The organism is Pseudomonas sp. Ost2, from assembly GCF_018326065.1.
Lineage (GTDB): Bacteria > Pseudomonadota > Gammaproteobacteria > Pseudomonadales > Pseudomonadaceae > Aquipseudomonas > Aquipseudomonas gingeri.
Window position 1 is genome coordinate 1,855,277 of the sequence record NZ_AP021904.1, and the last position, 112,596, is coordinate 1,967,872.

General features: G+C 63.4%; 108 protein-coding genes, 4 tRNA genes and 1 pseudogene (1 of these 113 running past the window's edge). 90 read left to right on the plus strand and 23 right to left on the minus strand.

Annotation, left to right across the window (positions count from 1 at the left end; genetic code table 11):
* Nucleotides 1–832, minus strand: partial view of a 3-deoxy-7-phosphoheptulonate synthase gene (locus KI243_RS08200; protein WP_017128026.1) — the 5' portion only. 245 nt of this gene lie to the left of the window's left edge; 832 of the gene's 1,077 nt are visible here — the first part of the coding sequence; its start codon is at nt 830–832; its stop codon lies off the left edge, out of view.
* A gap of 125 nt (nt 833–957) precedes the next feature.
* Nucleotides 958–1,404, minus strand: coding sequence for a PilZ domain-containing protein (locus KI243_RS08205; RefSeq protein ID WP_042936155.1), 447 nt, complete (start codon nt 1,402–1,404; stop codon nt 958–960).
* Here KI243_RS08205 and KI243_RS08210 point away from each other — a divergent pair.
* The 6 genes from KI243_RS08210 (at nt 1,403) to cysB (ending at nt 6,318) form a co-directional block, all read left to right on the plus strand.
* Nucleotides 1,403–1,789, plus strand: coding sequence for a thioredoxin family protein (locus tag KI243_RS08210; RefSeq protein ID WP_042936157.1), 387 nt, complete (start codon nt 1,403–1,405; stop codon nt 1,787–1,789). The two genes, KI243_RS08205 and KI243_RS08210, sit on opposite strands and share 2 nt — an antisense overlap.
* Nucleotides 1,786–2,748 (plus strand): putative 2-dehydropantoate 2-reductase, encoded by a 963-nt coding sequence (locus tag KI243_RS08215; RefSeq protein ID WP_212810672.1) that lies wholly within the window; start codon nt 1,786–1,788, stop codon nt 2,746–2,748. Before KI243_RS08210 ends, KI243_RS08215 begins: the two co-directional genes overlap by 4 nt.
* 9 nt (nt 2,749–2,757) lie before the next feature.
* Complete coding sequence (locus KI243_RS08220; protein WP_212810673.1) at nt 2,758–3,717, plus strand: putative 2-dehydropantoate 2-reductase; 960 nt, start codon at nt 2,758–2,760, stop codon at nt 3,715–3,717.
* A 19-nt stretch (nt 3,718–3,736) separates the two neighbouring features.
* The gene (locus tag KI243_RS08225) at nt 3,737–4,648 is read left to right on the plus strand and encodes a 5'-nucleotidase (RefSeq protein ID WP_017128031.1); all 912 of its coding nucleotides are present in this window, start codon (nt 3,737–3,739) and stop codon (nt 4,646–4,648) included.
* Nucleotides 4,649–4,730: 82 nt separating this feature from the next.
* On the plus strand, nt 4,731–5,231 hold the full coding sequence (locus tag KI243_RS08230) for a universal stress protein (RefSeq protein ID WP_017128032.1): 501 nt from the start codon (nt 4,731–4,733) through the stop codon (nt 5,229–5,231).
* Nucleotides 5,232–5,343: 112 nt separating this feature from the next.
* Nucleotides 5,344–6,318, plus strand: a complete 975-nt coding sequence (gene cysB, locus KI243_RS08235) for an HTH-type transcriptional regulator CysB (RefSeq protein ID WP_017128033.1) — start codon at nt 5,344–5,346, stop codon at nt 6,316–6,318.
* A 76-nt stretch (nt 6,319–6,394) separates the two neighbouring features.
* On the opposite strand, the gene KI243_RS08240 is transcribed toward cysB, so the two are convergent.
* The gene (locus KI243_RS08240; RefSeq protein WP_212810674.1) at nt 6,395–7,129 is read right to left on the minus strand and encodes a phosphoadenylyl-sulfate reductase; all 735 of its coding nucleotides are present in this window, start codon (nt 7,127–7,129) and stop codon (nt 6,395–6,397) included.
* Nucleotides 7,130–7,303: 174 nt separating this feature from the next.
* Here KI243_RS08240 and thrH point away from each other — a divergent pair, with 174 nt between their 5' ends.
* Nucleotides 7,304–7,921, plus strand: coding sequence for a bifunctional phosphoserine phosphatase/homoserine phosphotransferase ThrH (thrH, locus tag KI243_RS08245; RefSeq protein ID WP_017128035.1), 618 nt, complete (start codon nt 7,304–7,306; stop codon nt 7,919–7,921).
* A gap of 4 nt (nt 7,922–7,925) precedes the next feature.
* Here thrH and pabB read toward each other — a convergent pair whose 3' ends face one another.
* The 4 genes from pabB to KI243_RS08265 all read right to left on the minus strand — a co-directional run bounded on the left by pabB (nt 7,926) and on the right by KI243_RS08265 (nt 12,535).
* Complete coding sequence (gene pabB, locus KI243_RS08250) at nt 7,926–9,269, minus strand: aminodeoxychorismate synthase component I (RefSeq protein WP_017128036.1); 1,344 nt, start codon at nt 9,267–9,269, stop codon at nt 7,926–7,928.
* A gap of 202 nt (nt 9,270–9,471) precedes the next feature.
* The gene (locus KI243_RS08255) at nt 9,472–10,458 is read right to left on the minus strand and encodes an alpha-L-glutamate ligase-like protein (protein WP_017128037.1); all 987 of its coding nucleotides are present in this window, start codon (nt 10,456–10,458) and stop codon (nt 9,472–9,474) included.
* Nucleotides 10,458–11,990: an inactive transglutaminase family protein gene (locus KI243_RS08260; protein ID WP_017128038.1), complete on the minus strand. Its 1,533-nt coding sequence runs from the start codon at nt 11,988–11,990 to the stop codon at nt 10,458–10,460. Before KI243_RS08260 ends, KI243_RS08255 begins: the two co-directional genes overlap by 1 nt.
* 5 nt (nt 11,991–11,995) lie before the next feature.
* Nucleotides 11,996–12,535, minus strand: coding sequence for an ATP-dependent zinc protease (locus KI243_RS08265; RefSeq protein WP_177085218.1), 540 nt, complete (start codon nt 12,533–12,535; stop codon nt 11,996–11,998).
* A 294-nt stretch (nt 12,536–12,829) separates the two neighbouring features.
* Between KI243_RS08265 and KI243_RS08270 the strand changes: the two genes are divergently transcribed.
* The 6 genes from KI243_RS08270 to prpD all read left to right on the plus strand — a co-directional run bounded on the left by KI243_RS08270 (nt 12,830) and on the right by prpD (nt 21,480).
* Complete coding sequence (locus KI243_RS08270; protein ID WP_017128040.1) at nt 12,830–13,552, plus strand: GntR family transcriptional regulator; 723 nt, start codon at nt 12,830–12,832, stop codon at nt 13,550–13,552.
* The gene (gene prpB / locus KI243_RS08275) at nt 13,549–14,439 is read left to right on the plus strand and encodes a methylisocitrate lyase (protein WP_212810675.1); all 891 of its coding nucleotides are present in this window, start codon (nt 13,549–13,551) and stop codon (nt 14,437–14,439) included. Before KI243_RS08270 ends, prpB begins: the two co-directional genes overlap by 4 nt.
* Nucleotides 14,440–14,494: 55 nt before the next feature.
* Nucleotides 14,495–15,622, plus strand: coding sequence for a 2-methylcitrate synthase (prpC, locus tag KI243_RS08280; RefSeq protein ID WP_212810676.1), 1,128 nt, complete (start codon nt 14,495–14,497; stop codon nt 15,620–15,622).
* A 203-nt stretch (nt 15,623–15,825) separates the two neighbouring features.
* Complete coding sequence (gene acnD / locus KI243_RS08285) at nt 15,826–18,420, plus strand: Fe/S-dependent 2-methylisocitrate dehydratase AcnD (RefSeq protein ID WP_212810677.1); 2,595 nt, start codon at nt 15,826–15,828, stop codon at nt 18,418–18,420.
* A 164-nt stretch (nt 18,421–18,584) separates the two neighbouring features.
* Entirely contained in the window at nt 18,585–19,775 is a 1,191-nt protein-coding gene (gene prpF / locus KI243_RS08290; RefSeq protein ID WP_212810678.1) for a 2-methylaconitate cis-trans isomerase PrpF, read from the plus strand.
* 220 nt (nt 19,776–19,995) lie between these two features.
* On the plus strand, nt 19,996–21,480 hold the full coding sequence (gene prpD / locus KI243_RS08295) for a 2-methylcitrate dehydratase (RefSeq protein ID WP_178989919.1): 1,485 nt from the start codon (nt 19,996–19,998) through the stop codon (nt 21,478–21,480).
* Nucleotides 21,481–21,851: 371 nt separating this feature from the next.
* Here the strand turns inward: prpD and KI243_RS08300 are convergent, their stop codons facing one another.
* Nucleotides 21,852–22,793 (minus strand): EamA family transporter, encoded by a 942-nt coding sequence (locus tag KI243_RS08300; RefSeq protein WP_212810679.1) that lies wholly within the window; start codon nt 22,791–22,793, stop codon nt 21,852–21,854.
* A gap of 92 nt (nt 22,794–22,885) precedes the next feature.
* On the opposite strand from KI243_RS08300, the gene KI243_RS08305 reads away from it, so the two are divergent.
* Nucleotides 22,886–24,313: a PLP-dependent aminotransferase family protein gene (locus tag KI243_RS08305; protein ID WP_177119218.1), complete on the plus strand. Its 1,428-nt coding sequence runs from the start codon at nt 22,886–22,888 to the stop codon at nt 24,311–24,313.
* On the opposite strand, the gene KI243_RS08310 is transcribed toward KI243_RS08305, so the two are convergent.
* Complete coding sequence (locus KI243_RS08310; RefSeq protein ID WP_017128048.1) at nt 24,306–25,124, minus strand: pyruvate, water dikinase regulatory protein; 819 nt, start codon at nt 25,122–25,124, stop codon at nt 24,306–24,308. The two genes, KI243_RS08305 and KI243_RS08310, sit on opposite strands and share 8 nt — an antisense overlap.
* A 174-nt stretch (nt 25,125–25,298) precedes the next feature.
* Here KI243_RS08310 and ppsA point away from each other — a divergent pair, with 174 nt between their 5' ends.
* The 8 genes from ppsA to KI243_RS08350 all read left to right on the plus strand — a co-directional run bounded on the left by ppsA (nt 25,299) and on the right by KI243_RS08350 (nt 33,479).
* Nucleotides 25,299–27,674, plus strand: coding sequence for a phosphoenolpyruvate synthase (gene ppsA / locus KI243_RS08315; RefSeq protein WP_042936160.1), 2,376 nt, complete (start codon nt 25,299–25,301; stop codon nt 27,672–27,674).
* A gap of 234 nt (nt 27,675–27,908) precedes the next feature.
* The gene (locus tag KI243_RS08320; RefSeq protein ID WP_177109305.1) at nt 27,909–28,898 is read left to right on the plus strand and encodes an alpha/beta fold hydrolase; all 990 of its coding nucleotides are present in this window, start codon (nt 27,909–27,911) and stop codon (nt 28,896–28,898) included.
* A 159-nt stretch (nt 28,899–29,057) separates the two neighbouring features.
* A complete protein-coding gene (gene rraA, locus KI243_RS08325; RefSeq protein WP_017128051.1) occupies nt 29,058–29,549 on the plus strand; it encodes a ribonuclease E activity regulator RraA in 492 nt (163 codons plus the stop codon).
* Between the two features lie 29 nt (nt 29,550–29,578).
* Nucleotides 29,579–30,574 (plus strand): zinc transporter ZntB, encoded by a 996-nt coding sequence (locus KI243_RS08330; RefSeq protein WP_212810680.1) that lies wholly within the window; start codon nt 29,579–29,581, stop codon nt 30,572–30,574.
* 64 nt (nt 30,575–30,638) lie between these two features.
* The gene (locus KI243_RS08335) at nt 30,639–30,884 is read left to right on the plus strand and encodes a hypothetical protein (RefSeq protein ID WP_017128053.1); all 246 of its coding nucleotides are present in this window, start codon (nt 30,639–30,641) and stop codon (nt 30,882–30,884) included.
* Between the two features lie 2 nt (nt 30,885–30,886).
* Complete coding sequence (locus KI243_RS08340; protein WP_042936161.1) at nt 30,887–31,711, plus strand: mechanosensitive ion channel domain-containing protein; 825 nt, start codon at nt 30,887–30,889, stop codon at nt 31,709–31,711.
* Nucleotides 31,712–31,801: 90 nt separating this feature from the next.
* Nucleotides 31,802–32,392 (plus strand): RNA polymerase sigma factor SigX, encoded by a 591-nt coding sequence (gene sigX / locus KI243_RS08345; RefSeq protein WP_085983797.1) that lies wholly within the window; start codon nt 31,802–31,804, stop codon nt 32,390–32,392.
* A gap of 106 nt (nt 32,393–32,498) precedes the next feature.
* Nucleotides 32,499–33,479, plus strand: coding sequence for an OmpA family protein (locus KI243_RS08350; protein WP_017128056.1), 981 nt, complete (start codon nt 32,499–32,501; stop codon nt 33,477–33,479).
* Between the two features lie 76 nt (nt 33,480–33,555).
* Here KI243_RS08350 and KI243_RS08355 read toward each other — a convergent pair whose 3' ends face one another.
* The 4 genes from KI243_RS08355 to KI243_RS08370 all read right to left on the minus strand — a co-directional run bounded on the left by KI243_RS08355 (nt 33,556) and on the right by KI243_RS08370 (nt 38,491).
* Nucleotides 33,556–35,226: a bifunctional protein-serine/threonine kinase/phosphatase gene (locus KI243_RS08355; RefSeq protein ID WP_212810681.1), complete on the minus strand. Its 1,671-nt coding sequence runs from the start codon at nt 35,224–35,226 to the stop codon at nt 33,556–33,558.
* Nucleotides 35,227–35,233: 7 nt separating this feature from the next.
* On the minus strand, nt 35,234–36,445 hold the full coding sequence (locus KI243_RS08360; RefSeq protein ID WP_103032959.1) for a nitrate/nitrite transporter: 1,212 nt from the start codon (nt 36,443–36,445) through the stop codon (nt 35,234–35,236).
* 244 nt (nt 36,446–36,689) lie between these two features.
* Entirely contained in the window at nt 36,690–37,265 is a 576-nt protein-coding gene (locus KI243_RS08365; protein WP_017128058.1) for an ANTAR domain-containing response regulator, read from the minus strand.
* Between the two features lie 14 nt (nt 37,266–37,279).
* Nucleotides 37,280–38,491: a CmpA/NrtA family ABC transporter substrate-binding protein gene (locus KI243_RS08370; RefSeq protein ID WP_177085198.1), complete on the minus strand. Its 1,212-nt coding sequence runs from the start codon at nt 38,489–38,491 to the stop codon at nt 37,280–37,282.
* Between the two features lie 297 nt (nt 38,492–38,788).
* On the opposite strand from KI243_RS08370, the gene KI243_RS08375 reads away from it, so the two are divergent.
* From KI243_RS08375 to KI243_RS08510, 28 genes are all read left to right on the plus strand, one after another.
* Nucleotides 38,789–39,463 (plus strand): helix-turn-helix domain-containing protein, encoded by a 675-nt coding sequence (locus KI243_RS08375; protein ID WP_178989911.1) that lies wholly within the window; start codon nt 38,789–38,791, stop codon nt 39,461–39,463.
* A gap of 44 nt (nt 39,464–39,507) precedes the next feature.
* A complete protein-coding gene (sctC, locus tag KI243_RS08380; protein ID WP_244861884.1) occupies nt 39,508–41,124 on the plus strand; it encodes a type III secretion system outer membrane ring subunit SctC in 1,617 nt (538 codons plus the stop codon).
* A gap of 7 nt (nt 41,125–41,131) precedes the next feature.
* A complete protein-coding gene (gene sctW, locus KI243_RS08385; protein ID WP_177118457.1) occupies nt 41,132–42,238 on the plus strand; it encodes a type III secretion system gatekeeper subunit SctW in 1,107 nt (368 codons plus the stop codon).
* Between the two features lie 8 nt (nt 42,239–42,246).
* Nucleotides 42,247–44,301: an EscV/YscV/HrcV family type III secretion system export apparatus protein gene (locus KI243_RS08390; RefSeq protein WP_212810682.1), complete on the plus strand. Its 2,055-nt coding sequence runs from the start codon at nt 42,247–42,249 to the stop codon at nt 44,299–44,301.
* 12 nt (nt 44,302–44,313) lie between these two features.
* On the plus strand, nt 44,314–44,721 hold the full coding sequence (locus KI243_RS08395) for a hypothetical protein (RefSeq protein WP_017128064.1): 408 nt from the start codon (nt 44,314–44,316) through the stop codon (nt 44,719–44,721).
* On the plus strand, nt 44,718–46,007 hold the full coding sequence (gene sctN / locus KI243_RS08400) for a type III secretion system ATPase SctN (RefSeq protein ID WP_212810683.1): 1,290 nt from the start codon (nt 44,718–44,720) through the stop codon (nt 46,005–46,007). Before KI243_RS08395 ends, sctN begins: the two co-directional genes overlap by 4 nt.
* A complete protein-coding gene (locus tag KI243_RS08405; RefSeq protein WP_177107446.1) occupies nt 45,991–46,446 on the plus strand; it encodes a protein SpaM in 456 nt (151 codons plus the stop codon). Before sctN ends, KI243_RS08405 begins: the two co-directional genes overlap by 17 nt.
* Nucleotides 46,443–47,354, plus strand: coding sequence for a hypothetical protein (locus tag KI243_RS08410; protein ID WP_212810684.1), 912 nt, complete (start codon nt 46,443–46,445; stop codon nt 47,352–47,354). The genes KI243_RS08405 and KI243_RS08410 overlap by 4 nt, the downstream gene beginning before the upstream one ends.
* Nucleotides 47,351–48,319, plus strand: a complete 969-nt coding sequence (sctQ, locus tag KI243_RS08415; protein ID WP_212810685.1) for a type III secretion system cytoplasmic ring protein SctQ — start codon at nt 47,351–47,353, stop codon at nt 48,317–48,319. Before KI243_RS08410 ends, sctQ begins: the two co-directional genes overlap by 4 nt.
* On the plus strand, nt 48,309–48,968 hold the full coding sequence (locus KI243_RS08420) for an EscR/YscR/HrcR family type III secretion system export apparatus protein (protein WP_177085189.1): 660 nt from the start codon (nt 48,309–48,311) through the stop codon (nt 48,966–48,968). Before sctQ ends, KI243_RS08420 begins: the two co-directional genes overlap by 11 nt.
* Before the next feature lie 10 nt (nt 48,969–48,978).
* Nucleotides 48,979–49,233, plus strand: coding sequence for an EscS/YscS/HrcS family type III secretion system export apparatus protein (locus KI243_RS08425; protein ID WP_017128070.1), 255 nt, complete (start codon nt 48,979–48,981; stop codon nt 49,231–49,233).
* A gap of 7 nt (nt 49,234–49,240) precedes the next feature.
* Nucleotides 49,241–50,014, plus strand: coding sequence for a type III secretion system export apparatus subunit SctT (gene sctT / locus KI243_RS08430; protein ID WP_177129955.1), 774 nt, complete (start codon nt 49,241–49,243; stop codon nt 50,012–50,014).
* Nucleotide 50,015: 1 nt separating this feature from the next.
* A complete protein-coding gene (locus KI243_RS08435) occupies nt 50,016–51,050 on the plus strand; it encodes an EscU/YscU/HrcU family type III secretion system export apparatus switch protein (RefSeq protein WP_177085188.1) in 1,035 nt (344 codons plus the stop codon).
* A gap of 114 nt (nt 51,051–51,164) precedes the next feature.
* A complete protein-coding gene (sicA, locus tag KI243_RS08440; protein WP_017128073.1) occupies nt 51,165–51,656 on the plus strand; it encodes a type III secretion system translocator chaperone SicA in 492 nt (163 codons plus the stop codon).
* Nucleotides 51,653–53,431 (plus strand): type III secretion system translocon subunit SctE, encoded by a 1,779-nt coding sequence (gene sctE / locus KI243_RS08445; protein WP_017128074.1) that lies wholly within the window; start codon nt 51,653–51,655, stop codon nt 53,429–53,431. Before sicA ends, sctE begins: the two co-directional genes overlap by 4 nt.
* Nucleotides 53,432–53,453: 22 nt before the next feature.
* Nucleotides 53,454–54,446, plus strand: coding sequence for a protein IpaC (locus tag KI243_RS08450; RefSeq protein WP_177129953.1), 993 nt, complete (start codon nt 53,454–53,456; stop codon nt 54,444–54,446).
* A 9-nt stretch (nt 54,447–54,455) separates the two neighbouring features.
* Nucleotides 54,456–55,535 carry an IpaD/SipD/SspD family type III secretion system needle tip protein gene (locus KI243_RS08455; RefSeq protein WP_178992228.1) on the plus strand — a complete coding sequence of 360 codons (1,080 nt, stop codon included), beginning with the start codon at nt 54,456–54,458 and terminating at the stop codon, nt 55,533–55,535.
* A 92-nt stretch (nt 55,536–55,627) separates the two neighbouring features.
* A complete protein-coding gene (locus KI243_RS08460) occupies nt 55,628–55,924 on the plus strand; it encodes a phosphopantetheine-binding protein (protein ID WP_017128077.1) in 297 nt (98 codons plus the stop codon).
* Nucleotides 55,925–56,212: 288 nt separating this feature from the next.
* Nucleotides 56,213–57,379, plus strand: coding sequence for a winged helix-turn-helix domain-containing protein (locus KI243_RS08465; RefSeq protein ID WP_244861825.1), 1,167 nt, complete (start codon nt 56,213–56,215; stop codon nt 57,377–57,379).
* Nucleotides 57,376–57,816: a transglycosylase SLT domain-containing protein gene (locus tag KI243_RS08470; protein ID WP_177109477.1), complete on the plus strand. Its 441-nt coding sequence runs from the start codon at nt 57,376–57,378 to the stop codon at nt 57,814–57,816. The genes KI243_RS08465 and KI243_RS08470 overlap by 4 nt, the downstream gene beginning before the upstream one ends.
* Before the next feature lie 122 nt (nt 57,817–57,938).
* Nucleotides 57,939–59,084: a PrgH/EprH family type III secretion apparatus protein gene (locus KI243_RS08475; protein WP_244861826.1), complete on the plus strand. Its 1,146-nt coding sequence runs from the start codon at nt 57,939–57,941 to the stop codon at nt 59,082–59,084.
* Between the two features lie 12 nt (nt 59,085–59,096).
* A complete protein-coding gene (sctF, locus tag KI243_RS08480; protein ID WP_017128081.1) occupies nt 59,097–59,357 on the plus strand; it encodes a type III secretion system needle filament subunit SctF in 261 nt (86 codons plus the stop codon).
* Nucleotides 59,358–59,368: 11 nt separating this feature from the next.
* The gene (gene sctI, locus KI243_RS08485; RefSeq protein ID WP_017128082.1) at nt 59,369–59,677 is read left to right on the plus strand and encodes a type III secretion system inner rod subunit SctI; all 309 of its coding nucleotides are present in this window, start codon (nt 59,369–59,371) and stop codon (nt 59,675–59,677) included.
* The gene (locus tag KI243_RS08490; protein WP_017128083.1) at nt 59,674–60,387 is read left to right on the plus strand and encodes an EscJ/YscJ/HrcJ family type III secretion inner membrane ring protein; all 714 of its coding nucleotides are present in this window, start codon (nt 59,674–59,676) and stop codon (nt 60,385–60,387) included. The genes sctI and KI243_RS08490 overlap by 4 nt, the downstream gene beginning before the upstream one ends.
* Nucleotides 60,384–60,944: a hypothetical protein gene (locus KI243_RS08495; RefSeq protein WP_017128084.1), complete on the plus strand. Its 561-nt coding sequence runs from the start codon at nt 60,384–60,386 to the stop codon at nt 60,942–60,944. Before KI243_RS08490 ends, KI243_RS08495 begins: the two co-directional genes overlap by 4 nt.
* On the plus strand, nt 60,919–61,632 hold the full coding sequence (locus KI243_RS08500; RefSeq protein ID WP_212810686.1) for an invasion protein OrgB: 714 nt from the start codon (nt 60,919–60,921) through the stop codon (nt 61,630–61,632). The genes KI243_RS08495 and KI243_RS08500 overlap by 26 nt, the downstream gene beginning before the upstream one ends.
* Entirely contained in the window at nt 61,622–62,053 is a 432-nt protein-coding gene (locus KI243_RS08505) for a hypothetical protein (RefSeq protein ID WP_017128086.1), read from the plus strand. The genes KI243_RS08500 and KI243_RS08505 overlap by 11 nt, the downstream gene beginning before the upstream one ends.
* 71 nt (nt 62,054–62,124) lie before the next feature.
* The gene (locus KI243_RS08510; RefSeq protein ID WP_017128087.1) at nt 62,125–63,147 is read left to right on the plus strand and encodes a quinone-dependent dihydroorotate dehydrogenase; all 1,023 of its coding nucleotides are present in this window, start codon (nt 62,125–62,127) and stop codon (nt 63,145–63,147) included.
* Between the two features lie 138 nt (nt 63,148–63,285).
* On the opposite strand, the gene KI243_RS08515 is transcribed toward KI243_RS08510, so the two are convergent.
* Entirely contained in the window at nt 63,286–63,501 is a 216-nt protein-coding gene (locus KI243_RS08515) for a ribosome modulation factor (RefSeq protein ID WP_002553055.1), read from the minus strand.
* 582 nt (nt 63,502–64,083) lie between these two features.
* Here KI243_RS08515 and rlmKL point away from each other — a divergent pair.
* Entirely contained in the window at nt 64,084–66,351 is a 2,268-nt protein-coding gene (gene rlmKL, locus KI243_RS08520; protein WP_103032955.1) for a bifunctional 23S rRNA (guanine(2069)-N(7))-methyltransferase RlmK/23S rRNA (guanine(2445)-N(2))-methyltransferase RlmL, read from the plus strand.
* Nucleotides 66,352–66,486: 135 nt separating this feature from the next.
* Nucleotides 66,487–68,436, plus strand: a complete 1,950-nt coding sequence (locus KI243_RS08525; RefSeq protein WP_017128088.1) for a diguanylate cyclase — start codon at nt 66,487–66,489, stop codon at nt 68,434–68,436.
* Between the two features lie 78 nt (nt 68,437–68,514).
* Here the strand turns inward: KI243_RS08525 and dacB are convergent, their stop codons facing one another.
* Entirely contained in the window at nt 68,515–69,969 is a 1,455-nt protein-coding gene (gene dacB / locus KI243_RS08530) for a D-alanyl-D-alanine carboxypeptidase/D-alanyl-D-alanine-endopeptidase (RefSeq protein ID WP_042936178.1), read from the minus strand.
* 232 nt (nt 69,970–70,201) lie between these two features.
* On the opposite strand from dacB, the gene KI243_RS08535 reads away from it, so the two are divergent.
* A complete protein-coding gene (locus KI243_RS08535; RefSeq protein WP_017128090.1) occupies nt 70,202–70,546 on the plus strand; it encodes a YggL family protein in 345 nt (114 codons plus the stop codon).
* A gap of 129 nt (nt 70,547–70,675) precedes the next feature.
* Here KI243_RS08535 and KI243_RS08540 read toward each other — a convergent pair whose 3' ends face one another.
* Nucleotides 70,676–71,434 (minus strand): hypothetical protein, encoded by a 759-nt coding sequence (locus KI243_RS08540; protein WP_017128091.1) that lies wholly within the window; start codon nt 71,432–71,434, stop codon nt 70,676–70,678.
* Nucleotides 71,435–71,792: 358 nt separating this feature from the next.
* Here KI243_RS08540 and KI243_RS08545 point away from each other — a divergent pair.
* From KI243_RS08545 to KI243_RS08560, 4 genes are all read left to right on the plus strand, one after another.
* A tRNA-Glu gene (locus KI243_RS08545) sits at nt 71,793–71,868 on the plus strand.
* A 2-nt stretch (nt 71,869–71,870) separates the two neighbouring features.
* Nucleotides 71,871–71,946 (plus strand) — tRNA-Gly (locus KI243_RS08550).
* Nucleotides 71,947–72,050: 104 nt separating this feature from the next.
* Nucleotides 72,051–72,126: transfer RNA gene (locus KI243_RS08555), tRNA-Glu, on the plus strand.
* A gap of 3 nt (nt 72,127–72,129) precedes the next feature.
* Nucleotides 72,130–72,205 (plus strand) — tRNA-Gly (locus tag KI243_RS08560).
* 126 nt (nt 72,206–72,331) lie between these two features.
* Here KI243_RS08560 and KI243_RS08565 read toward each other — a convergent pair.
* Both KI243_RS08565 and KI243_RS08570 read right to left on the minus strand, forming a co-directional pair.
* Nucleotides 72,332–74,071, minus strand: coding sequence for a dipeptidase (locus KI243_RS08565; protein WP_212810687.1), 1,740 nt, complete (start codon nt 74,069–74,071; stop codon nt 72,332–72,334).
* A gap of 69 nt (nt 74,072–74,140) precedes the next feature.
* A complete protein-coding gene (locus KI243_RS08570) occupies nt 74,141–74,782 on the minus strand; it encodes a LysE family transporter (protein ID WP_212810688.1) in 642 nt (213 codons plus the stop codon).
* Nucleotides 74,783–74,889: 107 nt separating this feature from the next.
* Between KI243_RS08570 and KI243_RS08575 the strand changes: the two genes are divergently transcribed.
* Nucleotides 74,890–75,840 carry a LysR family transcriptional regulator gene (locus KI243_RS08575; protein WP_212810689.1) on the plus strand — a complete coding sequence of 317 codons (951 nt, stop codon included), beginning with the start codon at nt 74,890–74,892 and terminating at the stop codon, nt 75,838–75,840.
* Between the two features lie 151 nt (nt 75,841–75,991).
* Here KI243_RS08575 and KI243_RS08580 read toward each other — a convergent pair whose 3' ends face one another.
* Nucleotides 75,992–76,399 (minus strand): PA2817 family protein, encoded by a 408-nt coding sequence (locus tag KI243_RS08580; protein WP_017126375.1) that lies wholly within the window; start codon nt 76,397–76,399, stop codon nt 75,992–75,994.
* A gap of 63 nt (nt 76,400–76,462) precedes the next feature.
* Nucleotides 76,463–78,910 carry an acyl-CoA dehydrogenase gene (locus KI243_RS08585; protein ID WP_177085162.1) on the minus strand — a complete coding sequence of 816 codons (2,448 nt, stop codon included), beginning with the start codon at nt 78,908–78,910 and terminating at the stop codon, nt 76,463–76,465.
* Between the two features lie 246 nt (nt 78,911–79,156).
* Between KI243_RS08585 and KI243_RS08590 the strand changes: the two genes are divergently transcribed.
* The 4 genes from KI243_RS08590 to KI243_RS08605 all read left to right on the plus strand — a co-directional run bounded on the left by KI243_RS08590 (nt 79,157) and on the right by KI243_RS08605 (nt 82,325).
* Nucleotides 79,157–79,816, plus strand: a complete 660-nt coding sequence (locus KI243_RS08590; RefSeq protein ID WP_177085160.1) for a transglutaminase family protein — start codon at nt 79,157–79,159, stop codon at nt 79,814–79,816.
* 43 nt (nt 79,817–79,859) lie between these two features.
* Nucleotides 79,860–80,483, plus strand: a complete 624-nt coding sequence (locus tag KI243_RS08595; RefSeq protein WP_212810690.1) for a glutathione S-transferase — start codon at nt 79,860–79,862, stop codon at nt 80,481–80,483.
* A gap of 133 nt (nt 80,484–80,616) precedes the next feature.
* Nucleotides 80,617–81,549 (plus strand): ABC transporter ATP-binding protein, encoded by a 933-nt coding sequence (locus KI243_RS08600; RefSeq protein ID WP_017126379.1) that lies wholly within the window; start codon nt 80,617–80,619, stop codon nt 81,547–81,549.
* On the plus strand, nt 81,546–82,325 hold the full coding sequence (locus KI243_RS08605; RefSeq protein ID WP_017126380.1) for an ABC transporter permease: 780 nt from the start codon (nt 81,546–81,548) through the stop codon (nt 82,323–82,325). The genes KI243_RS08600 and KI243_RS08605 overlap by 4 nt, the downstream gene beginning before the upstream one ends.
* Before the next feature lie 85 nt (nt 82,326–82,410).
* Here KI243_RS08605 and KI243_RS08610 read toward each other — a convergent pair whose 3' ends face one another.
* Entirely contained in the window at nt 82,411–82,932 is a 522-nt protein-coding gene (locus KI243_RS08610; protein WP_212810691.1) for a DUF2062 domain-containing protein, read from the minus strand.
* A gap of 138 nt (nt 82,933–83,070) precedes the next feature.
* Here KI243_RS08610 and KI243_RS08615 point away from each other — a divergent pair, with 138 nt between their 5' ends.
* From KI243_RS08615 to KI243_RS08670, 12 genes and pseudogenes are all read left to right on the plus strand, one after another.
* Entirely contained in the window at nt 83,071–85,299 is a 2,229-nt protein-coding gene (locus tag KI243_RS08615; protein WP_212810692.1) for a DNA internalization-related competence protein ComEC/Rec2, read from the plus strand.
* 262 nt (nt 85,300–85,561) lie between these two features.
* Entirely contained in the window at nt 85,562–86,197 is a 636-nt protein-coding gene (locus KI243_RS08620) for a MotA/TolQ/ExbB proton channel family protein (RefSeq protein ID WP_017126384.1), read from the plus strand.
* Nucleotides 86,194–86,622: a biopolymer transporter ExbD gene (locus KI243_RS08625; protein ID WP_017126385.1), complete on the plus strand. Its 429-nt coding sequence runs from the start codon at nt 86,194–86,196 to the stop codon at nt 86,620–86,622. The genes KI243_RS08620 and KI243_RS08625 overlap by 4 nt, the downstream gene beginning before the upstream one ends.
* Nucleotides 86,622–87,632, plus strand: a complete 1,011-nt coding sequence (gene lpxK, locus KI243_RS08630) for a tetraacyldisaccharide 4'-kinase (protein ID WP_177119669.1) — start codon at nt 86,622–86,624, stop codon at nt 87,630–87,632. Before KI243_RS08625 ends, lpxK begins: the two co-directional genes overlap by 1 nt.
* 26 nt (nt 87,633–87,658) lie before the next feature.
* The gene (locus KI243_RS08635; RefSeq protein WP_010447200.1) at nt 87,659–87,844 is read left to right on the plus strand and encodes a Trm112 family protein; all 186 of its coding nucleotides are present in this window, start codon (nt 87,659–87,661) and stop codon (nt 87,842–87,844) included.
* Nucleotides 87,841–88,605: a 3-deoxy-manno-octulosonate cytidylyltransferase gene (gene kdsB / locus KI243_RS08640; protein ID WP_177085152.1), complete on the plus strand. Its 765-nt coding sequence runs from the start codon at nt 87,841–87,843 to the stop codon at nt 88,603–88,605. The genes KI243_RS08635 and kdsB overlap by 4 nt, the downstream gene beginning before the upstream one ends.
* On the plus strand, nt 88,605–89,069 hold the full coding sequence (locus tag KI243_RS08645; RefSeq protein ID WP_212810693.1) for a low molecular weight protein-tyrosine-phosphatase: 465 nt from the start codon (nt 88,605–88,607) through the stop codon (nt 89,067–89,069). Before kdsB ends, KI243_RS08645 begins: the two co-directional genes overlap by 1 nt.
* Complete coding sequence (murB, locus tag KI243_RS08650; protein WP_212810694.1) at nt 89,066–90,085, plus strand: UDP-N-acetylmuramate dehydrogenase; 1,020 nt, start codon at nt 89,066–89,068, stop codon at nt 90,083–90,085. Before KI243_RS08645 ends, murB begins: the two co-directional genes overlap by 4 nt.
* 231 nt (nt 90,086–90,316) lie before the next feature.
* Complete coding sequence (locus KI243_RS08655) at nt 90,317–90,787, plus strand: (2Fe-2S)-binding protein (protein WP_017126390.1); 471 nt, start codon at nt 90,317–90,319, stop codon at nt 90,785–90,787.
* Nucleotides 90,784–93,102: a xanthine dehydrogenase family protein molybdopterin-binding subunit gene (locus tag KI243_RS08660; protein WP_017126391.1), complete on the plus strand. Its 2,319-nt coding sequence runs from the start codon at nt 90,784–90,786 to the stop codon at nt 93,100–93,102. Before KI243_RS08655 ends, KI243_RS08660 begins: the two co-directional genes overlap by 4 nt.
* A pseudogene (locus KI243_RS08665) lies at nt 93,102–94,087 on the plus strand (XdhC family protein). Before KI243_RS08660 ends, KI243_RS08665 begins: the two are co-directional and overlap by 1 nt.
* The gene (locus tag KI243_RS08670) at nt 94,080–94,688 is read left to right on the plus strand and encodes a nucleotidyltransferase family protein (RefSeq protein ID WP_212810695.1); all 609 of its coding nucleotides are present in this window, start codon (nt 94,080–94,082) and stop codon (nt 94,686–94,688) included. The pseudogene KI243_RS08665 and the gene KI243_RS08670 overlap by 8 nt, the downstream one beginning before the upstream one ends.
* 93 nt (nt 94,689–94,781) lie before the next feature.
* Here the strand turns inward: KI243_RS08670 and rne are convergent, their stop codons facing one another.
* Complete coding sequence (gene rne / locus KI243_RS08675) at nt 94,782–98,126, minus strand: ribonuclease E (protein WP_177116413.1); 3,345 nt, start codon at nt 98,124–98,126, stop codon at nt 94,782–94,784.
* Between the two features lie 710 nt (nt 98,127–98,836).
* On the opposite strand from rne, the gene rluC reads away from it, so the two are divergent.
* From rluC to KI243_RS08690, 3 genes are read left to right on the plus strand one after another with little or no spacing between them, the layout of a single operon-like run.
* Complete coding sequence (gene rluC / locus KI243_RS08680; protein ID WP_017126395.1) at nt 98,837–99,793, plus strand: 23S rRNA pseudouridine(955/2504/2580) synthase RluC; 957 nt, start codon at nt 98,837–98,839, stop codon at nt 99,791–99,793.
* A complete protein-coding gene (locus tag KI243_RS08685) occupies nt 99,783–100,445 on the plus strand; it encodes an HAD-IA family hydrolase (RefSeq protein WP_177085142.1) in 663 nt (220 codons plus the stop codon). Before rluC ends, KI243_RS08685 begins: the two co-directional genes overlap by 11 nt.
* Before the next feature lie 20 nt (nt 100,446–100,465).
* A complete protein-coding gene (locus KI243_RS08690) occupies nt 100,466–101,455 on the plus strand; it encodes a S49 family peptidase (protein ID WP_178992149.1) in 990 nt (329 codons plus the stop codon).
* A gap of 170 nt (nt 101,456–101,625) precedes the next feature.
* On the opposite strand, the gene KI243_RS08695 is transcribed toward KI243_RS08690, so the two are convergent.
* A complete protein-coding gene (locus KI243_RS08695) occupies nt 101,626–102,204 on the minus strand; it encodes a nucleoside triphosphate pyrophosphatase (protein ID WP_178992148.1) in 579 nt (192 codons plus the stop codon).
* A 105-nt stretch (nt 102,205–102,309) separates the two neighbouring features.
* On the opposite strand from KI243_RS08695, the gene KI243_RS08700 reads away from it, so the two are divergent.
* From KI243_RS08700 to KI243_RS08760, 13 genes are all read left to right on the plus strand, one after another.
* Nucleotides 102,310–102,837, plus strand: coding sequence for a YceD family protein (locus tag KI243_RS08700; RefSeq protein ID WP_083875327.1), 528 nt, complete (start codon nt 102,310–102,312; stop codon nt 102,835–102,837).
* A 13-nt stretch (nt 102,838–102,850) separates the two neighbouring features.
* Nucleotides 102,851–103,033, plus strand: coding sequence for a 50S ribosomal protein L32 (rpmF, locus tag KI243_RS08705; protein WP_003179396.1), 183 nt, complete (start codon nt 102,851–102,853; stop codon nt 103,031–103,033).
* A 3-nt stretch (nt 103,034–103,036) separates the two neighbouring features.
* Entirely contained in the window at nt 103,037–104,047 is a 1,011-nt protein-coding gene (plsX, locus tag KI243_RS08710; RefSeq protein WP_177085139.1) for a phosphate acyltransferase PlsX, read from the plus strand.
* A 138-nt stretch (nt 104,048–104,185) separates the two neighbouring features.
* On the plus strand, nt 104,186–105,124 hold the full coding sequence (gene fabD, locus KI243_RS08715; protein WP_042935394.1) for an ACP S-malonyltransferase: 939 nt from the start codon (nt 104,186–104,188) through the stop codon (nt 105,122–105,124).
* 16 nt (nt 105,125–105,140) lie between these two features.
* Complete coding sequence (gene fabG / locus KI243_RS08720) at nt 105,141–105,881, plus strand: 3-oxoacyl-ACP reductase FabG (RefSeq protein WP_017126403.1); 741 nt, start codon at nt 105,141–105,143, stop codon at nt 105,879–105,881.
* A 196-nt stretch (nt 105,882–106,077) separates the two neighbouring features.
* Nucleotides 106,078–106,314, plus strand: a complete 237-nt coding sequence (gene acpP, locus KI243_RS08725; RefSeq protein WP_007987170.1) for an acyl carrier protein — start codon at nt 106,078–106,080, stop codon at nt 106,312–106,314.
* A 111-nt stretch (nt 106,315–106,425) separates the two neighbouring features.
* The gene (gene fabF, locus KI243_RS08730; RefSeq protein WP_103033032.1) at nt 106,426–107,670 is read left to right on the plus strand and encodes a beta-ketoacyl-ACP synthase II; all 1,245 of its coding nucleotides are present in this window, start codon (nt 106,426–106,428) and stop codon (nt 107,668–107,670) included.
* Nucleotides 107,670–108,485 carry an aminodeoxychorismate lyase gene (pabC, locus tag KI243_RS08735; RefSeq protein WP_017126405.1) on the plus strand — a complete coding sequence of 272 codons (816 nt, stop codon included), beginning with the start codon at nt 107,670–107,672 and terminating at the stop codon, nt 108,483–108,485. Before fabF ends, pabC begins: the two co-directional genes overlap by 1 nt.
* 1 nt (nt 108,486) lies before the next feature.
* Nucleotides 108,487–109,701 carry an endolytic transglycosylase MltG gene (gene mltG, locus KI243_RS08740; protein WP_212810696.1) on the plus strand — a complete coding sequence of 405 codons (1,215 nt, stop codon included), beginning with the start codon at nt 108,487–108,489 and terminating at the stop codon, nt 109,699–109,701.
* Nucleotides 109,702–109,720: 19 nt separating this feature from the next.
* Nucleotides 109,721–110,353 carry a dTMP kinase gene (gene tmk / locus KI243_RS08745; RefSeq protein WP_017126407.1) on the plus strand — a complete coding sequence of 211 codons (633 nt, stop codon included), beginning with the start codon at nt 109,721–109,723 and terminating at the stop codon, nt 110,351–110,353.
* Entirely contained in the window at nt 110,346–111,329 is a 984-nt protein-coding gene (locus tag KI243_RS08750) for a DNA polymerase III subunit delta' (RefSeq protein WP_212810697.1), read from the plus strand. Before tmk ends, KI243_RS08750 begins: the two co-directional genes overlap by 8 nt.
* 54 nt (nt 111,330–111,383) lie before the next feature.
* On the plus strand, nt 111,384–111,740 hold the full coding sequence (locus KI243_RS08755; protein WP_017126409.1) for a PilZ domain-containing protein: 357 nt from the start codon (nt 111,384–111,386) through the stop codon (nt 111,738–111,740).
* Nucleotides 111,741–111,755: 15 nt separating this feature from the next.
* Nucleotides 111,756–112,541, plus strand: coding sequence for a TatD family hydrolase (locus KI243_RS08760; RefSeq protein ID WP_017126410.1), 786 nt, complete (start codon nt 111,756–111,758; stop codon nt 112,539–112,541).
* Nucleotides 112,542–112,596 lie beyond the last annotated feature (55 nt).

A 112,596-nucleotide genomic window follows, 5' to 3' on the forward strand; every position in this document is an offset into this window, starting at 1 on the left:
CCGGGTCCTTGTTGGAGTTGGCGTGGCTGCAATCGACCATGATGTTGGCCTTGATCTTGGCCTTGGCCAGGGCCTGTTCGCAGACCGCGACGCTCACCGAGTCGTAGTTCGGCTTGCCGTTGCCACCGCGCAGGACCACGTGACCGTAGGCATTGCCCTTGGTGGTGACGATCGACACGCCACCTTCCTGGTTGATGCCGAGGAAGCGGTGCGGGCTGGAAACCGACTGCAGGGCGTTGATCGCCACGGTCAGGCCGCCGTCAGTGCCGTTCTTGAAACCGACTGCCGAGGACAGGCCGGAGGCCATTTCACGGTGGGTCTGGGATTCGGTGGTGCGCGCGCCGATGGCCGACCAGCTGATCAGGTCCTGCAGGTACTGCGGCGAGATCGGGTCAAGGGCTTCGGTGGCGGTGGGCAGGCCCATCTCGGCCAGGTCCAGGAGCAATTGGCGACCGATGTGCAGGCCGTCCTGGATCTTGAACGAGTCATCCAGGTAAGGGTCGTTGATCAGGCCTTTCCAGCCGACCGTGGTCCGCGGCTTCTCGAAATAGACACGCATCACCAGGTACAGGCTGTCGGAGACTTCGGCGGCCAGCACCTTGAGGCGCTCGGCGTACTCGTGGGCGGCCTTGATGTCGTGGATCGAGCAGGGCCCGATAACGACGAACAGGCGATGGTCCGTGCCATCGAGAATATTGCGAATCACCTCGCGGCCCTTGGTCACGGTGCGCAGGGCAGCCTCGCTCAAGGGAATGTCACGCTTGAGCTGATCGGGCGTGATCAGCGTCTCGTTGGAGGCGACGTTAAGGTCGTTGATCGGTAAATCAGCCATCGTGTTACTCGTCAGGTCACAGGTGCCGGCCGCCAGCCCCGCGCGGCGGAGCACAGCGATTGAGCGTGTCGGGGAGCGGAACCTTAGCGCGTTAGACCGTGGCCGGGCAATGGGCAGCGGCCTGTTTAATCCAGTAAAGCCCTTATAAATGGCTGTTCGAGGCTGGCGTGGGAGAAATCGCTGGCATGCTGCTGCACCCATTCCTGGGCAATCGCCTCGATATTCTGCGGCTGGGCATTCTGCTGTTCGCGCACCCGCCGGTAGCGTTCGATCTGGCAGATCTGTTCGCTCATGCGGGCGCCGAACAGGGTCTGTTCGTCGACAAAGGCGATGCCCACCAGAAACGCATGCTTGCGTTTCAGGCACCAGGCCACGTAGCCGGAGTAACATGCGGCTTCGCCCAGGCTCGGAATGCACATTTCCAGGGCCGAGCCATGCCGCCAGGCCCGCGGAGAGGGGCAGGCGATGCCGCCGAGGCTGAGGGTTCGCAACCGATGGCGGGAAATGCAGGAATGTTCGAGCAAGGTCAGTTTTACTGGAACGTCTACGGGATGAGGTAGAAAACGCACCATGACAAACGACTCCCTGTGCGGGTCACCGCAAAAACTTCCCCCCAGTATAGTGAAGGGACTGGAGTTGTCCGATTTTGACGCGGACCGGAATTTATTGGCCCTGCCAGGTGTTTCCCTGGTTATCTTCACCAGTGTCGGCTGCGCTTCCTGCCGTTTCGCCCGCGAAGTATTGCCGGGCCTGGGACTGGCGGTGGAGCGCCTGTGCTGGATCGATGCCGGTGACAACGGCGGGCTGGTCCAGCGTTATGAAGTGTTTCACCTGCCGGCGCTGTTCGTGGTCAGGGATGGCGAGTTCTACGGCGCCTTGCGTTGCCGGTTGACCTTGAACGCGCTTGCCGAAGGCCTGGAACGGGCATTGGCCGGCATTCCAGAGGAGTTGCCATGACAGAGCACGGGGCTTCCCCGCGCATCGGTATTATCGGTACGGGGGCCATCGGTACTTTCTACGGGGTGATGCTGGCCCGCGCCGGTTTCGATGTGCACTTTCTGCTGCGCAGCGAATTTCAACAGGTGGCTGCCCATGGCCTGTTCCTCGACAGCCTGATCCATGGCCGGTTGATCCTCAATCCGGTCCAGGCCTATGTCGCCGCGCAGGACCTGCCGCGCTGCGACTGGCTGTTGATCTGCACCAAGGCGCTGGACGATCCGCGGTTGCTGGCATCGCTGGCCGATATCGCCGCGCCCGGAGCGGGCATCCTGCTGATGCAGAACGGCCTGGAGGTCGAGGAACGGTTGCGCCTGGCACTGCCCGACGAGTTGCACCTGCTGGGCGGCCTGTGCCTCAACTGCGTGCATCGCGAGTCCCCCGGCGTGGTGGTGCATCAGGCCATGGGCGGGGTCAACATTGCCTATCACAGCGGTCCGGCGGCGGACGAGCCGGCACGGCGAGCGGTGGTGGAAGCCGCGGCAGGGCTGTTTCGCCGGGCCGGGCTGGAGTCATGGGTGATCGACGACCTGCAGCAGGCGCGCTGGCAGAAACTGGTGCTCAATATTGCCACCAACGGCCTGTCGGTCCTGCTCGACAGCGGCACCGAACGGATGATGGCCGACCCCGACAGCCGGGCCCTGGTGCAGGGCCTGATGGAGGAAGTGGCCGAGGCCGCCAGTGCTTGCGGCTATCCGTTGCCGCCGGGATTCATCGAGCAGTTGATGTACATGGCGGCCAGGGTCCCGGATTATCATCCGAGCATGTACCACGATTATCGGCGCCGTCGGCCCATGGAGCTGGAGGCGATCTACGTGCGCCCGCTGGCCGCGGCGCGGCAGGCCGGCTGCGAAATGCCGCGGACGCAGACACTGCTCCAGGCATTGAGTTTTCTCGAATCACGACAGCTTTCCCAGTAAGGAGTCGCCATGACAGTTTCAGTGACCAGGCCGCGGGTCGGCATTATCGGGACCGGCGCCATCGGCGGGTTCTACGGTGTGATGCTGGCGCGTGCCGGCTTCGACGTGCACTTTCTGTTGCGCAGCGAGTTCTCGGCGGTGGCCGACGGCGGCCTGCATATCGACAGCGCCGTCCATGGCCCGCTGCACCTGGATCCGGTCCAGGCCTACGCCTCGGCCGACGACATGCCGCCCTGCGACTGGTTGCTGGTGGGGGCCAAGACCACCAGCAATGCCAGTCTCGCCCCGATGATCGCCAAGGCCGCGGCACCGGACGCCAGGGTCCTGCTGTTGCAGAACGGCCTGGAAGTCGAGGAGGAGTTGCGCCCGTTGTTGCCCGATTCGCTGCATCTGCTCGGCGGCCTGTGTTTCATCTGTGTACACCGCAGCGGCCCCGGCGCTGTCGTGCACCAGGCCCTCGGCGCCGTGAACATCGGTTATCACAGCGGTCCGTTGCGCGAGGATGAAAGCGCTCGCCAGGCACTGGTCGAGGAGGGCGCGCGGTTGTTCCGCGAGGCCGGCATCGAGTCCCAGGCCATGGCCAACCTGCAGCAGGCGCGCTGGCAGAAGCTGGTGTGGAACGTGCCTTACAACGGCCTGTCGGTGTTGCTGCGGGCCAGTACCACGCCCTTGATGAGCGATGCCAGCAGCCGCGAGCTGATCCAGGCACTGATGGCGGAAGTGGTGCAGGGCGCCGAGGCCTGCGGTCATGTCCTGCCCGGCGGTTATGCCGAGCACCTGTTCAAGGTCACGGAAAAGATGCCGGACTACTGGCCGAGCATGTACCACGATTTCCTGCACAAGCGCCCGCTGGAACTGGAGGCGGTGTATGCCCGGCCACTGGCCGCCGCCCGGGAAGCCGGGTGCGAGCTGCCCAGGATCCGCGCGCTCTACCAGGCCCTGGATTTCATCGACGCGCACAACGGCTGAAACAGCCAGGAGAGACAGCATGGCAAAGGGCCTGGGTGACAAGCTGGTGTTGGCGATTTCGTCGCGGGCGCTGTTCGACCTGAGTGAAAGCCACAAGGTCTATCTGGCGCAGGGGGTCGAGGCCTATCGCAAATACCAGATCGAGCATGAGGAAGAGATCCTCGAACCGGGCGATGCCTTTCCCCTGGTGAAGAAACTCCTGAGCCTGAATGCCAGCCTCGGTCGCGCCCGGGTCGAGGTGGTGCTGGTGTCGCGCAACAGCGCGGACACCGGCTTGCGGGTCTTCAACTCGATCCAGCATTACGCCCTGGATATTTCCCGGGCGGCGTTTGTCGGTGGCCGCAGCCCTTATCCGTACCTGGCGGCCTTTGGCTGTCACCTGTTCCTGTCGACCCACGCCGAGGATGTGCGCAGTGCCCTCGACGCCGGTTTCGCCGCGGCGACCATCCTTTCCGGCGGCGCCCGGCGTGCCGCCAGCGGCGAACTGCGGATCGCCTTCGACGGTGACGCGGTGCTGTTCTCCGATGAGTCGGAGCGGATCTACCAGTTGGGTGGCCTGGAGGCGTTCCAGGCCAGCGAGCGCGAATCGGCGCGCGAGCCGTTGCGCGGCGGTCCGTTCAAGGGCTTCCTGGCGGCGCTCAATCTGTTGCAGCGCGAGTTCCCCGACGAGACCTGTCCGATCCGTACCGCCCTGGTCACGGCTCGTTCCGCGCCGGCCCATGAACGGGTGATCCGCACGTTACGCGAATGGGATATCCGCCTCGACGAATCGCTGTTTCTCGGTGGCCTGGAAAAGTCGGCGTTCCTCGAAGCCTTCGCCGCCGATGTGTTTTTCGACGACCAGGCCGGGCATTGCGAGAAGGCCCGCGAAGTGGTCGCGACCGGGCATGTACCCCATGGCATCAGCAACGAGCAACGGCTGCCGGATTAGCCCGACCAGCAGGGCGCCGAACTCCCCGACGCGCTGCTAAGCTCAATCCATCTCCGCCATCCTGGCACTCGAGGAGGCCCCCATGATTCGTTCGATGCTGTATGCCACCGACCTTGGCCTGTATGCGCCTTACGTCATGCAGCATGCGCTCGGGCTGGCACGAACGTTCAAGGCTGACTTATATGTAGTGCATGCTGTCGAACCCATGGGTTTGTTCGCGGAGTCGGTGTTGCAGAGTTACCTGGATGAGCAGGCATTGAACGAATTGCACAGCCAGGGTCTTAACACCGTGATGGCCAATATCGAGCAACGGGTATTGGACAGCTTTCGCGAGGAGTTGGGGGAAGGGCAGCAGGACCTGGCGATGATCCAGTCGGTCCAGGTGATCCAGGGGGATCCTTCACAAGTCATTCTTGCCCAGGCGCAAAAGCTGGCGGTCGATTTGTTGATTGTCGGAAGTCACAGTCATGGCACCGGGGCGGAGGCACACTTGGGGCGTACCGCCGCGCGGGTCCTGCAGTTGTCCCAGGTGCCGGTCTATCTCGTGCCGCTGTTGCAGCGTCGTCGGCACAGCGATAGCTGAGCCGGAAATTCGACGAATTGATAAAAAAGTTCTAGATTTATTCTTCAAACCATTCATATAGTTATATATCGCCGCTGCTGCCTGTGGCGTCTACCTGCTTTGAGGGATACATATGAAGCTTCAACAACTGCGCTACATCTGGGAAGTGGCGCACCACGACCTCAACGTCTCCGCGACGGCCCAAAGCCTCTACACCTCACAGCCGGGTATCAGCAAGCAGATCCGCCTGCTCGAAGACGAGTTGGGCGTCGAGGTTTTCGCCCGCAGCGGCAAGCACCTGACCCGTGTCACGCCGGCCGGTGAGCGGATCATCACCACCGCCGGCGAGATCCTGCGCAAGGTCGAGAGCATCAAGCAGATCGCCCAGGAATTCTCCAACGAAAAGAAGGGCACCCTGTCGATCGCCACCACCCATACCCAGGCGCGTTATGCCTTGCCGCCGGTGATCAGCAATTTCATCAAGCAGTACCCGGATGTCGCGTTGCACATGCACCAGGGTTCGCCGATGCAGATCGCCGAGATGGCCGCTGACGGTACCGTGGATTTCGCGATTGCCACCGAGGCACTGGAACTGTTCGGCGACCTGGTGATGATGCCGTGCTATCGCTGGAACCGCTGCGTGGTGGTGCCCCAGGGGCATCCGCTGACCAAGCTGCCGAAGCTGACCCTGGAAACCCTGGCCGAATACCCGATCGTGACCTACGTGTTCGGTTTCACCGGGCGTTCCAAGCTGGACGAGGCTTTCAGCCATCGTGGCCTGACCCCGAAAGTGGTGTTCACCGCCGCCGACGCCGACGTGATCAAGACCTACGTGCGCCTGGGCCTGGGTGTCGGGATCGTCGCGAAAATGGCGGTCGACACGGTGCTCGACAAGGACCTGGTGGTACTCGACGCCAGCGAGCTGTTCGAGTCCAGCGTGACCAAGATCGGCTTCCGTCGCGGCACCTTCCTGCGCGGCTTCATGTGCGACTTCATCGAGAAGTTCGCGCCGCACTTGACCCGCGAAGTCATGGCCAAGGCCATCCAGTGCCACAACAAGCAGGAACTCGAAGAGCTGTTCGACGGCGTCGAGTTGCCGGTGCACTGAGTCACCCGGACAGGAAAAAGCCCCGACTGGTTCGGGGCTTTTTCATGGGGGCGGGATACGATCCTGAAGCTGCGCTTCAGTTCTTGGCGATCAGATTGCCGGCGTGCAGGCCACATTCCTTCTGGGTGGCTTCTTCCCACCACCAGCGACCTTCGCGCTCGTGCTGGTTGGGCAGTACCGGGCGGGTGCAGGGCTCGCAACCGATGCTGATGAAGCCGCGTTCGTGCAGGCTGTTGTACGGCAGTTCGAGCATGCGGATGTAGCCCCAGATTTCCTCGCTGCTCATCTGTGCCAGCGGGTTGAACTTGTACAGGGTACGTTCCGGGGTCGAGAAGGCGCTGTCGATTTCCAGCACCGCCACCTGGCTGCGGGTGCCCGGACTCTGGTCGCGACGCTGGCCGGTGGCCCAGGCCGTCACGCCGGACAGCTTGCGCCGCAGCGGTTCGATCTTGCGGATGCCGCAGCACTCGCCATGACCGTCCTTGTAGAAGCTGAACAGGCCCTTTTCCTTGACGAAGGGTTCGAGCTGGCTGTGGTCGGGGGACACCAGCTCGATGTCGATCTTGTAGAACTCGCGGACCTGATCGATAAAACGATAGGTCTCCGGGTGCAGGCGACCGGTGTCGAGGCTGAAGACCTTGACGTTCTTGTTCAGCTTCCAGGCCATGTCCACCAGCACCACGTCCTCGGCACCGCTGAAAGATATCCACAGGTCGTCGCCAAACTGGGCAAAGGCCAGCTTGAGGATGTCCTGGGCGGATTTGTTGGCGTATGTCGCGGCAAGTTCAGCGACGTCGAACGGTTGGCTCATCAGGCGGTTCCTACAGTCAGTGGCGCTTTGCGCTCATATAGACGGCAATAGTAACAAAATCCTGCGGACGCGGGCCGGCTGCGCTGCGTTGCGGCGCCGGGAATGAGCCGCTAGAGTGCCGGTTGCGCCGATCCGCCGGCGCAACCGGCTGTTCGCCCAATCAAGGAGTGTGCTGTGGAAATTGCCTGTCTCGACCTGGAAGGTGTCCTGGTTCCGGAAATCTGGATCGCCTTCGCTGAAAAAACCGGTATTGAATCGCTCAGGGCCACCACCCGGGATATTCCCGACTACGACGTCCTGATGAAGCAGCGCCTGCGGATTCTCGACGAGCACGGCCTCAAGCTGGCGGATATCCAGGAAGTGATCGGCACCCTCGAGCCGCTGGACGGCGCGGTCGAGTTCGTCGACTGGCTGCGCGAGCGGTTCCAGGTGGTGATCCTCTCGGACACCTTCTATGAGTTTTCGCAGCCGTTGATGCGCCAGCTGGGTTTCCCCACCCTGTTGTGCCACCGCCTGGTCACCGATGACACGGGGCGGGTGGTGAATTACCAGTTGCGCCAGAAAGACCCCAAGCGCCAGTCGGTGCTGGCGTTCAAGAGCCTGTACTACCGGGTGATCGCCGCCGGTGATTCGTACAACGACACCAGCATGCTCGGCGAGGCGGACGTGGGCATCCTGTTCCATGCACCGGCCAATGTGATCCGCGAGTTCCCGCAGTTCCCGGCGGTGCACAGCTTTGCCGACTTGAAGCAGGAGTTCCTCAAGGCGTCGAACCGCGCCCTGAGTCTTTAGTAGCTCAGAGGCCCTGCAGGGTGTCGAGCAGCACCTTCACCTTGGTGATCGATTCCTGGTACTCCGCCTGCCAGTCGGAGTCGGCGACAATCCCGCCGCCGCCCCAGCAGCAGACCTGGCCATCCTTGACCAGCAGGCTGCGGATGGCGATCGAGCTGTCCATCTCGCCGCGTACGTCCAGGTACAGCAGCGAGCCGCAGTACAGCGCGCGCCGTGTCGGTTCGAGTTCGTCGATGATCTGCATGGCGCGGATCTTCGGCGCGCCGGTGATCGAGCCGCCGGGGAAGCTGCCGGCGATCAGGTCCAGGGCATCGTGGCCGGCGGCCAGTTCGCCGGTCACGCTGCTGACCAGGTGGTGCACGTTCGGATAGCTCTCCAGGCTGAACAGCTCCGGCACCCGCACGCTGCCGATCCGGCAGGTGCGACCGAGGTCGTTGCGCAGCAGATCGACGATCATCAGGTTTTCCGCGCGGTCCTTGGCACTGGCCAGCAGTTCGGCGGCATTGGCCGCATCCTCGGCGGCATCCTTGCCCCGTGGCCGGGTACCCTTGATCGGCCGGGTTTCCACCTGGCCAGCGCTGACCCGGACAAAACGCTCCGGTGACAGGCTCAGTATCGCGCCATGGTCGGGCAGGCTCTGAAATCCGGAGAACGGTGTCGGGCAGGCGGCCCGCAAGGCCCGGTAGGCGATCCACGGGTCGCCCTGGCAGGTCGCGCGAAAGCGCTGGGCAAAGTTCACCTGATAGCAATCGCCCGCCTGGATGTACTGCTGGATACGCTCGAAGGCCTGGCGATAGGTCTCGGCGTCGAGGTCCGCGGCCATCGGCGTGGTCAGCCGGAACCCGTCGTGTCCGTCCGCCGGCGCCTGGCTGAACAGAACGATCAGGCGGTCACGCTCGGCTTTTGCCACGCTGGGGTGGAAGACCAGTTGGCTGCTGCCCTGCTGGTGATCGCTGATCAGCGCCCAGGCGTACAGGCCGAAGCGGGCATCGGGCAGTTGCAGGTCGTCCCGGGCCTTGCTGGGCAGCGCTTCGAGATGACGACCGAAATCGTAGCTGAGATAACCGATCAGCCCGCCGACGAACGGCAGCTCATAAGGCTCGGGCAGGGTCGCTTCGCCGAGGCGATCGAGGTTGTCCCGCAGGCGTCGCAGGAAAGCCTGGCCCGGCTCGTTCGGCAGGACCGCCAGTTGCTCCAGCGGCCAGGCACTGAGCAGGTCATAACGCCCGCGCTCGGCGGCCGGCCGGCCGCTGTCGAGCAGCACCGCGCCGGGGGCGTGGCGAATCGCCGCGAAATAACGGGCGGGATCGGGGGAATAGGGCAGCGGGTGTACGGAGCAGGTCAACATGCGGGGCGGATCAGCCTTTGGCGCGCGGACGGCGATTGTAGTCCCCTGCAGGCGTCGCTCCTAGAGGGGTGTCGGTGATGGGCATATCGATGGCCGCACATTTTTTGGGGAAGGGCTTATGTGGCTTTGTGGAAGGGCATGATGTGGCAATGCTGCTGGTGTGGGGGGGGGCGGGCAAGCCCGCTCCCGCAAAGTCATGGATTCAGGCACCCTTGGGCGGCACGTGGCCGAACATGTCCTGGACGAAGCGCACCCGCTCTTCCGGGGTTTCGCTGATCCCGGCGGCGGCCAGTTGCTCCAGGTGGGCTTCCACGGCATGGGCGCGAGTGGTCAGGCCGCAGTCGTTGGCAATCTGGATATTCAGCCCGGGGCGGGCGTTGAGTTCGAGGATCAGCGGGCCCTTGTCCTGGTCCAGGACCATGTCCACACCGATGTACCCCAGGCCGCACAGCTCGTAGCAACCGGCGGCCAGCTTCATGAAACCGTCCCAGTTCGGCAGTTGCACGCCGTCCACCGCATTGGTGGTGTCGGGGTGCTTGCGGATGATGTTGTTCAGCCAGGTGCCGCGCAGGGTCAGGCCCGTTGCCAGGTCGACGCCGACGCCGATGGCGCCCTGGTGCAGGTTGGCCTTGCCGTTGGACTGGCGCGTCGGCAGGCGCAGCATGGCCATCACCGGGTAGCCCATCAGCACGATGATGCGGATGTCCGGCACGCCTTCGTAGCTGATGCTCCTGAAGATCTGGTCAGGGGTCACCCGGTATTCGATCAGCGCTCGATCGCGGTGGCCGCCCAGGGAGTAGAGGCCGGTAAGGATACTGGAAACCTGGTGCTCGATTTCCTCATGGCTGATGATCCGTCCGGAAATCGTCCGGTAGCGGCCTTCGAAACGGTCGGCGATCACCAGGATGCCATCGCCGCCGGCGCCCTGGGCCGGCTTGATGACGAAGTCGCTGCGTCCGCCGATGATCTCGCCGAGCTTGTCGATATCCTTTTCCGTGGAGATCACGCCGTACATTTCCGGCACATGGATACCGGCCTTGATCGCCCGTTCCTTGGTGATGATCTTGTCATCGACGATCGGGTACAGGCTGCGCTTGTTGTACTTGAGCACATAGTCGGCGTTACGCCGGTTGATCCCCATGATGCCCTTGGCTTCCAGGGCCTTCCAGGTTTTCCACAGGCCGAACATCAGGCGTCGTCCTTGAGGAAGGCCTTGAAGCGCACCAGTTCGGTCAGGCGATAACCACGATAGCGACCCATGGCCAGCATGAAGCCCACCAGGATCAGCAGGATCGCCGGGAAGGTGAAGACGAAGTACACCAGCTCCGGCACGCTCATGATCAGGTGCGCCAGGGAGGCGGCGAACAGGGTACCGATCGCGACTTTCATCGCATGGCCGCCGCCACGCTCTTCCCAGGTAATGGACAGGCGTTCGATGGTCATGGTCAGGATCACCATCGGGAACAGTGCTACCGACAGGCCGCGCTCCAGGCCGAGCTTGTGGCTGAACAGGCTGATGGCGGCGATCAGCACCACGACGAAGGTCAGCACCACCGACAGCCGCGGCAGCATCTGCAGCTTCAGGTGCTCCAGGTAGGAACGCAGCGACAGGCCCAGCGCAGTGATGATGGTGAACAGGACGATGCCGAAGCCCAGCTGGGTTTCGCGGAAGGCCAGGGCGATCAGCACCGGGGTGAAGGTGCCGAGGGTCTGCAGGCCGATCAGGTTGCGCAGGATCAGGATCACCAGTACGCCGATCGGGATCATCACCATGATCATGAAGGTCTGCTGGGTTTGCAGCGGCAGGCCGTAGAGAGAGTATTCGAGGAAGTTGGCGTCGGAGTTCTCGTCGGTCAGCTTGGCCAGGCGGATGGCGTTCATCTCGCTGTTGTTCAGGCTGAAATTGACGCTGGCCTTCTTGCCGCCTTCGACGGTAATCAGGTTGTCATCGCCGGTCCACCACAGCAGGCGGTCGCTGGGAAGGCCCTGTTCGCCGGTGTCCGGGTTGAAGTACAGCCAGTCGTTGCCATTGAAGCTGCGCAACCACAGTTCCGGAGTCTGCGGCTGGTCGGCCACCAGGCGGATGGTGTGGACCTTTTCCAGCGGGACGTGGGCGATGGACAGCAGCAGTTCGATGATCTGTGCCTTGTGCGGCGTCGACGGATCGCCCGCCAGCAGCAGCTTGACGTTGTCGTCGTTGAGGTTGTTGACCCGCTTGATGGTTTCGCCGATGAAGGTCTCGACATCCGCCGAGTGCTGGCGGATGGGCGCGAGCAGGGCTTCGGCGGCGATCTTTTCCGGGCCTTCGATGGCCATGCTGTCGCGGAAGGTCGGACCCTTGACCTTGGGTTTTTCACCGGTGTAGCGCTTGGTCAGCACCAGGCGGTAATACAGGGTCTGCTTGCCGCTGACCCGCCGTGCCGACCAGGTGACCTTGCGGTTGCCGTCGGTGCGATTGACGCTCACGCCGTAGTTGTTGGAAATGAAGCTCTCGTTGAGGCTGACGTAGTCGCGGCTCAGCGGTGGCACGAACATCTGGATCTTCACCGGGTCCTTGCTCGCGGCGATGAACTCCACCTTGGCGTCGATGTTCCACAGGTCGTCCGTGGCATCCTCGGTGACCGGAATCCCCAGCACGAAAATCTGATAGGCCGTGACCGAAATACCCAGCGCCACCAGGACGGCGATGAGGATTTTCAGATGGAGGGTAAGAGAACGCATGCGAATTACTCGGCGGTTTGAGCGTCGGCGGTGCAGGCGGGTTTGCCGGCAGCGTATTTAAGGCTGGGGTCGACCAGCGCATCGAAGCGCTTGAGCGCCTCTGAGCCAATCAGAAGCGGGTATTGGAATGCACTTCGGTCGGTCAAGTTCACTTCAATACTGCGTAAAGCCGTACCCATGCAAACATTCAGGGCAATCACCGGGCGGGCGGTATAGGCCTTGTCCTCGTCCGGGTCGTAGTCGCCGGAGCGCCGCTTGATCTTGCTGACACGGGCCAGCGGCAGTTCGATGGGGTGCGAATGGGCCGCGTCGATGGCCAGGTAGAAGCGTACCCAGCTTTCGCCGTCGCGCTTGAAACGCTTGATGTCACGGGCACTGAGAGAGGCGGTCTTGGCCCCGGTGTCGAGCTTGGCCGCGACTTCCAGGTCGATCCCGACCAGGTTGGCATACTCGTTCAGGCCATACACGGTCTTTTCGGTGGCGAGGCCGAGGCCGGGCAGACCGAGCAGGAACAAAAGCAGTAGGGGGAAGGGCTTGAGTCTCATAAATCCTGGCGCGTATCGGGCAATCTTGATTCAAGGTGACTGGCAATACAGCGCAAGCTTCCTCGTGCGTCTGTCAGATAAAGATGACAGGCATGGCATCGTTTGATGCGCGCGGCATTCTAGCATGCTGGTTTTATGGCGCCAGCGCCGGGGAAGCTGGGTGTCGGCTGTCTCTGCCACCCGGGGGCGTTTGCTGGCGCTCTTAGACTATTGTCGACAATACCAATTAATTCTTTGACTGATACGGCCGTATTGGCTAGTTTTGGCGTCATTGATTTCAAAGGTGTCGACAATATGCTGGATGAGCTGGAGCCGGTCGTGACTGTCCAGGAAGATTCGGAGACACTCTCCGAGAACGTCTTCCGGCGCATCCAGGCGGCTATCGTCAAGGGCGAGATCGCCCCCGGCAGCAAGATTTCCGAGCCGGAGCTAGCGCGCACCTATGGCATCAGCCGCGGTCCGCTGCGCGAAGCCATCCATCGCCTGGAAGGCCAGCGCCTGCTGGTGCGCGTGCCCCATGTCGGGGCGCGGGTGGTGTCCCTGAGCCATGCCGAGCTGGTCGAGCTCTATGAAATCCGCGAGTCCCTCGAAGGCATGGCCTGTCGCCTGGCGGCCGAGCGCATGACCAGCGAAGAGATCGAGGAACTGCGCCAGGTGCTGCACACCCACGAGCGCGACGCGGCGTTCCAGGCGGGGGTCGGTTACTACCAGCAGGAGGGTGACTTCGATTTCCACTACCGGATCATCCAGGGGGCCGGCAACCGCACCCTGACCCAGATGCTCTGCGGCGAGCTGTATCAGTTGGTGCGCATGTACCGCATCCAGTTTTCCGCCACGCCCAACCGGCCACGCCAGGCCTTTGCCGAACACCACCGGATTCTCGATGCCATTGCCGATCGCGACGGCGAACTGGCCGAGTTGTTGATGCGCCGCCATATCGGCGCGTCGAAACGCAATATTGCGCGTCACTACCAGGACAGCGCGAAACCGACAGCCACTCCACGAGGTGAGTCATGAGTCAGAAAAACACGCCCGGTCAGCGTTTCCGCGATGCGGTCGCCAGCGAGCATCCGTTGCAAGTGGTCGGTGCGATCAACGCCAACCATGCACTGCTGGCCAAGCGCGCCGGCTTCAAGGCGATCTACCTGTCGGGTGGCGGTGTCGCCGCCGGTTCCCTCGGCGTGCCGGACCTGGGCATCACCGGGCTGGATGACGTGCTGACCGATGTCCGCCGCATCACCGATGTCTGCGACCTGCCGTTGCTGGTGGACGTCGACACCGGCTTCGGTTCCTCGGCGTTCAACGTCGCCCGTACCGTCAAGTCGATGAGCAAGTTCGGCGCGGCGGCGATCCATATCGAAGACCAGGTCGGCGCCAAGCGCTGCGGTCATCGGCCGAACAAGGAAATCGTCTCCCAGCAGGAAATGGTCGACCGCATCAAGGCCGCCGTCGATGCGCGCACCGATGACAGCTTCGTGATCATGGCGCGCACCGATGCGCTGGCCGTGGAAGGGCTGGAATCGGCCCTGGATCGCGCCGCCGCCTGCATCGAGGCCGGCGCCGACATGATCTTCCCGGAAGCCATCACCGAGCTGGAAATGTACAAGCTGTTCGCCAGCCGGGTGAGGGCGCCGATCCTGGCCAATATCACCGAGTTCGGCGCGACGCCGCTGTACACCGTCGAGCAACTGGCGGGCGCCGATGTGTCGCTGGTGCTGTACCCGCTGTCGGCGTTCCGTGCCATGAACAAGGCGGCGGAAAACGTCTACACCGCGATTCGCCGCGACGGCACCCAGGCCAATGTGATCGACACCATGCAGACGCGCATGGAGTTGTACGATCGTATCGACTACCACACCTTCGAGCAGAAGCTCGATGCGTTGTTTGCCCAGAAGAAGGGCTGAAGCCTGATCACCCCACTTGCCGGGTCCCGAATAAATTCAAGAATTGGAGAGAGCAATGGCTGAAGCAAAAGTACTGAGCGGCGCCGGTCTGCGTGGCCAGGTGGCCGGGCAGACGGCCTTGTCCACCGTGGGCCAGGCCGGTGCCGGCCTGACCTATCGCGGTTATGACGTGCGTGAACTGGCCGCCGATGCGCAATTCGAAGAGGTGGCGTACCTGCTGCTGTACGGTGAGCTGCCGACCCGGGCGCAACTCGCCGACTACCAGAACAGGCTGGGCAAGCTGCGCGACCTGCCGCCAGCGCTCAAGGAAGTACTGGAGCGCATCCCCGCCGATGCCCACCCGATGGACGTGATGCGCACCGGTTGCTCGTTCCTGGGCAACATCGAGCCGGAGAAGGACTTCTCCGAACAGCACGACAAGACCGACCGCCTGCTCGCCGCATTCCCGGCGATCATGTGCTACTGGTATCGCTTCAGCCACGACGGCAAGCGCATCGACTGCGTCAGCGACGAGCCATCGATTGGCGGCCATTTCCTGCACTTGTTGCACGGCAGGAAGCCGAGCGAACTGCACGTCAAGGTGATGAACGTGTCGCTGATCCTCTACGCCGAGCACGAATTCAACGCCTCGACCTTTACCGCGCGGGTCTGTGCTTCGACCCTGTCCGACCTGTTCTCCTGTGTCACCGCGGCCATCGGTTCCCTGCGCGGACCGCTGCACGGCGGCGCGAACGAGGCGGCGATGGAAATGATCGAGCGGTTCAGCTCGCCGCAGGAAGCCGTCGAAGGCACCCTCGGCATGCTGGCGCGCAAGGACAAGATCATGGGCTTCGGTCACGCGATCTACAAAGACAGCGATCCGCGCAATGAAGTGATCAAGGCCTGGTCGAAAAAACTCGCTGACGAGGTCGGCGACACCGTGCTGTTCCCGGTCTCCGAAGCCATCGACAAGACCATGTGGGAACAGAAGAAGCTGTTCCCCAACGCCGACTTCTACCATGCCTCGGCGTATCACTTCATGGGCATCCCGACCAAGCTGTTCACCCCGATCTTCGTCTGCTCGCGCCTGACCGGCTGGGCGGCGCATGTATTCGAGCAGCGTGCCAACAACCGCATCATCCGTCCGAGCGCCGAGTACACCGGCGTCGAGCAGCGCAAGTTCGTGCCAATCGAACAACGCTGAATGGCGAGGGCTGACACAGGGGTCTGAAGTTCACCAGGATTCCTGTGGGAGCGGGTTTGCCCGCGATGACCGAGTCACACCCGACAGTGATGTCGACTGACCTGGCGCTATCGCGGGCGAGCCCGCTCCCACAGTGGGTTGTGTTCACTTCAGGTCTGGTGCCAGGCCCCACCCTTTGTAACTACCGTGATCGAGTCCTGACGATGAACACTCAATACCGTAAATCGCTGCCCGGCAGCCCGCTGGATTTCTTCGACGCCCGCGCGGCGGTCGATGCCATCCAGCCCGGGGCCTACGACAGCCTGCCGTACACGTCCCGGGTGCTTGCCGAAAACCTGGTACGGCGCTGCGACCCGGCGACGCTCACCGATTCCCTGAAGCAACTGATCGAGCGCAAGCGCGACCTCGACTTTCCCTGGTTCCCGGCTCGCGTGGTCTGCCATGACATTCTCGGCCAGACCGCCCTGGTCGATCTGGCCGGCCTGCGCGACGCCATCGCCTCCCAGGGTGGCGATCCGGCTCAGGTCAACCCGGTGGTGCCGACGCAGCTGATCGTCGACCACTCCCTGGCCGTGGAGTGCGGCGGTTTCGATCCGGACGCCTTTACCAGGAACCGCGCCATCGAAGACCGTCGCAACGAAGACCGCTTCCATTTCATCGACTGGACCAAGAAGGCGTTCAAGAACGTCGATGTGATCCCGCCGGGCAACGGCATCATGCACCAGATCAACCTGGAGAAGATGTCGCCGGTGATCCAGGCGCGTGACGGCGTGGCCTTTCCCGATACCTGTGTCGGCACCGACAGCCATACGCCCCACGTCGATGCGCTGGGGGTGATCGCCATCGGCGTCGGCGGCCTTGAAGCCGAGAGCGTGATGCTCGGTCGGGCGTCGTGGATGCGCCTGCCGGAAAGCGTCGGCGTCGAACTGACGGGCAAGCTGCAACCGGGCATCACCGCCACCGACATGGTGCTGGCGCTGACCGAGTTCCTGCGCAAGCAGAAAGTCGTCGGGGCCTGGCTGGAGTTCTTCGGTGAAGGTGCCTCGGCACTGACCCTGGGCGACCGCGCGACCATCTCCAACATGGCCCCGGAGTACGGCGCCACGGCGGCGATGTTCTATATCGACCGGCAGACCATCGACTACCTGAAACTCACCGGCCGTGAAGACGCGCAGGTGCAACTGGTCGAAAACTACGCCAGGCATACCGGCCTGTGGGCCGACAGCCTCAAGGATGCGCAGTACGAGCGCGGTCTGCGGTTCGACCTGTCCTCGGTGGTGCGCAACATGGCCGGCCCGAGCAACCCTCATGCCCGTGTCGCCACCAGCGATCTGGCGGCCAAGGGCATTGCCGGCCAGTGGAGCGACGTACCGGGGCAAATGCCCGATGGCGCGGTGATCATCGCCGCCATCACCAGTTGCACCAACACCAGCAACCCGCGCAACGTGATCGCCGCCGGCCTGCTGGCGCGCAATGCCAACAGGCTGGGCCTGAGCCGCAAGCCGTGGGTCAAGTCATCGCTGGCGCCGGGCTCCAAGACCGTGGCGCTGTACCTGGACGAAGCCGGGCTGACCGGCGAACTGGAGCGACTGGGCTTTGGCGTGGTGGCTTTTGCCTGCACCACCTGCAACGGCATGTCCGGTGCGCTGGACCCGGTGATCCAGCAGGAAATCATCGACCGCGATCTTTACGCCACCGCCGTGCTGTCCGGTAACCGCAACTTCGACGGACGTATCCATCCGTACGCCAAGCAGGCCTTCCTCGCGTCGCCGCCGCTGGTGGTGGCCTATGCGATTGCCGGCACCATCCGCTTCGACATCGAGAAGGATGTGCTGGGCCTGGACGCCGAGGGCAAGGAGATCCGCCTCAAGGACATCTGGCCGAGCGACGAGGAGATCGACGCGGTGGTCAAGGCGTCGGTGAAGCCGGAGCAGTTCCGCCAGGTGTACATCCCGATGTTCGCCATCCACGAAGACACCGGACCCAAGGTCACGCCGCTGTACGACTGGCGGCCGATGAGTACCTATATCCGTCGTCCGCCGTACTGGGAGGGCGCCCTGGCCGGTGCGCGACCGCTCAAGGGCATGCGCCCGCTGGCGGTGCTGCCGGACAACATCACCACCGATCACCTGTCGCCGTCCAACGCCATCATGCTCGACAGCGCGGCCGGCGAGTACCTGGCGAAAATGGGCCTGCCGGAAGAGGACTTCAACTCCTACGCGACCCACCGCGGCGATCACCTCACCGCGCAACGGGCGACGTTCGCCAACCCGAAGCTGTTCAACGAAATGGTCGTGGAAAACGGCAAGGTCAAGCAGGGTTCCCTGGCGCGGGTCGAGCCGGAAGGCCAGGTCATGCGCATGTGGGAAGCCATCGAAACCTACATGGAGCGCAAGCAGCCGCTGATCATCATTGCCGGCGCCGACTATGGCCAGGGTTCGTCCCGTGACTGGGCGGCCAAGGGCGTGCGGCTGGCCGGGGTCGAGGCGATTACCGCCGAAGGCTTCGAACGGATCCATCGCACCAACCTGGTGGGCATGGGCGTGTTGCCGCTGGAGTTCATGCCGGGAACCGATCGCAAGACCCTCGGTATCGACGGTACCGAGACCTTCGATGTGATCGGCGAACGGACGCCGCGGGCGATCCTGACCCTGGTGATCCAGCGCCGCAACGGCGAGCGGGTCGACGTGCCGGTGACCTGCCGCCTGGATACCGCCGAAGAAGTCTCGATCTACGAGGCCGGCGGTGTCCTGCAGCGTTTTGCCCAGGACTTCCTCCAATCGGCCACTGCGGGTTGAAGGTGTTGCCGGGGCGGCGAACGAAGCCCCGGCCTTGTTCATGACGGGTCGGTCTGTCAGTGATGGCGATGCAGGATTCCGCGCCGCCATCGCCAGCAAGCCGGCTCCTACAGAGGGGGGGCGTCGCGAAATCGCGTCATGTCCAGACCCCAACAGGAGATTTCATGGCCCATGCAGCGCAAATCAGGATTCCCGCCACCTATATGCGTGGCGGTACCAGCAAAGGGGTGTTCTTCAACCTCGACGACCTGCCGGAAGCGGCACAACTGCCCGGTGCGGCACGGGATGCTTTGCTGTTGCGGGTGATCGGCAGCCCCGACCCGTATGAAAAGCAGATCGACGGCATGGGCGGAGCCACCTCCAGCACCAGCAAGACGGTGATCCTGTCCAGGAGCATCAAGACCGGCCACGATGTCGACTACCTGTTCGGCCAGGTATCGATCGACAAACCGTTTATCGACTGGAGCGGCAACTGCGGCAACCTGTCTGCGGCGGTCGGTTCGTTCGCCATCAGCGCCGGCCTGGTGGATGCCGCGCGTATTCCGCGCAACGGCGTGGCGGTGGTGCGGATCTGGCAGGTGAATATCGGCAAGACCATCATTGCCCATGTACCGATCACCGAGGGGCAGGTCCAGGAAACCGGCGATTTCGAACTCGACGGCGTGACCTTTCCCGCCGCTGAGGTGCAACTCGAATTCATGGACCCGGCGGCCGAGGAAGAGGGCGCGGGCGGTTCGATGTTTCCCACCGGCAATCTGGTGGACGACCTCGAAGTGCCGGGTGTCGGCACCTTCAAGGCGACCCTGATCAACGCCGGCATCCCGACCATCTTCGTCAATGCGGCGGATATCGGCTACACCGGCAGCGAGTTGCAGGGCGATATCAATGGCGATCCCAAGGCCCTGGCGATGTTCGAGACGATCCGCGCCTACGGTGCGGTACGCATGGGGTTGATCGAGCATATCGACGAGGCGGCCAAGCGTCAGCACACACCGAAGGTGGCCTTTGTCGCCCCGCCGGCCAGCTATACCGCGTCGAGTGGCAAGCCGGTGGCGGCGGGCGACCTCGACCTGCTGGTGCGGGCGTTGTCCATGGGCAAGCTGCATCACGCCATGATGGGCACGGCGGCCGTGGCCATCGGTACGGCCGCGGCGATCCCCGGCACCCTGGTCAACCTGGCGGCGGGCGGTGGCGCGCGCAGTTCGGTGCGCTTCGGGCATCCGTCGGGCGCCTTGCGTGTCGGTGCCGAGGCGACCCTGGTCGACGGTGAATGGAGCGTGGTCAAGGCCATCATGAGTCGCAGTGCGCGGGTGCTGATGGAAGGCTGGGTACGTGTGCCCGGTGATGCCTTCTGAGGGCTCGGGATTTTGTGGTGAAGCACAAAACTTGTGGGAGCCGGCTTGTCGGCGATGATGGCCGATCAGGCAATGCAAGGCTCGCGGGCCCCATCGCCAGCAAGCCGGCTCCTACATGAAAGCGCACCGTCCGGAATAATAAGTCGTTTGATAAACCGTTATCAGTCTTGAACCCGAGGCCCGAACCGACCCCATACACCGCTAGCGGAGTGAATCGAAGATGAGCGACAACGTTGATCTGAACAACCGTCCCGACTACGACCAGGTCCTGCAGGACATCGCCGACTATGTGCTCGATTACCGCATCGAGTCGCCGGAGGCGCTGGATACCGCCCGCAACTGCCTGATGGACACCTTGGGTTGCGGCCTCCTGGCCCTGCGCTTTCCCGAGTGCACCAAGCACCTGGGGCCGCTGGTGGAGGGCACCGTGGTGCCGTTCGGGGCCAGGGTGCCCGGCACCCGCTTTTGCCTGGACCCGGTCAAGGCCGCCTGGGATATCGGTTGCATCGTCCGTTGGCTCGACTACAACGACACCTGGCTGGCGGCCGAGTGGGGCCATCCTTCGGATAATCTCGGTGGGATTCTCGCGGTGGCCGATCATCTGTCGCAGAAGCGCCTGGCCAGTGGCGAGGCGCCGCTGACCGTGCGCACGTTGCTGGAAGCGATGATCATGGCCCATGAGATCCAGGGCGTGATCGCTCTGGAAAACTCGTTCAACCGGGTCGGCCTCGACCATGTGCTGCTGGTAAAAGTCGCCTCTACCGCCGTCACCGCCAGGTTGATGGGCGCCAGCCGTGAACAGTTGCTGGCGGCGCTGTCCCATGCCTTTGTCGATGGCCAGGCACTGCGTACCTATCGTCATGCGCCGAATGCCGGCTCGCGCAAATCCTGGGCGGCGGGCGATGCCACCAGTCGTGGCGTACGCCTGGCGGATATCGCCCTGCGTGGGGAGATGGGCATTCCCGGGGTATTGAGCGCGCCGCAATGGGGGTTCTACGACGTGCTGTTCAGCCACACCAACAAGGACCTGGCGCTCAAGCCCGCGGACAAGCGCGGTTTCAGCCTGTCCCAGGGGTACGGCAGCTACGTCATGGAAAACGTGCTGTTCAAGATCAGCTTCCCGGCCGAGTTCCATGCCCAGACCGCCTGCGAGGCGGCGGTGATCCTGCATCCGCTGGTCAGGAACCGGCTGCATGAGATCGACCGGATCGTCATCACCACCCATGAGTCGGCGATCCGCATCATTTCCAAGGTCGGCCAGCTGGCCAATGCCGCCGACCGTGACCACTGTCTCCAGTACATGACGGCGGTGCCGTTGGCTTTCGGCAACCTGGTGGCCGAGCACTACGAGGATGATTTCCACGCGGCCCATCCGATCATCGATGTGTTGCGCGAGAAGATGGTGATAGTCGAGGATCCGCGTTATACCCGCGAATACCTGGAGCCAGACAAGCGTTCGATCGCCAATGCCGTGCAGGTGTTCTTCAAGGATGGCAGCGCCACCGGGCAGGTGGCGGTGGAGTACCCGATCGGCCATCGTCGGCGCCGGGCCGAGGGCATACCGTTGCTGGAAGACAAGTTCAAGGCCAACCTGGCGACGCGCTTCACCGCCCGGCGCAGTGCTGAAATCCTCGCCCTGTGCAAGGACCAGGCGCGGCTGGAGGCCACGCCGGTACAGCGTTTTGTCGATCTGTTCGTGATCTAGGCGTCGGCTTGCCGGCGACGGCGTTCGTACCGGCACCGCAAGCCTCAAGGGCCTCATCGCCGGCAAGCCAGCTCCTACAGGATTCGAGCACGACGCTACTTTGTAGGAGCCGGCTTGCTGGCGATAGCGTTCGTGCAGGCACCGCAAGCCTCAAGGGCTTCATCGCTGGCAAGCCAGCTCCTACAGGATTCGAGCGCGACGCTACTTTGTAGGAGCCGGCTTGCTGGCGATGGCGTTCGTGCAGGCACCGCAAGCCTCACGAGCCCCGTCGCCGGCAAGCCAGCGCCTGCAGGATTCGAGCGTGACGCTACTTTGTAGGAGCCGGCTTGCTGGCGATGAGGCCCTGGAAAGCGCCGCAAGGCCCAAGGACCTCACCGGGCTGCCAGGTATTTCTCCAGTGGCAACTTGGTGATCGCAAAGCCGATCAGCAGGGTCGCCGAATACAGCATCAGGTCCCGAGACACCGGCAGGTTTTCGTACCAGGCGCCGATCAGCACGGCGAACACCGGGAAGATGATGAAGACGAACGACAGGATCACCGGGCTCAGCCGCTTGAGCAGCAGGAAGTAGACGAGAAATCCCCCGACCGAGGCGACCAGCCCCAGGTAGAGCAGCGCGCCCCAGGAACGTGGGGTGATGGCGCCGAACTCCGGCGATTCGAGCCCCAGCCCCGCGACAAACAGCATCAGGCCGGCAATGCCGATGGGCAGGGTGTTGTAGGTGATCACGCTGATGGCCTGGCCCTTCTGCTTGGTGATCACGTAGCACAAGGCGTGCATCACCGCCGTCGCCAGGATCGCCAGTACCCCGAACAGTTCGGCGTGATCCAGGCGCAGGCCCTGGCTGCGCAGGATCATGAACAGGCTGGCAAACCCCACGACAATTCCGCAGACCTGGGACAGATAGATCTTTTCCCGCAGGAACAACGCCGAGAAAATCAGGATGAACACCGGCATGCAACTGAACAGCAGTGCGGTCAGGCCCGAAGAAACATGCAGTTCGCCGTAGTTCAGCAGGTAGTACGGTAGGCTGAAATAGCCGAGGGTGACGAACACGAAGAAGCCACGGCGTTCCCGGGGAAACCACAGCGGTTCCCGGCGCCAGGCGGCAAAGCCGAGGAACAGCGGAAAGGCGATCAGGAAACGCAGTCCGGCGGCGGTCAGGGGCGGGACGCTTTCCACGGCGATCTTGATTCCCAGCCAGGTGGTGCCCCAGCACAGGCAGACAACCAGGAACAGCACGCTGGTCAGCAGGGCGGTGAGGTAGCGGTGCCGTTCGGGGCGAGGGGTGGCAAAGCTGGCTGAAATTGACATGGTGTCATTTCTCCCAAAAACAGCGTGAATAAACCGTTCAATCGGCTAGAATGAGTCATTGAATGGGTAAATTCACAGTATTGAGGTCGCCAATGACTGTCAAAAACTATAATGACATGGTGCCAATGTTGCGCGCCGGATTGCTGGACGGCCAGGGCCTCAAGTACAAGCGCATCAGCGATGTGATCGAGCGGGGCATCGAGGAAGGTGTCATTGCCCCCGGCACCAAGCTGCCGCCCCATCGACGGCTGTCCGATCAACTGGGGGTCACCGTGGCTACCGTCAGTCGTGCCTATGGCGAACTGGAACGCCTGGGCAGGGTGGTGGCGCGGATCGGCGACGGCACCTTTGTTCGTGATCGTGCCCGTGAGCAGCAGCGCGACCGGGGTTTTCGCCATCCCGGCGAGGGCGTCCACGCGTATTTCGACATGAGCCGCAACACGCATATTCCCGGCGCCGAGGCCGAGTGTTTTGCCCGCAGCCTGCAGGCCCTGGCGAGTGATCCGCAGGTGCTTGCCGCGTTGGCCAACTATGCCCCGGAGGTCGGATTCGAGCGGCATCGCCAGGCCGGTGCCCGGTGGTTGAGCCATGGCGGCTTTGTCGCCAGTGCGCAGCAGGTGGTGTGCGTCAACGGCGGCCAGCACGGCCTGCTCAGTGCGATGCTCGGGTTATTGAAATCGGGGGATACGCTGGTCACGGAAAACCTGAGTTATCCGGGCCTGATCAGTGCGGCGCGCTTGCTGGGCATCCGCCTGATCGGCGTCGAAATGGATGCCGAGGGCCTGTTGCCGCAAGCCGTCGAAGAGGCCTGCCGCGGCCATCGGATTTCCGCGTTGTATTGCACGCCGACCTTGCAGAATCCGATCGCCAGCGTGCAATCGTTCGAGCGGCGCCAGGCACTGGTCGAGGTCTGTCGCCGGCACAACCTGCTGATTATCGAGGATGAAACCCATGGTGTGCTGGTGCAGGACCGGCCGGAGCCGCTGAGCTTTTTCGCCCCGGAGCGCACCATCCTGATCGGCAGCCTGAGCAAGGCGGTGGCCGCCGGGCTGCGGGTCGGCTACGTGCATGGGCCGCAGGCGCTGATCGCACGGCTGGCCGGTGGCCTGCGGGCCAGTTGCTGGATGGCCACGCCGTTGATGCATGAACTGGCGGCGCAGTGGATCGAAGACGGCGATGCGCAGGCGTTGCTGGCGCACCAAGTGGTGGAGATCAGCCGGCGCAAGGCACTGGTCGAGGGTTTGCTGGCGGGGCTGGAGTACCGCACTCACGCCAACAGTCCGCATTTCTGGATCAGCGTGCCGCAATCGCTGCGCGCCTCGGAAGTGGAGTCGGCGCTCAAGGAGCGCGGTTATCTGATCGCCACGGCGGAACTCTTTGCCGTCGGTCACGGCGCGGCGGCCCAGTGCGTGCGGGCCAGTGTGTGCAATACCACGGGGGACGACCGGCAATTGCAGGCCGGGTTCGCGGCGCTGGCCCAGGTACTCGAGCAGGATCGCCTGCCCGGCCAGGTTATTTGAAGCGCCGCTCCACGCCTTTTTCCACGAGGATTTTCGCCGAGATCTCTTCCACGGAAAAATGCGTGGAGTTGATGTGCGGGATATTTTCCCGGCGGAACAGGTTTTCCACTTCGCGCACTTCGAATTCGCACTGGGCGTAGCTCGAATAGCGGCTGTTGGGCTTGCGTTCGTTGCGGATGGCGGTGAGGCGGTCCGGGTCGATGGTCAGGCCGAACAGCTTGTGCTGGTGGGCGCGCAGGGCGGCCGGCAGTTGCAGGCGCTCCATGTCGTCTTCGGTCAGCGGATAGTTGGCCGCACGGATGCCGAACTGCATCGCCATGTACAGGCAGGTCGGGGTCTTGCCGCAGCGCGACACGCCCACCAGGATCAGGTCGGCCTTGTCGTAGTAGTGGGTGCGGGCGCCGTCGTCGTTGTCGAGGGCGAAGTTCACCGCCTCGATCCGCTCCATGTAGTTGGAGTTGCCGCCGATGGAGTGGGACTTGCCCACGGAGTAGGAGGAGTGTTCGCTCAGCTCCTGTTCCAGCGGGGCGAGGAAGGTGGAAAAGATGTCGATCATGAAACCATTGGACGTTGCGAGGATCTCACGAATGTCCTGGTTGACGATGGTATCGAAGATGATCGGGCGAAATCCGTCCTTTTCGGCGGCATTGTTGATCTTCTGGACCATGGCCCGGGCTTTTTCCACGCTGTCGATATAAGGTTGCGTGGATTTGGCGAAGGTAATGTTTTCGAACTGCGCCAGCAGGCTTTGACCCAGGGTTTCGGCGGTGATGCCGGTGCCATCGGAGATAAAGAACGCAGATCGTTTCATTTGCACCTTGGGCCTTAAGCTGATGACGATTCTTGGATATGATAGGCGCGATTTGCCCATCTGGAATGACGGGCATTCTCACTTATTTTCCAGGTCCAGGCCACATAGCGGATCAACCTGCCACAGAGCAGCCCGCTCCTGAGCTTTTCCAACACAGTTAGTGGAGAGATCACCTTGGTAGAGTACGTAGTTTCCCTCGATAAGCTCGGCGTCCATGATGTGGAGCACGTAGGGGGCAAGAACGCATCCCTGGGCGAGATGATCAGTAACCTCGCGGGTGCCGGTGTGTCGGTCCCCGGCGGCTTTGCCACTACGGCTCAGGCGTATCGTGATTTTCTCGAACTCAGTGGCCTGAACGACCAGATCCATGCCGCGCTGGATGCGCTGGATGTGGACGACGTCAACGCCCTGGCGAAAACCGGTGCACAGATCCGCCAGTGGATCATGGAGGCCGAGTTCCCCGAGAAGCTCAATGCCGAGATCCGTACCGCCTTCGCCACGCTGTCGGCGGGCAATCCGGACATGGCTGTGGCCGTGCGTTCCTCGGCCACCGCCGAAGACCTGCCGGACGCCTCCTTCGCCGGCCAGCAGGAAACCTTCCTGAACATCCGCGGCGTGGAAAACGTCATTCGCGCGGCCAAGGAAGTGTTTGCCTCGCTGTTCAACGACCGCGCCATTTCCTACCGCGTGCACCAGGGCTTCGACCACAAGCTGGTGGCCCTGTCCGCCGGTGTGCAGCGCATGGTGCGTTCGGAAACCGGCACTGCCGGCGTGATGTTCACCCTCGATACCGAGTCGGGCTTCCGTGACGTGGTGTTCATCACCGGCGCCTACGGCCTGGGTGAAACCGTCGTCCAGGGCGCGGTGAACCCGGATGAGTTCTACGTCCACAAGGGCACCCTCGAAGCCGGCCGGCCAGCCATCCTGCGCCGCAACCTGGGCAGCAAGGCGATCAAGATGATCTACGGCGACGAGGCCAAGGCCGGTCGTTCGGTCAAGACCGTCGACGTCGACAAGGCCGATCGCGCGCGTTTCTGCCTGAGCGATGCCGAAGTCAGCGAGCTGGCCAAGCAGGCGATGATCATCGAGAAGCACTACCAGTGCCCGATGGACATCGAGTGGGCCAAGGACGGTGACGACGGCAAGCTGTACATCGTCCAGGCCCGTCCGGAAACCGTGAAGAGCCGCACCCAGGCGAACGTCATGGAGCGCTACCTGCTCAAGGAAACCGGCACCGTGCTGGTGGAAGGTCGCGCCATCGGCCAGCGCATCGGCGCCGGCAAGGTACGGATCATCAAGGACGTGTCCGAGATGGACAAGGTCCAGGCCGGTGACGTACTGGTCTCCGACATGACCGACCCGGACTGGGAACCGGTGATGAAGCGCGCCAGCGCCATCGTCACCAACCGTGGCGGGCGTACCTGCCACGCGGCGATCATCGCCCGTGAACTGGGGATCCCCGCGGTCGTGGGGTGTGGCAATGCCACCGAGCTGCTGAAAGACGGCCAGGGCGTGACCGTTTCCTGTGCCGAAGGCGATACCGGCTATATCTTCGAAGGCGAACTGGGCTTCGATATCAAGAAGAACTCCGTCGATGCCATGCCGGAGCTGCCGTTCAAGATCATGATGAACGTCGGCAATCCGGACCGCGCCTTCGACTTCGCGCAGTTGCCGAACGCCGGTGTGGGCCTGGCCCGCCTGGAATTCATCATCAACCGCATGATCGGCGTGCACCCCAAGGCGCTGCTGAACTACGCCGGGCTGCCGCTGGAAATCAAGGAAAGCGTCGACAAGCGCATCGCCGGCTACGACGATCCGGTCGGTTTCTATGTCGAGAAGCTGGTCGAGGGCATCAGCACCCTGGCTGCCGCGTTCTGGCCGAAAAAGGTCATCGTGCGCCTGTCGGACTTCAAGTCCAACGAATACGCCAACCTGATCGGCGGCAAGCTCTACGAGCCGGAAGAAGAAAACCCGATGCTGGGTTTCCGTGGCGCCTCGCGCTACATCAGCGAATCGTTCCGCGACTGCTTCGAGCTCGAGTGCCGTGCGCTCAAGCGCGTGCGCAACGAAATGGGCCTGACCAACGTCGAGATCATGGTGCCGTTCGTCCGTACCCTCGGCGAAGCCAGCCAGGTGGTCGACCTGCTGGCCGCCAATGGCCTGGCCCGCGGCCAGGACGGCCTGCGCGTGATCATGATGTGCGAACTGCCTTCCAACGCGATCCTGGCCGATGAGTTCCTCGAATACTTCGACGGCTTCTCCATCGGTTCCAACGACCTGACCCAGCTGACCCTGGGGCTGGACCGCGACTCCGGGATCATCGCGCACCTGTTCGACGAGCGTAACCCGGCGGTCAAGAAGCTGCTGTCCAACGCCATCCAGGCGTGCAACAAGGCCGGCAAGTACATCGGCATCTGTGGCCAGGGACCTTCTGATCACCCGGATCTGGCGCTGTGGCTGATGGAGCAGGGCATCGAAAGCGTTTCCCTGAATCCCGATACCGTGCTGGAAACCTGGTTCTTCCTGGCTGAAGGCCAGGCCCAGGCCTGACCTCCCCCCTTTGCAGGCGCTGGCTTGCCAGCGATGGCGTCCGGAAGGTCGATACAAGACCCTCTGGCCCATCGCCGGCAAGCCGGTTCCTGCATGGGGCGTGTTTATCAACTACTTTTCAGGGCGAAGCCACACAGCGACAGCATCGGTGAATCTGACACCGCCATCGCTGGCAAGCCAGCTCCTACAAGGGCGAAGCCACACAGGAGTCGCCCTTTTTTGTGCAAGAGCATTATGCAAAGCAGCAGCAGTCTTTTTCCGGTGGCTTTGCTCAGCGCCGAGCGTCGTGGCGATCTGAGCGAAGACGTCTATCGTTTGAAACCGGGCAACAGTCCCGATGGCACGGTCGAGCTGGCGGTCACCCGCCTGGGCCTGGCCGATGAACCCGAAGTGCGTGGCGTGCCGGTCATTCTCCTGCATGGCAGCTTTTCCAACCGGCGTTTCTGGTATTCCCCCAAGGGCATCGGCCTGGGCGCCTATCTGGCGCGGGCCGGATTCGATGTGTGGATCGCGGAAATGCGCGGTCACGGGTTGTCCGCACGCAACCAGGACTATCGAAAGAACCGCGTCGCCGACTATGCGCGCTACGACCTGCCGGCCATCGCCGCTTTTGTCCGCGAGCAGAGTGGGCAGGTTCCCCACTGGATCGGGCATTCCCTGGGTGGCACGACCCTGGCGGCGGCCCTCGGCGGCCAGTATCTGGGGGCGCCGGCCGTGGCCTCGGCGGCCCTGTTCGGCTGCCAGGTCAGTCGTACCTATTGGCCTTTGAAGATTCCACCGGTGGAATGGAGCGGGCGCCTGCTGCTCAAGCGCTTCGCCCACCTGTCCGGCTCACGTCTCAAGCGCGGCCCCGAGGACGAGCCGATCGGCCTGGCCCTGGAAAGCCTGCGTTGGTATGGCCTGTTCGGGCGCTTCGGCGACAAGGAACGCAATTGGTGGGAGGGCCTGGCGCAAGTCGAGGTTCCGCTGCTGGCGGTGAGTGCCGCCGGTGATCATCAGGATCCGGACTGGGCCTGCCGCAAGCTGTTCGACCAGATCGGCTCGCCGCTCAAGCGCTTTATCTGCCTGGGCCGCAAGGCGGGATTCGGCTCGGATTTCGGGCATGTCGAGATGCTGGTGAGCAAACCCGCGCAAGCCGAAGTGTGGCCGTTGGTGGCCGACTGGCTGCGCGATCAGCCGTCTTTTCTGCGGGCTGAGTCAGCCGAGGTTCAGCAAGCGCTCTAAGAAGGGCATTTCGCTTCGAAGTGGTAGCGGCTAAGATATGACGCATTGAGCGTTTCTGGTCATTGTCTAAACATTCACCGGGGCGGAGCGTTTCTTCAAGCAAGCCGCCCTGGATTGTCGGCACACCGATCGTGTTCTCTCACCTACAGGAGTTTACCCATGAACCATTACGTCACTCCCGACCTGTGCGATGCCTATCCGGAGCTGGTGCAGGTGCTTGAACCGATGTTCAGCAACTTCGGTGGGCGAGACTCCTTTGGTGGCGAGATCGTGACCATCAAGTGCTTCGAGGACAACTCGCTGGTCAAGGACCAGGTCGAACTCAAGGGCGCCGGCAAGGTGCTGGTGGTGGACGGTGGTGGTTCGCTGCGGCGGGCATTGCTCGGTGACCTGCTCGCCGAGAAGGCCGCGAAGAACGGCTGGGAAGGGCTGGTGATCTACGGCTGCATCCGCGATGTCGATGTGATCGCGCAAACCGACCTGGGCGTGCAGGCGCTCGCCAGTCATCCGATGAAGACCGACAAGCGCGGCATCGGCGACCTGAACGTGCCGGTGACCTTTGCCGGCGTCACGTTCCGTCCGGGCGAATATGTCTATGCGGACAACAACGGGGTGATCGTCTCGCCCAGCCCGTTGCAGATGCCCGAGTAATTTTTCGCAATCAATTCACAGGGGTAAGGATGTTCGAGGAAGACAACGCGCAATGGGGGCTGGTCCATGCCCTGATTCTCGATGGAAAGGGTGGTGCGCGCTCGATTGCTCGGACGGAGCTGGACGATCTGCAGTTGCGGCCCGAGGAAAGTCTCTGGCTGCACTGGGATCGCAGTCATCCGCAAACCCGTACCTGGTTGCGCGCCTCCAGTGGCCTGAGCGAATTCAGCTGCGACCTGCTGCTGGAGGAAAACACCCGTCCACGCCTGCTGCCGTTGCCGGAGAGCGAACTGCTGCTGTTTCTGCGCGGGGTCAACCTCAACCCGGGTGCCGAGCCCGAGGACATGGTCTCGGTGCGGATCTTCGCCTCGTCCCAGCGGGTGATTTCCCTGCGCCTGCGGCCGTTGCGCGCGACCGATGAGTTGCTGGTGCAACTGGATGAGGGCAAGGGGCCGAAAACCGCCTCGGAACTGATCCTCTACATGGCGCAGTACCTGACGCTGAAAGTCCAGGATCTGGTCAGCGACCTCTCGGAAGTGGTCGATGAAGAGGAAGAAAAGATAGATGCCGACGAACGGTATAGTCCCGAACATGGGGCCATTGTGCAGATACGTCGTCGAGCTGCCGGGCTGAAACGTTTCCTGGCCCCGCAGCGGGATATCTTTGGCCAGCTGACGCGTATCAGGCTGCCCTGGTTTGCCAGCGATGATGCCGACTACTGGAACGAATTGAACAACAGCCTGACCCGCTATCTCGAGGAGCTCGAATTGACCCGGGAGCGCGTGGGGCTTGTGCTGGAGGCCGAAGACCGGCGTCTGAGCGTGCGCATGAACAAGACCATGTACCGCTTCGGGATCATCACCGGGATCTTCCTGCCGATGAGCTTTCTCACCGGTTTGCTGGGGATCAACGTCGGCGGTATTCCGTGGTCCCAGGACCCCTATGGATTTGCCATCGCCTGCCTGCTGATCGTCGCCGTGGCGCTCGGGCAATGGTGGCTGTTCCGCCGTTTGCGCTGGCTGTGAAACATGTTTGATGTGACCCGGAAAATTCTGATCGCGTCTTTCCAAGACATTCCGAGAGGTGCGTATGCACGATCCGTTTGAACAGTCTCTGCGCGACATGCTCAAGGCCTCGCCGTCCACCCGTGACGACGATGCGTGCCTGGGGCGTGTGCTGAAAACCGCCAACCGCCAGGTCGGCGCGGGTGATCTCTTCAGTCTGCTGGGGCGTTGGCTGCAAGCCCTGATGATCGCCCTGAACAATGGATCGGCCCATGTCATGCCGGTTTCTCGTCGTACCCCTACTGCTCGCTCTGCGGATAAGGCTGATTGAATATGGAACTTGATCTCTGGACCCGGAGTCTGGTGGCGGCGATGACAGCATTGTGGACGAAGGTCGCGAACTTCATTCCGAACCTGTTTGGCGCCCTGGTCGTGGTGCTGCTGGGGTTTGTCGTGGCCAAGCTGCTCGATACCCTGCTGTCCAAATTGCTCGCCAAACTGGGGCTGGATCGCCTCATGGGGGGCACCGGGCTGACCAAGTTGTTGAGTCGCGCGGGCATCCAGGTACCGATCTCGACCCTGATCGGCAAGATCGTCTACTGGTTCATATTGCTGATTTTCCTGGTTTCCGCCGCCGAATCCCTTGGACTTGAGCGAGTTTCGGCTACGCTCGACATGCTGGCGCTGTATTTGCCGAAAGTATTCGGCGCGGCCCTGGTGCTGCTGGTGGGGGTGTTACTGGCGCAACTGGTCAATGGCCTGGTGCGCGGTGCCGCCGAAGGCGTGGGCCTGGACTATGCCAGCGGCCTGGGGCGGGTGGCCCAGGGGCTGGTGGTGATCATCAGTATTTCGGTGGCGATCAGTCAGTTGGAGGTCAAGACCGACCTGCTGAACCATGTGATCGTGATCGTGTTGATTACCGTCGGTCTGGCCGTTGCCCTGGCCATGGGCCTGGGCAGCCGGGAGATCGCGGGGCAGATTCTTGCGGGAATCTATGTGCGTGAGTTGTATCAGGTTGGGCAACAAGTGCGAGTTGGCGAGGTCGAAGGCCAGATCGAAGAGATCGGCACGGTTAAAACCACATTGCTGACCGATGAGGGTGAGCTAGTCTCTCTCTCCAATCGGATCCTGCTGGAACAGCATGTGAGTAGCCGCTAATCCGGCAAACCCTGCTAATGTATGCCGCCGCGAAAAGCCCGCAACCCTGGGCTGCGGCGGACATTGACCTGACTGTCGGCACGACTCGTTTTGAATAAAACCCAATCGCTATCCATGCGCTACGACCCCCGCGAGCTCTCTGATGAGGAGCTGGTCGCGCGTTCGCATGTGGAGCTTTTTCATGTGACGCGGGCCTACGAAGAGTTGATGCGCCGCTATCAACGAACTTTGTTCAGCGTTTGTTCAAGGTATTTAGGGAACGATCGTGATGCTGACGATGTCTGTCAGGAAGTGATGTTGAAGGTCTTGTATGGCCTCAAGAACTTCGAGGGCAAATCGAAGTTCAAGACATGGCTTTATAGCATCACGTACAACGAGTGCATTACGCAGTACCGAAAAGAACGGCGAAAGCGTCGCCTGATGGACGCTTTGAGTCTCGACCCGCTCGAGGAGGCGTCTGAAGAGAAGGCGCCGGTACCTGAGGAAAAGGCCGGACTTGATCGCTGGCTGGTGCATGTGAACCCGATCGATCGGGAGATTCTGGTGCTACGTTTTGTCGCAGAGCTGGAGTTCCAGGAGATCGCGGACATCATGCACATGGGGTTGAGTGCGACGAAAATGCGCTACAAAAGGGCTTTAGATAAATTGCGTGAGAAATTTGCGGGTATTGCTGAAACTTAGTTCAACGCAAATATCTCTTACGTTCAGGCAAGTTCTGCTAGACTTGTCGCCGAGTTGTCCCCCGGTTTGGGGACTGATTCACAATCACCAGATGGGGATTTAACGGATGAAACTGAAAAACACCTTGGGCGTTGCCGTTGGTACACTTGTTGCCGCAACTTCGTTCGGCGCTCTGGCACAAGGCCAAGGCGCTGTCGAGGGTGAGCTGTTCTACAGCAAGAAGTTCAACGACAGCGTCAACCACGTAGAAGACGGCCGTAGCCCAGGCGCTTCGATCGGCTACTTCATCACCGACGACGTGTCGGTCAATGCCACTTACGGCAAACTGGACTACACCCGTTCGAACGACGGCACTGGCAACCAGAAGATCCGCGGCGATCAGTTCGGTCTGAAAAGCCAGTACCACTTCGGTACCGTTGGCGATGCAATCCGTCCATACGTTGAAGGTGGCGTTGCTCACGGCAGCCAGACCAACGTTGCTGCTGACGGCCACACCGGTCGTGACCAGTCGACTTTCCTGACCACCGGCGCTGGCGCCAAGTGGTACATCACCGACAACCTGTACGCTCGTGCCGGCGTTGAAGCTGACTACAAGCTGGACAACGGCAAGTGGGACTACCAGGCTCTGGTTGGTCTGGGCGTGAACTTCGGCGGTAGCGGTGGCAAGGTTGCTCCAGCACCTGCTCCAGCTCCAGTTGCCGAAGAGCCAGCACCGGCTCCAGAAGCTCCAATCGCTCAAGTGGTCAAGGTTGAGCTGGACGTGAAATTCGACTTCGACAAGTCGGTAGTCAAGCCTAACAGCTACGGCGACGTGAAAAACCTCGCTGACTTCATGAAACAGTACCCAGCTACCAACGTTGAAGTTGCTGGTCACACTGACAGCATCGGTCCTGATGCCTACAACCAGAAGCTGTCGCAGCGTCGTGCTGACGCTGTCAAGCAAGTCCTGGTCAAGGATGGCGTTGCTCCTAGCCGTGTGACTGCAGTTGGTTACGGCGAATCCCGCCCAGTGGCCGACAACGCCACTGAAGCTGGTCGCGCTGTCAACCGTCGCGTAGAAGCGTCTGTTGAAGCCCAAGCTCAGTAATTAGCTTGGTTGTACGGAAAAGCCCGGCTCAGGCCGGGCTTTTCTTTGCCTGCGATTTGCCCGGCACCTGCTGCGTTCAGGGCTTCAGTGCCCAGAGCAGCAGGGCCAGGTTGATCAGCAGCGATACCAGCGCCACGGTGCGCCAGACTTTCAAGGGCTCGCGTTCCAGCAAGGGGCGCGGGCGAATGCCCAACACATTGCGCTCACCTTTTTCCAGGGCCAGCAGCCATTCCTCGGCCGTCTCGTAGCGTTGTCCGGGATCGACCGCGACGGCGCGAGTCAGGCTCTGCGCGAGCCAGTCGGGAAGATCGGGACGATAACGCCCGGCACTGACCGGTGCGCCAAAACGCGGACGCTGGAAGGCTTCGATTTCCCCATGGGGATAGTGCCCCGTCAGCAGGTAGAACAGACTGACGCCGACGCTGTAGAGGTCCTGGCGAATATCCGGGGCCTGTCCGTCGAACGCCTCCGGTGCGATATAGCCGGGTGTTCCCGGCAGTTCCTGGCGCGGTTCCTCGCTTAGGCCCGGACAATAGGCCAGGCCGAAATCCAGCAGGCGCAGCTCGCCGTCGGAGCCCAGGTGGAGGTTTTCCGGCTTGATATCGCGATGGAGGATATTGCGCCGGTGCAGCATGCCGACCGCCTGCAAGGTGCGCCGGGCCAGTTCCTGCCATTGCGCCAGGGGCAGCGGGCCGATCTGCTGGAACAGCTCGGCGAGGGTCAGTCCCGGGTATTCGCGCATCAGGTAATACAGGTGCTGGCGTTGTGGCGCGGGATGCACTTCGGGGAAGCAGCGGCCGGCGACCCGGCGCAGAAACCATTCCTCCTGGAGCAGCTCCTGCCCGGCACCGGGCTCCGCGTGGCGGCCTGGTGGCAGGGTCTTGAGCAGCCAGGGCTGTTGCTGGGCGTCGCGGACACGATAGAGAAGCGATTGCCGGCTCTGTCCGAGGAGGCTCTCGACCTGCCAGTTTTCGAACGCCTGGCCGGGTTTCAGCAAGGGCGGCAGGGGCCATTGCTGCAATTGGATCAGGGTATCGCCGAGGCTGTTTTCCCCCGGCTGGTCGACCCGCACCAACAGGGCACTGGCGTTGTCCTGGCTGCCGGCCAGGTGGGCGGCGCTGACCAGGGTCGCCACGGCGCTTTCGAGTTCCGGCTGTTCGCGCAGGATGGCCGCGATCGCCGGGTCGCCGAGGGTGGCCCAGACCCCGTCGCTGAGCAGCAGGAAGCTCTCGCCCTGGCGCAGTTCGCCATCGAGGTAGTCGACCACCAGGTGCTGATCCAGGCCCATGGCCCGCTTGAGCACGTGCCGCATGTCCGGTTGTTCCCAGACATGCTCCTGGCTGATGCGTTGCAACTGGCCGGCGTGCCAGCGATAGACCCGGCAATCGCCGACATGGGCCAGGGTAAAGCGGCGGCCACGCAGGACCACGGCGCTCAAGGTGGTCAGCAGCGGCTGGCCGCCGCCATTGGCTTGCAGCCAGCGGTTCTGCGCCAGCAACAGCCGGTCCAGGGCCTGGGCCACGCCCCAGGTCTGCGGCGTGGCGTAATAGTCGAGGGCCAGCGCCTGCAGGGTCGACTGCGCCGCCAGGGCGCCATCGGCGCACTGGCTGACGCCGTCGGCAATGGCGAACAGATAACCCTTGCTGGCCGCCAGCTCCGGCGCCGGGGTGACCAGGCGCAGGGCGTCCTGGTTTTCCGCGCGCGGGCCGGTGGCCGTGGCCTGGGCGAAACTCAGTTGCAGGCCCATGGGGCGCTCAGACCCGTGCGGCGGTGACGGCGGCCGAGCCCCAGGTGGTTCTCCAGCGCCGCTTGACCCCGTGCAGGCCGAACCAGGCGAGAACGCCAAGGCTGGCGAACAACCACAAGGCCAGCTGATAGCTGCCGGTGCTCTGCTTGATCGCGCCCATGCCGGCCGCCAGGGCAAAGCCGCCGATGCCACCGGCCATGCCGATCAGCCCTGTCATCACGCCGATTTCCAGGCGGAAACGCTGCGGCACCAGTTGGAACACCGCGCCATTACCGGCACCCAGACCGAGCATCGCCAGGACAAACAGGGCCAGGGCGGCATAGGAACTGGGCAGGTTGAAGCCGACCGCGGCAATGCAGATCGCCGCCACGGTGTACATGCCGAGCAAGGTGCGGATGCCACCGAAACGGTCGGCCAGGGCGCCACCCAGGGGACGCATCAGGCTGCCGCCGAACACGCAGGCGGCGGTGTAGTAGCCGGCGGTCACCGGGCTCAGGGCGTACTGGTCGTTGAAGTAGCCGGGCAGGGCGCTGGCCAGGCCGATGAAGCCGCCGAAGGTCACGCTGTAGAAAAACATGAACCACCAGCTGTCGCGATCGCCCAGGGCCTTCATATAGTCGGTCATGGACTTGGCCTTGGGCCGTTGTGGTGCATTGCGGGCCAGCCAGGCAAACAGGACCAGGGTGAGCACCAGCGGGATCAGGGCGAAACCGAAGACATTGCTCCAGCCGAAGGAGGCCGCGAGCAGTGGGGCGATCAGCGCGGCGAACACGGTCCCCGAGTTACCGGCCCCGGCGATGCCCATGGCCTTGCCCTGGTGTTGCGGCGGATACCATTGCGAGGCAAGGGGCAGGGCGACGGCGAACGAAGCGCCGGCCATGCCGAGGAACAGTCCCAGCAGCAGGGCCTGCTCATAACTGTGGATGCCCAGTTGCCAGGCACCGAACAGTGCACCGATAACGATGACCTGGCCGATGATCCCGGCGGTCTTGGGTGACAGCCGGTCGGCCAGCAGACCCATCAGGAAGCGCAGGAACGCCCCGGCCAGGATCGGCGTGGCCACCACCAGCCCGCGTTGTTGGGTGGTCAGGTGCAGGTCGGCGGCGATCTGCACCGCCAGGGGGCCGAGCAGGTACCAGACCATGAAGCTCAGGTCGAAATACAGAAAGGCCGAAAACAGGGTCGGCGTATGGCCGGACTTCCAGAAACTTGCATTCATGACGCACCTCAGCGGTAAGAGTCTCAGGGGAGGGGCTATAGCAAGGGGCATCGGGTGGTGCGCCTGCACGGCTGCACCACCGGCCCGCGTTTGCGGAGCCAAAACGCAAAAAACGCCGCTACCCGCTCTGCTTGCGCGAAAGGGGTGGGCGACGTCTTTGTCGTACAGTGGGGCAACCGCCGTTGGTTACCTGCAGGATTGACTTAGCAAGAGGCGGGCCAGATTCGCCATCGCTGCCGTCGGCTCAGCCGAGCAGTTCGCTCATGGCAATAATCTGCTCGGCGACCTGGATCAGCTTCTGCTGGCGGCTCATGGCCTGGCGCCGCATCAGCGTATAGGCCTCTTCTTCCTTGCAGTTCTTCATCTTCATCAGCAGGCCCTTGGCCTGTTCGATGCGCTTGCGCTCCGCCAGTTGCTGGTCCCGTGCCTGCAACTGGGCACGCAAGGCCTGGTCGCTCTCGAACCGGGCCATGGCGACATCGAGGATCGGTTGCAGGCGCTGGGCCTGGATACCTTCGACGATATAGGCGCTGACGCCGGACTTGATGGCCTGGCGCATCACGTCGGGATCATGTTCGTCGGTGAACATCACGATGGGCCGGGGCTGGTCGCGGCTGACCAGCACGACCTGCTCCATGACGTCGCGGCTGGGGGATTCGGTGTCGATCAGGATCACGTCGGGGCGCACGGTTTCGACGCGGGCCGGCAGGTCGATGGTCAGTCCCGATTCATCGATGACCTCGAAACCCGCCTCGATCAGGGCGGCCTTGAGCCGTCCGACCTTTTTTGCCGTGTCGTTGATCAGCAGGATACGCAACATGTTCGGATCTCCTGTCAGCGGCGGGCGAGCGCGGCCGGCTCGTCGTGCAGGGCATGCAGCGTGAAGCCGCGGGCGTAGGCGGCGGGGTCGGAGCCGTCCCAGACCTTGCCGTCGATCAACTGGCTGCTGCGCATCACTTCGGGGCCATGCTCGATGCCCAGGTCCGCCGCCGCCTGGCGATAGAGCGCCAGTTGTTGCACCTGGCGGGCGACGCCGAGGTAGTCGGGGTCCTCGCGCAGCAGGCCCCAGCGGCGGAACTGGGTCATGAACCACATGCCGTCAGAAAGGTAGGGCAGGTTCACCTCGCCGTTGCCGTGGAAGCGCAACGCATGGGGATCCTGCCAGCGATGGCCGAGGCCGTCTTCATAGTCGCCGAGCAGGCGTGGCTGGATATGTTCCACCGGTGCATCGAGGTAGTCGCTGCCGCTGAGCAACTGGGCGGTGCTCCGGCGGTTTTCCGGGCTCTGCTCGATAAAGCGGCTGGCCTCGAGGACGGCCATCACCAGGGCGCGGGCGGTATTGGGGTACTGCTCGACAAAGGCGCGGGTGCAGCCGAGGACCTTTTCCGGGTGATCGGGCCAGATCGCCTGGCTGGTGGCGAGGGTAAAGCCCAGGCCCTGCTTGACCGCGCTGTCGCACCATGGCTCGCCGACACAGAAGCCGTCGATGCGCCCGGCCTGCAGGTGGGCGACCATCTGCGGCGGCGGGACGACCACGCTGTTGACGTCCTGCAACGGGTGAATGCCCTGGCTGGCCAGCCAGTAGTACAGCCACATGGCGTGGGTGCCTGTGGGGAACGTCTGGGCGAAGGTGAGCTTTGCCTTGTTTTGGTGCGCGCGTCGGTCCAGTGCCTCAGGGCTGGTCACGCCCGCCTCTTGCAAGGCCGACGAGAGGTTGATGCTCTGGCCATTCTGGTTCAGGCCCATCAGCACCGCCATGTCGGTGGCCGGGCTGCCGCCGATGCCCAGGTGCACCGCATAGACCAGCCCGTAGAGGCTGTGGGCGGCGTCCAGTTCGCCGCTGACCAGCTTGTCGCGCAGGCTGGCCCAGGATGGCTGGCGCTTGAGATTGAGGGTCAGGCCATAGGGCTGGGCAAAGCCCTGGGTGGCGGCGACCACCAGCGAGGCGCAATCGCTCAGGGGCATGAAGCCCAGGTCGAGGGCATTCTTTTCCGGGGCATCGCTGCCATTGACCCAGGCCAGGGGATTGGCTGGAAATTCGTTCATCGGCTTTTCACTCTTCATAAAAAAACGCCGCACCCGGTCCGTGGCCTATGCACTGACGGGTTGCGACGTCTTTGTCCTTGCACCCGAACCGCCGTTGGTGAGGGTTTTCACCGATGTAGCAAGGCATATGCCAGTGTCCCGGTTCGCGCCGACGGCTCATCAGCTTCTCATCATGATCTGCCGCGGCGATCACGCGATGATCGCTGACGATTCATCGACAGACAGGTGGGATGCAGGGTGCAGGTTGACGAACGCTTCGCGATAACGTGTCCGGGGGTTCTATCCGCAGAGCGGATCTTGTACGTACGGGCCGGCGAGACCGGCGTGTGCCTGTGCCACGATGACCTCAAGGTCGGCTGGTGCCTGCCCGCCGGCTGGCAGGGCCTGCTGGTGGGGCGGGCGGCGATGCGAGTGGTTTCCGGCGGGTTGCTCTGCGAGAGCTTGTCCGGGACCTGCCTGATGAAGTTGCAGGTGTTCATCGACATGGGCGGCGGTTTCGCCCAGCGGCGGCCCTGCGCGGAGCCCTGGGCCGCCTTGCCGGTGACAGCGGCGATCGCCGCCAGCAAGGAGGGCCTGGAGCGCTGGTATATCGAGCGGGCGTTGCGCGGTGACGCCGACTACCGACGGTTTGCCGGGATGTTGCGGCAAAGCGCGAGCTACTGGCTGGTGCAGTTTCTGCTGGAGCAGGGCACCGCCAGCGAAAAGCTGATCGGCCTGGCACGGCGTTATGGCGTGTCGGTCTCGCATTTTCGCCGCCTGTGTCACCAGGCCCTGGGCGGGGCGGCCAAGCCGGAACTGCGGGACTGGCGCACGGCCAAGGCGCTGTTGCGGATGATCCGCGGCGGCGGCTCGCTCACCGACGTGGCGCTGGAGTACGGTTATGCCTCCTCGTCGCATTTCTCCAAGGAAGTTCGCGAACTGCTCGGGGTCGCGCCGAGCCGGCTGCTCGATCTCATGGAGCAGCGGGGTTGAAACCTGCGCCGTTGCGCGCCTCGCGTCACTGGCTCGGCATTTGGCTGCTGGCCTGCCTGCCGCTCTCGCCGGCGGTTGCCGCACCGGCGAAAACCGACGGTTACGTGGCCCGCGAGGAAGGCCTGCGCAGCTTCTTTTCCGCGTTGTCGGCGCCCCTGGGCAAGCCGATCATCGTCAGCAAGGCCGCCGCCGGCAAACGCATCAGTGGCGAATTCCCGCTGCATTCGGCACGGCAGACCTTCGACCGCATCGTCGCCCAGATGGGGCTGATCTGGTACAGCGACGGACAGGCCATCTACCTGTATGACGCTTCCGAGGTGAAAAGCTCGGTGGTGGCGCTGCGGGTGATCAGCGTCGACACCCTGAAGCAGTTCCTGCGCCAGTCGGGCCTGGAGGACTCGCGTTACCCCTTGCGCAATGACGGGCGCCGGACCTTTTACGTGTCCGGCCCGCCGATCTATGTCGACCTGGTCATGCAGGCGGCGCAGTTGATGGACAACCAGCCCTCCGAACTGTTGCTCGGGCAGCAGCGGATCGGCGTGATCCACCTGCTCAACACCTTTGTCGGCGACCGCAGCTACGAACAACGGGAGCAGAAGATCTCGATCCCGGGCATGGCCACGGTGATCGAGAGCCTGCTCAAGGGCGAGCAGGGCGGGGTCGAGCCGCGGGTGGAAGTCTCGACCGTGGCCGGCAATCCGTTGCGCATGCCGCAGTTTCCCCTCGAAGGACTGGCCACGCCGATCTCCCCGGACGATCCCACCGCCCCGCGGGTGCTGGCGCGGGAAACCGCCGCGGGGAACATTCGCGTGGTGGCGTATCCGGACACCAACAGCCTGCTGGTCAAGGGCCTGCCCGAGCAGGTGCGTTTCATCGAGAACCTGGTGGCCGCCCTGGATGTGCCCAAGCGTCATGTCGAGCTGTCGCTGTGGATCATCGACTTGAACAAGGACGAACTGAACCAGCTCGGGGTGAACTGGCAGGGCGGGATCGATGTCGGCGGCCAGTTGGGCGTGTCGCTCAACAGCGGCTCGACGACCACCCTCGATGGCGTGTCCTTCATGGCCCGGGTCATGGCCCTGGCGCAGAAGAACCGCGCCAACGTGGTGGCGCGCCCGGTGATCCTGACCCAGGAAAACGTCCCGGCGCTGTTCGACAACAACCGCACCTTCTACACGCAGTTGCTGGGTGAGCGCAGTGTCGATCTGCAGAGCGTGACCTACGGCACGCTGATCAGCGTGCTGCCGCGCTTTGCCATCGCCGACGAAATCGAGATGTCGCTGAATATCGAGGACGGCAGCGAAGTGGAACGTGCCACGAATGACACCACGGTGCAGCCGCTGCCGACGGTCGGCCGTACGCGGATCAGCACCGTTGCCCGGGTGCCCCAGGGCAAGAGCCTGCTGGTCGGCGGTTTTACCCGTGACGATCATCGCGAGCAGGTGGCGCGCATCCCGTTGCTGGGCTCGATTCCGCTGATTGGTGGGTTGTTCCGCTACCGGGTCAGCAGCTCGGCCAACACCGCGCGGGTGTTCCTGATCCAGCCCAAGGAAATCCTCGGCGCCCTGCAGGAGAGCACCCGCGACCTGGGCAAGGGGTTGATGACCGCGGAGCAGCAGGACGCGGTGCGCCGCGCCTTCATGCGGGCGGCGGAGCGCTGACGGGGTGTTGATCAATCCAGCCCTGACCCGTGCTTCCCTGGCCCGTCTCGACCTGGCCAGGCAGGAGGCGCAGGCCCAGCCCGATGCCGACCCGGCCGACCAGGACGCCAGTCCGGCGGCGCTGCTCCAGCGGTTTATCCAGAGCAGCGATGAAATGTCGGCGGCCCTGACGCAGTTTCGCAATCGCCGCCTGTTCGAGCTCAAGACCGAGAGCCGGCCCGAGAGTTTCGAGTCGGTGCTCGACGAGGACGTGGTGCCCAAGGCCCGCCAGGTGCTGGCGTTGGGCAAGGTCGCGGACAAACCGGTCGAATGGTTGTTGCAGATGGCCCGCAGCCTGTTCCCCGATGACAGCGACCTGGCGCTGGTGCTGCGCGAACTGCTCCGGCGCCGGCAACTGCAAGCCCCTGTACGCCAGCGGCTGGAGAGCCTGCTGGAACAGGTGATCGCCCAGGCTTCGCCGCGGCGTCTCAAGGCCGGTATCAACAGTGCCCTGAAAGCCCGGCTGTTCGGCAACGCGATGGCCTTGCGGGCGACGTTCCTGCGGGAAGCCTATCGGGATTTCCTCGAAAGCGATGCCGGCGCCGCCAGTTGCTACGAAGACTGGGTGGCACTGTTCGGGCCGGGCCGGCGGGTCGCGGTGCTGGCCTTTATCGAGGCCGCCTTGCTGACGGACATCGATGCCCAGGACCCCAGTTGCTCGCGCAGCGAATTCGGCTCATTGCTGGCCCGTCTCGCCGATCTGAAACGCCTGCGCTCGGCGGACGCGATGTTTGTCGGTGGCCTGCTGGACAATGCTCTGGTCCGCCAATACAACCCGCAGGAACTCGACTGGCTGGTGTTCTTCTTCGGCGTGCTGAAGCACCCCGACGAACTCGACCAACTGTTGTCCGGTGTCCTCGGGGAGCAGATGTTGCTGGCGTTGCACCGCGAGCGTTCGAGCTTGCTGCAGGCGGTCCGGCGCGCCTGCCTGCAATTGCCCCACGAGCTGTTTGCCGACAGCGCCGCCGGGGAGCGATTGGCCGAGCAGTTCGCGGCCCTGGCGCAGATCGCCCATGACCATGAGCAGATCGAGCAACGGCGCGCCATGACCGGCGCGAACTGGCCGGGGGAGTAGGGAAAGCCATGCTCGATCGACTCCTGCGCAGTGTCTCGGCACGCCCCGAACTGCTGATCCTGTCGTTGATGGTGATGATCATCGCGATGTTGATCATTCCCTTGCCAACGCCCCTGGTCGACTTTCTGATCGGCCTGAACATCGTCATCTCGCTGCTGATCTTCATGGGCTCGTTCTACATCGAAAGCATTCTCGCCTTCTCGACGTTCCCGGCCCTGCTGTTGTTGACCACGCTGTTCCGGCTGGCGTTGTCCATCAGTACCAGCCGCCTGATCCTGACCCAGGCGGATGCCGGCGAGATCATCGCTTCGTTCGGTGAGTTCGTGATCGGCGAGAACCTGGTGGTGGGCTTCGTGATCTTCGCCATTGTCACCGTGGTCCAGTTCATCGTGATCACCAAGGGCTCGGAGCGGGTGGCCGAGGTCGCGGCGCGGTTTTCCCTGGACGGCATGCCGGGCAAGCAGATGAGCATCGACGGCGACCTCAAGGCCGGTGCCATCGACGCCGCGCAGGCCCGCGAGAAACGCAGTGTGCTGGAGCGGGAAAGCCAGCTCTATGGCTCCTTCGACGGGGCGATGAAATTCATCAAGGGCGATGCCATCGCCGGGATCATCATCATCTTCGTCAACTTCCTCGGCGGGATCGCCATCGGTGTCGGCCAGCTGGGCATGGATTTCTCGACGGCCCTGTCGACCTACACCCTGTTGACCATCGGCGATGGCCTGGTCGCGCAGATCCCGGCGCTGCTGATCGCCATCGGCGCGGGTTTCATCGTAACCCGGGTCAACGGCGATGAAGCCAACCTGGGGCGCAACATGCTCACCCAGATGTTCGGCAACCCTTTCGTCATCGGCGTCAGCGCCTTGCTGGCGGTGGCGGTCGGCACGCTGCCGGGGTTTCCGCTGGCGACCTTCATGCTGATTGCCGGCGTCCTGGCCCTGGTGGTGTTCCTGCGCTGGCGCAAGACCCGGGCGCCGGCGCCGGAGTCGCGGGAGGCCGCGCCGCCGGTAGCGTCCGACACCGCGACGGAGGGCGAGCTGGGGATGCTCGACAGCGTCGACGATATCGCCACCGAGACGGTCGCGCTAATGTTCCTGGTGCCCGCGGCGCGCCTGCAGGAACTGCGCGGTGCGAGGCTCGCCGAGCGTTTTCGCAGCCAGTTTTTCGTCGACTACGGCTTGAAGATCCCGCTGCCGCAATTTCGCGGTTCCGAGTCCTTGCCGGGGCATCAGGTGGCGGTGCTGATCAACGAGGTGCGGGCTGACCAGTTCGATATCCATTTCGATCACTGGCGGGTCCTCGACTATTCGCCGGAGCTGGCCGCCATGGGCTTGCCGCTGGTGCGCGGGCGCGACAGCAACAAGCTCGAAAGCGTCTGGATCGGTGCCGAGGGCAAGGGCACGGCAACGAACCTGGGTTACCAGCTGCGCGCGGCCTACGACGAATGCTACCGCTGCCTGGTGAGTCTGCTGGCGCGCAATATCAACGAGTTCTTCGGCGTGCAGGAAACCAAGGCGCTGCTGGACGAAATGGAAGGGCGCTACCCGGACCTGCTCAAGGAAGTCTATCGCCACGTCACCGTGCAGAAGATCACCGAAGTCCTGCAACGCCTGGTCGGCGAGCGCATCTCGGTGCGCAACATGAAGCTGATTCTCGAGTCCCTGGCCCACTGGGCTTCCCGCGAGAAGGACACGATCACCCTGGTCGAACACGTGCGTGGCGGCCTGGGGCGTTACATCAGCAACAAGTTCGCCCATGGCAACGACCTGCGCGTGCTGCTGCTGTCGCCGGAGTTCGAGGAGGTGGTGCGTGGTGGCATCCGCCAGACCTCCGGCGGCAGCTTTCTCAACCTGGAACCGGCGCAGTCCGAAGACCTGATCGATCGCCTGAGCCTGGGCCTCGAAAGCCTGCACGTGCCGCAGAAGGACCTGGTGCTGCTGTGTTCGGTGGACGTGCGGCGCTATATCAAAAAACTGGTCGAGGGGCGCTTTCGCGAACTGGATGTCATGTCCTTCGGTGAGCTCAGCGAGACCATTTCAGTGAATGTCATCAAGACTCTATAAGGAGAAATACCCATGCGGGATATGGACATTGCCGAACGCTTGCGCGGTGCACTGCGCTACAGCGGCTGCAGCGAGGCGCAACTGGGGCAGTTCGACAGCCATAGTACGATCGAAATGGAGATGATCGAGCAGCCGAACATCAGCCTCAACGTCATCGGTGAAGATGTCTGGCTATGGAGTGTGGTCGCGCAGGTGACGCCCGCGACGTTCGCCTACTGCGCCGAGAACCTGATGCAGTTCCTGCTCAAGGGCAATGCCCACGCCCGCACCGGCCAATTGCAGTTGTTCGAGAACGAAGGGCAGCTGGAAGTGCGGTTGATGCTCGCCGAGCAGGCGCTGGACAGTGACCGGGCCTTTGCCGAGGCGCTCGATGGCTTCATGGAGGCCATCGAGGAACTCTGCGGCCTCATTCGCCAATGAGTGCTCTGCGCCTCGAACGGCGCGGTGCCCATCCGCGGCGCTTGAGCGGGCCGCTGATCGAGGCGGCGCTGGAGGGGGTGTCGATTGGCGAGGTCTGCGAGATCCGCCGGCACTGGACATCGGTCGAGCTGCTGGCCAGGGCCCAGGTGATCGGTTTCAAGCCCGATGCGGTGGTGCTCAGTCTCCTGGGGGAAGCCCGCGGCCTGTCGCGCGAGTCGATGATCGTGCCGACCGGCTCGTCGCTGCGCCTGTATTGCAGTGCCGAGATGCTCGGCAGTGTGGTCGACCCGCGCGGCACGATCGTCGAGCGCCTGGCGCCGGCACCGGCGTTCAACGGCCGCGATTATCCGGTGGATGCCGACCCGCCGTCCTATCAGCAACGACGTCCGGTGGCCGAGCCGCTGATGACCGGTATCCGTGCCATAGACGGCTTGTTGACCGTCGGCATCGGCCAGCGCCTGGGCATCTTCGCCAGCGCCGGGTCGGGCAAGACCTCGCTGCTCAACATGCTGATCAACCATACCGATGCCGACGTCTTTGTCATCGGCCTGATCGGCGAGCGCGGGCGCGAGGTGACCGAGTTCATCGATCATTTGCGCCAGTCGCATAAGCGTGCGAGTTGCGTGGTGGTCTATGCCACCTCCGATGTGTCGTCGGTGGATCGCTGCAACGCGGCGCTGCAAGCGACGGCCATCGCCGAATATTTTCGCGACCAGGGCCAGTGCGTGGTGCTGCTGCTCGACTCGCTGACCCGTTACGCCCGCGCCCGTCGCGACCTGGCCCTGGCCGCCGGCGAGGTGCCGGCGCGCAGGGGTTATCCGGCCTCGGTGTTCGATGCGCTGCCGCGCCTGCTGGAGCGCCCCGGTATCACGGCGCTGGGCAGTATCACCGCCTGCTACACCGTATTGCTCGAGAGCGATGACGAACCGGACCCCATCGCCGAGGAGATTCGTTCGATTCTCGACGGGCATATCTACCTGAGCCGCAACCTGGCCGCCAAGGGGCATTTCCCGGCCATCGACGTGTTGCGCAGTGCCAGTCGGGTGGCGCACCAGGTGACCGATGCGCGGGCCCGGCAGTTGGCGACCAGGACCCGCGAGGTGCTGGCGCGGCTGGAGGCGTTGCAGGTGTTCCTCGATCTCGGCGAGTACACGCCGGGTGTCGATCCGGCCAATGATCGCGCCATGGCCTGCCGGGACGGCCTGAACCACTGGCTGCGCCAGGATGCCACCGAGCCGAGCCGACCGGATGAAACCTTGCGGAGCCTGCATGAGCTCATTGGCTGATATCGAGCGCCTGCTGGAATTGAGTGCCTGGCGCCAGCACCAGGGCGAGCGCGAACTGCAGGCGGCCCGGCAACGCCTGGCGCTGTTGCAGCGGGAGCTGGGCGCACTGGATGAGCATGAGGATTCGTTGCGGACGTTGCTCGCCAGCCATCGCGCCGAGAACCTTGTGCTCGATCACTGGCAGTTACTCGAGACGCTGCGGCGCCAGGCGGTGATTCGCCGGCAGATCCTGCTGTTGGCGCTCGAGCGCGGCCCCCTGCATGAGCAACGGACAGAGCTGGACCAGGCGGTACACAGAGAGCAGCAGCAACTGCTGCTGTTGCGCCGCAAGCATGCCAAGTACGTGGGCTTGCGCCAGCGTCTGCGGCGGGAGCATCGGCTTGGGCACCTGCGTCGCGACGAGGGTGAAATCGAGGATCTGATTGGAATGAAAGGATGAACGGCATTTCCCGGGTATCGCCGACCGTTGAGCCTGTGCCGGGTTTTCCGGATGAAGCGCCGGACGGCATCGGGCAGGGTCTTGAGGGGCTTGAGGAGGAAGTGATTCTCGCAGGGGCCGCGACATTGTTCGCGGTGTTGCAGCAGGTGCAATTGCCGGGGAGTGGTCCCGGCAGGGCTGCCGTGAGTCCGGGTGGTTCGCGCAGGGCAGAGGTCGGCACCGGCTCGGTCGACAGGCCGCAGGAACCGCTCGGGGACAGGGCGGGGCCGGGTCTGGCGCCGGCAGAGGGGCCGCTGAACCAGGGCGATGTCGAGGGGGCGCGGATATCCACCGTCGTGGCCGCAGAAGAGCGGGTCGGCTGGGCGCGGGGAACGGCTGGAGTCGATGGACAACCTGGCGATGGCCTGGACGCCAGGACACAGGCGCTGCCTGCCGGCGGTGAAGGGCTGCCGACAGGTTCCGGAGCGAATGCTGCGTCCATGCCCCCAGAGACAGGGGCGCCGGTCCCGGAAACCGAGCCTGGAAGTCCTTCCGAACTCCTGCCCGGCAGCCTGCTGGTCAGGTCGGAGCCCCAGGCCTTGGCCGGACAGGTCCTGGCCGAAGGGACGAGCGGCGAACGGGACGCGACACCTGAGCGGCATGACGGTGCGCCACCGGAGCCAGCCGAGCAGGAGGACGATGGCACCGGACAGCATTTCCTGCAGGTGCCTTTCAGCAATGAGCGGGCCCGGGGCGAGGTGCTGATCACCCGTGAAGGCGCTGGCTCGACTGGCCTGCTGATCCGTGCGAGCGACCGGCAGGTGTTCGAGCAGTTGCAGGTCAATTTCGACAGGAACCGGCAGCCGCACTGGTGGCTGGATGACGGGCCGCTATCGCCGGCACCGGATGATGGCGGCCGAGGATCTTGAGCCGCGCAGCGGCCCGCGCGACGGGACACTCCCTGGGGCTGCGCCGGATCGAGCCGCTGCTTCACGCACGGCAGTGTGCGATCGAACGTTGGCGGCGCGGCGGGTACCAGGCCGAACTCAGCCCGCTGGTCGTCCCCGGCGATTACCTGGGATTTTGCGCCGAAGGCCAGGGCCCTGGCTGGCAGGGGCTGGTCGATGCCCGCGAATGGCTCGACGGCATCCTCCCGCAACTGCGTTCGCTGCTGAAGGCCCCGTGTTCCATCGAGCTGCTCGCCGAGTTGTTCCAGGCCGTGCCACGGCCGCTGGATATCACGTTGGACGAGCTGCGCTACGAGCGTTTGTCAATGGTCGAGCCCGTCACCCTGGCGACCCTGGAGCATCGCCTGTTGCCCCGAATCGCCACGGCGCGCGGCTCGCTGTGGGTGGTCCGTCTGCCCGTGGCACCGCCAGCAGCGGAACCTTGGCTGCCCGGCCCATGCGTGTCGGGTTCCTGGTTGGCGAGGGTGCCGCACCCTGTGCGGGCGACCCTCGGCAGCAGCGAACTGGCCGGCGCGGCCTTGTCCACCCTCGCCGCGGGCGACGTGCTGCGCATCAGCCGGCCTGCGCGGCTGTGGCATCTCGCGGGCCAGCCGGTCGGCGAGTTCACCTTTACCGAAGAAGGCCTGCATATGAGCTTGTCACCCGCTGAACCCGATACGCCGGCAGAACAGAACGCCGAGCCCACGCCGTCGCTCGGCCGGCTGCCCGTACGCCTGGAATTCGTCCTGGCCGAGCAAGCCGTCAGCCTGGCCGAGCTGGCAGCGTTGCTCGAGGGGCAGGTCCTGGTGCTCGATCCGGCGGTGCTGGGCGATATCGAAGTGCGGGCCAACGGTCGGGCGGTTGCGCGGGGCGAACTGGTGCACCTGGGCGAGGAACTGGGCGTGGAATTGCGCCAGGTCGGTAGAGGCGCTGCCGATGAACAATGACGTCTCGCTGATCGCCTTGCTGGCGTTCGCCTCGTTGCTGCCGTTCCTGGTCGCGGCGGGCACCTGCTACATCAAGTTCTCCATCGTCTTCGTGATCGTGCGCAATGCCCTGGGCCTGCAGCAGGTGCCGTCGAACATGAGCCTCAATGCGATCGCCCTGTTGCTGGCGCTTTTTGTCATGACCCCGGTGGTGAAGCAGGGCTACGGCTACTACAAGGACAACCAGGTGCGTTTCGACAGCGTCGAGGCGGTCGTCGAATTCGGCGAAAACGGCCTGGGCAGCTACAAGGATTACCTGCGCCGCTATACCGATCCCGAGCTGGCGTTCTTCTTCGAGCGGGCCCAGCAGGTCGAGCCGGACGAAGCGCCGCCGTCGTCCCGGGAGGACGTCGAGCCGTCCTTGTTCGCGCTGCTGCCGGCCTACGCGCTGAGCGAAATCAAGAGCGCCTTCAAGATCGGTTTCTACCTCTATCTGCCCTTTGTCATCGTCGACCTGGTGATCTCCAGCATCCTGCTGGCCCTGGGCATGATGATGATGAGCCCGGTGATCATTTCCGTGCCGATCAAGCTGGTGCTGTTCGTCGCCCTGGACGGCTGGGCGCTGCTGTCCACCGGGCTGGTCAGGCAATACCTGACGCTGCTGGAATGAGGCCCATGGCATGAATGACCTGGTGTATGCCGGCAACAAGACCCTGTACCTGATCCTGCTGATGGTGGCCTGGCCGATCATCGTCGCGACCGTGGTCGGCCTGCTGGTCGGCCTGATCCAGACGGTCACCCAGTTGCAGGAGCAGACCCTGCCGTTCGGTTTCAAACTGCTGGCGGTGTCCGTCTGCCTGTTCCTGCTGTCGGGCTGGTACGGCGAGACGCTGCTCGATTTCAGCCGGGAAGTCATGCGCCTGGCGCTGGATTGAGCGGCGGATGTCGATAGCGCTGTTTTTCGAACTGCACAGCTGGCTGGCGGCGGCGATCGTGGCGTTCGCCCGGCTGGCGCCGATTTTTTTCATGCTGCCATTTCTCAACGGTGGCGTGTTGACGGGGGCGCCACGCCAGGCGGTGATCATCCTGGTCGCGCTGGGTTTCTGGCCCGGCGTGGGCTTGCCGTTGCCGGCGCTGGACAGCCTGGCGTTCTTCGGCCTGTTGTTGCGCGAGGCGGGGATCGGCGTGCTGCTGGGCAGCCTGTTGTGCTGGCCGTTCTGGGTCCTGCACGGCATGGGCAACCTGATCGACAACCAGCGCGGGGCGATGCTCAGCAACACGGTCGACCCGGCCAACGGCGTGGATACCTCGGAGCTGGCGAACTTCCTCCAGTTGTTTGCCGCGGCGGTGTATCTCGAAGGCGGGGGCATGCTGCTGATGGTCGAAACCGTGGCCCGCAGCTACCAGCTGTGCCCGCCGACACCCACCTGCGAGATCGGCCTGGCGACCTTGTTCCCGCTGCTGGACGGCCTGGTCGGCAAGATCCTGGTGATCAGCGCGCCGGTGGTGGCCGCCCTGCTGATCAGCGAAGCCCTGCTGGGGCTGCTGTCGCGATACGCACCGCAGATGAATGCCTTCTCCGTCTCGCTGACGGTCAAGAGCCTGGTGGCCCTGGTGGTGCTGATGCTGTACTTCGGCGTCCATCTTCCGGATGAAGTCCTGCGCATGGGGCTGGCGGATCTGGCCGTCCATATGCAGCCCGCGGGGGCGCCCTGAGATGTCCTCCAGTGCCTCGAAAACCGAAGACCCGACTCCCAAGCGCCTGCGCGACTCCGCGCGCAAGGGGCAGACGTTCAAGGCCAAGGACCTGGTCATCAGTTGCATGAGCCTGTGTGCGATCGTCTTTCTCGTCTTCACCGTTTCGCTGGTGGACGTGATGGAGGTCTATCGGCGGATCATCGCCGCCGGCTTCGACGGCAATACCCAGCAGTATTCCGCGCTCCTGCTGAAGCTGGGGTTGCTCTGCGTGCTGCCGCTGTTCCTCGTCTGCGTATTGAGCAGCGCGCTGCCGGCGTTGTTGCAGAGCGGTTTCGCGCTGGCCACCGAGGCGTTGAAGCTGAACCTGGGGGCGTTGAACCCGATCAACGGGTTCAAGAAGCTGTTCAGCCTGCGCACGGTCAAGGACAGCGTGAAGGCGTTGCTCTACCTGGGCAGCTTTGCCGTGGCCTTGTGGATGGTCTGGCAGTCCGAGCGCCAGTTGCTGTTCGCGCAGTTGTTCGCCCAGCCCCTGGACCTGTTCCCGGCCTGGGGACGGATGCTGCTGACCCTGCTGCTGACCTTCATGGCCTGTGCCCTGTTGATCGTCGTGCTCGATGCCTTGTGCGAGTACTGGCTGTACATCAAGGACCTGAAGATGGACCTGCACTCGGTCAAGCGCGAGCACAAGGAGCAGGACGGCGATCCGCATATCAAGCAGAAGCGCCGTGACCTGCACATGGAGCTGCTGTCCGAGCAGGTCCGCTCCGATATCCGCGGCTCGCGGGTGATCATCGCCAACCCGACCCATATCGCCATCGGCATCTACTTCAGGCCGGACATCAGCTTCATCCCCCTGGTCAGCGTGATCGAGACCAACCAGCGCGCCCTCGCGGTACGCGCCTATGCCCGTGAGGTCGGGGTGCCGGTGGTCAGCGATATCCGCCTGGCCCGGCGGATCTTCAAGACGCACCAGCGCTACAGCTTCATCAAGCTGCAGGAGATCGAGGACGTCCTGCGCCTGCTGATCTGGCTCGAACAGGTCGAGCAGGCCTGAACCCGCCCGATTCGCCGGGGGCCTGCATGAGCGCATTTTTGCGGTGGGCCGTCGGGGATTTTGGCTCAATGCAACGCGTCAGCCCGTCTGGCGCCATCTTCAGGAGTGTGGCCGATGAGTCGCAGAGACACGCAAGAGGACGAACAGATAGCGTTCGAGGCGGTGCAAGCCGTCCTCGAAGGCATGCCGCTCAAGGACGTGCGCGGGATCAGCGATGAGCAGATGGACGGCCTGTATGCCTACGCCTACCAGTTCTACGAACAGGGGCGACTGGATGACGCCGAGAAATTTTTCCACTTCCTGTGCATCTACGATTTTTACAACAGCCAGTACTGGATGGGCCTGGCTGCGGTGCACCAGCTCAGGAAAAACTACCAGAAGGCTATCGAGCTGTATGCCGTGGCCTTTGCCCAGGGCAAGGACGATTACCGTCCGATGTTCTACACCGGCCAATGCCAGCTCGCCCTGGGGCAGGGCGGCAAGGCCAGGCTGTGTTTCGAGTATGTGCTCGAACGTGCCACCCATGACGATTTGCGCAAGCAGGCCCAGGTGTACCTGGACGCCTTGCGCCATATCGATAGCCAAGGTCCGGAGGATCAGCAATGACAACGATCAACAGTGTCCCGGGCGCCGGGGTGATGGCTCCCGCCGCTGACAGCCCCTATGCCGAGGCCGCCCGGACAGCCGTCAGGAGCGCCGATTTCCAGCGGCTCAGCCATGAGGTGCTGGCCGGTATCGAGTCGGTGGGCTACGAGTCCGCCGAGGGTGCCAGGAACGATGGCCGGCCCCGGCTGCAACCGCCACCCGCGCGGGTCAATGGCGATCAGGCCAACACCGAGGGTGAGTTCGTACGGCTGATCGCCTCGCTGATCGAACTGTTGGGCAATGCCAGCCTGGAGAGCCTGAAGAACCGCCTTTCGATGCTGCGCAGCATGGCGCAATCGTCCCAGCAGGGCCTGGATCGGTTGTCCGCCGATTACACCCTGGCCCTCGGTGAGCTGGTCGCGGCCCAGGGGGCGGTGGACACCAGCCAGGAACAGCTGGAAAGCCTGAAGGCCCGGCTCGACCAGGCCCAGGTCGAACTCGAAGCCGCCGAGTCGCACCTGGCGTCGCTGCAACCGTCTTCGCCCGGATACGCCGCTGCCTTGTCCCGGCGCGATGCCGCCAGGGCGGCCCTGGGTGGCTTGCAACAGGGCTTCGACACGGCGTTGAACGCACATGCCGGCTTGCTGGCCACGGCCAGGTCCGTGGCGATCAGGGCCGAGGCCCTGGCGGTGCAGGCCCAGGCCGCCGGAGTCGATGGCAAGGTGGCCGATCAGCTCGGCCAGGAACATTTGAACGCCGCGGGTGCCCTGGCGCTGGCGATGGCGCAATTGATCGCCTTGCTGGGGGAGGCGGCCGACAAGCAGATGGAGGCCGATCAGGAGTTGTTCCGCTCGATGCAGGTCGCGCGCCAGGAGTTCATGAAGGTCAAGTCCGAAGAGTACCAGGAGGAAGTCCGCAAGGCCGAGGCGGCCCAGAAGGCCATGGGCTGCGTCGGCAAGATCTTCGGCTGGCTGGTGATGGCCGTCAGCGCGGTGGTGGCGGTGGTCGGCACGGTCGCGACCCTGGGGGCCGCCGCGCCCGCCGCCGGTGCACTGGTGTCCGCGGCGGTCGGCATCGTCGGGGTGCTGGCGTCGATGACGGACATGATCGTCAAGGAGGCGACCGGAACCTCGTACATGGAAAGCGCCATGAAGCCGCTGATGGAGGAGTTCCAGAAACTGGTCAAGCTGCTGGGTGACCTGGTCACGCAGTTCCTGACGGACGTACTGAAGGTTTCCGAGGACGTCGCGAAGATCATCGGTTCGGTCAGCGGTGCCATCGCTGCCGTGGCGATGGTCATCGCCGCGGCGGTCGTCGGTGTCCAGGCAGCAGGACCGATGCTCGGCCCGGTGCTGAACAAGGTCATGGAAAAGCTCGGTGAGGTTTTCTCCAAGATACTGCCGTCGCTGCTCAAGCAGATGGCGGGCGCGATAGGCAAGACCCTGGCCGGCCTGATGAAGCAACTGAGCGAGCTGGTGGCCTCCAAGAGCGACGATATCGCCATGAGCCAGTTGAAGAACCGCCTGGAGATGTTCCTGGCGGTGCTCTCGACGACCGGGGTCGCGACGCAGTCGGGGTTCCAGGTCCAGAGCGGCCTGCACCAGAAAAAGGGGGCCGAGCACCTGGCCGATGTCCGCGTGAGCATGGCGGTGGTCGATTCGCTGGGCGACTACCTCAAGGAGTCGCTGGAGACTTTCGCCAAGGCGATCGAGCAGAAGGATAACCAGCTCAAGCAACTCATGGCCGATATGCAGCACCGTCACGGTGCCAGCCTGCATATCGCCCGTCATATCTGACCGTTGAGAGAAGGTGATACCGATGCGCGAGATTTCTCTTCATGCAGCACCCCTGTCGATTCCCGCATCCCTGGCGGAGCAGGAGGCTGTTCAGGCCGTCCGGCAAAGCCTGGGACCGCTGAGCGGGGAAAGCCTGAGCCGGATCGTCGAGGACCAGGTCGTGGTGACCTGGGACCTGCGTCCGCCCACGCTGGATGAGTTTGAAAAACTGACCGATCCCAGTGACTTCAGCGAGGCCGAATGGACGGCAGTGCTGGGCGAGGCGAAAAAGCTGCTCAGCGACAACGACCTCAGGGAGCTGGCTTTCAATCCGGCAGCCTGGGAAAAACACACCGGCGTGCTGATCGCCGCGATCATCGCCCTGAACGTTGCCCGGATAGCCACCGCCGAGTTGCGCGGGCATTTCAGCGTGATGACCGGCAATGCCGCGCTGGAGCAGGGCAAGGCGATTCGCGAAGGCGGCAACGCGGCGTTGTACAGCGCCATCGGTGGCGCGGTGATCGCCGGTGCCATGGTCCTGGGCGGTACCGTCATGACCCTCGATGGCTACAAGCACAAGCAAGCCGGCCTGACCACCCAGAAGCAAACGACCATGGAGGCTCTGGAGCTGGAAAGGGACATGCGCGACAACTACCTGAAGCAGGTGGCCCCGGGCGAGATCAAGGTGGTGAAGGACATCATGAGGGATGCTCGGGAACTCCAGAAGTCGGCCGTGAAAGAGAGTGAGCTGGCCGCGGTGAAGTGGGATCGCCTGCTGAACATGGGCGGCAGCGTGAGCGGGCTGGCGACGGTCATCAGCAACATGGTGAGCAGCTCCGTGCGGGTCGCCGAGATCACTCAAAAAGAGCGGGAGGTCCAGCAGCAGAGCAACCAGGGTGTGCAGAAGAGCCTGGGCGAGGAAGAGGCGCAGATCGATGCCAGTACCGCCGCGCTGTTGCAGAAAATACTGGAGATCATGCTGCAGGTCAGTGAATCGCGTATCCGCGTGATCGAAACCACGGGCAGCAGGGCGTGAGGTGAGCAGATGAACGATTTGGGTATCAGGGGCCCGGTGGTTTCGACCTTCTCGAGCCTTGAGGAAGTCGAGAGCCCGCAGGCGCCCGCGCGGCGTGAGCCGGTGGCGACGGGCCAGGCTCGGCAGACGGTCGCCGACTTGTCCGAGGATGGCCGCAGAAGGCTTGAAGCGGCGGTCGAAGAACTGATCAGTGCCAGGGACGCAGAGGAGCGTGAGTTCAGGCGCTACAAGTACGACCTGACCCTGAAGGACCTGGGCGAGCTGGCCAGGCGCAAGGAGCAGGGGCAGATCAGGGCGTGGCATGAGCTGTCGGAGCAGATCGCCGGTTTGACCCTGAGCGAGGAACTGCAGCAGTGGCAGGAGCAGACCATCACCGAGCTGACCGAGCAGCTCGATGCCGTGCCGGAAATCCGCGGGCAGGGGACACAAAGAACGCAAGGGATCCCGGATTTCTTTGACAAGCTGATCGAACTGATCGGCTTGATCGGAAGCGGCTACCTGAGTGTCTATGAACACATCGTGGCGACGTATTCGGAGTTTTTCAAAGCGTTCAACGAGCAGATCACTTCGAAACTGCACGAGTGGATAAAGGGCGCCAACGAGGGCAAGGACGTCGAGCTCAATGTGGATGAATTGAGACAGGCCCTCGATGACCTGAAACAGCAATTCGGCCAGGCCCCCGCAGGCGTCCTGTTTCCCGTTCCGGCCGCACCGGGCGCCCCGCCCAACACCGCCAGCCAGGAGGAGGCGCAGCGCTGGATCGATGCCATGGGCTCTGGGCGTCTCGTTGACAATGGCGATGGCACCTATAGCGTGATGATCGACCTCTCCGCGCTGGATTCGATGATCAAGCGGCTCGACGACATCCCGGCGGGCGAAATCACGGACGGCCGGGTGACCTGGAACAGTGCCCAGTTCCAGGCCTGGCAAACCGGTTTCAACGCGCAAGGCGAGCAGTTCAAGAATGAACTGCAGAAGCTCACGCAGAAGTATTCCAGTGCCAACTCCACGCACGACAACTTCATCAAGACCTTGTCTTCCCACCTGAGCCAGTTCACGGACATGTTGAAGGCGATGCTCAACTTCTGATCCGTGGCCTGCCGGTCTTGTATCACTACCCTTCGAAGACGGATCCCAGGGGGGCACCTCCTGGGCTTCGTCCTGCTCTGGAGAAACAACAGATGACCTACCTGACACCGGGCTATTGCGATGACTTTATCGAACAGCAAGTGATGGTGTTGCTGGCCGATTACTTCCAGGTGGCGCGTCGCAGGATCCTGTTCGAATTACGGCTTGTCGAGGACCTGTATGTCGACTCGATGAATATCGTCGAGATGGCGGTGTTGCTCAACGAGGCCTTCGACATCGAGCTGCCCGAGTCGGGCGTGGCGCGATGGCGGACGGTGGCTGATGTGTGTCGGCTTGTAGGGATAACCCGGCAGCAAAGACTGACCAGGGAAATGGCCGACATAACATAGGGCCCTTTCCATTGCTGCGTGGCGCTCATTGCCGGGGTGTTTGATATTCCTCTGAGTGCGTAGTTTTTTTCTTGTTTCATGAGGGAAAAGTCCTACGGACTGCTGGAGACCAAGTTTCTATAGTCGCTGCCGTTCCTCGTTGATAGGCCGGGGTTGTCCAGGGCCTGTCTTGAATGTCAGTACATTTCTGTAGAGGTCTCAAGCTGATTTATGGACCGAGCCACTGATAACGTCTTGAAACAATCATTCGCCTTTGGCGAGTGGATACTGCAAAGCGATGGAACGCTGTTGCGAAACGGAAAAGGAGTTCATCTGCCGCCCAAGGAGCTACAGGTCCTGCGGTTGCTGCTGGGGTCGGCCGGCCGCCTGGTCACCAAGGACTCGTTGCTCGATTGCGTGTGGCGCGGTTGTGATGCGGCCGAGGAATCGTTGACGCGCTGTATCTATGCCCTGCGCAAATTGCTGGGGGAAGGGCGGGGCTACATCGCCACCGTCTATGGCAAGGGTTATCGCTTTGTCGGGGCGGTAGCGCCCCTGGAAGCGTCGCTGGTCGAATGCCCGACGGCCTCCTCGCTGGCGGTATTGCCGTTTCGCCACGCCGACGACATGGCGGCGCTGGATCTGCAGGATGCGACGATCCGGCAACTCAAGGCGGCGTTCGACGGCACGCTCAGGATCCTCCCGGCGGGGCTCATGGTGCCTGGCCCCGGCCCGGGCGATACCCGGCAATTGCTGGAGCGGCTGGCGCCGGACTACTACATCAGCGGACGCTTTTATGCCCGTGGCGACCGGATGGAACTGTCGGTCGAACTGATCCGCGGCAACGACCACTATCTGGTGCGCGGGCCCGTGGCCATCAAGGGCCCGCTCGAAGAAGTGCTGCGGTCGATGGTGTCGATGGTGGCGCAGCATCTCCCCGATGTGCGCCCGTCCGTGCGCGGTTGCTCCTCCTATCCCCTGGCGCTGGCTTTCCTGAAGGGCATCTACGGCTTGCAACGGCACACCGCGCAAAGCGTGCAGGAGGCCCTGCTGTATTTTCGCCAGTGCCTGCACATGGATGCCAGCTATGTTCCGCCCTGGTGCGGCCTGGCCGACGCCCACCTGGCCCTGTCGATGCTCGGGCTGGCGGATCGCGAACAGGCCGTCGAGCAGGCCCGCGAGGCCATTGCCCAGGCCTTGCTGCTGGAACCGGGCAATACCGATGCGCTGGCGCGGCTGGCCTTGATCACCAGTCTGCAAGGTTGCGGCGATGCGGCCCAGGTGTTGTTCCAGCGCTGCCTGCTGGCCTCCGACCGGGCCGATATCCATTATCTGTATGCCTGGCACCACTGGTCCGGTGGGCGTGATGACCGCGCGCTGGAGTACCTGGAGTCGTCGCTGCGGCGCGATCCGTCTTTCATAGCGGCCCAGCGGATGCGCGTGCGGATCGCCGAGGAACAGCGAAGCCGGGCATGAGCAGGCGATACCTCTGTGGCGCCTGGATGATGCTGTTGTGGGCCGGGCCGCTGCCGGCGTTTTGCTGGGACTCCGCCGGACGGCGCCATGGCATCGAACCGGAACTGTTGTATGCCATTGCCCAGGTGGAAAGCGGCCTGCGTGCGCAGGCCGTGGGCCACAACAGCAATGGCAGCCGGGATATCGGCCTGATGCAGATCAACAGCCTGCACCTGCCCCGTCTGGCCGCACGGGGGATCACCGAGCAGCAGTTGCTGGAGGACCCCTGCCTTAGTGTGCAGGTCGGCGCGACGATCCTGGCGGAGTTCATTGAACGTCATGGCTACGGCTGGACTGCCGTGGGTGCCTACAACGCCGGCAGCGGCGAGGATCGCCAGGCCGCCCGCGAGCGGTATGCGCGCAAGGTCTGGCGCCTTTATCGGGTATTGGTGCCGTGATGAGCGTGGCGGGCCCGCGGATTCTGATTGAAATCTTCCGGCCTGGTGCCGGCAGCGATCAGGATCGTCTCCGCAGGCCCCGCTAGTATCGCCGGACGCTTTACCGATCGAAGAGGGTGACGATGCCGGATAACCCCTTTTTACCCTGTGTCCTGAGAATTGGCAGCGGTTTGTTGCAGGGCTGCGAGTTCAACCTGCGCAGCAGCCGGACCCTGTTCATTGTCGGTGCGCCCGAGGTGCTGGGAGACGATGGTCTGGTCGCCGCCATACCGGAGGACGCAGTCTTCGTCCCGCTGGAACGGGGCAACTGCAACTTCGAAGTCCTGCTCGACCAGAAGCAGGCGACCCTGCGGATACTGGATGACGAAATCGAGGAACGCGAGGTTGCCTTCCAGCGCAGCGAGCGGATCGCCGGGTTGCTGATTGCCCTGCGCCCCGAGCACGAACCCTGGGCACCGCAGGTGTTCGCGGACTCGGTTGTTGTCGAGCCGCCAGTGCCTCGTCGTCCGGGGCCACGGCTGAAGAAGCTGGTGGTCATGGCGCTGGTTTTCGCCTTGCTGGCGGTGTGCGCGGCGGGCTGGTCGGGACCGATGGTGACCTCCCGGCCGGATGTATCGAGCCTGATCGCCGGCACCCGCGAGCCCGTCCAGGTGCTCCAGGGACGGGATGATCATGTCTATGTCTTTGTCAGTTCCGAACGGGATGCGGGCTGGAGTCGCCAGGTGCTGATGCGCCATCGCATCCCCAGCCAGGTGCTGGATGTGATGGAGGAGCGGCGGCGGCTGGAGTCGTTGTTGAACGAGCGGGCAACGGCGTTGAAGGTCCGCCGTATCGATCTGTCACGGCCTTCCAGCGTGCGGGTTTTCCATGGCTCTCGCGGCGGTTCGCCCGATGCCGGGCTGAAGCAGCAGGTGTTGCAACTGCTGCTCGATGAGGCCGCCTATGTGCAGTACGTGGACTTCGAGGAACAGGACGACGAGCTGCTGGGCAGCCTGGCCCAGGAGGGATTGCAGCGCCTGGCCCTGCCGTTCGAGCGGATCGAGCGCGCGGACGGCGTCACGTTCAACGTCGCCGGCGATCTTCAGGATGCGGACCGCGAGGGCGCCCGGCGTTTTGTCGATGAGTTTTACCGGCGCTGGGGCAATCGCCATGTGCGATTCACCATCGATCTGCGCGATGACCTGTTCAAGGGCCGCTCGTTCCAGGCAGGGCCGCAGGGTTACATCAAGATGAGCAGTTCTTCCTGGCATTTTTCGACGATGCAATAAACGAGGTGACGCATGGTAGATGTCTCTAGATCCATTGAGTTTTCCGATGACTTCCTGGGTAAGCAGGCGGCGGTTTTCGAAGAGGGGGCCCAGAGCCTGAAGTCGGCACTTGACGCCGCCCTGGAGGCACTCGAGAAAGATGTCTCCGATCCGGGGCTGCTGGCCCGCTATCAGTCGGCGTTTTCCTCCTACACCGTGTTCCGTAATGCCCAGACCAACACCATCAAGGGCTTCAAGGATATCGACATGTCGATCATCCAGTCCGCGCGCTGAGAACTGTGCCCATGCCCTATCCAAGCAATCCTGTCAGCCTGCTCGACCAGGTGGCGATGGTCGAGTTGCGCACCCCCGGTGAAAGCGCCGCGGTGTCTCTGGAGGCCCGCCTGATTGAGGCCTTTGCCGGTTCCGCCGTGGACTCGGCCCGGCAGGTCGATGGCGTGCGGCGTTTGCTGGACAGCCCGGGCATCACCCACCCCGAGAAGCTGGCGGTGCTGCAGGAGCAGCTCGGGCAGTACAACGTCGATATCAACCTGCTCAATACCCTGGTGCGCAAGGCCGTGGGCACGGCAGAAACCCTGCTGCGTTCATCATGAAGCCGGGCCTCTGGCTTATCTTCCTGTGCCTCGCCCTGGCGGGATGTCGGCAACCGACGCTGCTCGACGGGCTTGACCAGCAGCAGGCCAACGAAGTGGTGTCGGTGTTGCAGCGCAACAATATCGGTGCGGCAAAACAGGACAACGGCAAGGCTGGCTACAGCGTCAAGGTCGCCAGGGTGGATTTCCCGGCGGCGGTGGACCTGCTGAATCTCTATGCGCTGCCATCGAAGCCGCGTCTGGAAGTGGCCCAGATGTTTCCCGCCGACTCCCTGGTCGCCTCGCCCCGGGCGGAAAAGGCCCGGCTCTATTCGGCGCTGGAGCAGCGCCTGGAGCAGACCCTGGGGGTGCTGGAAGGCGTCGTCTCGGCACGGGTGCATGTCAGCTATGACGTGGATGCCGGGGAGGGTGGGCGCAAGGCGCCGGCCGTGCATCTGGCCGCGGTGGCCGTGCATGAGCGCGATGTCGAGCCGGGATTGCTGGTCAACGATATCAAGCGGTTCCTGAAGAACAGTTTCACGGCGGTCGAGTACGAAAACATCTCGGTGATCCTCACCCGGCGTTCTCCCACCCAGCATGCGGCGCCGCTGCCGATCGAGCCGGACACCACTGCCTGGTGGTTTCCGGTCGGTGGCCTGGTGCTGCTCGTGGGACTGTTGGCCGCCGCTGGCTGGTTCTATCAGATGCGTGCGACAGGCAAGCGGGCATGAGTGTCCCGGAAGAGTCTCTGCGACAGATTCTCTGGCAGCCGCTGGACTACCTGCATGCCCGGCGCCTGACCCTGCCGGAGGCGCTTGCAGGCACGACGGTGCGAGAGGTGCTCAATCGCATGCTGCTGGAGGATCTGGAGCGGCCAGCCTCCTGCTCGCTGTCGTCCCCGCTCGCGGCGCTGTGGGTACGGGAGTGGCGGCGTTTACCGCATATCGCCCGGCTGATCGGGGCCCAGCGCTTGTGGCCGGAGCTGGCGCGAGGTGCGCGCATGGGCTTGTTGTCCGCCAGCGTACGGGACTTCGCGCGGTGTGCCATCGGGCCCCGACTGGTCGTGGAATGGCTGCCCGACAGTCCCGTGCTGCAACAGGTGGACAGCATCGGCCTGGCGCAATTGCTGGCGTTCGAGGGCGCGCTGCCCACGGCCTTGCGCGAACGGCTGTTGTTGCAGTTCCCCGAGGCGGTGGTCGATGGCCTGGCCCGCTTGCCTGTCTTCTCGCCGGACCCGGCGCTGTTTTTCCTGGCGGTACAGCATGCTCGACGCCATCCGCAGGATTGATGAGCTGCCGCTGCCGGGCAGCGACGCGGTGCATATCACTCGCCAGGAACTGGCGAGCGCCCGTCGCTGCCGGGCATTGGAGCGACAGGCGCAACGCCGGGCCCGGCAGTTGATCGACCAGGCCCAGGCGCAGGTCGAGGCGATCCAGGCCACGGCGTTTGCCGAGGGGTATTCCGAGGGCATGATCCAGGCGGCGGTCGACCTGGCCCGGGGCGTGTGCGAGTCCCAGCGTCTGGCTGGTCAGTTGCACGGGCAGATGGCCGCGGCGGTGCGGCAACTGCTCGGGCATCTGCTGGATGATGCGCGCTGGTTCGAGGAGATGCTCGAACATTGGCTGGCGGGCCAGGCCGATACCGCACAGCTGACCTTGCAGATCCTCCTGCCAGCGCGCTGTCGTGGCCGGGGTGGCGCTCTGCGCGAGCACCTGGGGCGCCTGGGGGTGTCCTCGGTCAAGTTCGAATTCGAGGCACAGGAACGTTATGTCGTCCGGCTGGCCGACCAGCTCTTCGAGTTCGACCTGGAGTCGGCCCGGGAACAACTGGCGCCACGGGTGCTGAATCAGTTGGCGGGCTTGCCCGATGGCGTACGCCAGCTCGACCAGCAGGCGCGACAGGCCCTGGTGCAACTGGTGTCCAGGTTTGTCGAGGCCGGCGACGGCCCGGAACAAGGAGTCGAGGATGTACATTGAAAGGCCAACGGCAGTCGCTGCCACTTCGGCGCCGGAAGATCTCCCGGTGCGCGCCCTGGAGCGGCACCTGGCCCGGCCGGATCACGCCGCACAGTCGACCGAACCCGGCTTCGAAGCTTTTTATCAGGGCCTGGCGGCGCTGTTCGGGTCGGGCGAAAAGGAACTCCTGCGGTTTATCGGCAGCTATCGCAGCAGTGACGAGGGGCCACTGGACTACCGTACCGTCGGCGCGCAGATGAAGGTCGTCGGCCAGGCCTTGTCGCGGCTCAAGGATGAGGGGCTGGAAGGCTCCGCACAGGACAAGGAACTGCGCGCGGTCATGGCACGGCTGTTCGGCACCAGTATGTTCATCAGCCAGTACCTGCAGGAAATCTTCAACCCGGTGCTGGACGAGGACAGTCGGGAAAAGGCCGATTGGTAAACTCGCTTGTCAGGTGACTGCCCGGCTATAATCGTCCCTTCAATTCGCCGCCATCCGAGTCAAGCCCGCCCATGTATAACCTGGCCCGCCAGCTGTTGTTCAAACTTTCCCCGGAAACCTCCCACGATTTGTCCCTGGACCTGATCGGTGCGGGCGGCCGCCTGGGGCTCAACGGCCTGTTGTGCAAGACGCCGGCGTCGAACCCGGTGACCGTCATGGGGCTGGAGTTTCCCAACCCGGTGGGGCTGGCCGCGGGCCTGGACAAGAATGGCGCGGCCATCGACGGTTTTTCCCAGCTGGGCTTCGGCTTTGTCGAGATCGGCACGGTGACGCCACGGCCACAGCCGGGCAACCCGAAGCCGCGGATCTTCCGCCTGCCCGAGGCCGAGGCGATCATCAATCGCATGGGCTTCAACAACCTGGGTGTGGATAACCTGATTTCCCGGGTTCGCGCCGCTCGCTACGACGGCATCCTCGGGATCAATATCGGCAAGAACTTCGATACCCCGGTGGAGCGTGCCGTTGACGACTACCTGATCTGTCTGGACAAGGTCTACGCCCACGCCAGCTATGTCACGGTCAACGTCAGCTCGCCGAACACCCCGGGCCTGCGCAGCCTGCAGTTCGGCGACTCGCTCAAGCAGTTGCTCGAAGCCCTGAGCCAGCGTCAGGCGGAACTGGCCGGGCAGCATGGCAAGCGCGTGCCTCTGGCGATCAAGATCGCCCCGGACATGACCGATGAAGAAACCGTGCTGGTGGCCCAGGCGCTGGTGGAGTCGGGCATGGATGCGGTGATCGCCACCAATACCACTCTCAGCCGTGTCGGTGTCGAAGGTCTTGCCCATGGCGATGAAGCCGGCGGCCTGTCCGGCGCGCCGGTACGCGAAAAGAGCACCCACACGGTCAAGGTCCTGGCGGCCGAACTGGCCGGACGTTTGCCGATCATCGCCGCGGGCGGGATCACCGAGGGCGAACATGCGGCCGAGAAGATCGCGGCCGGCGCGAGCCTGGTGCAGTTGTATTCGGGCTTTATCTACAAGGGGCCGGCGCTGATTCGCCAGTCGGTGGATGCCATCGCCGCTTTGCGCCGCTGAACCCATTAAAGACGGCGCATTAAAAAGGGCTCCTCTGGGGAGCCCCTGGGCCGAAGCCCGCCGCCCGGATGGGGCGTGCGTGGTTAAGTCGTTGCTGTCTCGGTGATGCTCAGATTGTGGTGTCGGAATGTGCCCTGATCAGCCGACAGCGTGAAGTTCGTTGAGTCTGTGGATTCCCGCAGTGCCGGTCATACCGTCCCAGTTGTCGCCACGTCCTTCTCGCCAGCCGTTGATCCAGGCTTGGCGTACCGACGGTAGAGTAAAGGGGCAAAGCTCACGGGATTTGCCATGAACGCCGTATTGATATCCGCGTAAAAATGCTCTTTCCAACGGATCACGCTTAAGTCTTCTCATAGGGTGTTGCCCTCACTGGTTGACTGTTATATGTCCCGTCGACCTCTTGCCGAGGCCGGACAGAATGCGAAGTGCATCTGCCTGTGCTCGCTGCCGGCGTGGCGAGCTCCGCATCGCGAATAGCTTCGCGAGCGGGGATGTTGACGCCATTGCGACGTCAACCTGTGTTGAGTTCTAACCAATGCGCAGGGGCGTGTGAATGATCGTTTTGTCATAAGGACGTAACGATATGGGTGTTAAGGCCATAAGATAGCTCGGCCGTTTGCTCGGTTATCCGGAGAAAATCCAGCTATCATCAGCCCTTGCATGAATGATGCGTTTAATTCTCTGTTGAAAATACTGACCCTTCGTACTCAGGTATTATTCGACGAAGGGTCACGATGTGACTTTTTGTTACGGAAAGAATGAACTGTCCCGGCGTCCAAGTTCTTTTGTCCCCCGATTTCAGGGGGCAAAAGCATCTGCCGGGATGGAACGGCGCAATGGTGCGCCACACGGGCACTCTTCAAGAAAAGTGCTCGATCGAAACCGAGCGGGCGATGCGTCGCCCGTTCATTGACTGCTCAAGGCCCTGGAATTCCCATGTCGGATCGTTACGAACTCTTCCTCACTTGTCCCAAAGGCCTCGAAGGCCTGCTTCTGGAGGAAGCCGTCGGGCTTGGCCTTGAGGAGGCGCGCGAGCACACCTCGGCCATTCGCGGCGTGGCCGACATGGAGACCGCCTATCGGCTGTGTCTCTGGTCGCGCCTGGCCAACCGGGTACTGCTGGTGCTCAAGCGTTTCCCGATGAAGGACGCCGAGGACCTCTACCACGGTGTGCTGGATATCGACTGGCAGGACCATATGGTCGCCGACGGCACCCTGGCCGTCGAATTCAGCGGTCATGGCTCGGGCATCGACAACACCCACTTCGGCGCCCTGAAGGTCAAGGACGCCATCGTCGACAAGCTGCGCACCCCGTCGGGCGAACGTCCGTCCATCGACAAGATCAGCCCTGACCTGCGCATTCACCTGCGCCTGGACCGTGGCGAGGCGATTCTTTCCCTCGACCTGTCCGGCCACAGCCTGCACCAGCGTGGCTATCGCCTGCAGCAGGGCGCGGCACCGCTGAAGGAAAACCTCGCGGCAGCGATCCTGATCCGTTCCGGCTGGCCGCGCATCGCCGCCGAAGGCGGTGCCCTGGCCGACCCGATGTGCGGCGTGGGCACCTTCTTGGTGGAAGCGGCGATGATTGCCGCCGATATCGCCCCCAACCTCAATCGCATCCACTGGGGCTTCGATGCCTGGCTCGGCCACGTGCCGGCCCTGTGGAAAAAACTCCATGAAGAAGCCACGGCCCGCGCCGAAGCCGGCCTGGCCAGGCCGCCGCTGTGGATTCGCGGTTATGAAGCCGATCCGCGTCTGATCCAGCCGGGCCGCAACAACGTCGAGCGTGCCGGCCTGAGCGACTGGATCAAGATCTACCAGGGTGAGGTCGGCACTTTCGAACCGCGCCCGGACCAGAACCAGAAAGGCCTGGTGATCTGCAACCCGCCCTACGGCGAGCGCCTGGGCGACGAGGCGAGCCTGCTCTACCTCTACCAGAACCTCGGCGAGCGCCTGCGCCAGGCCTGCCTGAACTGGGAGGCGGCGGTGTTCACCGGTGCCCCGGACCTGGGCAAGCGCATGGGCATTCGCAGCCACAAGCAGTACTCGTTCTGGAACGGCGCGCTGCCGTGCAAGCTGCTGCTGATCAAGGTGGTCCCGGATCAGTTCGTCACCGGCGAGCGACGTACTCCGGAGCAACGTCAGGTCGAGCGGGCCCAGGCCGAAGAGCAGGCGCAGATCGCCGCCGAAGCGCCGAAGTTCAACAAGAACGGCAACCCGATCAAGCCCGCGCCAGTACCGGCACCGGTGGTCGAGCAGGCACGCCTGAGCGAAGGTGGGCAGATGTTCGCCAACCGCCTGCAGAAAAACCTCAAGCAACTGGGCAAGTGGGCCAAGCGCGAAGGTGTGGATTGCTACCGGGTCTATGACGCCGACATGCCGGAGTACTCCCTGGCCATCGACCTCTACCACGACTGGGTACACGTCCAGGAATATGCCGCGCCCAAGTCCATCGACCCGGAAAAGGCCCAGGCCCGCCTGTTCGATGCGCTGGCCGCGATTCCCCAGGCGCTGAACGTCGACAAGAGCCGGGTGATCATCAAGCGCCGCGAGCGCCAGAGCGGGACCAAGCAGTACGAACGCCAGAGTGCCCAGGGCAAGTTCACCGAAGTCAGCGAAGGCGGGGTGCAACTGCTGGTCAACCTGACCGACTACCTCGATACCGGGCTGTTCCTCGACCACCGGCCGATGCGCATGCGGATCCAGAAGGAGGCCGCCGGCAAGCGTTTCCTCAACCTGTATTGCTACACCGCGACCGCCAGTGTGCATGCGGCCAAGGGCGGGGCGCGCACGACCACCAGTGTCGACCTGTCCAAGACCTACCTCGACTGGGCCCGGCGCAACCTGTCGCTGAACGGTTTCTCCGACAAGAACCGCCTGGAGCAGGGCGATGTGATGACCTGGCTGGAAGGCAATCGCGATGAGTTCGACCTGATCTTCATCGACCCGCCGACCTTCTCCAACTCCAAGCGCATGGAGGGCGTGTTCGACGTCCAGCGTGACCATGTGCAACTGCTCGACCTGGCCATGGCGCGCCTGGCGCCCGGCGGCGTGCTGTACTTCTCCAACAACTTCCGCAAGTTCCAGCTGGAGGACAACCTGGTGGCGCGTTATGCCGTCGAGGAAATCACCACCCAGACCCTGGACCCGGACTTCGCCCGCAACAGCAAGATCCATCGTGCTTGGAAGATCACCGCGCGCTAAGCCGTGACAAAGCCCCAGAGTCTTGATTTTTATAGGCTCCGGGGCTTTTGGGACTGGCTAATCTACTAGCGAATGGCTATAACTCAGTCAAAGCCAATGTGATGCAAAACACGCCGGCGTGATGAGTTGTCGCCTATGTCGTCGCATGCCGTACGCCCCAAGATTCTTGGCTTTATCAGTGAGGATGTTTCTGCGTGGCTGGTTGCGGTACTGGTCCTGGTGGCAGGCGGGTTGCTCACGCTGCTGCTGTCCGTGGCGACACGTGACCTCAACCAGCGTCAGTTGCAGCAGCGTTTCGAACTGTTGGCCAGTGAACGCTTCAGCCGTATCGAGGAGCGCTTCGAAGACCAGGCGCAGCGGCTCGACAGTCTGCGGCGGTTTTTCGTCAACTCCGATTCGGTGACTCCCCAGGAATTCGCGGGTTACGCCAGGCCGTTGCTGCTGCGCACCCAGGCCTATGCCTGGGCGCCACGGGTCAAGGGCAGCGAGCGCGAGCGATTCGAGCAGCAGGCCCGGACCCAGGGCGCCAGCGGCTTTTCCATTCGTGAGCTCGACGCCGAAGGTCACCTGCAACGGGCAGCGGTGCGTGACGAATATGTACCGGTGTTGTACAGCGCGACGCAGAGTGCCCTGGGGTCGCCCCTGGGCTACGACCTGCTGGCGCAACCCTTGCGCCGCTCGACCCTTGAGCGGGCCCGTGCTTCGGGCGCCCTGGCGATCTCGCAACCGTTGAACCTGGTGGGGGTCGAGCCGGCCTACGCCCGGGGCGTGCTGCTGGTGGCGCCGGTCGCCCCACTGGCGAGTGCCGGGCAACCCCGGCCGCCACCCTATGGCTATGTGATGGCGGTGATCAGCATGCGCCAGCTGGTGGCCGACGGCCTGCCGGAACAGAACCACGACAACCTCTCGGTGCGCATCCTCGATCTGTCGACGGAAGGCGAGCATGAGGTGTTGTATCAGTCCCTCAATCTGCCGGTTGAAAACTCACTGGCCGCGATTCGCCTGTTGCGCCTGGCCGATCATGACTATCAGGTGGATATCCGCCCCAGCGATGCCTTCATCCAGGCCAACCATTCCTCGGAGGCCAGCCTGGCCGTGCTCGGCGCTCTGCTCAGCGTGCTGCTCAGTGCCTTGCTGTACAACCTCGTCAGCCAGCGCCAGCGAGCCCTCAAGCTGGTGGAACAGCGCACCTCGCAGTTGCAGGTGCGCGATCGCCTGCTGGAAAAACTGGGGGCGAACGTTCCCGGCGGCATCTATCAGTACAAGCTCAACCTCGATGGCGGTGCGCACTTCGTCTACGCCAGTGCCGGTACGGGAGGTATTTTCGAAGTCGATACCCAACGCTTGCAGGAGAGCGCCGAGCCGGCATTCGACCGGGTTCATCCGGACGACCTGGGACCGCTGCGGGCCTCGATCCAGGTCTCGGCCGAGCGGCTCAGTCCCTGGCGTGAAGAGTTCCGCGTGATACTGCCGCTGCGCGGCCTGCGCTGGTTGCGCGGCGAGGCCACGCCGGAGCGCCTGCCCGGCGGCGAGATCCTCTGGCATGGTTATCTTTCGGATATCTCCGATCTCAAGCGGGTCGAGGAGGAACTGCGGGCCCTGTCGGTCACCGACTCGCTGACCGGCATCTACAACCGGCGTTACTTCCAGGAGCGGCTCAAGACCGAACTGGCGCGGGCCCAGCGCGGGCCGGGCAGCCTGGCGGTGATCATGCTCGATATCGATCACTTCAAGTGCATCAACGACCGCTACGGTCATGCCGAAGGGGACCGGGTGCTCAAGGAGTTGTGTGTACGGGTCAGTCATCGCCTGCGCCGCACCGACGTCTTCTGTCGGCTGGGCGGCGAGGAATTCATGGTCCTGTGCCCCGATACCGACGCCGAACAGGCCTGCAACCTGGCGCTGGAGCTGTGGCATGGGCTGCGCAATATGCCGTTCGACGGGGTCGGGCGGGTCACGGCCAGCTTCGGCATTGCCAGTTGGCGCGCCGATGAAGGCGCGGATGCGTTATTGCTGCGGGCGGATTCGGGCGTCTACTCGGCCAAGCAGAAGGGCCGGGACCGGGTGATGGCGGAGCTCGACTGAGGCGGGTCGAGCTGATCGTTCTCACGCTCCGCGTCCGCTCAAAAGCTTCGCGGGCAAGCCCGCTCCCACATGCCGGGCCTACTCGTCCGAATCGGCCGGCCGCGGCTGGCGGTACAGGTCCAGCAACACCTGGTCGAGCACCGACGAAGCGCCCCATGGCTTCGGATCGTTGAGGATCGCCACCACCGCCCAGGTCGTACCGTTGCTGTCGCGACTGAAACCGGCGATCGCCCGCACGGTGTTCAACGTACCGGTCTTGATATGCGCCTCACCCGACATCGCCGTATGTTTCAGGCGCTTGCGCATGGTGCCGTCCATGCCGGTGATCGGCATTGAACTGATGTACTCGGCGGCGTAGGGGCTCTTCCAGGCCGCCTGCAGCATGGTCGCCATTTCCCGGGCGCTGACCCGTTCGGCGCGGGACAGGCCGGAACCGTTCTCCATCACCAGGTGCGGAGCGGTGATGCCTTTCTGTGCCAGCCACTGGCGCACGACCCGTTGCGCGGCCTTGGCATCATCGCCGTCGGCGTCGTTGCGGAACTTGGCCCCCAGGCTGAGGAACAGCTGCTGGGCCATGGTGTTGTTACTGTACTTGTTGATGTCGCGGATGATTTCCGTCAGGTCCGGCGAGAACGCCCGGGCCAGGAGCTTGGCGCCCTTGGGCACCACGTCCTGGCGGTCCTTGCCATGGATGCTGCCGCCCAGTTCCTGCCAGATGGCGCGTACGGCACCGGCGGTGTAGGTCGGATGGTCGAGCAGCGAAAGATAGGTCTGGGAGCTGCAGCCCTCGGCCAGTTGGCCACTGACCGTGACCAGGGTCGTACCGTCGGCCTGGGTCACCGGGTTGTAGCGCACGTCGCCGGCGCATTGCTTGGCATTGACCACCTTGATCTGGTTGTCGATGCGGATATTGGCGATGGGCGGCTCGACCGAGACCATCACTTTGCCCGAGTCGTTGCGGGCGACAAAACGCAGGGCCTTGAGGTTGACCAGCAGCGCATCGGGCTTGACCAGGAACGGCTTGTTCTCGTCATTGCCGTCGTCGTTGAACTCCGGCAACTGCGGTTGCACGAAGAAGCTGCGATCAAGCACCAGGTCGCCGGTCACCTGGGTCACGCCATTGGCCCGCAGGTCGCGCATCAGCAGCCAGAGTTTTTCCATGTTCAGCTTCGGGTCGCCGCCGCCCTTGAGGTACAGGTTGCCCTGCAGGATGCCGTTGCTCAGGGTGCCGTCGGTGTAGAACTCGGTCTTCCACTGGTGATTCGGCCCGAGCATTTCCAGGGCGGCGAAGGTGGTGATGAGCTTCATGGTCGAGGCCGGATTCACCGACACATCGGCATTGAACATCGTCGGGGTGCCCGGACCGTTGAGCGGCAGCATGACCAGCGACAGGGCATCGTTCTGCAGCTTGCTGGCCTTGATCGCCTGTTGGACCTTGGGAGAGAGGGTGGTGTTGACCGGAGCGGCGGAGACGGGCAGAGCCAGGGGGAAAAGAAGACTGGCGAGTACGAAAGGGCGCAAAGATTTGATCATATAAAATAGGACCCTACAGCCGAGGGGGAAAATACGAGGGCATATCGACAAAAATCCCTCAATGGTCATGAAAGTGTCGGCATTATGCCCCAAGCAGGCGTCACTGGGGCCTTGCCGGTGGAGTGGTGCGCCAATTTTTTCCGGTCGATCGACCGGCTGTGCCCAGAGACTCGGGCAATTGCAGCCTTAAACTGCTAAAGTGCCGCCCGTTATTACTTTTGAGGATTGTTTCATGGCGACTAACCGTTCCCAGCGTCTGCGCAAAAAACTGTGCGTTGATGAATTTCAGGAGTTGGGTTTCGAGCTGAACCTGGATTTCAAAGAAGACCTGAGTGAAGAGGCTATCGACGCTTTCCTCGAGGCTTTCCTGAAAGAAGCAATGGAAGCCAATGGCCTGGGTTATGTCGGCGGTGACGACTACGGTCTGGTCTGCCTGATCAAGCGTGGCTCGGTTTCCGAAGAGCAGCGCGCTGCCGTTGAAGCCTGGCTCAAGGCTCGCAGCGAACTGACCTCGGCCGAAGTCAGCCCGCTGCTGGACGTCTGGTACCCGGAAAAGCCGATCAATCCGGTAGCCTGATGTCGTTCGGGCAAGGCGCCGTCCAGGCGACTTTCCCGAGGCACAACGAAAAACGGACACGCCATGGCGTGTCCGTTTTTTTATGCCCTGCAATTATGTGGGCGCCGGCATGGGCATGCCCGCTGCCAATCAGTCGTAGATCGCCTTCTTCTTCCAGTCGGCGTCGGCTTCCACATCCTTGAGGCCCTGGGTCAGTTCGTTGACGTCATCTTCGGCCGGCTGGGTGGTGGCCAGGACCATGGCGTTGGCGCGCGCCAGGAGTTTTTCCAGGAACAGCAGCTGTTCGGTATAGACCGCCGGCTCCGGTTGCTTGCGCAGGTATTGCACGCCGCGCTCGAATGCCAGGCGTGCCTGCCCCGGCTGGTTCTGTTGCAAGGCATGCTGGCCGAGGTTGTTGAAGAACTCGATATGCAGCAGGACCAGGATGTGCCGCACTTCGCGGATCCAGTGCTTGGCTTCGGTGGGTTGCAGGAAACCATCCTGGGCCGCGCGGGTGATCTGGCCGTGCAGGGCTTCGAGCAGGAAACGCACGTCCTTGGCCTTGGCTTCGGTCTGGATCGGGCTGGGCGGATTGTTGACCGGAATCGATTCGCCCTGGTTGACCAGGCCGTTGAGTTCGGCGATGCGCGACTTGAGCACGGCGTCGGTCTTGCTCATGTTCAGCAAGCGTTGATGGACGTTGAGTTCCAGGCGGGTCAACAGCAACTTGAGCGCGGGGCTCATGTACTGGCCGGGAAAGGTCTCGGTGATTTCGCCGCAACGGCGCAGGCGATCATTGAGTTCAACCTTGAGGCGAGCCCTTTCCAGTTTTTTGTTCTCGGCCATGTGGTTGAGGAAGCCAATGGCGATCAAGAGAAAGATCCCGGCTGCAACCAGCAGGGCGATCATGAGTGGTGTCACCGTTAAGACCTCTTCAAGGTGGAATGCGAGCGAGTGTAGTGGCTTGGCGTTGTCGCTGATAGCGTTGAACGACGTGTAGCACGGTGCCAGAGCGCTTCTCTATAGATAGACGCACATTGCCACTATTTGCGCAGGTGGACTATAGCGTCTTGTCGAGTGCCAGAATATAGGCGCCAATCGTCGGACGCGGCGAAAGCCCCGAAAGGGCCGTAAAGCGGGGCGAAGTCATTGATTTAAATAAATTTATAGTTGGGGGTTGACGACCCTTCGATCCATCCATAGAATGCGCGCCACTTGCAGCGTAAAGCACACAGCGAAACGCGGCAGGGAGTGAATGTTGTAGTGTGTCCCCTTCGTCTAGTGGCCTAGGACACCGCCCTTTCACGGCGGTAACAGGGGTTCGAGTCCCCTAGGGGACGCCAATGCGGGAATAGCTCAGTTGGTAGAGCACGACCTTGCCAAGGTCGGGGTCGCGAGTTCGAGTCTCGTTTCCCGCTCCAATTTTAAACGGTCTTGCCCTCGGGCGGGGCTGAGTGAAACCAGGGTCAGGTCTTCGGATATGATGCTGGACACCGAAACACACACCATGTGTTCCGGGTAGCGTGTCCCCTTCGTCTAGTGGCCTAGGACACCGCCCTTTCACGGCGGTAACAGGGGTTCGAGTCCCCTAGGGGACGCCATTTGCGGGAATAGCTCAGTTGGTAGAGCACGACCTTGCCAAGGTCGGGGTCGCGAGTTCGAGTCTCGTTTCCCGCTCCAAATTCAATGAAAACGCCGCTCAGTGATGAGCGGCGTTTTTGTTTGTGCGTGATTTTGTCAACTGCCAGTTGATTTCATGGCGGATCGAGACGGTGGACCCGCCGCGACGGCGGGTCCTGAGCGCACTCAGAGCTTGGGCAACTGCCCGATCCGGCCCATCATTTCGGTAACGATCTGCAGGTCCAGCAGGAACTGCTCCACGGTCTTGAACTCGTTGTCGGTGTGGCCGGTGTACTTGACCTCGGGGCGAGCCAGGCCGAACTGTACGCCGTTGGGCAGTTCATGGACCGAGGTGGCCCCGGCGGAAGTGCCGAACTTGTGGGCCATGCCCAGGTTTTCGCTGGCCACGGCCAGCAGTGCCTTGACCCATTCACCCTCGGGATTGCGGTACATCGGTTCGGCGATCTTGTAGTCGAAGGCCACTGCCACATGGCTCTTCTTGCTCCAGGCGGCCAGTTTGTCGGCGATTTCACGCTTGAGCACTTCCGGGGTCTTGCCCTTCGGTACCCGCAGGTTGACCGCGAGCTTGAAGACCTTGTCATCCAGGCCGACATAGGTCAGCGAAGCGGTCAGCGGTCCCATGAAGTCGTCGGAGAAGTCCACGCCCAACTTTTTGCCCAGGTAGTCCAGGCCCCAGTTGTCGGCGGCATAGCGGGCGGCGTCGGTGATGTGGTTGTGCTTGAGCGCGATCTTGCCGTCGATGCCATGGATGAAGTCCAGCATCCTCGCCACCGGGTTGACTCCCGACTCGGGCTCGGAGGAGTGGGCGGACACGCCGGTGACCGTCAGCGCGACATCCTTGCCGACGACCTTGGCGCTCACTTCGAAGTTACCACCATGGCGCTTGGCATACTCCGCGCCGGCTTTCTGCAGGCTGGCGGCCAGCTCGGCAGGCTTGTCGGTCACCAGGGTGGCGACGGAAGTCGACGGGATCTGGTTGGTCGCCATACCGCCGGTCATCGCGGTGATTTCCGCGCCCTTGCCCTGGGCCTCACGCCGGGCAAAGCTGGCCATCACGGTGCCGTAGCCTTTCTCGGCAATCACCACCGGGTAGCCGCCGTCCAGCGCCAGGTTGTAGGTGGGCGTCGGGTTGTGTTCGAAGTAATAGGGGATGGCGTCACCGCTGGTTTCCTCGGTGGTGTCCACCAGCAACTTGAAATTGCGCGCCAGCGGCAGTTTTTCTTCCTTGATGATCTTCATGGCGTAGAGCGCGACGACGATACCGTTCTTGTCATCCTCGGTACCGCGGCCATACATGCGGTCGCCGATCAGGGTGACCTTGAACGGATCGAGTTTGGTGCCGTCCTTCAGTACCCAGTTTTCCGGGGTTACCGGCACCACGTCGGCATGGGCGTGAATACCGACGACTTCATCGCCGGTGCCTTCGAGGGAGATCTCGTAGACGCGGTTGTCGATGTTGCGAAAGTTCAGGTTGAAGGATTGGGCAAGGCCCTTGATCTTGTCGGCGATCTTGATGAACTCGGGGTTGTCGTGCTGGGCAACGCCGTCGACGTTGAAGGTCGGGATCTCCACCAGCTCGCGCAGGGTTTCCATGGCGACGCTGCCGTACTTCACCCGGGCGTAGATGCCGAGCAGACGGTAGATCTCGTTCTGCTGGTCGGCGGACAGGTTCTTGTTGTCGAGAAAGGCGCTGATGGCCGGGCCGAGGTTGTCGGCCTTGGCCAGGTCGCTCTTGCCCAGGCTTCCCAGGAACTGACGGAAATCCGTGACCGAGCTGTCACTGAAGGTCTTGAGGATGGCCGCGCTCTGTTGCGGGGTGATGTTGGCTTCTGCGTGGACGGTGAAGGCCGAAAGACTGGCCAGCATCAATGTGGTGGTGGCCAGGTGTTTGAGGGCGAAATTCATTGCGGGAGGCATTCCTTTGCAGACTGTTGGTGAGAAATATCTGATCAAGCAGACAGAAACATCCTTGGACTATAAAGAAAGCATCAACCGCCCGGCAAACAGAATCAGCACCACGCCCATGCTGCGCTCGAACCAGTGCCCCATCTTCAGGAACGCCTGGCGTACCCGTTCGCTGGAAAACAGCAGGCTGACCAGGATGAACCACAGCGCATTGATGCTGCACATCCACAGGCCATACAGCGCCTGGATCTTCAACGGCGTCGAGGCGCTGACCACCGTGGTGAAGATCGCCAGGAAGAACAGCGTGGCCTTGGGATTGGTGGCGTTGGTCAGGAAGCCGGTCGAGAAGGCCTTGAGCAAACCTTGCCGGGGCGCGTTGTCCGCTTGTTGCGCGGCGATGTCCGGCCGCGCAGCCTGCGGCTTGCTCCTGAGCAGGTTGATGCCCAGGTAAAGGATATAGCCGGCACCGATGACCTTGGCGACGTTCAGCAACCAGAGCGCGCTATTCATCAGCGCGCCGACGCCGAGCAGGGTGTACAGCACATGCACGGAAATACCCGCACCAATACCGACGGCCGTGAACAGGCCGACCATCCTGCCGAACCGCACGCTCTGGCGGATGGTGACGGCGAAGTCCGGGCCGGGAGCGACCACGGCGAGAAAGTGGATGGTCGCCAGGGCGATGAATTCGTGGAGGTACTGGGAATACATGAGCGGTTCCTGGGCAGAAGGGGGAGGTGATCAGGTTTGTCGGCGACCAGTATAAAAATGGCCGGGGCATGTGATAATCCGATCAAATCTCAATGGACCTGTGCGTCATGAGCATAAATCCTCCCCTTGCACTGCTCGGCGAAATGGCGATCTTCGTCAAGGTGGTCGAGACCGGCAGCTTTTCCGAGGCGGCCCGTCAGCTGGGCTCTTCACCGTCCGTCGTCAGTCGCTCGATTTCCCGTCTGGAAAAGGCCCTGGCGACCCGCCTGCTGCAGCGCACCACGCGCAAGTTGCGCCTGAGCGACAGCGGCGAGGAGACCTTCAAGCGTTGTCGCGACATGGTCAGCGCCGCCCGTTCGGTGATGGAGATCAGCGGCCAGTACACCCAGGAGGCCCAGGGGCTGGTGCGGGTGAGTGTGCCCAAAGCGGTGGGGCGCTTCGTCGTGCATCCGCACATGCCGGAATTCCTGCGACGTTATCCACAGGTGGATGTGCAGATGATTCTCGAAGATCGGCCGGTGGATCTGATCGAGGACAATGTCGACCTGATCCTGCGTATCACCGATCACCCGCCGGTCGGCCTGGTGGGGCGCCAGTTGATGCCCATCGAGCATTTGCTCTGCGCGACCCCGCAGTACCTCGCCGAGCATGGCACGCCGCAGCACCCCCATGACCTGCTGGAACACAGTTGCATCTATCTGGGGGATACGCCCAACGATGCCCGCTGGAAATTCCGCCGGGGCGGCAAGTCGGTCACGGTCGGGGTGCGCGGGCGTTATGCGGCCAATCACACCGGCGTGCGACTGGATGCGGTGCTGCAACATATCGGCATTGGCAGCCTGCCGTATTTCACCGCGCGGCATGCGCTGGAGCAGGGGCTGATCGTGCAGGTGCTGCCGGCGTGGACGTTCCTGGCTTCGTATCACGGCGGCCTGTGGCTGCTGTATACGCCAACGCCCTATCTGTCACCGAAGTTGCGGGTGTTCATCGACTATCTGGTGGCGTGCCTGGCGCGGGAGCCGACGTTGAAATCGACGCAGGGATCAATGTCGCCTTAGGCCTTGAGGGGCGGGGCCTGGACACTGCGGCGTGGAAGAACCGGTGGGAGGGGGCTTGCCCCCGAAGGGCGTTCCGAGGTCTTTCAGGTGATGCGCGTTATCGTTCTTCGCGGGCAAGCCCGCTCCCACAGGGGGCGGGTGATGCTCGGCATCAGTGCTTGCTGTCCTGGTTGGACAGGGCCAGCAGCTGCTTTTCCTGGTTCCAGTCGAACGGTTCGTCGTTCTGTTCGGCTTCGTAGCGACGTTCTTCCAGTGCCTGGTACAGCTCCAGCTCTTCGTCCGGCATGTAGTGCAGGCAATCGCCGCCAAAGAACCATAGCAGGTCGCGCGGGACCAGGTGGGCGATCTGTGGATAACGCTGGATGACCTGGCACAGCAGGTCCTGGCCCAGGTACTGGCTTTCGATGGGCTCGACCGGCAGTTGCGCCCGCAGTTCGTCGAAACGTTCCAGGAACAGCGCATGGCTTTCTTCGGGGACCTGTTCGGCTTCACCGACGGCAACCAGAATACTGCGCAGGTGGTCGAGCAGGACCAGGTGATCGGCAACGACGTTGGACATGACAAGGGGCCTCAAGAGTAAAACAGGCGCGAGAGTATAAGGCCCCGCGCCCGTGTTGTCCCGCTAGCGCACCTTGCCGGCGCTCTGGCTCAGTTCTTCCTTGCTGAAGTCATCCACATCGATGACCTTGCGTCGCGCGGCTTCGGCCTTGCGCAAGGCCTCGGCCTCGGCCGGTTGCAGCACCCCGGCTTCTAGGGCCGCGTCGATGGCCGATTCGCCGGCCGCCGGCCTGACCTGGCCGGCCTTGAGTCCGGCGTGCAGTTTCTTCTGCAACTCGTGGCTGGCGCCCAGCAGGTCATAGGCCTGCTGCAACGCGCCGACCGGATCGTCCGCCGATTGCGGGCGATAGCAGCCGGCAAGCACCGCTTCCAGGGCCGGATCGCCCTTGGCCCGGCCGAGTACCGCGGCGACCGCGGCATCGAGGGCATCCGACGGTCCGGTATGGCGACGGCCGAACGGGAACACGATGACCCGCAACAGGCAGCCGAACAGTCGGCTGGGGAAGTTGCGCAGCAGTTCGTCCAGCGCCCGCTCCGAGTGGCCGAGGCTTTCTTCCATGGCCCAGGTGAACAGCGGCTCGAGGTACTCCGGCGAATCCAGGTCGTGGTAGCGCTTGAGCGCCGCCGAGGCCAGGTACAGATGGCTGAGCACATCGCCCAGGCGGGCCGACAGGCGCTCGCGACGTTTCAGTTCGCCGCCGAGCAGCATCATGCTCAGGTCCGCGAGCAGGGCGAAGGCCGCCGCCTGGCGATTCAGCGCGCGGAAATAGCCCTGGCTGAGGCGGTTGCCCGGGGTCGACTCGAAGTGGCCGAGCCCGAGGTTCAGGACCAGGGTGCTGGCGGCATTGCTCACGGCAAAACCGATATGCCTGAGCAGCAGGCCGTCGAACTCCAGCAGCGCCTGGTCACGGTCCTCGCGTCCGGCCAGGGCCATTTCCTTGAGCACGAACGGATGGCAGCGGATGGCGCCCTGGCCGAAGATCATCAGGTTGCGCGAGAGGATGTTCGCGCCCTCCACGGTGATGAAGATCGGCGCGCCTTGCCAACTGCGGCCCAGGTAATTGTTCGGGCCCATGATGATGCCCTTGCCGCCGTGGACGTCCATGGCGTGGCTGATGCACTCGCGACCGCGCTCGGTCAGGTGGTACTTGAGGATCGCCGACAGCACCGAGGGTTTTTCCCCCAGGTCCACGGCGTTGGCGGTGAGCATCCGCGCGCTGTCCATCAGCCAGGCATTGCCGCCGATTCGCGCCAGGGCTTCCTGGATCCCCTCGAAGGCCGACAGCGGCACATTGAACTGTTCGCGAACCTGGGCGTACTGGCCGGTGACCAGGCTGGTGAACTTGGCCGCGCCGGTGCCGACCGCCGGCAGGGAGATCGAACGGCCCACCGACAGGCAGTTCATCAGCATCATCCAGCCTTTGCCGAGCATTTCCTGGCCGCCGATAAGGAATTCCAGGGGAATGAACACATCCTTGCCGGAGTTCGGGCCGTTCATGAAGGCGGCGCCCAGGGGCAGGTGGCGACGACCGATCTCGACACCGGGGGTATCGGTGGGAATCAACGCCAGGCTGATGCCCAGGTCCTCTTCCTCGCCCAGCAGGTGATCCGGGTCATGGGCCTTGAAGGCCAGGCCGAGCAAGGTCGCGACCGGGCCGAGGGTGATATAGCGTTTTTCCCAGTTCAGGCGCAGGCCGAGGACTTCCTGGCCTTGCCACTCACCCTTGCAGATCACCCCGGTGTCCGGCATCGAGCCGGCGTCGGAGCCGGCCAACGGACCGGTGAGGGCAAAACACGGGATATCGTCGCCACGGGCCAACCGCGGCAGGTAGTGATTGCGTTGTTCGTCGGTGCCGTAATGCAGCAGCAATTCCGCCGGCCCCAGGGAGTTGGGGACCATGACGGTGGAAGCGAGGTCGCCGCTGCGGGTCGCCAGCTTCATCGCCACCTGGGAATGGGCATAGGCGGAAAAGCCCTTGCCGCCAAACTCCTTGGGAATGATCAGGGCAAAGAAACCGTGCTGCTTGATGTGTTCCCAGGCGGCGGGCGGCAGGTCCATGGCCTGGCCGATCTGCCAGTCGCTGACCATGGCGCAGAGCTCTTCGGTCGGGCCATCGATAAAGGCCTGTTCTTCTTCGCTCAACTGCGCCTTGGGATAGGCCAGCAGTTTGTTCCAGTCTGGACGACCGCTGAACAGTTCGCCGTCCCACCAGACCGTGCCGGCGTCGATGGCGTCGCGCTCGGTCTCGGACATCGGTGGCAGGACTTTCTGGAACCAGGCGAACAGCGGGGCGGTGAAGAGCCGGCGCCGCAGGTCGGGCAGCAACAGCGGCAGCGCCACGGCGGCGAGGATGAGCCACAGGACCAGCTTCAGCCAGCCATGGCCGTGGACAAAAATACCCAGTGCGACGAGGTACACGGCCACCACGCCAAGCGCGGGAAGCGGGGCGATGCGCCGGTGCGCCAGGTAGGCGACGCCAAGCAGCAGAACCAGTATCCACAACAGCAACATATTCAATCCTCCGTGAAGACAGGGCAAAAACATCCCAGAGCTTAGTCGGCATCTGCTAGGCGGGGTGTCAGAGCTGTGTGTCTAAATCTGTGGGAAAAATCATTTGAATGGTGGTAATCCCTGAACGTCCAAAGCCTTCGAGTCGTTGCAGGAAACCCCCGGTTGGTCTGTGACTTGGCCGAATCGTCGTTATCGGCGCGCCAGGTCGAGGGCTAGACTCGAGGCTTCCCAGGGGAGACTGCGGCCATGCACGAGTATCTGAATCCAGGACGCTTCATCGATAGTGACCACCCGGCGGTGGTGGAGTTCGCCGAAAGTCGCCGGGGCGCCGGTCGCGATCCTCGGGAGCAGGCCATTCGCCTGTATTACGCGGTGCGCGACGAGATCCGCTACAACATCTACGCCTTCAGCCGCAATCCCGACACCCTGCGCGGCAGTCATGCCCTGGCGGTGGGGCAGAGCTACTGCGTGCCCAAGGCCACCTTGCTCGCCGCCAGCGCCCGGCATTGCGGGATACCGGCGCGGATCGGCCTGGCGGATGTGCGCAATCACTTGTCGACGCCACGGGTGCTGGAGTTGCTCAAGAGCGAGGTGTTCGCCATGCACGGCTACACCGAGTTCTATCTGGACGGACGCTGGGTCAAGGCCACGCCGGCCTTCGACCGCGGCCTGTGCGAAACCTTCGGGGTGATACCGCTGGAATTCGACGGCCTGAGCGACAGTGTGTTCCACCCCTACACCCAGGGTGGCCAACGGCATATGGAATACCTGCGTGACCACGGGCAGTTTGCCGATGTGCCCGAATCGCTGTTCTACGGGCACCTGGCCGAGTGTTATCCGCATCTGTTCGCCCCCGACGCGATTTCCCTGCGTGGCGACATGCGCAACGATTTGAGTCGTGGCTGATCGGGCGTAGACTGCCTCGGCATTTATCCAACGAGAGGCCGTCATGCTGAAGATCTGGGGTCGGAAAAATTCGTCGAATGTCAGAAAGGCGCTGTGGATTGCCGAAGAACTGGGCCTGTCCTACGAGGCCATCGATGCCGGTGGTGCCTTCGGGGTCGTTGGCACGCCGCAGTACCGCGAGAAAAATCCCAACGGCCTGGTCCCGATGATCGAGGACGGCGATTTTGTCCTGTGGGAGTCCAATACCATCGTGCGTTACCTGGCCGCCAGGCATGCCGCCGGTTCCGCCTGGTATGTCGATGACCTGCAGGCGCGGGCCAGCGCCGAGAAATGGATGGACTGGACCACCTCATCCTTTGCCACGCCGTTTCGCGGGGTGTTCTGGGGCGTGTTGCGTACCCCGGCCGAGCAACAGGACTGGACGGCCATCAATGCCTCGTTGAAAACCTGCAGTGAATTGCTGGCCACGGTCGATCAGGCGCTGGCCGGGCAACCGTACCTGTCCGGCGACGAGATCGGCATGGGTGATATTCCCCTCGGCAGCTTTATCTATGCCTGGTTCGAAATGCCCATCGAGCGCCCGTCGCTGCCCCATTTGAGTGCCTGGTACGATCGTCTGAAACAACGTCCGGCCTACCAGCGGGCAGTCATGACAGCGTTGACTTAATACCCACTATTAACGCGGGTTGCTGTACTTGTGCGGCGCTGCCAAGCACCATAGTGCTGGCGCGCCGCTATTGTTTTCGAGCAGGCTTGCCCTTATTTAGAACTTTCTTCCCTTCTTGGTGCATGAATCCGATATGAGTTCCGCTCTGTCCATCCGGCAGCTAACCAAAACCTACGGCAACGGTTTCCAGGCCCTGAGTGGTATCGATCTGGATGTCGCCGAAGGTGACTTTTTCGCCTTGCTCGGCCCCAACGGTGCCGGCAAATCCACGACCATCGGCATTCTCTCGACCCTGGTGAACAAGACCAGCGGCACGGTGAATATCTTTGGCAACGACCTGGACAAATCCCCGGCGGCGCTCAAGCGCAGCATCGGCGTGGTGCCCCAGGAGTTCAACTTCAACCAGTTCGAGAAAACCTTCGATATCGTCGTGACCCAGGCCGGCTACTACGGCATTCCGGCGAAGATCGCCAAGGAACGCGCCGAGCAGTACCTGACCCAGCTGGGCCTGTGGGACAAGCGCGATGTGCCGTCGCGTTCGTTGTCCGGCGGCATGAAGCGCCGGCTGATGATCGCCCGCGCCCTGGTTCACGAACCGCGCCTGCTGATCCTCGACGAACCGACGGCCGGGGTGGACATCGAGCTGCGTCGCTCGATGTGGACCTTCCTCACTGAGCTGAACGAGAAAGGCATCACCATCATCCTCACCACCCATTACCTGGAAGAGGCTGAGCAGCTGTGCCGTAACATCGGCATCATCGACCACGGCACCATTGTCGAAAACACCAGCATGCGCCAGTTGCTCAGCCAACTGCACGTCGAGACCTTCCTGCTCGACCTCAAGCATGCCCAGACGGTCGCTCCGGCGTTGATCGGCTACCCGAGCAAGCTGCTCGACAGTCACACCCTGGAAGTGCAGGTCGACAAGGCGGTGGGCATCACCGCGCTGTTCAGCCAATTGGCCACGCAGCAGATCGAAGTCCTCAGCCTGCGTAACAAAACCAATCGCCTCGAGGAGTTGTTCGTGTCCCTGGTGGAAAAAAACCTGTCGAAGGTGGCGGTATGAGTTCGGAGCTGCAACCCAACCTGGTCGCCCTCAACACCATCGTTTACCGCGAGGTGAAGCGTTTTACCCGGATCTGGCCGCAGACCCTGCTGCCCCCGGCGATCACCATGGTCCTGTACTTCGTGATCTTCGGGAACCTGATCGGCCGGCAGATCGGCGATATGGGCGGGTTCACCTATATGGAGTACATCGTGCCGGGGCTGATCATGATGTCGGTGATCACCAACTCCTACGGCAACGTGGTCTCGAGCTTCTTCGGCAGCAAGTTCCAGCGTTCGATCGAAGAGCTGATGGTCTCCCCGGTTTCACCCCATACGATCCTGATCGGCTACACCCTCGGCGGTGTGTTGCGCGGCCTCATGGTGGGGATCATCGTGACCCTGCTGTCGCTGTTCTTCACCCATCTGCAGGTCCATCACCTGGGCGTGACCGTGCTGGTGGTGGTGCTGACCGCGACGATCTTCTCGCTCCTGGGCTTCATCAACGCGGTCTTTGCACGCAACTTCGACGATATCTCGATTATCCCGACTTTCGTGCTGACGCCGTTGACCTACCTGGGCGGGGTGTTCTACTCGATCACCCTGCTGCCACCGTTCTGGCAGAGCGTTTCGCTGGCCAACCCGGTGCTGCATATGGTCAACGCCTTCCGCTACGGCATCCTCGGCGTATCGGATATCCGCATCAGCGTGGCGATCACCTTCATGCTGGTGGCCACGGTGGTGTTGTATGTCGGTTGTGCGCGGTTGCTGGTCAGCGGCCGCGGCATGCGCCAGTAGCACTGGCCTGATGATCGTTCCCACGCTCTGCGTGGGAACGCCGCGCAGGACGCTCCGCGTCCTCTGTTGTGACGCAGAACGTGCGTTATCCCTTGCGGCGTTGTTCCCGACGCCTCTTCCACTGCCGCGCCACCCACCACCGCCAGTAACCCATGGTTACGCAGTAGCCCAATGCGGCCAGCAACAGCCCGAGAATCACCGATCCGAGCAAGAAGGGTTGCCACAGCGTCGCCAGCTGGCCGCTGATCCAGTCCCAGGTCAGTTCGTCCGGCAGGCTGCGCGGGGGCACCGCCATGACCCAGGCGCCGATCTGGTAGGTGCAGTAGAAGATCGGCGGCATGGTCAGCGGATTGGTCAGCCACACCAGGCTGACGGCAATCGGCAGGTTGCCGCGCACCCAGATCGCCAGGCACGCCGCCAGCAACATCTGCAACGGGATCGGCATCAACGCGGCGAACAGACCGACCGCCATGGCCCGGGCCACCGAATGCCGATTGAGGTGCCAGAGGTTCGGATCGTGAAGCAGTTTGCCGAAGAATCGTAAGTGCTTGTGTTCCCGGATGCTGTCCGGGTCGGGCATGTAGCGTTTGAATAAGCGACGCGGCATAAGGCTTCTCGGTCGGTTCAAGCGGGCAGTATGCCCGGATTCTACGTACGGCCAATTCAGACTTTGTGACAATTAATAAAGCACCTGCCGGGCAGGCGGGCTATTCCGAGAACTGGGGACCGGTTCAAGGAGTGGGGAATGCGCACAGGGATGCTGGCGCTGGCGGCTGGATTGCTGGCCTTGCGGTTTTTGCCGCAGTTGCCGCCTGTCGGAATGCTGGCGGTGCTGTCGCTGGTCGGCCTGATGCTGTTGCCGTTTCGCAGCTATCCCGTTGCCTTGTTCCTGTTCGGTTTCAGTTGGGCCTGCCTGCAGGCGCACTGGGCCCTGGCTGATCGCCTGGCGCTGGCCCTCGACGGCCAGACGCTGTGGCTCGAAGGGCGAGTGGTCGGCTTGCCGCAACCGGGCGATGCCGTGCAGCGCTTTGAGCTGGCGGACGCGACGGCGCGGCGAGGCGTGCTGCCGCGGCGGATCCGCCTGGCCTGGTATGGCGGGCCACCGGTCGGCAGTGGCGAACGCTGGCGGCTGGCGGTCAAGCTCAAGTCGCCGCGGGGGCTGCTCAATCCCCATGGTTTCGATCGTGAGGCCTGGCTGCTGGCGCAACGGATCGGCGCCACGGGGACGGTCAAGGACGGGCAATTGCTGGCGCCCTCCACGGGTTCCTGGCGCGATGCGATTCGCCAGCGGATGCTGCAGGTCGAGGCCCGGGGCCAGGCGGCGACCCTGGTGGCATTGGTCCTGGGGGATGGCTCGGGACTGTCGGCCGAGACCTGGCGCATCCTGCAGGACACCGGGACCGTCCATCTGCTGGTGATTTCCGGACAGCATATCGGGCTCTTCGCCGCCCTGGTCTATGGGTTGATTGCCGGGCTGGCGCGTTATGGCCTGTGGCCGCAGCGCCGGCCCTGGCTGCCATGGGCCTGTGGCCTGGCCTTCGTGGCCGCGTTGGGCTACGGCCTGCTGGCGGGGTTCGGCGTTCCGGTGCAGCGGGCCTGCGCGATGATCGGCCTGGTGCTGCTGTGGCGCCTGCGTTTTCGCCACCTGGGGGCTACCTGGCCGCTGCTGCTGGCGCTGAACCTGGTCCTGCTGTTCGAGCCGCTGGCGAGCCTGCGACCGGGGTTCTGGCTGTCCTTTGCCGCCGTGGCGGTGCTGGTCTTCACCTTCAGCCGGCGTCTCGGTGCCTGGGGGATCTGGCAGACCTGGACCCGCGCGCAATGGACCATCGCCCTCGGGCTGGTGCCGTTCCTGCTGGTCTTGGGCCTGCCCGTCAGCCTCAGTGGACCATGGGTCAACCTGATCGCGGTGCCTTGGATCAGCCTCATGGTGTTGCCGCTGGCCTTGCTCGGCACCTTGCTGCTGCCACTGCCCTGGGTGGGTGAAGCATTGCTGTGGCTGGCCGGCGGCTTGCTGGAACTGCTGTTCCTCGGGCTTGCCCAGGTGGCGCTGCGGATTCCGGCCTGGTTGCCGGAGGCCATCCCGCCGTGGGCCTGGTTGCTGGGCAGCCTGGGCATCCTGCTGCTGTTGCTGCCCGCGGGGGTGCCGCTGCGGCCCCTGGGCTGGCCACTGGCGGCACTGATGGTGCTGGCACCGCCCTCCCGGATGCCAGAAGGCCAGGCCGAGGTCTGGCAACTGGATGTCGGACAGGGACTGGCGATCCTGGTGCGTACCCGGCACCACAACCTGCTGTATGACGCGGGGCCACGCTTTGGCGATTTCGACCTGGGCCAGCGCGTGGTGCTGCCGTCCTTGCGCAAGCTGGGCGTGCGGGCGCTCGACCTGATGCTGATCAGCCACGCCGATGCCGACCATGCCGGCGGGGCCCTGGCGGTGCGCAACGGCTTGCCGGTGGGCCGGGTGCTCAGCGGTGACGCCGCGGGCCTGCCGGCGCAGTTGTTCGCCGAGTCCTGTGTCAGCGGCGAACGCTGGGAATGGGACGGCGTGAGCTTTGCCCTGTGGCAATGGCCGGATGCCACGGACAGCAACCAGCGTTCCTGTGTCCTGCAGATCGAGGCGAGTGGCGAGCGGTTGCTGCTCACCGGCGATATCGATATCCAGGCCGAACAGGCGTTCCTGCAGAGTCCGCTGGCCGTCGCCGGCGACTGGCTGCAGGCGCCCCATCACGGCAGTCGCAGTTCGTCCTCGATGGCTTTCCTTCAGCGGTTGGCGCCCCGGGCCGTGCTGATTTCGCGGGGGCATGGCAATGCCTTCGGCCATCCGCACCCGCAGGTCATGGCGCGCTACCAGGCCCTGGGCATGCAGGTCCATGACAGCGCGGAGCAGGGCGCCGTGCGCCTGCAACTGGGAGCCTTCGGCGCCGCCCGGTCGCAGCGTGAGCAGAGGCGCTTCTGGCGCTGGGCTGCGGAGGATTGAGCCGGCACAGAATGGCGACCCGGAGCGGAGACTGTAGGAGCGGGCTTGCCCGCGAAGGGGCCCTGGAAGCAGGTGACGCTGTTGAAGACCGCTTCGCAGGCAAGCCAGCTCCCGCGGGAGGGCGGGGCACAGTGGAGCCTTGGGGGGCTTCAAGATTTAAATAACCGGGGGTTATTAAAGCGCAGCAGCATGCGACATCACGTTCTTCGGCCAGACCGACCCCTATGTTAGAGTGGCGCACTTTTTCGAGGGGACTGTCACTGTGTGGGAATTGGTCAAATCCGGCGGCTGGATGATGTTGCCGATCATTCTGAGTTCCATCGCGGCTTTGGGCATCATTGCCGAACGGCTGTGGACCTTGCGCGCCAGTCGCGTGACCCCGGAGCATCTGCTCGGGCAGGTCTGGGTCTGGATCAAGGACAAGCAGCTGGACAAGGAAAAACTCAAGCAACTGCGGGCCGACTCCCCCCTGGGCGAGATTCTCGCGGCGGGCCTGGCGAACTCCAAGCACGGTCGCGAGATCATGAAGGAGTGCATCGAAGAAGCCGCCGCCCGGGTGATTCATGAGCTGGAGCGCTATATCAATGCCCTCGGCACCATTGCCGCCATGTCACCGTTGCTCGGCCTGCTGGGCACGGTGCTGGGCATGATCGATATTTTCAGTTCGTTCATGGGTTCGGGCATGACCACCAACGCGGCGGTCCTCGCCGGTGGTATCTCCAAGGCCCTGATCACCACGGCTTCCGGCCTGATCGTGGGGATTCCGGCGGTGTTCTTCCACCGCTTCCTGCAACGCCGGATCGACGAGCTGGTGGTCGGCATGGAGCAGCAGGCGATCAAGCTGGTCGAGGTGGTACAGGGCGACCGTGATGTGGAAATGCCCGAGGGCAGAGCGTGAAATTCCGCCGCAAGCCCCGGGAAACCATCGATATCAACCTCGCGTCGCTGATCGACGTGGTCTTCGTCCTGCTCCTGTTTTTCGTGGTCACCACCACCTTCACCCGCGAAACCCAGCTGCGCGTGGACCTGCCGCAGGCGGTCAGCGGCTCGCCCGCCGAAGACCAGTTGGTCAAGCAACTGGATATCGCCATCAGCGCCGACGGGGTGTTCTCGGTGAACAACCAGTTGTTGCCGAAAAATGACCTGGCGAGCCTGATGGAGGCCCTGCAGAAAGAGTCCGGCGGCGATACCAACCTGCCGCTTTCCATCAGCGCCGATGGCAAGACCCAGCATCAGGCCGTGATCACCGCCATGGACGCCGCCGGCAAGCTCGGCTTCAGCCATTTGCGCATGACCACCGTCGAGGCGGCGCCGGCTCCCTGATGGCACTTTCCGATCGTCTGTTGCGCGCCTGGTACAGCGGCCATCCGGCCCTGGTTCTGCTGCGTCCGCTGGAGTGGCTGTATCGCCGGGTGGTCGACGGCAAGCGGGCGCGCTTTGTCGCGGGCTCGGGGACTATCTACCAGCCTCCTGTTCCGTTGATCGTGGTCGGCAATATCACCGTCGGCGGCACCGGCAAGACGCCGATGATTCTCTGGCTGGTCGAGCATTGCCGGCGCCGTGGCCTGCGCGTCGGCGTGGTCAGCCGGGGTTATGGCGCCAGGCCGCCGAGCCTGCCGTGGCGGGTGCGCGCCGACCAGGACGCAGCGGTGGCCGGCGATGAGCCCTTGCTGATCGTCCGGCGCAACGATGTGCCGCTGATGATCGACCCGGATCGCAGCCGTGCGGTGCAGGCCCTGCTGGCCAGCGAAACCCTCGATCTGATCCTTTCCGATGACGGCTTGCAGCATTACCGCCTGGCCCGCGACCTGGAACTGGTGCTGATCGATGCCGCCCGTGGCCTGGGCAATGGCCGGTGCCTGCCTGCCGGACCGTTGCGCGAACCTCTCGAACGCCTGCAAAGTGTCGATGCGCTGCTGTACAACGGGGCCACCGAGGATGGTGACAAAGGCTTCGCCTTCCACCTGCGACCGACCGCCCTGGTCAATCTGCTGAGCGGCGAACGCCGGCCGCTCGACCATTTTCCGCCCGGACAGGCGTTGCACGCGGTGGCCGGGATCGGCAACCCGCAACGTTTCTTCGGCACCCTCGAAACGCTACACTGGCAGCCAGTGCCCCACGCTTTTGCCGACCATGCCGAATACAGCGCGGCAGCCTTGAGTTTCACGCCGTCGCTACCACTGGTCATGACCGAAAAGGATGCGGTGAAGTGCCAGGCGTTCGCGGCACCCGACTGGTGGTACCTGGCGGTCGATGCGCTGCCTTCCGAGGCTTTCGCGGCCTGGTTCGACACGCAACTGCTGCGCCTGTTGCCCGATCGTCTTTTGCCCTAAACCCGTTTTTATCCAGGGAATCCCTCATGGACACCAAACTGCTCGATATCCTCGCCTGCCCGATCTGCAAGGGGCCGCTCAAGCTCAGCGCCGACAAGACCGAGCTGATCAGCAAGGGCGCCGGCCTGGCATTCCCGATTCGCGACGGCATCCCGGTGATGCTCGAAAGCGAGGCCCGCACCCTGAGCACCGATGAGCGCCTGGACAAATGAGCACCCCGTTCATCGTCGTGATTCCGGCGCGTTTTTCCTCCACGCGCCTGCCGGCCAAGCCGCTGCAATTGATCGCCGGCAAGCCGATGATCCAGCACACCTGGGAGCAGGCCTGTAAAAGCAGCGCCCAGCGGGTGGTGGTGGCGACGGATGACGCGCGGATCGTCGAGGCCTGCAAGGCCTTCGGCGCCGAAGTGCTGTTGACCCGCGAAGATCATGAGTCCGGGACCGATCGCCTGGCCGAAGTCGCCAGCCTGCTGGGGCTGGCGGCGGATGCCATCGTGGTGAATGTCCAGGGCGACGAGCCGCTGATCCCGCCCGTGGTGATCGATCAGGTCGCGGCCAACCTGGCGGCGCACACCGAGGCGCGCATGGCCACCCTGGCCGAGCCGATCGAAGACGTTGAGACCCTGTTCAATCCGAACGTGGTCAAGGTGGTCAGCGACATCAACGGCCTGGCCCTGACCTTCAGCCGCGCCACCTTGCCCTGGGCCCGGGATGAATTCGCCAGGAGCCGCGAGACGATGCCCGAAGGTGTGCCGTTCCGTCGGCATATCGGCATCTATGCCTACCGCGCCGGCTTCCTGCATGACTTTGTCGGCTGGGGCCCGTGCTGGCTGGAAACCACCGAGCGCCTGGAACAGCTGCGTGCCTTGTGGCACGGCGTGCGGATCCATGTGGCCGATGCCCTGGAGGCACCGCCTACCGGTGTCGACACGGAGCAGGATCTCGATCGCGTTCGTCGCTTGCTGGAGGCCTGATGCGGGTTCTGTTTGTCTGCCTGGGCAACATCTGTCGTTCGCCCACGGCCGAAGGTGTATTGCGCCACAAGTTGCGCGAGGCCGGCCTGGCCGAGCATATCGAAGTCGATTCCGCCGGGACCGGCCAATGGCATGTCGGCAAGGCGCCTGACAGCCGCAGCCAGCGCGCGGCACGGATGCGCGGTTATGACCTGTCGGCGCAGCGCGCGCGGCAGGTCAGCGCGGCGGATTTCAACCGCTTCGACCTGATCCTGGCCATGGACCAGAGTAACCTGCGCAACCTCAAGCTGCTGCAACCGGCCCAGGGCAAGGCCGAGCTGGACCTGTTCCTGCGTCGTTATGACGGTGCGGTGGAGGAAGTGCCGGATCCGTACTATGACGAAGAACACGGGTTCGAGCAGGTGCTGGACCTGATCGAACAGGCCAGCGACCGCCTGGTCGTCGAACTCAAGGGGTGTCTATGAGCCTGCAACTGCAAGCCGGGGTCTCCCTCAAGCCGTATAACAGCTTTGGTGTCGATGTCCGCGCGCAGTGGTTCGCCGAGGCCCACAGCGACGATGACGTACGCGAGGCCCTGGCTTATGCGGCGCAACAGCAACTGCCGCTGCTGGTGATCGGCGGTGGCAGCAACCTGCTGTTGACGGCGGATGTTCCGGCGCTGGTGCTACGCATGGGCAGCCGTGGCATCCGCCTGCTGAGCGATGACGGCGAACGGGTGGTCATTGAAGCGGAGGCGGGTGAACCCTGGCATCCGTTCGTGCTGTCGACCCTGGCCCAGGGCTGGTCCGGCCTGGAAAACCTCAGCCTGATTCCCGGCACCGTCGGCGCGGCACCGATGCAGAACATCGGCGCCTACGGGGTCGAGATCAAGGACGTGTTCGCCGGCCTGACCGCCCTGGACCGGCAGACCGGCGAGTTGCGCGAGTTCTCCCTGGAAGAATGCCAGTTCGGTTATCGCGACAGCCTGTTCAAGCATGCCGCCGGACGCTGGTTGATCCTGCGTGTGCGCTTCGCCCTGAGCCGGGTCGAGCACCTGCACCTGGGCTATGGCCCGGTGGCCGAGCGCCTGAGCGAGCAGGGCATCAGCCAGCCGAACGCCAGTGATGTCAGCCGGGCCATCTGCAGTATCCGCAGCGAAAAACTGCCCGACCCGGCGGTCCTCGGCAATGCCGGGAGTTTCTTCAAGAACCCGCTGGTATCGGCGGTCCACGCCGCCGAACTGAAGCAGGCGCATCCCGGGCTGGTGGGTTATCCACAGGCTGACGGGCGGGTGAAGCTGGCGGCGGGCTGGTTGATCGAGGCTGCCGGCTGGAAAGGTTTCCGTGAGGGCGATGCCGGTGTGCACCGCTTGCAGTCGCTGGTACTGGTCAATTACGGCAGCGCCAGTGGCGGGCAGTTGCTCGCCCTGGCCCGCAGGATCCAGGCCGATATCGCCGAGCGCTTTGCCGTCGAGCTGGAAATGGAACCGAACCTGTACTGAAGCTATGCTGAAGGCTGCCATGCCAAGCCCTATGTAGTCAGACTACATAGGGCTTTTTTGTGAAAACGGCTTTCCCTTGGCCGGTTAACGCTGTAAATAATGCTTTCAAGAACGGCCGATGAAGTACTCACTTCATGAAAGAGCCGATTAGCCTGAGTCGATCTGCTGCCGTCCGTGCGGCGCCTGCGCAGATGGCTCGACCCCCATGACCTGAATAATGCGGGCGTGCCCATGATTACCCTGAAACTCAATGGTCAAGACCATCCCCTGGACGCTACCGAGGACATGCCGCTGCTGTGGGCGATCCGTGACGTGGCGGGTTATACCGGGACCAAGTTCGGCTGCGGCATGGGCCTGTGCGGTGCCTGCACCGTGCACATCGACGGCCTGCCGGCGCGTTCCTGCATCACTCCGCTCGGTGCGGTGGCGGGCAAGAGCGTGAACACCATCGATGGCTTGCACCGCGACCCGGTCGGCCAGGCGGTGCAGCAGGCCTGGCTGGACGGCGGGGTGGCGCAGTGCGGCTTCTGCCAGGGCGGGCAGATCATGTCCGCCACGGCACTGCTCAAGGTCAACCCCCAGCCCAGCGACGAGCAGATCGAAGAAGCGATGGTCGGCAATATCTGCCGCTGCGGTACCTACAACCGCATCAAGACGGCAATCCACAATGCCGCCGCGCACCTGCAGGAGGCCAAGGCATGAGCCAGTCCCTGAACGATTTCGCCCTGAGCAACCTCAGCCGGCGCGGCTTTCTCAAGGGGGTCGGGGTCACCGGTGCCCTGGTGCTGGCAGCGACCTGGGGCTTGCCCGAGGCCTTTGCCGAGGGTGAGAAGAAGTACGGCGCCGATGGCATGCCCAATGGCTGGATCGACGATCCCAAGGTCTATGTCAGCATCGACGCCGATGGCAGCGTGACAGTGACCTGCAACCGTTCCGAGATGGGCCAGGGCGTGCGGACCAGCCTGAGCATGGTGGTGGCCGATGAACTGGAGGCCGACTGGGCGCTGGTGAAGGTCCGCCAGGCACCGGCGGACGAAGTGCGTTTCGGCAACCAGGATACCGATGGCTCGCGCAGCATGCGCCATTGGTACGAGCCGATGCGACGTTGCGGCGCGGCGGCGCGGACCATGCTCGAACAGGCGGCGGCGCAGCAGTGGAAAGTCCCGGTGGGCGAGTGCCAGGCCCGCTTGCACAAGGTTATCCACAGCCCGAGCGGGCGCGAACTCGGCTACGGTGCCCTGGCGGCAGCCGCCGGCGCGTTGGCGGTGCCGGCCCGGGACAGCCTGAGACTCAAGCAGCCGGCGGAATTTCGCTACATTGGCAAGGAGTCGACGCGGGCCATCGATGGGGCGGATATCGTCAATGGCCGGGCCCTGTACGGTGCCGACATTCATTTCGACGGCATGCTCTATGCCACCGTGGCGCGGCCGCCGGTGTATGGCGGCAAGCTCAAGTCCTTCGATTCGGCGGCCGCGCTCAAGGTCCCGGGTGTGCTCAAGGTGCTGGAGATCGAAGCGCGTCCGCTGCCTTCGGAATTCCAGCCGCTGGGCGGCGTGGCGGTGATCGCCAGCAATACCTGGGCGGCGATCAAGGGGCGCGAGGCGTTGAATATCGTCTGGGACAATGGCGATAACGTCAGCTACGACTCCATCGCCTATCGCCAGGAACTGGAGGACTCGTCACGCAAGCCGGGCAAGGTGGTGCGCAACACCGGCAATGTCGACGAAGCGCTGAAACGTGCCGCCAGTCATTTCGAGGCCGACTACTACCTGCCCCACCTGTCGCAATCACCCATGGAGCCGATGGTCGCCATCGCCCGTTTCAACGATGGCCAGTGCGAAGCCTGGGCACCGACCCAGGCGCCGCAGGTCACCCGTGAGCGGATTGCCGAGCGGCTGGGCATCGGCTTCGACAAGGTCACCGTCAATGTCACCCTGCTCGGCGGCGGGTTCGGCCGCAAGTCCAAGCCGGACTACGTCATCGAGGCGGCGATCCTGGCCAAGGCGATGCCGGGCCAGGCGGTGCGGGTGCAATGGACCCGCGAAGACGACATCCACTATTCCTATTTCCATACCGTCTCGGCGGAGTATCTGCGCGCCAGCCTGAACAAGGACGGTACGCCTTCCGGCTGGCTGCACCGCACGGTGGCGCCGAGCATCACCGCGTTGTTCGCGCCCAACATGAACAACGAAGCGGCATTCGAGCTGGGCATGGGTTTCACCAACATGGCCTACGACATTCCCAATGTGCGCCTGGAAAACCCCGAGGCGAAGGTGCATACCCGCGTCGGCTGGTACCGTTCGGTGTCGAACATTCCCCATGGTTTCGCCATCCAGAGTTTTGTCGACGAACTCGCCCACAAGGCCGGGCAGGATCCGTTGGCCTATCAGCTCAAGTTGCTGGGGCCGGATCGCAAGATCGATCCGCATACCCTGAGCGACCAGTGGAACTACGGCGAATCCCCCGAGCGTTACCCGATCGACACCGCCCGCCTGCGCGGCGTGCTGGAAACCGCGGCCAAGGCGGCGGGGTGGGGACGCAAGCTGCCCAAGGGGCGCGGGCTGGGCCTGGCGGTGCACTACAGCTTTGTCACCTATGTGGCGGCGGCCATCGAGGTCGAGGTCAAGGACGATGGCACGCTGATCGTGCACAAGGCCGATATCGCCGTGGATTGCGGGCCGCAGATCAACCCCGAGCGGATCCGCTCGCAGTTCGAGGGCGCCTGTGTGATGGGCCTGGGCAATGCGGTACTGGGGGAAATCAGCTTCAAGGAAGGCAAGGTCCAGCAGGACAACTTCCATATGTATGAAGTGGCGCGCATGTCCCTGGCACCGAAAGAGGTGGCGGTACACCTGGTCACTCCGCCGGGAGAGGTGCCGCTCGGTGGTGTCGGCGAGCCGGGCGTGCCGCCGATCGCGCCGGCGCTGTGCAATGCGATCTTCGCCGCCACCGGCCAGCGGATCCGCAGCCTGCCCGTGCGTTACCAGCTGCAAGGCTGGAACAAGGCGAAGGCCTGATGGACAGCGTCGATCTGAATGTCCTGCGCAGCGTCCTGCAATGGCGCCGCGCCGGCCAGCGGGTGGTCTTGTACAGCGTGGTCCAGACCTGGGGCAGTGCGCCCCGGCAGCCGGGGGCGATGCTGGCCCTGCGCGGCGATGGCGTGGTGATCGGCTCGGTCTCGGGTGGCTGCATTGAAGACGACCTGATTGCCCGGCTGCACGATGGCCGCCTGGCCGCGGACGGGCCGCCGGTGCAACTGGTGACCTACGGGCTGACCCGTGAGGAGGCGGCGCGTTTCGGCCTGCCGTGCGGTGGAACCCTGCGCCTGACCGAGGAGCGGATCGACGATCCCGACTGGGTCGCGCAACTGCTGCGGCGTTGCGAGGCTCACGAAATCGTTGCCCGGGAACTGGACCTGAGCAGCGGCGCGGTGACCCTGCACGAGGCGAGCAGGCACGACGCCCTGGTTTTCGACGAGCAGACCCTGCGGGCCATCTACGGCCCCGGTGGCGCCTGTTGTTGATCGGCGCCGGCCAGTTGTCGCGGTACGTGGCGGAAATGGCCCGGATGCTGGATTTCGAAGTACTGATCTGCGATCCGCGGGAGGAGTTCGTCCACGGCTGGGAGGAGCACCATGGGCGCTTTGTGCCGGGCATGCCGGATGAGGCCGTGCTGAATATCCAGACCGACGAACGCACCGCCATCGTTGCCCTGACGCACGACCCGCGGCTGGACGACATGGCATTGCTCACGGCCTTGAACTCCAGGGCCTTCTACATTGGTGCCCTGGGCTCGCGGGTCAACAGCCGCAAACGCCGGGACAATCTCGCGGCGCTGGGCTTGAGCGAGGAATCCATCGCCCGCCTGCATGGGCCGATCGGCTTGCATATCGGCAGTCACACGCCTTCGGAGATCGCCTTGTCGTTGCTGGCGGAGATCGTCGCGATCAAGAACGGCGTGGAATTGCGGCAGAAAAAACCGGAGCTTGCGGTCAGTGAGTGACCGGGCGGCGGCGATTATCCTGGCGGCGGGGCAGGGCAGCCGTTTTCGGCAGGTCGCCGGGGCGGACCAGGACAAGTTGTTGGCGCCTTGTCGTGGGCGTGACGGGATAGTGCGGCCGGTGCTGGAACAGGTGCTGGGCAGCCTGCCTGGCGGTCTTGGCGAGCGGATCGTGGTCACCACGTCTGATCGTGCCGAAGTGATTCGCCTGGCGCGCGCCCATGGCTGTCGGGCGGTGTTGCTGGATTCCTCCGGGATGGGCGAGAGCATCGCCGCAGGAGTCGCCGCCACCTCCGGTGCCGGCGGTTGGCTGGTGGTGCTCGGCGATATGCCGTTTATCCTGCCGCAGACGTTCGCGCGGGTACTGGATGGCATGGCCAGCGACCTGATCCGGGTGCCGACGCTGTCCGGTCGATATGGCCATCCGGTGGGCTTCGGGAGCGGTTTCGGGGCTGCGTTGCGGGGATTGTCCGGGGATCGTGGGGCCAAGTCCCTGTTCGCGACGGCCAGGGTTCAATCAGTAGCGGTCGAGGACCCCGGGATCACCTGGGATATCGATCTGCCCTCGGCCCTGGTATTTCCCCTTTCCAACACGGACACCTGATCGTTTCCACGTCCTCGGCGCATCACGTTCCCGGCGCATAAAAAAAGCCCCGCCTGCATCGCTGCAGGCGGGGCTTTTCAATTACCGCCGGAGTCAGGCGAGGGGTTTAGGCTCGTGGGCTTCTTCCAGGGCTTTTGGCGTGTGCTCGATCACTTCTTCGACGGATTGCAGGTTCTCGTCGATGGTCGGCGCAGCCGGTTCGCTTTCAGCGTGTACAGCAGGCGCCGGAGCGGCCTCCTGGACAACCTCGGCAACCGGTTCGGCAGTCACCTGCGCTTCCACGGCAGGAGCCGCGGCTGCGGCAGCCAGTTCGGCAGCCTTGCGGGCTTCTTCTTCACGCTTGCGGCGACGCACTTCACGCGGGTCGTTCGGCGCGCGGCCATTGCTGGACACGACCACTGCCGGTGCTTCTTCCACCACTGGCGCGGCGACTTCGGCAACCACAGGCGCTTCGACCGGAGCCGGTTGAGCCACTACAGGCTCGGCGGCAACCGGTTCGGCAACCACAGGTTCGGCGACTGGCGCCGGAGCGGCTTCGACGACGGCTGGTTCAGCGGACCATTCGAAGGTCGCCTGGACCTCCTGGGCGGGCTCCGGAGCTTTCTCGACCGCGGCTTCAACGACTGCTGCTTCAATGATCGGTGCGGCGACCACAGGTGCTTCTTCAACCGCTGTTTCAGCAACCGGGGTTTCGACTGCTGGCTCAGGTGCCACGAACACTGGCAGTTCGGCAGCTACGGCGGGCTCAGCCGGCGCTTCGACCACCGGGGCGGCCTCGACAACCGGAGCCACTTCCACTTCCGGGGCAGCAACCGCTTCTACCGGAGTCGTCGCTTCCACCACAGGCGCTTCGACGGCCGGGGCTTCTTCGACGGCGGCGGTAGCGCGTTCAGCCTGCTGGTGCGCTTCGGCTTCAGCCGGGGCGCTGATCACGCTGCTGGCGACAGCAGCGGTCACGGCCAGGCCGGCAGCCAGTTCGTCAGTGCTGGCTTCGCCCTGATTGCCTTCGCCGCCTTCTTCGGAGCCTTCGATCACATTGCCGTTGGCATCACGCTGACGCTCGCGACGGTTGCTGCGACGACGCTGGCCGCGGGAGCGACGGCGTGGACGATCACCACCTTCGGCGTTGTCCTGGCCATCGTCCTGCAGTTGCTCTTCGCCCTGCAGCACTTCCTCTTCTTCACCGACCGCGGCGGCCTGTTCGGCGCGTGGCTGGCGTTCTTCACGCGGTGCACGTGGCTGGCGCTCTTCTCGTGGGGCACGGGCCGGACGCTCTTCAGCGACAACCGCGGCAGCGGCACCGGCGACAGCGCCGACTGCCGGAGTGGCATCCAGCGGTTCGCGCAGTTCACGCACGCGTTCTTCACGCTCGCCACGTGGCTTGCGATCTTCACGTGGGGCACGCGGTGCACGTTCTTCGCGTGGAGCGCGCGGTGCGCGTTCCTCACGGGCTACGGCCGGGGTTTCTTCACGGGCTTCGCGTGGTGCACGTTCCTCGCGGGCTTCACGTGGGACACGCTCTTCGCGTGGTGCGCGTTCCTCGCGTGGTTCACGCGGTGCACGTTCTTCACGTGGCGCACGCTCTTCGCGCGGCTTGCGTTCTTCATCGCGGCGACCATTACGGTTGCGGCTCTGCTGACGACCGTTGCGGCGCTCTTCGTTGCGGGCTGGGCGCTCGGCGGCCGGTTTCTCGACCACGACCGGTGCGACCGGCTCTTCCTTGGTGGCGAACAGGCTGACCAGGGACTTCACCAGGCCCTTGAACAGGCTTGGCTCGGCAACCGGAGCCGGGGCGGCAGCCACCGGGGCGACCACTTCGGTCGGCACCGGCGCGTTGGCGCGGGCCGGGGCGGTCTTGACCGCGGCTTCCTGGCGAACCAGGGTGCGGGTCGCGGCGGCCGGCTGGACTTCCTCGACTTCGGCAGCGGCAGCGGCGATTTCGTAGCTGGACTGGTTGGTGTGGGCCTCCGGGCTGTCGTCGCGCAGACGTTGCACTTCGAAGTGCGGCGTCTCGAGGTGATCGTTCGGCAGGATCACGATACGGGCACGGGTGCGCAGTTCGATCTTGGTGATCGAGTTGCGTTTTTCGTTGAGCAGGAACGCGGCAACCGGGATCGGCACCTGGGCGCGGACTTCGGCGGTGCGGTCCTTCAGGGCTTCTTCTTCGATCAGGCGCAGGATCGCCAGGGACAGCGACTCGACGTCACGGATGATGCCGGTGCCGTTGCAGCGTGGGCAGACGATGCCGCTGCTTTCGCCCAGGGACGGACGCAGGCGCTGACGGGACATTTCCAGCAGGCCGAAGCGCGAGATGCGACCGACTTGCACGCGGGCACGGTCGGCTTCCAGGCATTCGCGGACTTTTTCTTCCACGGCGCGCTGGTTCTTGGCCGGGGTCATGTCGATGAAGTCGATCACGATCAGGCCGCCGATGTCGCGCAGGCGCAGCTGGCGGGCGATTTCTTCAGCGGCTTCCAGGTTGGTCTGCAGCGCGGTTTCTTCGATGTCGCTGCCTTTGGTGGCGCGTGCCGAGTTGATGTCGATGGACACCAGGGCTTCGGTCGGATCGATCACGATGGAGCCGCCGGAAGGCAGTTCGACAACGCGCTGGAAGGCGGTCTCGATCTGGCTTTCGATCTGGAAGCGGTTGAACAGCGGGACGCTGTCTTCGTACAGCTTGATCTTGCTGGCGTACTGCGGCATCACCTGGCGGATGAAGGTCAGGGCTTCGTCCTGGGCCTCGACGCTGTCGATCAGCACTTCGCCGATGTCCTGGCGCAGGTAGTCGCGGATGGCGCGGATGATCACGTTGCTTTCCTGGTAGATCAGGAAAGGTGCGGAACGATCCAGGGACGCTTCCTTGATCGCGGTCCAGAGTTGCAGCAGGTAGTCGAGGTCCCACTGCATTTCTTCGCTGCTGCGGCCCAGGCCGGCAGTGCGCACGATCAGGCCCATGTCGGCAGGTGCCACCAGGCCGTTCAGCGCTTCACGCAGTTCGTTGCGTTCTTCGCCTTCGATGCGACGGGAAATGCCGCCGGCACGCGGGTTGTTCGGCATCAGGACCAGGTAACGACCGGCCAGGCTGATGAAGGTGGTCAGGGCGGCGCCCTTGTTGCCACGTTCTTCTTTTTCGACCTGGACGATGACTTCCTGGCCTTCGCTCAGGACGTCCTTGATATTGACGCGGCCTTCAGGGGACTTCTTGAAGTATTCGCGGGAGATTTCTTTCAGCGGCAGGAAGCCGTGGCGCTCAGAGCCGAAATCGACAAAGGCAGCCTCGAGGCTTGGTTCGATGCGAGTAATCCGGCCTTTATAGATGTTGGCCTTCTTCTGCTCGCGTGCACCGGATTCGATATCCAGGTCGTAGAGGCGCTGGCCGTCTACCAGTGCAACACGCAACTCTTCGGGTTGAGTTGCGTTAATCAGCATTCTTTTCATGTAGTACCGTCGGTTTCCGGGCTGCCGGAAACGGCGTTCGGCACACACGACTTCTCACGGTCGGTGTCAGGTGCGTCAGGAGTGGTTGGCCACTCCAGTGTCTAGCGAGATTTCGACCTTCAGGCGAAGTCGCGACTGACGCTTCCTGCTTGCTGTGGTGGCATAAGCACCGCTTAAGCAAAACTGAGTCAGGAGGAGGAATCAACCGCGGGTGTGGACGATATGAAGCGTCTTGAACAAGCCTAATGCTACACAGTCCGACGGTTGTGCATCTCCACCCTACACGTATCCCTGATAATTCGGGTGCTGCCGCGCGCAGAATCCGCAGCGGGTTGGCATTTACCGTGAACGCCGAAAGGGGAGTTCACGCATCATGGCTAATCAGGCGTTGTTTCCGGCACTCTCGCTCGGGCTTGTCCTGCGACTGACTGCACTTTGTGAACTGGCCGTGAATATCGGCTCGGGATGACGAGTGGTTACTCAGTTTCCCGGCTCGCTTCAGGCCTCATGTCACCTGCGCTCGTTACAATCACGAACCTGCCATGTGTAGCGAAAGCCCCGTAGGACGGCCTCGCGTCCTGATGAATTGCGTTGGTCAGGGTCGGCTGTTTGCCGTTGTTCCTCTGTCCGGCCGCTTTTGGCGGCGTTCGCGACTATAGCAGCAATGATTAAGTGCTTCAATTCCATAAAAAATTGTTATCATTCGCGGCATGACGACGACTACCCCCCCGACCCCAGGCGTCCAACTGCTTGAGGTCTCGCCGGAATATGCCGGCCAACGCATCGACAATTTTCTTCTCGCCCGGCTCAAAGGCGTGCCCAAGACCTTGATCTACCGCATCTTGCGTAAAGGCGAAGTGCGAGTGAACAAGGGGCGGATCAAGCCCGAGTACAAGCTGCAGGCTGGAGATATCGTTCGAGTTCCTCCCGTGCGCGTTCCCGAGCGCGACGAGCCTGTGCCGCTGGCCCAGGGCCTGTTGCAGCGCCTGGAGGCCTCGATCGTGTTCGAGGACAAGGCGCTGATCGTGATCAACAAGCCGGCCGGCATTGCCGTGCATGGCGGCAGCGGCCTGAATTTCGGCGTGATCGAAGCCTTTCGCCAGTTGCGCCCGGACGCCAAGGAGCTGGAACTGGTGCACCGCCTGGACCGTGACACGTCCGGCCTGCTGATGATCGCCAAGAAACGCAGCATGCTGCGCCATCTGCACGAGCAATTGCGCGGCGATGGCGTGGACAAGCGTTACATGGCGCTGGTCCGTGGCCGCTGGGACACCGCCCTCAAGCAGGTGCGGGCGCCGTTGCTCAAGAGCAACCTGCGTTCCGGCGAGCGCATGGTCGAGGTCAACGAGGAGGGCAAGGAGGCCTTGACGGTGTTCAAGGTCCTGCGCCGCTTCGGCGACTTCGCCACGATGGTCGAAGCCAAGCCGGTGACTGGCCGGACCCACCAGATTCGCGTGCACACCTTGCACGCCGGCCATTGCATCGCCGGTGACAGCAAGTACGGCGAGGAGGGTTTCACCAAGGAGATTCGCGACCTGGGTGGCAAGCGCCTGTTCCTGCACGCCTACATGCTGACCGTGCCGTTGCCCGATGGCGGCGAGCTGAAGTTGCAGGCGCCGGTGGATGAAATGTGGGCCAAGACGGTGGAGCGGTTGAGTGCGGTCTGATTACAAGCTGCTGATTTTCGATTGGGACGGCACCCTGGCCGATTCCATTGGTCGGATTGTCCAGGCGATGGGCGAGGCGGCCGAACGGGCCGGCTGGCCCAAGCGCGATGATCCGGCGGTCAAGGGGATTATCGGCCTGGGCTTGCCGGAAGCCATCCGTACCCTCTATCCGAGTATTTCCGACGAAGAGCTGGTCATTTTTCGCCAGCACTATGCCGACAGTTACATTGCCCTGGAGGCGGTGCCTTCGCCGTTGTTCCCGGGCGTGGTGGAGTCCATGGAGGCATTTCGCGCCGCGGGCTACCAGTTGGCCGTGGCGACCGGCAAGGCCCGTCGCGGGCTGGATCGGGTGCTGAAGGCGCATGGCTGGCTGGATTACTTCGATATCACCCGGGCCGCCGACGAAACCGCGAGCAAGCCGCATCCGTTGATGCTCGAAGAGATTCTTGCCCACTGTGGCGTGCCGGCGTCCCAGGCGCTGATGGTCGGCGATTCGGCGTTTGACCTGCAGATGGCGCGTAATGCCGGCATGGACAGCGTGGCGGTCGGCTACGGCGCTTTGTCGCTGGATGAGTTGCGAGTGTTCGAGCCGCGTTTGGCGATCGATGGTTTTCCTGAATTGCATGCCTGGCTGAATCGCCAGGCCCATTGAGTCTATTGGGGTGAGCACGCATGGCAGATGAGTGGGGCGCACCGCCCAAGGCGAGTGCCGCCGAGGGCGACGATAAAAGCTGGAAACTGCTGGAAAAAACGCTGCTGGCGGGCGTCCAGGAGCAGCGTCGGGCGCGGCGCTGGGGGATTTTCTTCAAGTTGCTGACCTTTGCCTACCTGTTGGTCGCGCTGCTGATGTTCTCGCCGCTGATGGACATGGAAAAGAGCGCCGGTCGCGGTGCCCACTACACCGCCCTGATCGAGGTGCGCGGGGTGATCGCGGACAAGGAGTCGGCCAGTGCCGACAATATCGTCAGCAGCCTGCGCGAGGCTTTCAAGGATCCCAAGGTCAAGGCGATCATCCTGCGTATCAACAGCCCGGGCGGCAGTCCGGTGCAGTCGGGTTATGTCTATGACGAAATCCGTCGCCTGCGTGGCCTGCACCCGGATACCAAGCTCTATGCGGTGATTTCCGATCTCGGTGCCTCGGGGGCGTACTACATCGCCAGCGCGGCTGACCAGATCTACGCGGACAAGGCCAGCCTGGTCGGTTCCATCGGTGTGACAGCGGCGGGCTATGGCTTTGTCGGCACCATGGAGAAGCTCGGCGTCGAGCGTCGTGCCTACTCTTCGGGTGAGCACAAGTCGTTCCTCGATCCGTTCCAGCCGCAGAAAGCCGATGAGACCCGGTTCTGGCAGGGCGTGCTGGATACCACCCACAACCAGTTCATCGACAGCGTCAAGAAAGGGCGTGGCGATCGTCTCAAGGACAAGGAGCATCCCGAGCTGTTCTCCGGGCTGGTCTGGTCTGGTGAACAAGCCTTGCCCCTGGGGTTGATCGACGGCCTGGGCAGCGCCAGTTCCGTGGCCCGTGACGTGATCGGCGAGAAGGAGTTGGTGGACTTCACGGTCCAGGAGTCGCCTTTCGACCGCTTCTCGAAAAAGCTCGGTGCCAGCGTGGCCGAGCAGTTGGCCATGTGGATGGGCTTCCAGGGGCCGACCTTGCGCTGATGATTTGCGCGACATGAAAAAACCGGCCTGTGAGGGCCGGTTTTTTATTGGGCGTTTCGATCGTTCCCACGCTCCCCGTCCGCTTTCGATCGTTCCCACGCTCCCCGTCCGCTTTCGATCGTTCCCACGCTCCGCGTGGGAATGCCGCCCTGGACGCTCCGCGTCCCGCCTCAGGGAATCTCGACCCCTTCGGCCAGCAACATATCCACCAGGCGAATCAGTGGCAGGCCGACCAGGCTGGTGGCATCGGGCCCCTCGGTGCGCTGGAACAGGCTGACGCCCAGGCCCTCGGCCTTGAAGCTGCCGGCGCAGTCGTAGGGTTGTTCGGCCCGCAGGTAGCGTTCGATGCGTGCCGGGTCGAGACGACGCATGTGTACGGTAAAGGGCACGCAGTCGACCTGGCAGTGGCCGCTCTGGCTGTTGAGCAGGGCCAGGCCGGTGAGGAAGGTCACGCGGGCACCGCTGGCCGCCAGCAGTTGCTCGCGGGCCTTGTCGAAGGTGTGGGGCTTGCCGATGATGCGCCCGTCGAGCACGGCGACCTGGTCCGAGCCGATGATCAGGTGTCGCGGATGGCTGGCGGACAGGGCGCGGGCCTTTTCTTCGGCCAGGCGCCTGACCAGGGCCTCGGCGGATTCGCCGGGCTGGTGGCTCTCGTCGATGTCGGGCGAGCTGCAGGTAAAAGGCAGGCGCAGGCGGTCGAGCAATTCCCGGCGGTAAACCGAGCTGGAGGCGAGTAACAACGGCAGCATGGGCTTCTCCTGAGGGTAGCCGGCGATTCTATCCAGAGGCGAAGCTGACGGACAGGGCTGAATTTCCTTTGACATGGGCGGGTGCATCCCTATAATGCTGCGCCTATGTTGAATGACCCGATTCCACCTCACGTTGACCCGCGCAAATTAGCTGACCGTGGCACCACCCTTCAAGGTGAACTGCTGCTGGCTGATTTGGAGAGACTCTGCGACCCGCTTTCCGACAACGTCGGTACGGTGCAGGCCAAATTCGTTTTTGAACGAGATGAACGTAAGTCTGTGGTTATCCACAGCTTTATCGACACCGAAGTCAAGATGGTTTGCCAGCGTTGTCTTGAGCTGGTCACCCTGCCGATTCACAGCGAATGCAGTTATGCTGTGGTGAAGGAGGGTGCGAATACCCAGTCGTTGCCGAAAGGTTATGACGTGCTGGAACTGGGCGAAGATCCTTTGGATCTGCAGGCGTTGATCGAGGAAGAGCTTCTGCTCGCCTTGCCCATTGTGCCTGCTCATCATCCGGAAGAATGCCAGCAGCCGGACGGGCTCGAAGAGCCTGAGCCGAGCGAGGACGAGGTAACGCGGTCCAACCCGTTCAGTGTATTGGCGCAGTTAAAGCGTGACCCAAACGTTTAGGAGTTAATCAATTATGGCTGTTCAGCAGAACAAAAAATCCCGCTCCGCCCGTGACATGCGTCGTTCCCACGATGCTCTCGAGGCTAGCACCCTGTCCGTGGAAAAGACCACCGGTGAAGTTCACCTGCGTCACCACGTATCGCCAGAAGGCGTATACCGTGGCCGTAAAGTGATCGACAAGGGCGCTGACGAGTAAATCTTGTCCGCTCAGATCATCGCGATCGACGCAATGGGCGGGGACTTCGGTCCCCGCAGCATTGTCCAGGCCAGTATTGCCTGCCTGTCCGCTACACCCTCGCTGCACCTGACCCTTGTCGGTCAACCCTCCCTCCTTGATGAATTGATTGCTGGCTATCCGGCTGTTGATCGCGCGCGCCTGACGATTGTCCCGGCGGCCGAGGTCATCACCATGGATGAGCGGCCGTCCCAGGCCTTGCGTGGCAAGCCGGACTCGTCGATGCGGGTGGCGCTGCAGTTGCTGCGTGACGACAAGGTCCAGGCGGTGGTCAGTGCCGGCAATACCGGTGCGCTGATGGCCCTGTCGCGTCATGTGCTCAAGACCTTGCCGGGCATCGATCGGCCGGCGATGGTGGCGGCGATCCCGACCCGGCGTGGTTATTGCCAGTTGCTCGACCTCGGGGCGAATGTCGACTGCAGTGCCGAGCACCTGTTCCAGTTCGCGGTGATGGGCTCGGTGGCCGCCGAGGCCCTCGGTGTCGTGCGGCCGAGGGTGGCCTTGCTGAATGTCGGCACCGAAGACATCAAGGGCAACCAGCAGGTCAAGCTGGCGGCCGGCCTGCTGCAGGAGGCCCGCGGGCTGAACTATATCGGTTTCGTCGAGGGTGACGGACTGTACCGCGGCGAGGCCGATGTGGTGGTTTGCGACGGCTTTGTCGGCAATATCCTGCTCAAGTCCAGCGAAGGCCTGGCGACCATGATCGCGGCGCGGATCGAGGCGTTGTTCCGTCGCAACCTGGCTTCGCGGGTGGTCGGTGTTCTGGCCTTGCCTTTGCTCAAGCGCCTGCAGGCCGACCTGGCACCGGCGCGTCACAATGGCGCGAGTTTCCTCGGCTTGCAGGGCATTGTCGTCAAGAGTCACGGCTCGGCGGGCGTGCAGGGCTTGCAGAGCGCCATCCAGCGGGCCCTGATCGAGATTCAGGAAAACCTCCCCGAACGCCTGCACGGGCGCCTGGAGGATCTGTTGCTTTAGGCGTTTTGCCCGGCAAATGCTTAAATGTGACCGCTCGGTTCAACGAGCCATCCAACTGAGGCATTCAATCAAGAATTTCTGGCGTTCCCATGGTGGGACCTCAACTCTCCGACGACAAGATCATTAGGGGCTCGTTTCATGTCTACCTCCCTCGCATTCGTCTTTCCAGGACAGGGCTCGCAGTCCCTCGGCATGCTGGCCGAGCTGGGCGCGCAGTACCCGCTGATCCTGGAAACCTTCGCCGAGGCCTCCGAGGCCCTGGGCTATGACCTCTGGGCACTGACCCAGCAGGGGCCGGAAGAGCAGCTCAATCAGACCGACAAGACCCAGCCGGCGATCCTCACCGCTTCGGTGGCCCTGTGGCGCCTGTGGCTGGCCGAAGGCGGCAAGCGCCCGGCCTATGTCGCCGGCCACAGCCTGGGTGAATACAGCGCACTGGTTGCCGCCGGCAGCCTGAGCCTGGCCGATGCCGTTCGTCTGGTCGAGCGCCGCGGTCAGCTCATGCAGGAAGCGGTGCCGGCCGGGCAGGGCGCCATGGCGGCGATCCTCGGCCTGGAAGATGCCGACGTGGTTGCCGCCTGTGCCGACTCCGCCCAGGGCGAAGTGGTCAGCGCGGTAAACTTCAACTCGCCGGGCCAGGTGGTGATCGCCGGGGCCAAGGCCGCTGTCGAACGCGCCATGGAAGCCTGCAAGGCCAAGGGCGCCAAGCGCGCGCTGCCGCTGCCGGTCAGCGTGCCGTCGCATTGCGAGCTGATGCGTCCGGCGGCCGAGCGCTTCGCCGAATCGGTGGCCGCCATCGACTGGCAGGCACCGCAGATCCCGTTGGTGCAGAATGTCAGCGCCGGCGTCGCCGCCGATCTCGCCACCCTCAAGCGCGACCTGCTGGAACAGCTCTACAAGCCGGTCCGCTGGGTCGAATCCGTGCAGTACCTGGCGGCCCAGGGCGCGACCGAACTGGTCGAGTGTGGCCCGGGCAAGGTCCTCGCCGGCCTGAACAAGCGTTGCGCCGACGGCGTGAACACCTCCAACCTGAATACCCCGGATGCCTTCGCCGCCACGCGCGCGGCGCAGGCCTGAATTAGGAGAAGCCTGCATGAGTCTGCAAGGTAAAGTTGCACTGGTCACCGGCGCCAGCCGTGGTATCGGCCAAGCCATCGCCCTCGAGCTGGGTCGCCTGGGGGCTGTGGTCGTCGGTACCGCGACATCCGCCTCGGGTGCCGAGCGCATTGCCGCGACCCTCAAGGAAAATGGTATTCAAGGCACCGGCCTGGAACTCAATGTCACCAGCGACGAGTCCGTGGCCGCGGTCCTGGCCAGCATTACCGAGCAGTTCGGTGCGCCGGCGATCCTGGTCAATAATGCCGGTATCACCCGCGATAACCTGATGATGCGCATGAAAGACGATGAGTGGTACGACGTGGTCGATACCAACCTCAACAGTCTGTTCCGCCTGTCCAAGGGCGTCCTGCGCGGCATGACCAAGGCGCGCTGGGGCCGAATTATCAATATTGGCTCGGTTGTGGGTGCCATGGGCAACGCAGGCCAAGTAAACTACGCGGCAGCCAAGGCCGGCCTCGAAGGTTTCAGTCGCGCGCTCGCGCGTGAAGTCGGCTCGCGGTCGATTACGGTAAACTCGGTTGCTCCAGGCTTCATCGACACCGATATGACCCGCGAACTGCCTGAGGCACAGCGTGAAGCCCTGCTGACGCAGATTCCGCTGGGCCGTCTGGGCCAGGCCCAGGAGATCGCGCAAGTGGTCGCTTTTCTGGCTTCGGACGGTGCGGCTTACGTTACTGGGGCTACAATCCCGGTGAACGGCGGGATGTACATGTAATTCAAATGTGACGGATTGCTTCAAAAAAATGTCATACCAGCTGTCTAAAATCCGTTATAAAGCTGCAACTTATTGATGGGCAGAGGGCAAAGGGGGACGAAGGCTGAAGCTTTCGGTTGAAAAGCTGAAAAGCCTTTCTATACACTTACCCACCGGCCAGCTGCCTGAATTTTTCCATTAGGAGTGAAAACAAGGTATGAGCACCATCGAAGAACGCGTCAAGAAAATCGTTGCCGAGCAACTGGGCGTCAAGGAAGAAGAAGTGGTCAACACTGCTTCCTTCGTTGAAGACCTGGGTGCCGACTCCCTTGACACCGTTGAGCTGGTGATGGCTCTGGAAGAGGAATTCGAGACCGAAATCCCTGACGAAGAAGCTGAAAAAATCACCACCGTACAAGCTGCTATCGATTACGTTACTGCCCACCAGGCGTAATAGTTTGTAATCGTTGCCCGCTGTCATGGAAAAACCGCACTGCCATCATGGCGTGCGGTTTTTTCTTTAGGCGTGAGGCAAAGCGTGGTCAACAGGATAAAGGAGAGTGCTGTGTCGCGTAGACGCGTCGTAGTCACCGGTATGGGGATGTTGTCGCCATTGGGTACGGATGTTCCGAGTACCTGGCAGGGCATTCTGGCTGGCCGCAGTGGCATTGGTCTGATCGAACACACAGACCTTTCTGCCTATACCACCCGTTTTGGCGGCTCGGTAAAAGGCTTCAACGTCGAAGAATATTTGTCGGTCAAAGAAGCCCGCAAACTCGACCTGTTCATTCAGTACGGCCTGGCAGCCGGTTTTCAGGCGGTGCGCAATGCCGGCCTGGAAGTCACCGACGCCAACCGTGAACGTATCGGCGTGGCCATGGGCTCGGGTATTGGCGGTCTGACCAATATCGAGGAAACCAGCCGCACCCTGCATGATTCCGGGCCTCGGCGCATTTCGCCGTTCTTCGTGCCTGGCTCGATCATCAATATGATTTCCGGCTTCCTGTCCATCCACCTGGGTGCCCAGGGGCCGAACTACGCCATCTCCACCGCCTGTACCACCGGTACCCACTGCATTGGCATGGCGGCGCGCAACATTGCCTACGGCGAAGCCGACGTGATGATTGCCGGCGGTGCCGAAATGGCCGCCTGCGGCCTCGGCATGGGCGGCTTCGGTGCTTCGCGCGCGCTGTCGACCCGCAACGACGAGCCGACCCGTGCCAGCCGTCCGTGGGACAAGGGCCGCGACGGCTTCGTGCTGTCCGACGGTGCCGGTGCGCTGGTGCTGGAAGAGCTGGAACACGCCAAGGCGCGTGGTGCCACCATCTACGCCGAGCTGATCGGCTTCGGCACCAGCGGCGATGCCTATCACATGACCTCGCCACCCGCCGACGGCGCCGGTGCGGCGCGTTGCATCGCCAATGCCCTGCGTGACGCGAAACTGAATGTCGAGCAGGTGCAGTACGTCAATGCCCACGGCACCTCCACCGCGGCCGGCGACCTCGCCGAAGCCCAGGCGATCAAGACGGTGTTCGGCGAGCATGCCTACAAGCTGGCGGTCAGCTCGACCAAGTCGATGACCGGTCACCTGCTGGGTGCCGCCGGGGCGATCGAGGCGATCTTCAGCGTCCTGGCGATCAACGACCAGGTGGCTCCGCCGACGATCAACCTCGACGAGCCGGACGAAGGCTGCGACCTCGACTTCGTACCGCACGAAGCGCGGCGCATGCCGATCGACGTGGTGCTGTCCAACTCCTTCGGTTTTGGCGGTACCAACGGATCCCTGGTGTTCCGCCGGTTCGCCGAGTGATGCAAAGCTGGGTCGACGGTCAGCCGGCTGATTCGTTGCCGCTCAAGGACCGTGGCCTGGCCTACGGTGATGGTCTGTTCGAGACCATTGCCGTGAAAGCCGGGCGCCCGCTCTTGCTGGAACGGCACCTGCAACGCCTGCTCGACGGTTGTCGACGCCTGGGCATGGCGGCCAATCACCCGCTGCTTCGCAGCGAGTTGCTGGTCTACAGTGCCGCCATGGGTGAGGGCGTGCTCAAGCTGATCCTCACCCGTGGCGATAGCCAGCGCGGTTACGCCGCGGTGGCTGATGCCGTGCCCCGCAGGATTCTCCAGAGCAGTCCGTCGACGGTGTACCCGCCGGCCCTGCAGAACGAAGGCATTCGGCTTTTTCCCTGTGCCACCCGTTTGTCCGAACAACCCTTGCTGGCCGGCCTCAAGCATCTCAACCGGCTGGAGCAGGTGCTCGCCCGTGGCGAGTGGCAGGATGCCAGGTATGCGGAGGGGCTGATGCTCGATGGCGCCGGACGGGTGATCGAAGGCGTCTTCAGCAACCTGTTCCTGGTGCGCGACGGCGTGCTGTTCACCGCAGACCTCAGTCGTTGCGGCGTGGCCGGCGTCATGCGTGCCGAGCTGCTGGACCAGGCTCGTGCCCTGGCGATCCCGGTGGATATTTCAGATATCAGCCTGGAACAACTCCGACAAGCTGATGAAGTCTTTCTCTGTAACAGCGTCTACGGTGTCTGGCCGGTTCGGGCTTTTACCGATCTGAGCTGGTCGGTGGGTCCGCTCACCCGTAAACTGCAAGGCATTGCCCGCGCGTTATTGGATGTTTGAATTGAGACGTAAATTCTTGGTGCTGCTGCAGACGGTTCTGGTGCTGGCGGGATTGGTGCTGGGCGGATCGGCCTGGAAGATCCATTCGGCGCTGGAGCAGACCCTCGACCTGACGCAGGAACAATTGCTCGACGTGCCGGCCGGCGCGACGCCTACCGGAACCTTCAATCGCATGGAGGCCGATGGCACCCTGCGCGATGCGTTCTGGCTGCGCCTGTACTGGCGCTTCAACCTGGCCGGCGTGCAACTGCACAGCGGCGAATACCGCCTGACCCCGGGCATGAACATACGCACACTGCTGGGCTTGTGGCAGCGTGGCGAAGTGGTGCAGTACAGCCTGACCCTGGTCGAGGGCTGGAATTTTCGCCAGGTGCGCAGCGCCCTGGCCAAGAACGACAAACTCCAGCAGACCCTGGCCGGGCTCAGCGATAGTGAAGTCATGAGCAAGCTGGGCCACAAGGACGTATTCCCGGAAGGGCGCTTCTTTCCTGATACCTACCGTTTCGTGCGCGGCATGACCGACGCCGAACTGCTGGAAAAAGCCTACGATCGCCTGCAGAACGTTTTGGCCCAGGAGTGGGAAAAGCGTTCGGCCGATGCGCCTTATACCGACCCTTACCAGGCCCTGATCATGGCCTCGCTGGTGGAAAAGGAAACTGGCGTGCCCCAGGAACGTGGCCAGATCGCCGGGGTTTTTGTACGGCGCATGCAGCTCGGCATGTTGCTGCAGACCGACCCGACGGTGATCTACGGCCTGGGCGAGCGCTACACGGGCAAGCTGACCCGCGCCCACCTGCGCGAAGCCAATCCCTACAATACCTATATGAACGTCGGCTTGCCGCCGACACCGATCGCCATGGTCGGGCGCGAGGCGATTCATGCCTCGTTGAACCCGGTGGCGGGCAACAGCCTGTATTTTGTCGCCCGGGGCGATGGCAGCCATGTCTTCTCCGATGACCTGGACGCCCATAACAACGCGGTGCGCGAGTTCCAGCTCAAGCGCCGCGCGGATTATCGTTCCAGCCCGGCGCCGGCTACCGCACCGGTGACGACACCCGCCGGCGCGCCGGCTGTTGTTCCCGGTGCCGATGTTCCCAGCGCCGAGTCGAAGCCGGCTCCGGATACCACCGAACCCGCGGCGGCGCCCCTCGGCGCACCGACCGAAGCGCCGCCCGCGCCGGACTCCGTCGCGCCCGAGACGAAGGACGCGCAATGACTCTGATTAAGGACTGCCTGTGACCGGCTTGTTTATTACCCTGGAAGGCCCGGAAGGCGCCGGCAAGAGTACCAATCGCGAATACCTGGCCGAGCAGTTGCGTGCCCGTGGCATCGATGTGCTGCTGACCCGCGAACCGGGCGGCACGCCCCTGGCCGAACGCATTCGCGAGCTGTTGCTGGCACCGAGCGATGAACGCATGTGTGCCGACACCGAGCTGTTGTTGGTGTTCGCCGCCCGTGCCCAGCACCTGGCCGAGGTGATTCGTCCGGCGTTGGCCCGAGGGGCGGTGGTGTTGTGCGATCGCTTTACCGATGCCACTTATGCCTACCAGGGCGGCGGTCGTGGCTTGTCCCGGGAGCGCATCGCCACCCTGGAAACCTTCGTCCAGGGCGAACTGCGCCCGGACCTTACCCTGGTCTTCGACCTGCCGGTGGAAATCGGCCTGGCCCGCGCCAGTGCGCGGGGTCGACTGGATCGCTTCGAGCAGGAAGGGCGGGTGTTCTTCGACGCGGTACGCAGCACCTACCTGAAGCGTGCCGAAGCCGACCCGGCGCGCTATCGCCTGGTCGATGCCGCCTTGCCGCTGGCGCAAGTCCAGCAAGCGCTGGACAGCCTGCTGCCACTGATCCTGGAGCGGCATCGTGGCTGAAGCCTACCCCTGGCAGGACGCTCTCTGGCAGCAACTGGCCGGTCGCACGCAGCATGCCCATGCCTATCTGCTCCATGGTCCGGTGGGGATCGGCAAGCGGGCCCTGGCCGAGCGCCTGATGGCGCTGTTGCTGTGCAAGAGCCCGGACGGCCTCAATGCCTGCGGTCACTGCAAGTCCTGCCTGTTGCTGGCGGCGGGCAGTCACCCGGACAACTACATCCTCGAGCCGGAAGAGGCGGACAAGGCGATCAAGGTCGACCAGGTGCGCGATCTGGTCAGCTTCGTGGTCCAGACCGCGCAACTGGGCGGGCGCAAGGTGGTGTTGATCGAGCCGGTGGAGGCGATGAACATCAACGCCGCCAACGCCTTGCTCAAGAGCCTCGAAGAGCCCTCCGGCGATACCGTGCTGCTGCTGGTCAGCCACCAGTCCAGTCGCCTGCTGCCGACCATTCGCAGCCGTTGCGTGCAGCAGGCCTGTCCGCTGCCGGGCGAGGCCATGAGCCTGGAGTGGCTGGCCGGGGCCTTGCCCGATTGCAGCGAGGAGGAGCGCATCGAGCTGCTGACCCTGGCGGCCGGTTCGCCCCTGGCGGCGGTCAGCCTGCAGGCCCAGGGCGTGCGCGAACAGCGGGCGCTGGTGGTGGACGGCGTGAAGAAACTGCTCAAGCAACAGCAGTCGGCCACGCAACTGGCCGAGGGCTGGAACGCCATTCCGCTGTTGCTGCTGTTCGACTGGTTCTGCGACTGGTCGAGCCTGATCCTGCGCTATCAACTGACCCAGGATGAAGCCGGCCTGGGGCTGCCCGACATGCGCAAGGTGGTGCAGTACCTGGCGCAGAAAACCTCGCAGGAAAAGGTCCTGAATATCCAGGACTGGATCCTCGCCCAGCGCCAGAAGGTACTGAGCAAGGCCAACCTCAACCGGGTGCTGTTGCTCGAAGCCTTGCTGGTGCAGTGGGCGGCTTTGCCGGCGAGCTAGCCGTACAGGCCACCAAGCGCCTAGAATCGGGTTATCTGCATTTCGGGAGTCCGCATGAACGAACCCATTGGTCCAGGCCCGCGCAACGGTATCCTGTCCCTGACCATCAAGGACAAGTCGGTGCTGTACGCGGCCTATATGCCCTTTATCAAGAACGGCGGCCTGTTCATCCCCACCAACAAGAGCTACAGGTTGGGTGACGAGGTGTTCATGCTGCTCAACCTGATGGATGAGCCGGAGAAAATCCCGGTCGCCGGCAAGGTTACCTGGATCACCCCCAAGGGCGCCCAGGGCAATCGCGCGGCAGGTATCGGCGTACAGTTCAACGACGGCGACAACACCGCCCGCAGCAAGATCGAAACCCATCTGGCCGGCGCCCTCAAGTCCGACCGTCCCACCCATACGATGTAGTTGTCACTCTATCCCATGCTTGTAGATTCCCATTGCCACCTCGACCGTCTTGATCTCGCCGAACACCAGGGTTCCCTGGATGCCGCCCTCGAAGCGGCGCGCCAGCGCGGGGTCGGGCACTTCCTGTGCATCGGTGTCAGCGCCGATAACGCCGCCGACGTGAAGGCGCTGGCCGAGCGTTATGCCGATGTCGACTGTTCGGTCGGTGTGCACCCGCTGGACGTCAAGCCCGAGGCGACGCCGGCCCTCGACTGGTTGTTGCGCGAGCTCGATCATCCGCGCGTGGTGGCCATCGGCGAAACCGGCCTGGACTATCACTACGAGCCGGAAGCGGCCGAGGTGCAGCAGGCGTCTTTCCGCCTGCACCTGCAGGCGGCGCAGAAGACCGGCAAGCCGGTGATCGTCCACACCCGTGGCGCCCGCGCCGATACCCTGAGCCTGTTGCGCGAAGCACAGCTGCCCCAGGCCGGCGTGCTGCACTGTTTCACCGAGGATTGGGACATGGCCCGCGCGGCCCTGGACCTCGGGTTCTATATCTCGCTGTCGGGGATCGTGACCTTCCGCAACGCCGATGCCTTGCGCGATGTGGCCCGGCAGGTGCCGGCCGATCGGCTGCTGGTGGAAACCGATTCGCCTTACCTCGCGCCGATTCCCCACCGGGGCAAGCCGAACCTGCCGCAATACGTGCGCGATGTGGCGGACTACCTGGCGATGCTACGCGGAGTTCCCTACGAGCAGTTCGCCCACCAGACCACCGAGAACTTCAAGCGGCTGTTCCCGCTGGCGCATGTGAGTTCCTGAGCCGGACTGTGGGCGCTGGCTTGCCGGCAATGGCGTCGCTGCCGGCTTCGCAAGG

What these genes read in the sequence shown, in the direction of transcription:
- KI243_RS08700 (WP_083875327.1), top strand. Translation starts at nt 102,310, where the DNA reads ATGTTGAATGACCCGATTCCACCTCACGTTGACCCGCGCAAATTAGCT.
- prpC (WP_212810676.1), top strand. Translation starts at nt 14,495, where the DNA reads ATGGCTGAAGCAAAAGTACTGAGCGGCGCCGGTCTGCGTGGCCAGGTG.
- sctF (WP_017128081.1), top strand. Translation starts at nt 59,097, where the DNA reads ATGGTAGATGTCTCTAGATCCATTGAGTTTTCCGATGACTTCCTGGGT.
- KI243_RS08645 (WP_212810693.1), top strand. Translation starts at nt 88,605, where the DNA reads ATGCGGGTTCTGTTTGTCTGCCTGGGCAACATCTGTCGTTCGCCCACG.
- KI243_RS08575 (WP_212810689.1), top strand. Translation starts at nt 74,890, where the DNA reads ATGAGCATAAATCCTCCCCTTGCACTGCTCGGCGAAATGGCGATCTTC.
- acnD (WP_212810677.1), top strand. Translation starts at nt 15,826, where the DNA reads ATGAACACTCAATACCGTAAATCGCTGCCCGGCAGCCCGCTGGATTTC.
- rne (WP_177116413.1), bottom strand. Translation starts at nt 98,126, where the DNA reads ATGAAAAGAATGCTGATTAACGCAACTCAACCCGAAGAGTTGCGTGTT.
- KI243_RS08595 (WP_212810690.1), top strand. Translation starts at nt 79,860, where the DNA reads ATGCTGAAGATCTGGGGTCGGAAAAATTCGTCGAATGTCAGAAAGGCG.
- rpmF (WP_003179396.1), top strand. Translation starts at nt 102,851, where the DNA reads ATGGCTGTTCAGCAGAACAAAAAATCCCGCTCCGCCCGTGACATGCGT.
- KI243_RS08405 (WP_177107446.1), top strand. Translation starts at nt 45,991, where the DNA reads ATGAGCTCATTGGCTGATATCGAGCGCCTGCTGGAATTGAGTGCCTGG.
- KI243_RS08590 (WP_177085160.1), top strand. Translation starts at nt 79,157, where the DNA reads ATGCACGAGTATCTGAATCCAGGACGCTTCATCGATAGTGACCACCCG.
- KI243_RS08240 (WP_212810674.1), bottom strand. Translation starts at nt 7,129, where the DNA reads ATGAGCCAACCGTTCGACGTCGCTGAACTTGCCGCGACATACGCCAAC.
- KI243_RS08360 (WP_103032959.1), bottom strand. Translation starts at nt 36,445, where the DNA reads ATGAATGCAAGTTTCTGGAAGTCCGGCCATACGCCGACCCTGTTTTCG.
- prpF (WP_212810678.1), top strand. Translation starts at nt 18,585, where the DNA reads ATGGCCCATGCAGCGCAAATCAGGATTCCCGCCACCTATATGCGTGGC.
- sctE (WP_017128074.1), top strand. Translation starts at nt 51,653, where the DNA reads ATGACAACGATCAACAGTGTCCCGGGCGCCGGGGTGATGGCTCCCGCC.
- KI243_RS08435 (WP_177085188.1), top strand. Translation starts at nt 50,016, where the DNA reads ATGTCCTCCAGTGCCTCGAAAACCGAAGACCCGACTCCCAAGCGCCTG.
- KI243_RS08300 (WP_212810679.1), bottom strand. Translation starts at nt 22,793, where the DNA reads ATGTCAATTTCAGCCAGCTTTGCCACCCCTCGCCCCGAACGGCACCGC.
- KI243_RS08310 (WP_017128048.1), bottom strand. Translation starts at nt 25,124, where the DNA reads ATGAAACGATCTGCGTTCTTTATCTCCGATGGCACCGGCATCACCGCC.
- KI243_RS08515 (WP_002553055.1), bottom strand. Translation starts at nt 63,501, where the DNA reads ATGAGAAGACTTAAGCGTGATCCGTTGGAAAGAGCATTTTTACGCGGA.
- KI243_RS08450 (WP_177129953.1), top strand. Translation starts at nt 53,454, where the DNA reads ATGCGCGAGATTTCTCTTCATGCAGCACCCCTGTCGATTCCCGCATCC.
- KI243_RS08470 (WP_177109477.1), top strand. Translation starts at nt 57,376, where the DNA reads ATGAGCAGGCGATACCTCTGTGGCGCCTGGATGATGCTGTTGTGGGCC.
- KI243_RS08305 (WP_177119218.1), top strand. Translation starts at nt 22,886, where the DNA reads ATGACTGTCAAAAACTATAATGACATGGTGCCAATGTTGCGCGCCGGA.
- murB (WP_212810694.1), top strand. Translation starts at nt 89,066, where the DNA reads ATGAGCCTGCAACTGCAAGCCGGGGTCTCCCTCAAGCCGTATAACAGC.
- KI243_RS08455 (WP_178992228.1), top strand. Translation starts at nt 54,456, where the DNA reads ATGAACGATTTGGGTATCAGGGGCCCGGTGGTTTCGACCTTCTCGAGC.
- KI243_RS08525 (WP_017128088.1), top strand. Translation starts at nt 66,487, where the DNA reads ATGTCGTCGCATGCCGTACGCCCCAAGATTCTTGGCTTTATCAGTGAG.
- KI243_RS08760 (WP_017126410.1), top strand. Translation starts at nt 111,756, where the DNA reads ATGCTTGTAGATTCCCATTGCCACCTCGACCGTCTTGATCTCGCCGAA.
- KI243_RS08370 (WP_177085198.1), bottom strand. Translation starts at nt 38,491, where the DNA reads ATGAACGAATTTCCAGCCAATCCCCTGGCCTGGGTCAATGGCAGCGAT.
- KI243_RS08365 (WP_017128058.1), bottom strand. Translation starts at nt 37,265, where the DNA reads ATGTTGCGTATCCTGCTGATCAACGACACGGCAAAAAAGGTCGGACGG.
- KI243_RS08535 (WP_017128090.1), top strand. Translation starts at nt 70,202, where the DNA reads ATGGCGACTAACCGTTCCCAGCGTCTGCGCAAAAAACTGTGCGTTGAT.
- fabD (WP_042935394.1), top strand. Translation starts at nt 104,186, where the DNA reads ATGTCTACCTCCCTCGCATTCGTCTTTCCAGGACAGGGCTCGCAGTCC.
- KI243_RS08580 (WP_017126375.1), bottom strand. Translation starts at nt 76,399, where the DNA reads ATGTCCAACGTCGTTGCCGATCACCTGGTCCTGCTCGACCACCTGCGC.
- KI243_RS08215 (WP_212810672.1), top strand. Translation starts at nt 1,786, where the DNA reads ATGACAGAGCACGGGGCTTCCCCGCGCATCGGTATTATCGGTACGGGG.
- prpB (WP_212810675.1), top strand. Translation starts at nt 13,549, where the DNA reads ATGAGTCAGAAAAACACGCCCGGTCAGCGTTTCCGCGATGCGGTCGCC.
- KI243_RS08490 (WP_017128083.1), top strand. Translation starts at nt 59,674, where the DNA reads ATGAAGCCGGGCCTCTGGCTTATCTTCCTGTGCCTCGCCCTGGCGGGA.
- KI243_RS08410 (WP_212810684.1), top strand. Translation starts at nt 46,443, where the DNA reads ATGAACGGCATTTCCCGGGTATCGCCGACCGTTGAGCCTGTGCCGGGT.
- rlmKL (WP_103032955.1), top strand. Translation starts at nt 64,084, where the DNA reads ATGTCGGATCGTTACGAACTCTTCCTCACTTGTCCCAAAGGCCTCGAA.
- KI243_RS08230 (WP_017128032.1), top strand. Translation starts at nt 4,731, where the DNA reads ATGATTCGTTCGATGCTGTATGCCACCGACCTTGGCCTGTATGCGCCT.
- KI243_RS08510 (WP_017128087.1), top strand. Translation starts at nt 62,125, where the DNA reads ATGTATAACCTGGCCCGCCAGCTGTTGTTCAAACTTTCCCCGGAAACC.
- rluC (WP_017126395.1), top strand. Translation starts at nt 98,837, where the DNA reads ATGACGACGACTACCCCCCCGACCCCAGGCGTCCAACTGCTTGAGGTC.
- KI243_RS08390 (WP_212810682.1), top strand. Translation starts at nt 42,247, where the DNA reads ATGCTCGATCGACTCCTGCGCAGTGTCTCGGCACGCCCCGAACTGCTG.
- KI243_RS08610 (WP_212810691.1), bottom strand. Translation starts at nt 82,932, where the DNA reads ATGCCGCGTCGCTTATTCAAACGCTACATGCCCGACCCGGACAGCATC.
- KI243_RS08605 (WP_017126380.1), top strand. Translation starts at nt 81,546, where the DNA reads ATGAGTTCGGAGCTGCAACCCAACCTGGTCGCCCTCAACACCATCGTT.
- KI243_RS08635 (WP_010447200.1), top strand. Translation starts at nt 87,659, where the DNA reads ATGGACACCAAACTGCTCGATATCCTCGCCTGCCCGATCTGCAAGGGG.
- KI243_RS08585 (WP_177085162.1), bottom strand. Translation starts at nt 78,910, where the DNA reads ATGTTGCTGTTGTGGATACTGGTTCTGCTGCTTGGCGTCGCCTACCTG.
- KI243_RS08475 (WP_244861826.1), top strand. Translation starts at nt 57,939, where the DNA reads ATGCCGGATAACCCCTTTTTACCCTGTGTCCTGAGAATTGGCAGCGGT.
- KI243_RS08460 (WP_017128077.1), top strand. Translation starts at nt 55,628, where the DNA reads ATGACCTACCTGACACCGGGCTATTGCGATGACTTTATCGAACAGCAA.
- KI243_RS08210 (WP_042936157.1), top strand. Translation starts at nt 1,403, where the DNA reads ATGACAAACGACTCCCTGTGCGGGTCACCGCAAAAACTTCCCCCCAGT.
- sicA (WP_017128073.1), top strand. Translation starts at nt 51,165, where the DNA reads ATGAGTCGCAGAGACACGCAAGAGGACGAACAGATAGCGTTCGAGGCG.
- KI243_RS08320 (WP_177109305.1), top strand. Translation starts at nt 27,909, where the DNA reads ATGCAAAGCAGCAGCAGTCTTTTTCCGGTGGCTTTGCTCAGCGCCGAG.
- cysB (WP_017128033.1), top strand. Translation starts at nt 5,344, where the DNA reads ATGAAGCTTCAACAACTGCGCTACATCTGGGAAGTGGCGCACCACGAC.
- KI243_RS08570 (WP_212810688.1), bottom strand. Translation starts at nt 74,782, where the DNA reads ATGTATTCCCAGTACCTCCACGAATTCATCGCCCTGGCGACCATCCAC.
- KI243_RS08540 (WP_017128091.1), bottom strand. Translation starts at nt 71,434, where the DNA reads ATGATCGCCCTGCTGGTTGCAGCCGGGATCTTTCTCTTGATCGCCATT.
- KI243_RS08420 (WP_177085189.1), top strand. Translation starts at nt 48,309, where the DNA reads ATGAACAATGACGTCTCGCTGATCGCCTTGCTGGCGTTCGCCTCGTTG.
- fabG (WP_017126403.1), top strand. Translation starts at nt 105,141, where the DNA reads ATGAGTCTGCAAGGTAAAGTTGCACTGGTCACCGGCGCCAGCCGTGGT.
- KI243_RS08335 (WP_017128053.1), top strand. Translation starts at nt 30,639, where the DNA reads ATGCACGATCCGTTTGAACAGTCTCTGCGCGACATGCTCAAGGCCTCG.
- sctT (WP_177129955.1), top strand. Translation starts at nt 49,241, where the DNA reads ATGTCGATAGCGCTGTTTTTCGAACTGCACAGCTGGCTGGCGGCGGCG.
- acpP (WP_007987170.1), top strand. Translation starts at nt 106,078, where the DNA reads ATGAGCACCATCGAAGAACGCGTCAAGAAAATCGTTGCCGAGCAACTG.
- pabC (WP_017126405.1), top strand. Translation starts at nt 107,670, where the DNA reads ATGCAAAGCTGGGTCGACGGTCAGCCGGCTGATTCGTTGCCGCTCAAG.
- KI243_RS08395 (WP_017128064.1), top strand. Translation starts at nt 44,314, where the DNA reads ATGCGGGATATGGACATTGCCGAACGCTTGCGCGGTGCACTGCGCTAC.
- KI243_RS08505 (WP_017128086.1), top strand. Translation starts at nt 61,622, where the DNA reads ATGTACATTGAAAGGCCAACGGCAGTCGCTGCCACTTCGGCGCCGGAA.
- KI243_RS08340 (WP_042936161.1), top strand. Translation starts at nt 30,887, where the DNA reads ATGGAACTTGATCTCTGGACCCGGAGTCTGGTGGCGGCGATGACAGCA.
- KI243_RS08615 (WP_212810692.1), top strand. Translation starts at nt 83,071, where the DNA reads ATGCGCACAGGGATGCTGGCGCTGGCGGCTGGATTGCTGGCCTTGCGG.
- KI243_RS08260 (WP_017128038.1), bottom strand. Translation starts at nt 11,990, where the DNA reads ATGCGTTCTCTTACCCTCCATCTGAAAATCCTCATCGCCGTCCTGGTG.
- kdsB (WP_177085152.1), top strand. Translation starts at nt 87,841, where the DNA reads ATGAGCACCCCGTTCATCGTCGTGATTCCGGCGCGTTTTTCCTCCACG.
- KI243_RS08350 (WP_017128056.1), top strand. Translation starts at nt 32,499, where the DNA reads ATGAAACTGAAAAACACCTTGGGCGTTGCCGTTGGTACACTTGTTGCC.
- KI243_RS08695 (WP_178992148.1), bottom strand. Translation starts at nt 102,204, where the DNA reads ATGCTGCCGTTGTTACTCGCCTCCAGCTCGGTTTACCGCCGGGAATTG.
- KI243_RS08500 (WP_212810686.1), top strand. Translation starts at nt 60,919, where the DNA reads ATGCTCGACGCCATCCGCAGGATTGATGAGCTGCCGCTGCCGGGCAGC.
- sctI (WP_017128082.1), top strand. Translation starts at nt 59,369, where the DNA reads ATGCCCTATCCAAGCAATCCTGTCAGCCTGCTCGACCAGGTGGCGATG.
- KI243_RS08220 (WP_212810673.1), top strand. Translation starts at nt 2,758, where the DNA reads ATGACAGTTTCAGTGACCAGGCCGCGGGTCGGCATTATCGGGACCGGC.
- KI243_RS08690 (WP_178992149.1), top strand. Translation starts at nt 100,466, where the DNA reads ATGGCAGATGAGTGGGGCGCACCGCCCAAGGCGAGTGCCGCCGAGGGC.
- dacB (WP_042936178.1), bottom strand. Translation starts at nt 69,969, where the DNA reads ATGATCAAATCTTTGCGCCCTTTCGTACTCGCCAGTCTTCTTTTCCCC.
- KI243_RS08655 (WP_017126390.1), top strand. Translation starts at nt 90,317, where the DNA reads ATGATTACCCTGAAACTCAATGGTCAAGACCATCCCCTGGACGCTACC.
- KI243_RS08600 (WP_017126379.1), top strand. Translation starts at nt 80,617, where the DNA reads ATGAGTTCCGCTCTGTCCATCCGGCAGCTAACCAAAACCTACGGCAAC.
- KI243_RS08330 (WP_212810680.1), top strand. Translation starts at nt 29,579, where the DNA reads ATGTTCGAGGAAGACAACGCGCAATGGGGGCTGGTCCATGCCCTGATT.
- pabB (WP_017128036.1), bottom strand. Translation starts at nt 9,269, where the DNA reads ATGTTGACCTGCTCCGTACACCCGCTGCCCTATTCCCCCGATCCCGCC.
- KI243_RS08425 (WP_017128070.1), top strand. Translation starts at nt 48,979, where the DNA reads ATGAATGACCTGGTGTATGCCGGCAACAAGACCCTGTACCTGATCCTG.
- sctN (WP_212810683.1), top strand. Translation starts at nt 44,718, where the DNA reads ATGAGTGCTCTGCGCCTCGAACGGCGCGGTGCCCATCCGCGGCGCTTG.
- prpD (WP_178989919.1), top strand. Translation starts at nt 19,996, where the DNA reads ATGAGCGACAACGTTGATCTGAACAACCGTCCCGACTACGACCAGGTC.
- KI243_RS08225 (WP_017128031.1), top strand. Translation starts at nt 3,737, where the DNA reads ATGGCAAAGGGCCTGGGTGACAAGCTGGTGTTGGCGATTTCGTCGCGG.
- KI243_RS08355 (WP_212810681.1), bottom strand. Translation starts at nt 35,226, where the DNA reads ATGGGCCTGCAACTGAGTTTCGCCCAGGCCACGGCCACCGGCCCGCGC.
- rraA (WP_017128051.1), top strand. Translation starts at nt 29,058, where the DNA reads ATGAACCATTACGTCACTCCCGACCTGTGCGATGCCTATCCGGAGCTG.
- KI243_RS08255 (WP_017128037.1), bottom strand. Translation starts at nt 10,458, where the DNA reads ATGTTCGGCCTGTGGAAAACCTGGAAGGCCCTGGAAGCCAAGGGCATC.
- lpxK (WP_177119669.1), top strand. Translation starts at nt 86,622, where the DNA reads ATGGCACTTTCCGATCGTCTGTTGCGCGCCTGGTACAGCGGCCATCCG.
- KI243_RS08660 (WP_017126391.1), top strand. Translation starts at nt 90,784, where the DNA reads ATGAGCCAGTCCCTGAACGATTTCGCCCTGAGCAACCTCAGCCGGCGC.
- KI243_RS08495 (WP_017128084.1), top strand. Translation starts at nt 60,384, where the DNA reads ATGAGTGTCCCGGAAGAGTCTCTGCGACAGATTCTCTGGCAGCCGCTG.
- KI243_RS08565 (WP_212810687.1), bottom strand. Translation starts at nt 74,071, where the DNA reads ATGAATTTCGCCCTCAAACACCTGGCCACCACCACATTGATGCTGGCC.
- KI243_RS08270 (WP_017128040.1), top strand. Translation starts at nt 12,830, where the DNA reads ATGCTGGATGAGCTGGAGCCGGTCGTGACTGTCCAGGAAGATTCGGAG.
- KI243_RS08265 (WP_177085218.1), bottom strand. Translation starts at nt 12,535, where the DNA reads ATGAGACTCAAGCCCTTCCCCCTACTGCTTTTGTTCCTGCTCGGTCTG.
- KI243_RS08205 (WP_042936155.1), bottom strand. Translation starts at nt 1,404, where the DNA reads ATGGTGCGTTTTCTACCTCATCCCGTAGACGTTCCAGTAAAACTGACC.
- KI243_RS08755 (WP_017126409.1), top strand. Translation starts at nt 111,384, where the DNA reads ATGAACGAACCCATTGGTCCAGGCCCGCGCAACGGTATCCTGTCCCTG.